Source organism: Morganella sp. B601, assembly GCF_051172335.1.
In the GTDB taxonomy this organism is placed as follows: Bacteria; Pseudomonadota; Gammaproteobacteria; order Enterobacterales; family Enterobacteriaceae; genus Morganella; species Morganella morganii.
The window spans coordinates 1-115,343 of the sequence record NZ_JBPIZE010000007.1 but is presented as its reverse complement, the minus strand read 5'-3'; the positions used below and the strand labels follow the sequence as shown (position 1 = coordinate 115,343).

General features: G+C 49.4%; 87 protein-coding genes, 1 tRNA gene and 5 pseudogenes (1 of these 93 running past the window's edge). 43 read left to right on the top strand and 50 right to left on the bottom strand.

Features of this window, described 5'->3' with window-relative positions; genetic code table 11:
- Positions 1 to 56, bottom strand: the start of a protein-coding gene (locus ACSBQN_RS16755) for a DUF4026 domain-containing protein (RefSeq protein WP_354633083.1). The gene continues 1,375 nt to the left of window position 1, outside the view; the window shows 56 of its 1,431 coding nt (coding positions 1-56); the start codon lies at positions 54 to 56; its stop codon lies beyond the left edge, outside the window.
- Between the two features lie 347 nt (positions 57 to 403).
- Between ACSBQN_RS16755 and ACSBQN_RS16750 the strand changes: the two genes are divergently transcribed.
- Positions 404 to 1,315, top strand: coding sequence for a DNA-3-methyladenine glycosylase family protein (locus ACSBQN_RS16750; protein WP_024474724.1), 912 nt, complete (start codon positions 404 to 406; stop codon positions 1,313 to 1,315).
- A gap of 43 nt (positions 1,316 to 1,358) precedes the next feature.
- Here ACSBQN_RS16750 and poxB read toward each other — a convergent pair whose 3' ends face one another.
- A complete protein-coding gene (gene poxB, locus ACSBQN_RS16745; RefSeq protein ID WP_024474723.1) occupies positions 1,359 to 3,080 on the bottom strand; it encodes a ubiquinone-dependent pyruvate dehydrogenase in 1,722 nt (573 codons plus the stop codon).
- Positions 3,081 to 3,757: 677 nt separating this feature from the next.
- Between poxB and ACSBQN_RS16740 the strand changes: the two genes are divergently transcribed.
- Positions 3,758 to 4,936: a M20 metallopeptidase family protein gene (locus tag ACSBQN_RS16740; protein WP_024474722.1), complete on the top strand. Its 1,179-nt coding sequence runs from the start codon at positions 3,758 to 3,760 to the stop codon at positions 4,934 to 4,936.
- Positions 4,937 to 5,011: 75 nt separating this feature from the next.
- On the opposite strand, the gene ACSBQN_RS16735 is transcribed toward ACSBQN_RS16740, so the two are convergent.
- Together ACSBQN_RS16735 and ACSBQN_RS16730 are read right to left on the bottom strand one after the other, a co-directional pair.
- Positions 5,012 to 5,989, bottom strand: coding sequence for a LysR substrate-binding domain-containing protein (locus ACSBQN_RS16735; RefSeq protein ID WP_004237948.1), 978 nt, complete (start codon positions 5,987 to 5,989; stop codon positions 5,012 to 5,014).
- Between the two features lie 210 nt (positions 5,990 to 6,199).
- On the bottom strand, positions 6,200 to 6,511 hold the full coding sequence (locus tag ACSBQN_RS16730) for a helix-turn-helix domain-containing protein (RefSeq protein ID WP_024474721.1): 312 nt from the start codon (positions 6,509 to 6,511) through the stop codon (positions 6,200 to 6,202).
- A gap of 1,231 nt (positions 6,512 to 7,742) precedes the next feature.
- On the opposite strand from ACSBQN_RS16730, the gene proP reads away from it, so the two are divergent.
- On the top strand, positions 7,743 to 9,245 hold the full coding sequence (proP, locus tag ACSBQN_RS16725; RefSeq protein WP_004237946.1) for a glycine betaine/L-proline transporter ProP: 1,503 nt from the start codon (positions 7,743 to 7,745) through the stop codon (positions 9,243 to 9,245).
- 63 nt (positions 9,246 to 9,308) lie between these two features.
- Complete coding sequence (gene phrB, locus ACSBQN_RS16720; RefSeq protein ID WP_024474720.1) at positions 9,309 to 10,748, top strand: deoxyribodipyrimidine photo-lyase; 1,440 nt, start codon at positions 9,309 to 9,311, stop codon at positions 10,746 to 10,748.
- On the opposite strand, the gene ACSBQN_RS16715 is transcribed toward phrB, so the two are convergent.
- Complete coding sequence (locus tag ACSBQN_RS16715; protein WP_354633082.1) at positions 10,745 to 12,391, bottom strand: sigma-54 interaction domain-containing protein; 1,647 nt, start codon at positions 12,389 to 12,391, stop codon at positions 10,745 to 10,747. The two genes, phrB and ACSBQN_RS16715, sit on opposite strands and share 4 nt — an antisense overlap.
- Positions 12,392 to 13,094: 703 nt before the next feature.
- On the opposite strand from ACSBQN_RS16715, the gene megL reads away from it, so the two are divergent.
- Together megL and ACSBQN_RS16705 are read left to right on the top strand one after the other, a co-directional pair.
- Complete coding sequence (gene megL / locus ACSBQN_RS16710) at positions 13,095 to 14,291, top strand: methionine gamma-lyase (RefSeq protein WP_004904656.1); 1,197 nt, start codon at positions 13,095 to 13,097, stop codon at positions 14,289 to 14,291.
- Between the two features lie 242 nt (positions 14,292 to 14,533).
- Complete coding sequence (locus ACSBQN_RS16705) at positions 14,534 to 15,817, top strand: amino acid permease (protein WP_004237942.1); 1,284 nt, start codon at positions 14,534 to 14,536, stop codon at positions 15,815 to 15,817.
- Between the two features lie 352 nt (positions 15,818 to 16,169).
- On the opposite strand, the gene ACSBQN_RS16700 is transcribed toward ACSBQN_RS16705, so the two are convergent.
- From ACSBQN_RS16700 to uxuA, 12 genes are all read right to left on the bottom strand, one after another.
- Complete coding sequence (locus tag ACSBQN_RS16700; RefSeq protein ID WP_004237940.1) at positions 16,170 to 16,502, bottom strand: helix-turn-helix domain-containing protein; 333 nt, start codon at positions 16,500 to 16,502, stop codon at positions 16,170 to 16,172.
- A 556-nt stretch (positions 16,503 to 17,058) separates the two neighbouring features.
- A complete protein-coding gene (locus ACSBQN_RS16695; protein WP_004237939.1) occupies positions 17,059 to 18,240 on the bottom strand; it encodes an acetyl-CoA C-acetyltransferase in 1,182 nt (393 codons plus the stop codon).
- Between the two features lie 27 nt (positions 18,241 to 18,267).
- On the bottom strand, positions 18,268 to 19,590 hold the full coding sequence (locus ACSBQN_RS16690) for a TIGR00366 family protein (RefSeq protein ID WP_015422346.1): 1,323 nt from the start codon (positions 19,588 to 19,590) through the stop codon (positions 18,268 to 18,270).
- Positions 19,587 to 20,252, bottom strand: coding sequence for a 3-oxoacid CoA-transferase subunit B (locus ACSBQN_RS16685; RefSeq protein ID WP_015422347.1), 666 nt, complete (start codon positions 20,250 to 20,252; stop codon positions 19,587 to 19,589). Before ACSBQN_RS16685 ends, ACSBQN_RS16690 begins: the two co-directional genes overlap by 4 nt.
- Before the next feature lie 10 nt (positions 20,253 to 20,262).
- Positions 20,263 to 20,913: an acetate CoA-transferase subunit alpha gene (gene atoD / locus ACSBQN_RS16680; RefSeq protein WP_004237936.1), complete on the bottom strand. Its 651-nt coding sequence runs from the start codon at positions 20,911 to 20,913 to the stop codon at positions 20,263 to 20,265.
- A 288-nt stretch (positions 20,914 to 21,201) separates the two neighbouring features.
- Positions 21,202 to 22,587, bottom strand: a complete 1,386-nt coding sequence (gene atoC / locus ACSBQN_RS16675; protein ID WP_004237935.1) for an acetoacetate metabolism transcriptional regulator AtoC — start codon at positions 22,585 to 22,587, stop codon at positions 21,202 to 21,204.
- Positions 22,574 to 24,394 (bottom strand): two-component system sensor histidine kinase AtoS, encoded by a 1,821-nt coding sequence (gene atoS, locus ACSBQN_RS16670; protein WP_032098645.1) that lies wholly within the window; start codon positions 24,392 to 24,394, stop codon positions 22,574 to 22,576. The genes atoC and atoS overlap by 14 nt, the downstream gene beginning before the upstream one ends.
- Before the next feature lie 196 nt (positions 24,395 to 24,590).
- Positions 24,591 to 25,226 carry a bifunctional 4-hydroxy-2-oxoglutarate aldolase/2-dehydro-3-deoxy-phosphogluconate aldolase gene (locus ACSBQN_RS16665; RefSeq protein WP_004237933.1) on the bottom strand — a complete coding sequence of 212 codons (636 nt, stop codon included), beginning with the start codon at positions 25,224 to 25,226 and terminating at the stop codon, positions 24,591 to 24,593.
- 20 nt (positions 25,227 to 25,246) lie between these two features.
- On the bottom strand, positions 25,247 to 26,209 hold the full coding sequence (locus tag ACSBQN_RS16660; protein ID WP_046024993.1) for a sugar kinase: 963 nt from the start codon (positions 26,207 to 26,209) through the stop codon (positions 25,247 to 25,249).
- Entirely contained in the window at positions 26,209 to 27,630 is a 1,422-nt protein-coding gene (gene uxaC, locus ACSBQN_RS16655) for a glucuronate isomerase (RefSeq protein ID WP_004237931.1), read from the bottom strand. Before uxaC ends, ACSBQN_RS16660 begins: the two co-directional genes overlap by 1 nt.
- Before the next feature lie 13 nt (positions 27,631 to 27,643).
- On the bottom strand, positions 27,644 to 29,110 hold the full coding sequence (locus ACSBQN_RS16650; protein ID WP_024474714.1) for a fructuronate reductase: 1,467 nt from the start codon (positions 29,108 to 29,110) through the stop codon (positions 27,644 to 27,646).
- A gap of 67 nt (positions 29,111 to 29,177) precedes the next feature.
- Entirely contained in the window at positions 29,178 to 30,362 is a 1,185-nt protein-coding gene (gene uxuA / locus ACSBQN_RS16645; RefSeq protein WP_024474713.1) for a mannonate dehydratase, read from the bottom strand.
- A 401-nt stretch (positions 30,363 to 30,763) separates the two neighbouring features.
- Here uxuA and ACSBQN_RS16640 point away from each other — a divergent pair, with 401 nt between their 5' ends.
- The 9 genes from ACSBQN_RS16640 to ACSBQN_RS16600 all read left to right on the top strand — a co-directional run bounded on the left by ACSBQN_RS16640 (position 30,764) and on the right by ACSBQN_RS16600 (position 42,550).
- On the top strand, positions 30,764 to 32,062 hold the full coding sequence (locus ACSBQN_RS16640) for an MFS transporter (protein WP_024474712.1): 1,299 nt from the start codon (positions 30,764 to 30,766) through the stop codon (positions 32,060 to 32,062).
- 173 nt (positions 32,063 to 32,235) lie between these two features.
- Positions 32,236 to 33,000, top strand: a complete 765-nt coding sequence (locus tag ACSBQN_RS16635) for an FCD domain-containing protein (RefSeq protein WP_024474711.1) — start codon at positions 32,236 to 32,238, stop codon at positions 32,998 to 33,000.
- Positions 33,001 to 33,295: 295 nt separating this feature from the next.
- Positions 33,296 to 34,441 carry a trans-sulfuration enzyme family protein gene (locus ACSBQN_RS16630; RefSeq protein ID WP_024474710.1) on the top strand — a complete coding sequence of 382 codons (1,146 nt, stop codon included), beginning with the start codon at positions 33,296 to 33,298 and terminating at the stop codon, positions 34,439 to 34,441.
- Positions 34,442 to 34,478: 37 nt separating this feature from the next.
- Positions 34,479 to 35,924 (top strand): Na+/H+ antiporter NhaC family protein, encoded by a 1,446-nt coding sequence (locus ACSBQN_RS16625; protein WP_004904626.1) that lies wholly within the window; start codon positions 34,479 to 34,481, stop codon positions 35,922 to 35,924.
- A 30-nt stretch (positions 35,925 to 35,954) separates the two neighbouring features.
- Positions 35,955 to 36,974, top strand: coding sequence for a D-cysteine desulfhydrase (locus ACSBQN_RS16620; RefSeq protein WP_201893656.1), 1,020 nt, complete (start codon positions 35,955 to 35,957; stop codon positions 36,972 to 36,974).
- Positions 36,975 to 37,655: 681 nt separating this feature from the next.
- Positions 37,656 to 38,225, top strand: a complete 570-nt coding sequence (locus ACSBQN_RS16615; RefSeq protein WP_036409618.1) for a fimbrial protein — start codon at positions 37,656 to 37,658, stop codon at positions 38,223 to 38,225.
- A 63-nt stretch (positions 38,226 to 38,288) separates the two neighbouring features.
- Complete coding sequence (locus ACSBQN_RS16610) at positions 38,289 to 38,975, top strand: fimbrial biogenesis chaperone (RefSeq protein ID WP_024474707.1); 687 nt, start codon at positions 38,289 to 38,291, stop codon at positions 38,973 to 38,975.
- Between the two features lie 3 nt (positions 38,976 to 38,978).
- Entirely contained in the window at positions 38,979 to 41,495 is a 2,517-nt protein-coding gene (locus tag ACSBQN_RS16605; RefSeq protein ID WP_341992997.1) for a fimbria/pilus outer membrane usher protein, read from the top strand.
- On the top strand, positions 41,495 to 42,550 hold the full coding sequence (locus ACSBQN_RS16600) for a fimbrial protein (RefSeq protein WP_337137440.1): 1,056 nt from the start codon (positions 41,495 to 41,497) through the stop codon (positions 42,548 to 42,550). The genes ACSBQN_RS16605 and ACSBQN_RS16600 overlap by 1 nt, the downstream gene beginning before the upstream one ends.
- Positions 42,551 to 42,588: 38 nt before the next feature.
- Here ACSBQN_RS16600 and ACSBQN_RS16595 read toward each other — a convergent pair whose 3' ends face one another.
- The 4 genes from ACSBQN_RS16595 to acs form a co-directional block, all read right to left on the bottom strand.
- Positions 42,589 to 43,167 (bottom strand): hypothetical protein, encoded by a 579-nt coding sequence (locus ACSBQN_RS16595; protein WP_354633081.1) that lies wholly within the window; start codon positions 43,165 to 43,167, stop codon positions 42,589 to 42,591.
- A gap of 122 nt (positions 43,168 to 43,289) precedes the next feature.
- Entirely contained in the window at positions 43,290 to 44,945 is a 1,656-nt protein-coding gene (locus ACSBQN_RS16590) for a cation acetate symporter (protein WP_152697040.1), read from the bottom strand.
- Positions 44,942 to 45,253, bottom strand: a complete 312-nt coding sequence (locus ACSBQN_RS16585; protein WP_004237915.1) for a DUF485 domain-containing protein — start codon at positions 45,251 to 45,253, stop codon at positions 44,942 to 44,944. The genes ACSBQN_RS16590 and ACSBQN_RS16585 overlap by 4 nt, the downstream gene beginning before the upstream one ends.
- A 73-nt stretch (positions 45,254 to 45,326) precedes the next feature.
- Positions 45,327 to 47,282, bottom strand: a complete 1,956-nt coding sequence (acs, locus tag ACSBQN_RS16580) for an acetate--CoA ligase (protein ID WP_024474702.1) — start codon at positions 47,280 to 47,282, stop codon at positions 45,327 to 45,329.
- Between the two features lie 368 nt (positions 47,283 to 47,650).
- Here acs and sodA point away from each other — a divergent pair, with 368 nt between their 5' ends.
- The 3 genes from sodA to ACSBQN_RS16565 all read left to right on the top strand — a co-directional run bounded on the left by sodA (position 47,651) and on the right by ACSBQN_RS16565 (position 49,464).
- Positions 47,651 to 48,271 (top strand): superoxide dismutase [Mn], encoded by a 621-nt coding sequence (gene sodA, locus ACSBQN_RS16575; RefSeq protein WP_354633079.1) that lies wholly within the window; start codon positions 47,651 to 47,653, stop codon positions 48,269 to 48,271.
- Between the two features lie 88 nt (positions 48,272 to 48,359).
- The gene (gene yiiM, locus ACSBQN_RS16570) at positions 48,360 to 49,046 is read left to right on the top strand and encodes a 6-hydroxyaminopurine reductase (RefSeq protein ID WP_434991756.1); all 687 of its coding nucleotides are present in this window, start codon (positions 48,360 to 48,362) and stop codon (positions 49,044 to 49,046) included.
- 127 nt (positions 49,047 to 49,173) lie between these two features.
- On the top strand, positions 49,174 to 49,464 hold the full coding sequence (locus tag ACSBQN_RS16565; protein ID WP_004237910.1) for a hypothetical protein: 291 nt from the start codon (positions 49,174 to 49,176) through the stop codon (positions 49,462 to 49,464).
- A gap of 65 nt (positions 49,465 to 49,529) precedes the next feature.
- Here the strand turns inward: ACSBQN_RS16565 and dmsD are convergent, their stop codons facing one another.
- The 4 genes from dmsD to dmsA all read right to left on the bottom strand — a co-directional run bounded on the left by dmsD (position 49,530) and on the right by dmsA (position 54,171).
- Entirely contained in the window at positions 49,530 to 50,141 is a 612-nt protein-coding gene (gene dmsD / locus ACSBQN_RS16560; RefSeq protein ID WP_024474700.1) for a Tat proofreading chaperone DmsD, read from the bottom strand.
- Positions 50,142 to 50,226: 85 nt separating this feature from the next.
- Complete coding sequence (locus ACSBQN_RS16555; protein WP_354633077.1) at positions 50,227 to 51,087, bottom strand: DmsC/YnfH family molybdoenzyme membrane anchor subunit; 861 nt, start codon at positions 51,085 to 51,087, stop codon at positions 50,227 to 50,229.
- 1 nt (position 51,088) lies between these two features.
- Positions 51,089 to 51,706 carry a DMSO/selenate family reductase complex B subunit gene (locus tag ACSBQN_RS16550; RefSeq protein WP_004237907.1) on the bottom strand — a complete coding sequence of 206 codons (618 nt, stop codon included), beginning with the start codon at positions 51,704 to 51,706 and terminating at the stop codon, positions 51,089 to 51,091.
- Positions 51,707 to 51,717: 11 nt separating this feature from the next.
- Positions 51,718 to 54,171 (bottom strand): dimethylsulfoxide reductase subunit A, encoded by a 2,454-nt coding sequence (dmsA, locus tag ACSBQN_RS16545; RefSeq protein WP_087825497.1) that lies wholly within the window; start codon positions 54,169 to 54,171, stop codon positions 51,718 to 51,720.
- Positions 54,172 to 54,522: 351 nt separating this feature from the next.
- On the opposite strand from dmsA, the gene ACSBQN_RS16540 reads away from it, so the two are divergent.
- Positions 54,523 to 55,368 (top strand): 4Fe-4S binding protein, encoded by an 846-nt coding sequence (locus ACSBQN_RS16540; RefSeq protein ID WP_024474698.1) that lies wholly within the window; start codon positions 54,523 to 54,525, stop codon positions 55,366 to 55,368.
- 56 nt (positions 55,369 to 55,424) lie between these two features.
- On the opposite strand, the gene trpS is transcribed toward ACSBQN_RS16540, so the two are convergent.
- The 11 genes from trpS to ACSBQN_RS16485 all read right to left on the bottom strand — a co-directional run bounded on the left by trpS (position 55,425) and on the right by ACSBQN_RS16485 (position 64,978).
- Positions 55,425 to 56,453, bottom strand: a complete 1,029-nt coding sequence (gene trpS / locus ACSBQN_RS16535) for a tryptophan--tRNA ligase (protein WP_004237902.1) — start codon at positions 56,451 to 56,453, stop codon at positions 55,425 to 55,427.
- Between the two features lie 2 nt (positions 56,454 to 56,455).
- Positions 56,456 to 57,175 carry a phosphoglycolate phosphatase gene (locus ACSBQN_RS16530; protein ID WP_024474697.1) on the bottom strand — a complete coding sequence of 240 codons (720 nt, stop codon included), beginning with the start codon at positions 57,173 to 57,175 and terminating at the stop codon, positions 56,456 to 56,458.
- Complete coding sequence (rpe, locus tag ACSBQN_RS16525; protein ID WP_004237900.1) at positions 57,172 to 57,846, bottom strand: ribulose-phosphate 3-epimerase; 675 nt, start codon at positions 57,844 to 57,846, stop codon at positions 57,172 to 57,174. The genes ACSBQN_RS16530 and rpe overlap by 4 nt, the downstream gene beginning before the upstream one ends.
- A 40-nt stretch (positions 57,847 to 57,886) precedes the next feature.
- On the bottom strand, positions 57,887 to 58,705 hold the full coding sequence (dam, locus tag ACSBQN_RS16520) for an adenine-specific DNA-methyltransferase (protein WP_024474696.1): 819 nt from the start codon (positions 58,703 to 58,705) through the stop codon (positions 57,887 to 57,889).
- A gap of 90 nt (positions 58,706 to 58,795) precedes the next feature.
- On the bottom strand, positions 58,796 to 59,752 hold the full coding sequence (locus tag ACSBQN_RS16515) for an SPOR domain-containing protein (RefSeq protein WP_024474695.1): 957 nt from the start codon (positions 59,750 to 59,752) through the stop codon (positions 58,796 to 58,798).
- A 145-nt stretch (positions 59,753 to 59,897) separates the two neighbouring features.
- Positions 59,898 to 60,980, bottom strand: coding sequence for a 3-dehydroquinate synthase (gene aroB, locus ACSBQN_RS16510; protein ID WP_354633076.1), 1,083 nt, complete (start codon positions 60,978 to 60,980; stop codon positions 59,898 to 59,900).
- Between the two features lie 31 nt (positions 60,981 to 61,011).
- Entirely contained in the window at positions 61,012 to 61,536 is a 525-nt protein-coding gene (aroK, locus tag ACSBQN_RS16505) for a shikimate kinase AroK (RefSeq protein ID WP_004237896.1), read from the bottom strand.
- A gap of 515 nt (positions 61,537 to 62,051) precedes the next feature.
- Positions 62,052 to 63,113, bottom strand: a complete 1,062-nt coding sequence (locus ACSBQN_RS16500; protein WP_241770888.1) for a secretin N-terminal domain-containing protein — start codon at positions 63,111 to 63,113, stop codon at positions 62,052 to 62,054.
- Positions 63,100 to 63,615, bottom strand: coding sequence for a hypothetical protein (locus ACSBQN_RS16495; protein ID WP_354633075.1), 516 nt, complete (start codon positions 63,613 to 63,615; stop codon positions 63,100 to 63,102). Before ACSBQN_RS16495 ends, ACSBQN_RS16500 begins: the two co-directional genes overlap by 14 nt.
- Positions 63,612 to 64,172, bottom strand: a complete 561-nt coding sequence (locus ACSBQN_RS16490; protein ID WP_354633074.1) for a hypothetical protein — start codon at positions 64,170 to 64,172, stop codon at positions 63,612 to 63,614. Before ACSBQN_RS16490 ends, ACSBQN_RS16495 begins: the two co-directional genes overlap by 4 nt.
- The gene (locus tag ACSBQN_RS16485) at positions 64,169 to 64,978 is read right to left on the bottom strand and encodes a hypothetical protein (RefSeq protein WP_354633073.1); all 810 of its coding nucleotides are present in this window, start codon (positions 64,976 to 64,978) and stop codon (positions 64,169 to 64,171) included. The genes ACSBQN_RS16490 and ACSBQN_RS16485 overlap by 4 nt, the downstream gene beginning before the upstream one ends.
- 150 nt (positions 64,979 to 65,128) lie before the next feature.
- Between ACSBQN_RS16485 and mrcA the strand changes: the two genes are divergently transcribed.
- Positions 65,129 to 67,654 (top strand): peptidoglycan glycosyltransferase/peptidoglycan DD-transpeptidase MrcA, encoded by a 2,526-nt coding sequence (gene mrcA, locus ACSBQN_RS16480; protein ID WP_036409599.1) that lies wholly within the window; start codon positions 65,129 to 65,131, stop codon positions 67,652 to 67,654.
- A 121-nt stretch (positions 67,655 to 67,775) separates the two neighbouring features.
- Here the strand turns inward: mrcA and nudE are convergent, their stop codons facing one another.
- Positions 67,776 to 68,330, bottom strand: a complete 555-nt coding sequence (nudE, locus tag ACSBQN_RS16475; RefSeq protein WP_004238577.1) for an ADP compounds hydrolase NudE — start codon at positions 68,328 to 68,330, stop codon at positions 67,776 to 67,778.
- Positions 68,331 to 68,671: 341 nt separating this feature from the next.
- Between nudE and ACSBQN_RS16470 the strand changes: the two genes are divergently transcribed.
- From ACSBQN_RS16470 to pckA, 4 genes are all read left to right on the top strand, one after another.
- Positions 68,672 to 70,795 (top strand): IgaA/UmoB family intracellular growth attenuator, encoded by a 2,124-nt coding sequence (locus tag ACSBQN_RS16470; RefSeq protein ID WP_024474688.1) that lies wholly within the window; start codon positions 68,672 to 68,674, stop codon positions 70,793 to 70,795.
- 28 nt (positions 70,796 to 70,823) lie between these two features.
- Positions 70,824 to 71,240 carry a ribosome-associated heat shock protein Hsp15 gene (gene hslR / locus ACSBQN_RS16465; protein ID WP_004238575.1) on the top strand — a complete coding sequence of 139 codons (417 nt, stop codon included), beginning with the start codon at positions 70,824 to 70,826 and terminating at the stop codon, positions 71,238 to 71,240.
- A 25-nt stretch (positions 71,241 to 71,265) separates the two neighbouring features.
- Positions 71,266 to 72,156, top strand: coding sequence for an Hsp33 family molecular chaperone HslO (hslO, locus tag ACSBQN_RS16460; RefSeq protein WP_024474687.1), 891 nt, complete (start codon positions 71,266 to 71,268; stop codon positions 72,154 to 72,156).
- Between the two features lie 202 nt (positions 72,157 to 72,358).
- Positions 72,359 to 73,978 (top strand): phosphoenolpyruvate carboxykinase (ATP), encoded by a 1,620-nt coding sequence (pckA, locus tag ACSBQN_RS16455; RefSeq protein WP_024474686.1) that lies wholly within the window; start codon positions 72,359 to 72,361, stop codon positions 73,976 to 73,978.
- Between the two features lie 68 nt (positions 73,979 to 74,046).
- Here the strand turns inward: pckA and ACSBQN_RS16450 are convergent, their stop codons facing one another.
- Both ACSBQN_RS16450 and ACSBQN_RS16445 read right to left on the bottom strand, forming a co-directional pair.
- Positions 74,047 to 74,745, bottom strand: a complete 699-nt coding sequence (locus ACSBQN_RS16450) for a pirin family protein (RefSeq protein ID WP_081119836.1) — start codon at positions 74,743 to 74,745, stop codon at positions 74,047 to 74,049.
- A gap of 892 nt (positions 74,746 to 75,637) precedes the next feature.
- A complete protein-coding gene (locus ACSBQN_RS16445; RefSeq protein ID WP_036409594.1) occupies positions 75,638 to 76,840 on the bottom strand; it encodes an NAD(P)/FAD-dependent oxidoreductase in 1,203 nt (400 codons plus the stop codon).
- Between the two features lie 253 nt (positions 76,841 to 77,093).
- Here ACSBQN_RS16445 and pitA point away from each other — a divergent pair, with 253 nt between their 5' ends.
- Positions 77,094 to 78,584 carry an inorganic phosphate transporter PitA gene (gene pitA, locus ACSBQN_RS16440; protein WP_015422357.1) on the top strand — a complete coding sequence of 497 codons (1,491 nt, stop codon included), beginning with the start codon at positions 77,094 to 77,096 and terminating at the stop codon, positions 78,582 to 78,584.
- A gap of 73 nt (positions 78,585 to 78,657) precedes the next feature.
- On the opposite strand, the gene uspB is transcribed toward pitA, so the two are convergent.
- The gene (uspB, locus tag ACSBQN_RS16435; protein ID WP_004904572.1) at positions 78,658 to 78,993 is read right to left on the bottom strand and encodes a universal stress protein UspB; all 336 of its coding nucleotides are present in this window, start codon (positions 78,991 to 78,993) and stop codon (positions 78,658 to 78,660) included.
- A 349-nt stretch (positions 78,994 to 79,342) separates the two neighbouring features.
- Between uspB and uspA the strand changes: the two genes are divergently transcribed.
- Both uspA and gdhA read left to right on the top strand, forming a co-directional pair.
- The gene (uspA, locus tag ACSBQN_RS16430; protein ID WP_004904570.1) at positions 79,343 to 79,780 is read left to right on the top strand and encodes a universal stress protein UspA; all 438 of its coding nucleotides are present in this window, start codon (positions 79,343 to 79,345) and stop codon (positions 79,778 to 79,780) included.
- Positions 79,781 to 80,147: 367 nt separating this feature from the next.
- Positions 80,148 to 81,488, top strand: a complete 1,341-nt coding sequence (gene gdhA / locus ACSBQN_RS16425) for an NADP-specific glutamate dehydrogenase (protein WP_004238567.1) — start codon at positions 80,148 to 80,150, stop codon at positions 81,486 to 81,488.
- Between the two features lie 127 nt (positions 81,489 to 81,615).
- On the opposite strand, the gene rsmJ is transcribed toward gdhA, so the two are convergent.
- Positions 81,616 to 82,374: a 16S rRNA (guanine(1516)-N(2))-methyltransferase RsmJ gene (rsmJ, locus tag ACSBQN_RS16420; RefSeq protein WP_036409590.1), complete on the bottom strand. Its 759-nt coding sequence runs from the start codon at positions 82,372 to 82,374 to the stop codon at positions 81,616 to 81,618.
- Positions 82,375 to 82,377: 3 nt separating this feature from the next.
- A complete protein-coding gene (gene prlC / locus ACSBQN_RS16415) occupies positions 82,378 to 84,426 on the bottom strand; it encodes an oligopeptidase A (protein WP_032098634.1) in 2,049 nt (682 codons plus the stop codon).
- A 241-nt stretch (positions 84,427 to 84,667) separates the two neighbouring features.
- On the opposite strand from prlC, the gene ACSBQN_RS16410 reads away from it, so the two are divergent.
- From ACSBQN_RS16410 to ACSBQN_RS16395, 4 genes and pseudogenes are all read left to right on the top strand, one after another.
- Positions 84,668 to 84,762, top strand: a tRNA-Sec gene (locus ACSBQN_RS16410).
- A 164-nt stretch (positions 84,763 to 84,926) separates the two neighbouring features.
- Positions 84,927 to 86,135 (top strand): tyrosine-type recombinase/integrase, encoded by a 1,209-nt coding sequence (locus ACSBQN_RS16405; protein WP_434991754.1) that lies wholly within the window; start codon positions 84,927 to 84,929, stop codon positions 86,133 to 86,135.
- Positions 86,136 to 86,544: 409 nt separating this feature from the next.
- Positions 86,545 to 86,826: a hypothetical protein gene (locus ACSBQN_RS16400; protein ID WP_434991753.1), complete on the top strand. Its 282-nt coding sequence runs from the start codon at positions 86,545 to 86,547 to the stop codon at positions 86,824 to 86,826.
- A pseudogene (locus tag ACSBQN_RS16395) lies at positions 86,805 to 86,984 on the top strand (IS3 family transposase); the annotation flags it as partial. The gene ACSBQN_RS16400 and the pseudogene ACSBQN_RS16395, both read left to right, overlap by 22 nt.
- Positions 86,985 to 87,147: 163 nt before the next feature.
- Here ACSBQN_RS16395 and ACSBQN_RS16390 read toward each other — a convergent pair.
- Positions 87,148 to 88,446: a lysozyme inhibitor LprI family protein gene (locus ACSBQN_RS16390; RefSeq protein WP_434991752.1), complete on the bottom strand. Its 1,299-nt coding sequence runs from the start codon at positions 88,444 to 88,446 to the stop codon at positions 87,148 to 87,150.
- A gap of 497 nt (positions 88,447 to 88,943) precedes the next feature.
- A complete protein-coding gene (locus tag ACSBQN_RS16385; RefSeq protein WP_434991751.1) occupies positions 88,944 to 89,633 on the bottom strand; it encodes a CPBP family glutamic-type intramembrane protease in 690 nt (229 codons plus the stop codon).
- A 396-nt stretch (positions 89,634 to 90,029) separates the two neighbouring features.
- On the opposite strand from ACSBQN_RS16385, the gene ACSBQN_RS16380 reads away from it, so the two are divergent.
- Positions 90,030 to 91,559, top strand: coding sequence for a DKNYY domain-containing protein (locus ACSBQN_RS16380; protein WP_434991750.1), 1,530 nt, complete (start codon positions 90,030 to 90,032; stop codon positions 91,557 to 91,559).
- Between the two features lie 120 nt (positions 91,560 to 91,679).
- Here ACSBQN_RS16380 and ACSBQN_RS16375 read toward each other — a convergent pair.
- Positions 91,680 to 91,958, bottom strand: a pseudogene (locus ACSBQN_RS16375) (recombinase family protein); the annotation flags it as partial.
- A 1,149-nt stretch (positions 91,959 to 93,107) separates the two neighbouring features.
- On the opposite strand from ACSBQN_RS16375, the pseudogene ACSBQN_RS16370 reads away from it, so the two are divergent.
- From ACSBQN_RS16370 to ACSBQN_RS16345, 6 genes and pseudogenes are all read left to right on the top strand, one after another.
- A pseudogene (locus tag ACSBQN_RS16370) lies at positions 93,108 to 93,926 on the top strand (AAA family ATPase); the annotation flags it as partial.
- A 4-nt stretch (positions 93,927 to 93,930) separates the two neighbouring features.
- Entirely contained in the window at positions 93,931 to 94,515 is a 585-nt protein-coding gene (locus ACSBQN_RS16365; RefSeq protein ID WP_434991749.1) for a 4Fe-4S single cluster domain-containing protein, read from the top strand.
- A 219-nt stretch (positions 94,516 to 94,734) separates the two neighbouring features.
- On the top strand, positions 94,735 to 95,661 hold the full coding sequence (locus tag ACSBQN_RS16360) for a radical SAM protein (protein ID WP_434991748.1): 927 nt from the start codon (positions 94,735 to 94,737) through the stop codon (positions 95,659 to 95,661).
- On the top strand, positions 95,658 to 96,524 hold the full coding sequence (locus ACSBQN_RS16355) for a histidinol-phosphatase (RefSeq protein WP_217542604.1): 867 nt from the start codon (positions 95,658 to 95,660) through the stop codon (positions 96,522 to 96,524). The genes ACSBQN_RS16360 and ACSBQN_RS16355 overlap by 4 nt, the downstream gene beginning before the upstream one ends.
- 71 nt (positions 96,525 to 96,595) lie before the next feature.
- Positions 96,596 to 97,651: a hypothetical protein gene (locus ACSBQN_RS16350; protein ID WP_434991758.1), complete on the top strand. Its 1,056-nt coding sequence runs from the start codon at positions 96,596 to 96,598 to the stop codon at positions 97,649 to 97,651.
- A gap of 893 nt (positions 97,652 to 98,544) precedes the next feature.
- Complete coding sequence (locus ACSBQN_RS16345) at positions 98,545 to 100,644, top strand: capsular polysaccharide synthesis protein (RefSeq protein ID WP_434991747.1); 2,100 nt, start codon at positions 98,545 to 98,547, stop codon at positions 100,642 to 100,644.
- Between the two features lie 70 nt (positions 100,645 to 100,714).
- Here the strand turns inward: ACSBQN_RS16345 and ACSBQN_RS16340 are convergent.
- A pseudogene (locus tag ACSBQN_RS16340) lies at positions 100,715 to 100,996 on the bottom strand (integrase core domain-containing protein); the annotation flags it as partial.
- Between ACSBQN_RS16340 and ACSBQN_RS16335 the strand changes: the two are divergent.
- Positions 100,989 to 102,152, top strand: a pseudogene (locus tag ACSBQN_RS16335) (IS91 family transposase); the annotation flags it as partial. The pseudogenes ACSBQN_RS16340 and ACSBQN_RS16335 sit on opposite strands and share 8 nt — an antisense overlap.
- Positions 102,153 to 102,734: 582 nt before the next feature.
- On the opposite strand, the gene ACSBQN_RS16330 reads toward ACSBQN_RS16335, so the two are convergent.
- Positions 102,735 to 103,790, bottom strand: coding sequence for a cysteine desulfurase family protein (locus tag ACSBQN_RS16330; protein WP_434991746.1), 1,056 nt, complete (start codon positions 103,788 to 103,790; stop codon positions 102,735 to 102,737).
- A gap of 346 nt (positions 103,791 to 104,136) precedes the next feature.
- Between ACSBQN_RS16330 and ACSBQN_RS16325 the strand changes: the two genes are divergently transcribed.
- Genes ACSBQN_RS16325 through ACSBQN_RS16315 form a run of 3 tightly spaced genes read left to right on the top strand, consistent with a single transcriptional unit; the run spans position 104,137 to position 109,361 of the window.
- Positions 104,137 to 105,093, top strand: a complete 957-nt coding sequence (locus ACSBQN_RS16325; RefSeq protein WP_434991745.1) for a DUF4007 family protein — start codon at positions 104,137 to 104,139, stop codon at positions 105,091 to 105,093.
- Positions 105,094 to 105,095: 2 nt separating this feature from the next.
- Positions 105,096 to 108,443, top strand: coding sequence for a hypothetical protein (locus tag ACSBQN_RS16320; RefSeq protein WP_434991744.1), 3,348 nt, complete (start codon positions 105,096 to 105,098; stop codon positions 108,441 to 108,443).
- An 18-nt stretch (positions 108,444 to 108,461) separates the two neighbouring features.
- On the top strand, positions 108,462 to 109,361 hold the full coding sequence (locus ACSBQN_RS16315) for a phosphoadenosine phosphosulfate reductase family protein (RefSeq protein WP_434991743.1): 900 nt from the start codon (positions 108,462 to 108,464) through the stop codon (positions 109,359 to 109,361).
- Between the two features lie 63 nt (positions 109,362 to 109,424).
- Here the strand turns inward: ACSBQN_RS16315 and ACSBQN_RS16310 are convergent, their stop codons facing one another.
- From ACSBQN_RS16310 to ACSBQN_RS16300, 3 genes are all read right to left on the bottom strand, one after another.
- Positions 109,425 to 111,638: a GmrSD restriction endonuclease domain-containing protein gene (locus tag ACSBQN_RS16310; RefSeq protein WP_434991742.1), complete on the bottom strand. Its 2,214-nt coding sequence runs from the start codon at positions 111,636 to 111,638 to the stop codon at positions 109,425 to 109,427.
- 1,178 nt (positions 111,639 to 112,816) lie between these two features.
- Complete coding sequence (locus ACSBQN_RS16305) at positions 112,817 to 113,038, bottom strand: helix-turn-helix transcriptional regulator (protein ID WP_434991741.1); 222 nt, start codon at positions 113,036 to 113,038, stop codon at positions 112,817 to 112,819.
- Between the two features lie 100 nt (positions 113,039 to 113,138).
- On the bottom strand, positions 113,139 to 114,158 hold the full coding sequence (locus ACSBQN_RS16300; protein ID WP_434991740.1) for a YagK/YfjJ domain-containing protein: 1,020 nt from the start codon (positions 114,156 to 114,158) through the stop codon (positions 113,139 to 113,141).
- Positions 114,159 to 114,878: 720 nt separating this feature from the next.
- Between ACSBQN_RS16300 and ACSBQN_RS16295 the strand changes: the two genes are divergently transcribed.
- A partial coding sequence (locus ACSBQN_RS16295) for a hypothetical protein (protein ID WP_434991739.1) occupies positions 114,879 to 115,343 on the top strand: 465 nt, incomplete at its 3' end.

Here is a 115,343-nt window from a genome sequence, read left to right as displayed (position 1 = left end):
GTCATCCTCTTACCTTTACCTTCCGCAACCTCAAGGTAATATTGTTTTATATCCATCGGTAATGCCTTTATCCGCTCTGAGTTGTGCTGCTGTACTGTAATAATTTCCGGCTTAACGCTCCTTCCGGGGAACATGAGAACTTCGGGCGTCAATTATATTCATTGTGGTAACAATAACCTCCGCTTTTGTCCCGGTTATGCAAAACGGACAACGGCAAAAAATGAATATGCTGAAATTAAACTCATTTGTTCATACGTATAAGTACCACATTTTGTATGCGGAGTTCATTCAGAATAATCCACCTATTATTCTGTAAATATACATTTTGACCAAAATCGTACGTCCGGGAGCAAAAACGGCTATAATCCGGTCAATTGCCCGCCCTGTTCTGAGGTATGAAAAGTTGAATAATAACAAAAAGTTAACGATTACTGTTCCGTTACCTGAGCCCTATCATACAGCGGATTTTCTCGCATTTCATTTACGTGATAATCACCATGTGGCCGAAGAGGTCACGGAAAACCGGGTGATGAAAGGGATTTGCCTGCACAGCCATCCTGCGTTACTGACGCTGGAAATCAGTTCAGGAGAAGCACGTGTCACCCTCAGTACTGACGGTCCCGGCCCCCTGCCGGAAGACGAAGCCCGTATGCATTATCTTGCCCGGCATATGCTCGGTCTGATCCAGCCGGTTGAGGAGTTCGAGACACAGTATCATAATCACCCGCTGGCCGGTCCCCTTATCCGGCAACAGAAAGGGCTGCGGATCTACCAATCCGCCACACCGTTTGAAGCCATTAACTGGGCGATTATCGGGCAGCAAATCAGTGTTCAGGCCGCGATTTCCATCCGCCGCCGCCTGATTCAGCATATCGGCCTGCGCCACTCCTCCGGGCTGTGGTGCTACCCGGATGCGGCACATATTTTACAGACCGACTTTGACGGGCTGCGCAGCTGCGGTTTTTCTGTCGGTAAAGCCAATGCCCTGCTGGCACTGAGTGAGCAACTGGAAAGCGGAGCGCTGGTGCTGCCGGATGTGGTCACACCGGAGAATGCCGACGCGGTTTCCGCCTCACTGACGGCGATTAAAGGTATCGGCACCTGGACGGTCAGCTATGCCCTGCTGCGCGGCTTTAACTATCTGAACGGCTCACTGCACGGAGATGTTGCGGTGCGGCGTAATCTGCAGCGCCTGCTGGCGCGGGATGAAAAAATAACGGCGGATGAAACGCAGGAATGGCTGGCGGATTTCGCTCCGTGGCGGGCCCTGATGGCCGCCCACCTGTGGCGGCTGGAGTCCGCCGCCGGGTACTGAACAAAAAAATGCCGCAAATGCGGCATTTTTTCTCTCTGCTGACTCAGCGCAGCCAGTTGGTTTTCGCCAGCTCCACAATCTCATCACCGCGCCCGTTGATAATCGCGCGCAGCATATACAGACTGAAGCCTTTGGCCTGCTCAAACTTAATTTCCGGCGGCATGGCCAGTTCCTGTTTGGCCGTCACCACATCCACCAGAACCGGGCCGTCATGGGCAAATGCGGTTTTCAGTGCATCATCCAGTGACTCGCTGTCTTCAACACGGATCCCTTTGATCCCCATGGCATTGGCCATCGCGGCAAAATCCGGATTGTGAAGATCGGTGCCGTCAGTCAGATAACCGCCCGCTTTCATCTCCATCGCCACAAAGCCCAGCACGCTGTTGTTAAAGATGACGATTTTCACCGGCAGCTGCATCTGCGCCAGGGAAATGAAATCCCCCATCAGCATACTGAACCCGCCGTCACCGCACATCGCCACCACCTGGCGTTTACGGTCATGCGCCTGAGCACCGATAGCCTGCGCCATAGCATTCGCCATCGAGCCGTGGTTAAAGGAGCCAATCAGCCGCCGTTTGCCGTTCATGGTGAGATAACGCGCCGCCCAGACCGTCGGGGTGCCCACATCACAGGTGAATACCGTATCATCATCCGCCAGCTCACTGATTTTCTTCACCAGATACTGCGGGTGGATCAGTTCCCGTTTGCTGGCGGTTGCCAGTGCATCGAGGTCACTGCGGGCGGTCTGATAGTGTTTCAGCGCCGCATCCAGATGGGTGCGATCCTCTTTGGCCTGTAAGCGCGGCTGAATAGCGTTGAGTGTGGCTTTGATATCCCCGATAACCGCCATATCCACCGCGCAGTGCGCGCCGAGGCTGCCCGGGTTGATATCCACCTGAATAATTTTTGCTTTGGCCGGATAAAACGCGCGGTACGGGAAGTGCGTACCGAGCAGCACCAGGGTATCCGCATTTTCCATCGCATAATATCCGGAGGAGAAACCGATAAGCCCGGTCATCCCGACGCTGTACGGGTTATCATACTCAATATGCTCTTTTCCGCGCAGTGCATGCACCACCGGTGCTTTCAGGGTTTCCGCCAGTTTGATAACTTCATCATGTGCCCCGGCACATCCGGCTCCGCACATCAGTGTGATGTTTTTCGCGCCGTTAAGGGCATCCGCCAGTTTCACCAGCTCATCCCGCTGCGGCATCACCAGCGGCAGAGACGGCTCATACCAGACATTGCGGGCCGATTCCGGTGCCGGTCTTAATGCCACATCCCCCGGAATGACCACCACGGCCACGCCGCGCTCCAGAATCGCCTTGCGCATGGCAATACCCAGCACCTGCTGGATCTGCTCCGGATTGGAAACCAGCTCACAATAGACGCTGCACTCACGGAACAGCTCCTGCGGATGGGTTTCCTGGAAGTAATGGCTGCCGATTTCGCCGGAAGGAATATGTGCGGCAATTGCCAGCACCGGCACGCGGTTGCGCTGACAATCAAATAATCCGTTGATTAAGTGGAGGTTACCCGGCCCGCAGGAACCGGCGCACACCGCCAGTTTACCGGTCAGATGGGCCTCCGCCCCGGCGGCAAACGCGGCCACTTCCTCATGCCGGGTGCCCATCCATTCAATGCTGCCCAGTTTACGTAAGCTGTCACTTAACCCGTTCAGTGAGTCTCCGGTGACACCCCAGATACGGTTGATTCCTGCATCCGCCAACATTTTTGCGATATAACCCGCTACAGTCTGCTTCATCGTAAATCTTCCCTCATACTGGTGATAAATCTGATTCGCAATAAGATGCCGCACAGAACAATACCAGCCTGCTCTGTGTGTTTATCCTGTCATTTCAGTGTAGCCCGGGCTCGCCGCAGATAAAACCACCAGTAATAAGGGAAATTTTCAGCACTAATTCAGGATATTGCCGGAGATCCGGCGGAATAATACAAAAATGGCTGCAAGGATATATAAATACACTTTTCTTAATTTCTGTTTAATAATATTAATATTATTGTTGTTTCGGGTGACGAATTTATATTTCACACAGAATAAACATAAAAAACCGGGAAATCAGATCTTATATAACACATTGATATTTATAAATAAAATAATATAACTTTATCACGGTGATATTATTTTTTACCGATATCATCCTTATTATTCATGCACCATGAAATACTGATATGATATAAACACGATCTCCGTCACGCTCACTTTTTTAATACTGACGTTAAAATCCTTCCTGCAAATAATAACGAAAACAGCTGCTGACAGAAACCCGCCGGTTCCGGAAGGCAGACTTTTTTTCGTAAAAATAAAATGTACTCATGTTGCGCCGGCGCTGTGGTATGACCGGTTTCCGGTCATACCCGCGCTTACATCAGGGATTCTTTATCAGCACACAAACCGGTTTCAGTTACGGGGTAAATGTAATGACCAATAAATACAATGTCAGTGAAAAACTCTTTGCGCTTGAGGCGTTCAGCAAGAAAACGCGCCAGGATTTACATAAAATCCCTGAGCTGTCCGGTGAAGAATATAAAACCTCAAAATACTGCCGCGAGCTGATGGAAAGCTTCGGCTACACCATCCGTCAGTTTGAGGGATATACCGGCTTTACCGCTGAACTGACCGTTAATCCGGCATACCGCCTGATTGCTTACCGCACCGACATCGACGGCCTGGAAATGCCGGACATGACCTGCAACGAGCACAGCTCCGTACACGAAGGCTGCGCCCACAACTGTGGTCACGACACCCATATGACCATCGCGCTGACTGCGGCAAAATACCTCAGCGAACACCGCGATGAACTGACACACAATGTCCGTTTTGTCTTCCAGATGGCGGAAGAAGATATGCGTGTGCCGGGTGCGGATAAAATGGTGGAAATGGGCTGCATGGACGGCGTGGATGAAGTCTACGGGCTGCACAACGACGCTGCGATTGAAACCGGCTGCATCCGTTTTAATGCAGGTGTGATGTCCTCTTACGGCTCCGCCTGGACGCTGGACGTACACGGTGTTTCCGCGCACGGCTCCACGCCGCACAAAGGGCTGGATGCTATCCGCGAAGCCACCCGTATCATTGATTACATGGATTATATCGTCGCCAAGAAAACTGATCCTTTCAGCCCGGCTGTTTTCGGCTGCGGTATGATCAACGGCGGTACCATTCCGAATGCGCTGGCTGATTATGTGCAGGCACGCGGTACCATCCGTTCTATGGATGAAGAAACCGATAAAATCTTAAAAGCCAGCTTTAAAGAGATCGTTGCCCGCAGTGAAGCCGGTGGGTTTAAAACCACACTGGAAGCCTGCGGTTACCCGGCCGTAATTAACCATCCGCAGGCAGCGGAAGTCATTAAAAACGCGGCAGCCGCCTTCTTACCGGCTGAAAATATTGACTCAAACGGTAAACCGATGACCGGCAGTGAAGATTTCAGCTATATGATTAATGCCACCAAAGATAAATTAGGTGCCATGTATTTCCTCGGCAGCGGTAACAAAGCCAAAGGAATTAATAACTATCTGCATGCCAATCCGTATTTTGTTGATGACGATTGCCTGCTGATCGGTGCGCAAATCTTTATTAATATTGCCACCCGATAAGAAAGATTACACACAGCAAACACAAAGCCCGGTAACTGATGTTACCGGGCTTTTTTATCAGAAATACAGAATAAATCAGAGTTCCGGCAATGCGCGGTAAAGCCGGTCACGGGCTTTGGGATCAACCGGCAGCCACTGTTCCGGCTGGTGAATATAATTCAGGTCAAGATGCGGCGCATAACAGGAAATAAAGTCATACATATAATCCTTCAGATGTGTATGACGGCTGATACAAATATGGGTATAGCTCGGTTTCACCAGGTTACCGATATTAATACAGCGCAGTGAATCGCTGTCTTCCGCCGGATCAAACGCCACGGTGGAAATAACACCGACACCCGCTCCGCGCTTCACATAGAATTTAATAATTTCCGTATCGACCGCGGTTAATACCACATTCGGCGTCAGGTGGTTCTGATAAAATACCTGATCCAGCTTGGAACGGCCGGTGAATCCGAATACATAGGTGATCAGCGGATAATGAGCCAGCTCCTGAATCGTCAGCTGCTCATTCTGTGCCAGCGGGTGATCGTGCGGCACAATCGCACTGCGGGACCACTGATAGCACGGCAGCGTCAGTAAATCGTCATACAGATGCAGGGATTCGGTGGCGATTGCAAAATCCACATCCCCGTTTTTCACCATTTCCGCCAGCTGTGCCGGCGCTCCCTGATGGAAATGCAGCGAAATATTCGGATAGCGCGCATTAAAGCGTTCAATCACTTTCGGTAATTTATAACGGATTTGCGTGTGGGTGGTGGCAATACGGAGATTCTGTTTTGTCGTGGTATCTTCGTGTGATACCAGACTTTTAATTTTATCAAACTGCGCCAGAATATCGCAGGCAACACGATGAACTTCCTCACCAATCGGACTGAGCGATAATAAGTTATTATTTTTCCGGTTGAATAAAGAAACGTTCAGTTCATCTTCAAGAATTTTAAGCTGCTTGCTCACTGTCGGCTGCGAGGTATACAGCTTCTCGGCGGCATTCGTGATATTAAAGTCACTCCTGACCACCTCAACAAAACTTTTGAGCTGATTAATGTTCATTGCTTATTTATCCAGTTATAAAACGGATTAAAAATATTAAAATTATTAATAAACAGGGTTATAAGAGTAATACAACATGCTGTGTGTCAGAATGATAGCACAAGGCGGGTGATGAAGAAATAAACACGTCCCGCAAAAAGCGGTATCCGTTATTAGCAGGCTAATAACGGATTTTTGAGATGAGATTCAGTATCACTCAATATCACGAAATTACATCAGTTCAGATTCGACCGGCAAAATAACGGTTTCTGCTTTCCAGGATTCCCGTTCATTTCCACTGTCGCGTTTACTCCGGCCTTCAATCTCGGTGAAGAACCAGCCAACCGGCACTTCAAAGATATCCGCAATACGGACTAAACAATCCACATCAACACGGTTTACACCACGTTCATAACGTGACATCTGCTGCTGACTGATTTCAATCATTTCAGCCAGTCTTGCTGCAGTAATGCCGTGATCTTTCCGTAACACCTGAATTTTTTGCCCGACGGCGCGTGCTATCGAGTTTTTTGCTTTGGTCATGTCGCTATCCCTCACATATGGCTGTGATAACCATCAGATTCCTCTCTGATGACTAACAAAAATATGCGTTTATTAAAGAAAGTGGACCAATTGATATTCACAAAGTTTTACTCTTTGTTGTTGTTTTAACTGCCGCATGTATGTACTTATGCAAACCAGCCTCGTACACATGTTGAAACACATATTACATATTCATTTACCAAATTGAAACCTGCCACTCAGACACCTAACGAATTGTAAAAAAAAGAATTATTCGGTGTCCGAAAGAGTGATAACCCTATGTATTATAGTATATTTACCTTTTCTTTCACCCCCGTACAAGGTATAAACCACTAAAAATAAAATGGCTCATTAGTGGTATAAAATAGTAATTATTTAGCTTTAATAGAGTAACAAACCACAATTGAATGGAAAAAAAACGATATATCTTGAAACATTTATATCTTTCTTAAATTGTCATTGGCAGATATCACTGCATGATTTGCATATTCAGCAGATAACACCAAAGTTTATCTTATTATTACGTAAAGAAATCATTGAGGACTGTGATTATGCGTTAATTACATCAGATGTAATTATCAGGAAAACACATACAGAAAATTGAGAAATCAGGTGAAACATACTGATAACATTGTTTGTTTTCTGAAATCACCCTATATATTGCTTAAGTTTAAGCCATTCACATTACAATTCCGCTGATAATTTAAAATACATCGGATTGTGATACTGAACCTGATCCGTTTAACACAATAAAATATGCTGAAAAGCATCCGTTTAAGACGCCTTATTTCCCGGGTGATCTGCACTTCCGTTGATTTTTCAGAAAAAAACAGCATTGAAAATTTTACGATACAGAGAAGTTAAATGCCAAATACACGATATTAATCAGTACAAAAGCCCACTAATTTTACAAAAAATATGATTTATGCTAAATTAGGTGACCTCGTTTCAAAACAAAGGTACTTTTTTTGGTTATTACAACACATTACTTTCCTATTCTTCCTGTCCTGTCTGCGGTTTCCTGTACCGTCTGCCGTTAGCATCATATACCCGACAATCAATCTATTTAACGGGAAACATGAATACGGGAAAAAATACGTATTTATACTTACCAATTTAGTATTAAACATCGCCTGCTACCGATGAATTCACTATCACACAAAAAGTTGTTGCAGGTTTGAGTGAAATCTCAGTTACGTGAATCCCCGTCATAAAACAAAAGGATACAACGATGAGACGCAAGAAAACAAAACAAAAACCTTTAAATATCAATGATATTACTATCATTGATGATGGAAAATTAAAGAAAGCCATCACCGCTGCCTCACTGGGTAATGCCATGGAGTGGTTTGATTTCGGGGTCTACGGCTTCCTGGCGTATGTGCTGGGTCAGGTCTTTTTCCCTTCCGCCTCCCCGGGCATACAGATGATCGCGGCGTTAGCCACGTTCTCCGTACCGTTTCTGGTGCGTCCGCTGGGCGGGGTCTTTTTCGGCATTATGGGCGACAAATTCGGCCGCCAGAAAGTGCTTTCTGTCACCATCATTATTATGGCTGTCAGTACCTTCTGTATCGGTCTCATCCCGTCTTATGAAAGTATCGGGATCTGGGCTCCGGTGCTGTTACTGCTGGCAAAACTGGCTCAGGGTTTCTCCGTGGGCGGTGAGTATTCCGGTGCAGCTATCTTTGTAGCGGAATATTCACCGGATCGTAAACGCGGATTTATGGGCAGCTGGCTGGACTTCGGCTCGATTGCCGGTTTCGTCTGCGGTGCCGGTGTGGTGGTGCTGATCTCCAGTATTCTCGGTGAGGAAACCTTCCGTGAATGGGGCTGGCGTATCCCGTTCTTCCTGGCGCTGCCGCTGGGCGTTATCGGCCTGTATCTGCGTCATGCCCTGGAGGAAACACCGGCTTTCCAGCAGCATGTTGAGGATATGAAAAATGCCAACCCGGAAACCGGCGAAGATAAGCCCCGCGTTTCACTGCGCAGCATTGCCTCACAGTACGGTAAGGGTCTGATGATTTGTGTCGGGCTGGTGATTGCCACCAACGTCACTTATTACATGCTGCTGACCTATATGCCGAGTTATCTGTCGCATAACCTGAATTACAGTGCGGATCACGGTGTGCTGATTATTATCGCGATTATGATTGGTATGCTGTTTGTACAGCCGCTAATCGGGATGATGAGTGACCGCATCGGCCGTAAACCGTTTGTTCTCGCGGGCAGTATCGGGTTATTTGTGCTGGCCATTCCGGCATTTATGCTGATTAACAGTGGTGTCATCGGCCTGATTTTCTTAGGCTTACTGATCCTGGCGGTGCTGCTTAACTGCTTTACCGGTGTGATGGCCTCTATTTTACCGGCCATTTTCCCGACAAAAATCCGTTACAGTGCACTGGCTATCTCATTCAATATCTCTGTGCTGATTGCCGGTGCCACCCCGACCGCCGCCGCCTGGCTGGTCGAGGCGACCAATAATCTGTATATGCCGGCCTATTATCTGATGGTGATTGCCGTTATCGGGATGATTACTGCGATTGTGATGAAAGAAACCGCCAATAAGCCGTTACGCGGTGCCACACCGGCCGCATCTGACCGCGCGGAAGCCAAAGAGATTTTGCTCGAGCATTACGATAATATCGAACACAAGATTGAGGCGATTGATGAGGAGATTGCCGCGTTGCAGAAACGCCGTCAGTCACTGATTGATCAGCACCCTAAACTGGACTGATGTCCTGTTCAGGCCCGCCTCTCCGGACGCGGGCCTTTTTATTGTTTATGCGGGGGTAAAGTTATGACGGATTCAGCACCGGCCGTTGTCTGGCTGCGGCACGACCTGCGGCTGACAGATAACACGGCGCTTTACGCCGCCTGTCAGGCACACCGGCAGGTAAAACTGATTTTTACACTCACGCCGGGACAGTGGGAGCAGCACGCTATGTCCCCGTCACAGCAGGCGCTGATTTTCTGTCAGCTGCACGCGCTGAACACATCCGCAGCCGCACTCGGGATCACCCTGCATGTGCAGCCGTGCCATACCTTTGAGGATGCCGCTGACTGGCTGGCCGCATGGTGCCGCGAACATCGTATCCCCGCTGTCTATGTCAATAAACAGTACGGGCTGAATGAACAGCGCCGTGATGCCCGCTTTGCCGCGCGTCTGCCGGACACCTGCCGCTTTTATGCCTTTGATGACAGTGTCCTGCTGCCGCCGGGCAGAGTAAGCACACAACAGGGCGGGCTCTACAAAGTGTTCACCCCGTTCCGGCGGGCCTTTCTCACCGTACTGATGCAAACCACCGTCCGTGTGCTGCCGGTACCGGAGGCCAAAGGCCCGCCGGTCTCCCCGGCACCGCTTAATCTGCCGCAGCAGGAGCATGCCCTTTTCCCTTCCGGGGAAGAGGCCGCACTGCAGCGGCTGGCGGATTTTTGTCAGAAACATGCTGCGGATTACAAAACAGAACGGGATTTTCCGGCGATTGACGGCACCAGCCGCATCTCCGCGTATCTCGCCACCGGAATTTTGTCCCCCCGCCAGTGCCTGAGCCGTCTGCGCCTGCATTTCCCGATGGTCGCTGATGAGCCGGAAAGCGGCGCTTATACCTGGCTCAGTGAGCTTATCTGGCGGGAATTTTATCTGCATCAGCTGGCACAGCACCCGGATATCAGCCGTCACCGCCCGATGCAGCGCTGGACAGAGTCAATTATCTGGTCACCGGATAACAGCGGGCTGCTTGCCTGGCAGCAGGGTAAAACCGGGTTCCCGCTGGTCGATGCAGCTATGCGTCAGCTGAATGAAACCGGCTGGATGCATAACCGTCTGCGGATGATCACGGCAAGTTTTCTGGTCAAGGATTTACTGACTGACTGGCGGCGCGGCGAGCACTATTTTATGTCACAGCTGATTGACGGTGAATTTGCCGCCAATAACGGCGGCTGGCAGTGGGCGGCCTCCACCGGCCATGATTCAGTACCGTATTTCCGGATTTTCAACCCGGTCACGCAGGGAAAACGGTTTGATCCGGACGGCAGCTTTATCCGCCGCTGGCTGCCGGAACTGGCAGACGTACCTGCGAAATACATTCATACGCCCCATGAATGGGCGGAAAAAAATCAGCGTGAAATTGATTATCCGAAACCGGTGGTGGATCACCGGATGGCGAGGATCAGGGCTATCGATGCTTACGAAACCGCCCGCCGGACCGCTGCCGGCGGGGATGATAATCCGTATTAATCTGTTTTGTCTGCTGACCGGCGTACTGTGCTGTAGGTCAGCAGATGCTCCAGATTATAATAACGGGCTTTATTCAGTACGGTGGTGTGAGACATCCCGATTTCGCGGGATACTTTACGGGCCGAACCATAGCGGCGCAGATAATCTTCCAGCAGGCTTTTTTCCTGCCGTGCAAGGGACTCTTTCAGGTTAATGTCTTCCTGCACCGGCAATACCGCAGGGAGTATTTCCGTTTTCGGTGCCGCCTGCGGCCGGAGTGCCGGAGAGGCCATCACTTCCTCATGGGGCAGCCACAGATCCCCGACGGTAATTTCCCGTCCGGAAGCCAGATGAATGGCCCGCAGAATCACGTTTTGCAGTTCCCGCACGTTACCCGGCCAGGAATAGGCCATTAACTGGTGATATGCATCCTGAGACAAACTGAGCTGTTTATTCAGCTCTGTCGTGTATTTGCTGATAAAGCGCTGTAATAACAGCGGGATATCTGTTTTCCGCTCTTTCAGCGGCGGGATATTAATCGGGATCACGTTGATCCGGTAATAGAGATCTTCACGGAACGATTTGTTCTCGATCATCTCTTCCAGATTCCGGTTGGTGGCGACAATGATCCGTACATCCACCGGGATCTCCTTGTGCCCGCCGACCCGGCGGATCACGCCTTCCTGTAATACCCGCAGTAATTTACTTTGCAGGATAAGGGAAAGCTCGCCGAATTCATCCAGAAACACGGTGCCGTGGTTGGCTGATTCAAACAGCCCCATCTTCCCGCCCTTGCTGGCGCCGCTGAATGCCCCGCCCTCATAACCGAACAGCTCACTTTCAATCAGGTTTTCCGGCAGTGCCGCACAGTTAATCGGCGCAAACGGGTGAGCGCTGCGGTCACTGGCGTTATGAATGGCGCGGGCAAACAGCTCTTTACCGGTACCGGTTTCACCGCGGATCAGTACCGTATACGGGCTTATTGAGATTTTTTTAGCGAAATCAATCAGGTTCATCATGATTTCGCTTTCACAGATAATGTCATCAAAGCTGAACGGCAGGCTTTTATTCACCGAAGACGCCATTTGCTGCACCGAGCGCAGGCTTTTGAAGGTGATAACCGCCCCCATCACCTGGGACTCTTCACTCAGAATCGGACGGCCGGAGCAGATATAGTACAACTCCCCTTTCGGCGTACTGGTAACCATCTGATAGTGATCGAAACTGTTACCGCCGAGCAGTTTGGTGAGCACCGCCTGGTTTTTGCCGCTGAGAATTTTGCTGATATTAACGCCGACAATATTTTCCCGAGAGATCGAGAAAAAATCTTCCGCCACTTTATTGAAGTAGTTGATATTACCCTGATTATTGATACCGATAATGCCGTCCGTGGTGGATTCCAGAATCGCCTGTAATTCTTTTTCTTTACGTTCGTAGGGCTGTAATTTGGAACGGGTGACACTGATAACATCAGGATTAAGCAGGAGTTTACTCAGCAACAGCTTAACATCCCGCTCGCATTCCGCGTTGAATTTGACATAAATTTTGCACGGAAAAACTTCCATGGAATTGATGCTGATTTCTGAGGCCGAAAACTCATTGATGACTTCTTCCACCATGGCGACGCGGTCAATGGTATTAATTAACCATCTATATGCAGACATGTGTTTAGTCACTCCCGGTTAGTGTATGTAGTGCTCATTTTTCACCCACCTTACCAGGGTTAACCCATCTTAGGTAATCACTGAGAGGTGAACAAAGGGCGAAGTACAACAAAATAGTGCGCAATAAAAAAACCATATGATAAGTAGCCTTATCATACAGAGTGTAATTGTTATTTTGGGTTTTGTTACGTTACTTACTATAAACAAGTTCAGTCGGCTTGTACCCGCCAGATATCTCAATTCTATGAAAAAAAGCCCGCAGATTGTCAGGTTTACACCTGCATTTATTGGAGTGGCAAATCATTAAAAGTGCGGTAATTAATGGAATTGATTATTCATGACTTTGATCATTATCAACCGCCGGACGTATCGATTCAGGAAAAAATTTAAAAAGAGATCTGGATCACCCTTCCCTTTTGGGGCTATAATGTGACGCAAGTCCGGTTTTATCCCTCAATGTGATTAACCTCACTATCAGAAAGTGGCAACCTACTGTCAACTTTCTTTCCACTTTGTCATTTTTACTTACAGTCCGCTTTCCACTTCCTCCGCACTGACTTTGTCTAATCTATACCTTAAAATTATTTATCTCTTTTAATTCAATGTGTTATAAAAATAACTCCTGAGTTGGCACGGCTATTGCTTTTATTACTGCAACAACAACACATGTTGGCATAATAAAAAATTATTCTTTGGAGGATTTATGCACGATTATACGAATAAAGGTTATGACACTAAGATTGTTCACGCTGGCCAGCAGGCTGATCCACTGACTGGTGCGTTATCAACCCCAATCTATCAGACCTCTACATTCGTCTTCGACAGCGCAGCACAAGGGGCAGCACGTTTCGCATTAGAAGAAGAAGGTTATATCTACTCACGTTTAGGTAACCCTACTAACGCAGCATTAGAAGAAAAAATGCGTGTACTGGAAAACGGTGAAGCAGCTCTGGCGACTTCTTCCGGTATCGCAGCTATCTCTACCACTATCCTGACTATGTGCGGCCAGGGCGACCATATCGTTGCTTCTGACACTCTGTACGGCTGTACTTATGCTCTGCTGTCTCACACCCTGCCTAAATTCGGTATCGAAGTCACTTTCGTTCGCGCAAATGACCCTGCGAACATCAAAGCGGCGATGAAACCAAACACCAAAATGGTTTACGTCGAAACTCCGGCTAACCCGACTCTGGCAATGATCGACCTCGAAGCAGCGGCAAATGTTGCTCACGAAGGCGGCGCAATGCTGGTTGTGGATAACACCTTTATGTCTCCGTACTGCCAGCGTCCTCTGGAATTAGGTGCAGACATCGTGGTTCACAGTGTGACCAAATACATCAACGGCCACGGCGACGTTATCGGTGGTGTGATTGTCGGTCCTGCTGACTTCCTGGTTCCTGCCCGTCTGGTTGGTGTTAAAGACATCACCGGTGGCGTAATGAGCCCGTTCAACGCATGGTTAACCCTGCGCGGTCTGAAAACACTGCACGTCCGTATGGAACGTCACTGCTCTAACGCAATGAAAGTGGCTAAATATCTGGAATCTAACCCGAACGTAGAAGCAGTATTCTACCCTGGCCTGCCGTCTCACCCGCAGCACGAGTTAGCGAAAAAACAGATGAGCAACTTCGGCGGTATGATCAGCTTTGAAATCAAAGGCGGTATCGAAGCCGGCCGTAAAGTGATGGACTCTGTTGAGTTATGCATGCTGGCAGTAAGCCTGGGCGATACTGAAACTCTGATTCAGCACCCTGCATCAATGACTCACTCTCCGGTTCCGGCTGAAGAGCGTCTGAAAGCAGGTATCACCGATGGTCTGATTCGTATCTCTGTCGGTCTGGAAACACCTGAAGACATCATTGCTGACCTGGAACAGGCTATTGCGAAAGCAGTTGCTTAAGACCAGAGCGGAAAATTAAGTCCTGCAGTATGTACTCATCTCATTTGCCGTTAACACACAGACGGGGTGAGTACACGAAGCACGCGGAAAAATTCATTGAGAGCCACTCTGAATTCTCTCCGGCGTGCTTTTTAAGTATTTAACAGGTTATTTTTAGCGGTAATAAAAAGAACAACGCAGTGCTGAAATTTTTTAGAAACCATAATCACAATAAATTATTATGAAAACCAAGGGGGCTTAGTATGGCGGACATGACCTCAACCGAGAATTCCGCGAAAGCGCTGGGCAAAATACCATTTACAATGTATGACGCCGGCTGGGTAGTGCTTTGTATTGGTATGGCAATCGGTGCCGGTACCGTTGTAATGCCGATTCAGATCGGTCTGAAAGGTATTTGGGTATTTATTTTAGCTTTCATGATTGCGTATCCGGCAACCTATATGTTGCAGAAGCTGTACATGAATACGCTGTCTGAAAGTGAAGAATGTGAAGACTACACAAACATAATCACACAGTATCTGGGCAGTAACTGGGGTGTGGCGCTGGGGGTTATTTACTTCCTGATGCTTATCCACGGTATCTTTATTTACTCTCTCTCTGTTATTTTCGACAGTGCCTCTTATCTCCATACTTTCGGTGTTACAGAGGGTGTGCTTTCAAGCTCACTGATCTATCGTGTGGCTGTCTTTGCCGCGCTGATTTTCATTGCCTCCAAGGGCGAGAAACTGCTGTTTAAAATCTCCGGTCCTATGGTTATCGTCAAAGTCGGTATCATTGTATCGCTGGGTCTGGTGATGATCCCTCACTGGGATTTCAATAACATCACTGCGTTCCCGCCGATTGGTGACTTTACCCGTGACGTGCTGCTGACTGTACCGTTTGCGTTCTTCTCTGCAGTTTTCGTTCAGATTCTGAACCCGATGAACATCGCGTACCGCAAGCTGGAATCAGACAAACGTGTTGCCACCTACCGTGCTATCCGCGCTCACCGCGTGGCCTATATCACCCTGGTGACAATCATCCTGTTCTTCTCATTCTCCTTTACGTTCTCTATCAGTCATGAGCAGGCCGTATCCGCGTTTGAACAGAACATTTCTGCACTGGCTATTGCTGCTCAGGTTATTCCGGGCGCGGTCGTGAGTGTGATGACCACCGTTCTGAACATCTTTGCGGTTCTGACAGCATTCTTCGGTATCTATCTGGGCTTCCAGGAATCAGTGAAAGGCCTTGCAGTTAACATCCTTTCCCGCTTCATGGATAAAGAGAAAATCAACCACACCGTATTAAACATCTGTATCTCTGTCTTCATCGTTGCATTACTGACTGCATGGGTGTCAACAGGGTTCTCCGTGGTTGTCTTCTTCCAGATTGGTAGTCCGTTATACGCTATCGTTTCCTGCTTAATTCCTGTTTACCTGGTATTCCGTGTCGCGAAACTGAAAAAATTCAAAGACTGGAAAGCCTGGTGTGTTATGGGCTTCGGTATCCTGCTGCTCATCGCACCGTTCTTCAAATACCTTGAGTGACGGGTAAGAGAAAACAGGCCATCCGTCGGTGCCCCGCACTGACTGAAATAAAGTAAAACCCGGAACCGGTCACAGCACCGGTTCCGGAAAGTTAAAAAACTCAGCACCGCAGTCTGAATAAAAAAACCTCTGTCCTTCTGACCAATATATTATTAAGTTCCTTGATTGGTTAGCATATTGCGGGAGATATTATCTCCCGCTTTTTTTCGCCTGAAATTTGTCCCGGTGCTGCTCTGTCATCTGTATTACAGTTTTATTTCTGCCGGATGGCGGGCACGGCAAACCCGTACAGTAATCCGCAAATCAGCTGTACTGGTCTGTCTTTTTTATTTAAAAGCGGAAATTATGGTGATTAGAAATCGCGCGGAGAAATAATACTGTCCGCAATAAGGCTCATCCGGATTTCCTGAATATCCCCTTCTTCATTTTCATAAAGAATGTCATCCAGCCCGGTGCCGGTCATATTCATTTCCTCAAAGAAACGACCCGGTGTGAGTTTAAAGGCCAGACTGACACGCAACAACGTATCCACATCAATACGGTTTACCCCCCGCTCATAACGCGAGAGCTGCTGCTGGCTAATCCCTATTCTGTGTGCCAGCTGCTTTGTGGTTAAACCTGCATTGGTCCGGTATTGTCTGATAACCTGTCCGATAGCTTCGGATATCGCATATTTCTTCATCATTAATCAATAACCCTATAAAGACCATCACTAAAATTCCTTATTTAGCTCACTGATCATAGAAAAAACACTTAAAACTATAAGTAGTTTATCGTACATAGGGCCATTTTTGAAAAACCAAAGGTTCTGCTGTTTGTGAGTACATGAGGGGGTAAATGAGACTGAATGTTTCGATATATTTCGCCTTTAAAATCATAGTGTAACGAAATAATATTACAAAATATTAATCGATTGAAAGTACAATGAATTAGTAGAATAAGTGTTATATACCAAATAATTAGAAAAAAAATATGTTTTCACTCCATTCAAATACAAATTCCGAGTTTTTACAGGATGTGAAAAAGTGTGTTGGATCCCACACATCGGATTTCAGCATAATAGGTTGATAACTCATCCTAATATGAACAGCAAACCGCAGTTAATAAATTAAATTAATGTAAATATTTTACACGAAAAATTAACTTAATTCGAATTTTGTCAGAAACACAGAAACCGGCACAAAAAAGCCGGTGACAGTTACCCTGCCACCGGCTGAATATCCACCTGTTATTTCACCGGATTACAGACGTTCAATCACCATCGCGATCCCCTGCCCGCCACCGATACAGAGTGTCGCCAGACCGGTGGTTTTATTCTGAGCCTGTAATGCATGCAGCAGTGTCACCAGGATACGGGCACCACTCGCACCAATCGGGTGACCCAGGGCAATCGCCCCGCCGTTGATGTTTACTTTGTCAGGATCAAAACCCAGGTCACGGCCGACCGCAAGGAACTGGGAGGCAAATGCTTCGTTGGCTTCGATAAGATCGATGTCCTTCAGTGACAGCCCTGTTTTTTCCAGCACTTTCCGCGTGGCCGGAACCGGTCCCAGCCCCATCATCGACGGTGAAACCCCGCCGGAGGCATAACCCCGGATACGGGCGAGCGGTGTCAGTCCCAGTGATTTGGCACGGGTTTCCGTCATCAGCATCAGTGCTGCCGCGCCGTCATTGATACCGGAGGCATTACCGGCAGTCACCGTTCCCGCTTTATCAAAGGCCGGCCGCAGTTTCGCCAGCCCTTCTGCCGTTGATCCGGCTTTCGGGAATTCATCAGTATCCACCACGATATCCCCTTTACGGCTTTTTACCGTCACCGGCACGATTTCCGCCTTAAAGGCGCCGCGCTCAATCGCACTGACGGCTTTCTGCTGTGACGACAGTGCCAGTGCATCCTGCTCTTCGCGGGTCAGGTTATAGGCTTTTGCGATGTTCTCCGCTGTGATCCCCATGTGATAGTTATTCTCGGCACATAACAGCCCGTCACGCAGAATCACATCATGCACTGCGCCGTCGCCCAGGCGGTAACCCCAGCGGGCACGGCTGTCGAGCAGATACGGCGCCTGACTCATATTTTCCGTGCCGCCCGCGATAATAATGTCCGCGTCACCGCTGCTGATCGCCTGTGCGCCCAGCGCGACACTCTTCAGGCCGGAGCCGCACACTTTATTGACGGTGAAAGCACAGGCGCTTTCCGGTATACCACTGCGCAGCAGGATCTGGCGCGCAGGGTTCTGTCCGAGTCCGGCCTGTAACACGTTCCCCATAATCACTTCATCCACCAGCCCCGGTTCCAGCTGCGTTTTTTTCAGTAACGCGCTGACCACTGCCGAGCCGAGTTCCACTGCACTGACACCCGCCAGTGCGCCGTTAAAGTTGCCGATTGCGGTACGCACGGCACTGACAATAACGATATTTTCCATTGCGAAATCCTTACTGTTTAGTATCTGTCAGAAGAAAGCGAGGCCGATAATGAAAATCGGTGCCGAGAGCAGCAGGGCGGTGATGCAGTACCCCATAATGTCCCTGACCCCCAGCCCGGCGATCGCCAGTGCAGGAAGCGCCCAGAACGGCTGCGCCATGTTCATCCACTGCTCACCGTAGGCAATCGCCATCACGGACTTACCGAGATCAGCCCCCAGCGCCTGGGCAGCCGGAATAACAAACGGCCCCTGAATCACCCAGTGACCGCCGCCTGACGGCACGGCAAAGTTGATCAGCGCAGAGCTGAAGAACGTCATCAGCGGGAAGGTTTCTTTGTTGGCGACGTTGATAAAGAATTCAGTGATAAGCCCGCCCAGTCCGGAGCCTTCCATCATGAGCTGGATACCGGCATAGAACGGGAACTGCACGAGGATCCCGGCGGTACTGCGGGCGGCGGCACTGACGGCACGCATATACGCCATCGGGGTTTTATGCAGCAGCAGACCGGTCAGCAGGAAAATCATATTCACGGTGTTAATGGTGATGTTGAAACCGTTTTTGATGAAATACATGCCGAGGAACGTGAAGCCCAGAATCCCGATAATCCACGCGATAAGGCGGCTTTCTTCCATCCGGAGAGAAACCGGCGCGTCTTCCGGTAATTTTTTCTGGAAATCCGGCTCTTCTTCGAGCAGCGCCGGGTCGATCATCATGATGTCGTCTTTGCGCGGCATCATCATGCGGGTGACAAACGGCATCACCAGAATCAGTGTCAGGGTGATAAACAGGTTATAGCCTGTGAACATGGTCTGGCTGACAGGGATAAGCCCGGCGATATGCTCGACAGGGTTACCCGGTGTGGCGGCCAGCAGCGGCATGGAGCCGGAGAAACCGCCACCCCAGGTCATAAACCCGATATAGGCACAGGCGATCAGCAGCGGGTAGTCAGAGCCCGGTACACGGCGGGCCACTTCGCGGGCAAACATCGCCCCGACCACCAGCCCGAATCCCCAGTTAATGACACAGGCAACCGAGCCGAAAAACGTCACCAGCATCACACCCTGAACCGGGGTTTTTGCCAGTGAGGCAGTCAGCCGCAGAATACGTTTAACCGGCGGGGAGCTGGCCAGCGCGTGACCGGTCACGATGATCAGCGCCATCTGCATCCCGAACGCCAGCAGGTTCCAGAATCCGTTTCCCCATAAGTTCACCAGATCCATTGGTGTGCTTGGTGTGAGTGCCAGCGCGATGATAAACGTCAGCATGGTCAGCAGCATTGCGAAGATCAGCGGATCCGGCAGATAGCGGCTCACCACACGGGTCATGACTCGTGAGATGCGTCCTATCATACGGCTTCCCCCGCAGTCACCAGCGGCATTTCACAGACATCCGGTGACACAATAAAATGCGCTGCGGTTTTTTCGCGGATGGTATCGATATCCGTACCCGGCGCGTATTCGCACAAAATCATCTGATCGTTTTCAAAGCGGAATAACGCCAGTTCCGTCACCAGTACATCCACCGCTTTTACGGCGGTCAGCGGCATGGTGCACTCCGGCAGGATTTTGGCGGAACCGTCTTTTGCACAGTGCTCCATGGCTATGATCACTTTGCGCGCACCGGTCACGAGATCCATCGCACCGCCCATACCCGGCACCATTTTGCCCGGTACCACCCAGTTGGCGAGGTTTGCCTGTTCATCCACCTGTAAGCCGCCCAGTACGCTGGCATCCACATGACCGCCGCGGATCAGCGCGAAAGAGAAGGCGCTGTCAAACATGGACGCGCCCGGCAGAATACCGCACGGCTGACCGCCTGCATTGACCAGATTCTTATCCGGCGTGGTTACCGGCCCGAGGCCGAGAAAACCGTTTTCTGACTGCAGGGTGATATGCACGCCTTCCGGCAGATAGTTCGCCACCTGTGTCGGCAGCCCGATCCCGAGGTTCACCACATCACCGTCATTCAGTTCAAGTGCCACACGGCGGGCGATTAATTCTTTTGCATTCATGATGTTTTCCTTATTCTGCAATCAGCCAGTCAATAATTGCCCCTGGTGTGGCAACACAATCCGGGTCGATATCCCCCACCGCAACCATTTCGTCCGGCTCGGCAATGGTGATATCTGCCGCCAGCGCCATCAGCGGGTTAAAGTTGCGGGCACTGAGGTCATAGGTGAGGTTGCCGAGCGGATCGGCTTTCTGTGCCTGAATCAGCGCCAGATCAGCGCGAAGGGGAAGTTCGAGGAGGTAATCACGGCCATCGAGGGTAATTTTCTGTTTGCCTTCTTCCACGACCGTACCGACACCGGTCGGGGTGAGAAATCCGCCCAGCCCGGCACCGCCGCAGCGGATTTGCTCTGCCAGCGTGCCCTGCGGGATCAGCTGCACTTCCATTTCACCGGCGATCATGCGCCGCCCGGTTTCCGGGTTTGTCCCGATGTGAGAAGCAATGACTTTTTTCACCCGTCCGTTGACAATCAGCGGGCCCAGGCCGGTATCCACGAATGCGGTATCATTGGCGATAATGGTTAACTCTTTGACGCCGGATTCTAATAATTCAGTCATTAAACGCGGCGGTGTACCAACGCCCATAAATCCGCCGACCATAATTGTCATGCCGTCACGAAAAAATTCACCGGCTTTTTTCACCGTTATTTGTTTATTCTTCATAGCACTTCCCTTTTATAAAAAATATAGACATAAGGGTAATAGCAAGCGCTATGCCAATAATAAAGTCTGTATTTTGTTATATTTACATCACTTTAAATTACTGATATTTATTGATTTAAAATTTATAAAAATAAATTTATTAACATATTATAAATAAATTATTCATTCCTGATGGTGAAATAAAATGCACAGTGTGAAAATTTATTCACAACAAAAAAAGCACGGTGAATTTATTTTCACCGTGCTTTTTAGAATAATTTTTAATTATTGATATTAAATTATTATTAATTATTCAATATCGTATTCCTGCAATTTATACATTAATGCCCGGCGGCTGATCCCCAGCGCAGATGCGGTATGGGTTTTGTTATTCTGAAATTCCGCCAGGGCGGAAATAATCAGCTCTTTCTCGTAAGCTTTAATATTCTCTTTCAGGTTCAGCCCCGGCTCCTGCGTGACCGGAATCAGTGCCACCGGCTGGCTGCGGACCTGTGCCAGTAACTGCTCCGGCAGATCTTCGGGGAAAATCACATAACCGGTACTCATAATCACTGCCCGCTCAATCACGTTGGAAATCTCCCGCACATTACCCGGCCACTGGTAGTTCATCAGTAATGCCAGCGTTTCCGGCGCCAGCTCGACAATATCGCGGTTATTTTCCTGACTGAATTTCTGCAGAAAATGGGAGGCCAGCAGCCCCACATCCTCCGGCCGCTCACGCAGCGGCGGCAGATTCAGGTGAATCACATTGAGGCGGTAAAACAGATCCTGGCGGAAATGGCCTTCCCGCACCCGTTCATGCATATCGCGGTTGGTCGCGGCAATAATGCGGATATCCACGCGGATGGTTTTACTGCCGCCGACGCGCTCAAATTCTTTCTCCTGCACCACCCGCAGCAGTTTCACCTGTAAATCCGCCGGCATCTCACCAACCTCATCGAGCAGCAATGTTCCGCCGCTGGCGCGTTCAAATAATCCCTGACGCTGTACCTGCGCCCCGGTAAATGCGCCCTTTTCATGGCCGAACAGCTCACTTTCCAGCAGCGAGCCGGGCAGCGCCCCGCAGTTCACTTTAATAAAGGGGCCGTTGGCCCTTTCGCTGTTGTAATGGATCGCCCGTGCCACCACTTCCTTCCCGGTGCCGCTTTCCCCGGTGATAAGCACCGTCGCCTGGCTGCGCGAGACTTTGGCGATATCGCGGCAGATTTCCATCATTTTCGGGTTACGGGTCAGCACCCGTCCCCACTGGTAGCTGTCGCTCAGTTCGCGGTGCAGCAGATTGATTTCCTGTTTCATCTCCTGCAACTGTAATGCACGGGAGATAAGCAGTTTCAGCTCCGTCAGGTCAAAGGGCTTGATTACATAGTCAAATGCCCCGAGACGCAGCGCGTCCACTGCGGTTTCCACCGCGGCATAAGCGGTCATCAGAATGACCGGCACTTCCGGGTTCAGTTCCCGCATCCGTTTGAGGGCCTCAATGCCGTCCAGTTTCGGCATGCGGATATCCATCAGTACCACATCCGGTTTATCCTGCACAAAGCTTATCAGTGCCGCCTCGCCGTCCTCCGCCACCCGGGTTTCATGACCATCTATAGAAAATGCGGTCTGTAACATCCGGCAGAGATTCTTTTCATCATCAACTATCAGAAGCCGGTACGATTTATGTGTAATCATTTTTCTTACCCTGCGTTATCGGCAACGTTATGGTGAACGTCGTTCCATGATGTTCCTGACTTTCAAGGAAAATATCACCGCCGTGACCGGCAATGATCCGCTGGCTGATAGCCAGTCCCAGCCCGGTTCCCGAGGCTTTGGTGGTAAAGAACGGGTCAAAGATTTTCTTTTGCAGCGCCGCCGGGATCCCGGTGCCGTCGTCGCGGATCACCACCATGACCCGCTGCTCTTCCATGTAACAGGTGGAGATAAAGAGATTGCCTCTGGCCGGAATCGACTGCACCGCGTTTATCATGATATTGAGCAGCACCTGACGCAGCAGTTCGCTGTTAGCCTCAATCAGCGGCAGTGTGTCATCCGGCTCCCAGGTAAAGGTGACCCGCGCTTCCACCCCTTTGGTTTTGACCAGCACCAGTGCTTCCTCAATCAGCCGGTTGACGCTGATCGGGCGGAATGTGCCGGTCTGCGGCCGGGAGAAATCAAGCAGCTGGCGGATGATCCGGTCAATGGAATCCACTTCCTTGAGAATAATACTGATGTATTCCAGTTTATCCGGGTGATTTTCCAGTTCTTTGAGGATCTGCACGAAACCGCTGATCGCCGTCAGCGGGTTACGCACCTCATGGGCGACGCCTGCCATCAGCTCGCCGAGTGTGGCAAGTTTTTCCGCCTGCTGCATGCGGCGCTGAACCTCTTTCTGCGCGGTGAGATCTTTAAATATCACCAGCGCGCCGATAAGCTCCCCGCCCGCATTACGGATACGGCTGGTGCTGACGTTTATCTGAATGGTGCGGTCACGGGCGGGATAGGCAATTTCCAGACTGACGTGCTCAATACCGCGCTTCAGGGTATCGAGAACCGGGCTGGAGAAACTGCGCCCCTCAAAAACGTCACCGTAATATTTGCCGTGCAGATCCCGCTCCAGATAGCCGGTTATTTCTTCCGCCGCCGGGTTAATCATGGTGACACAGCCGTTGATATCCACCGCGATCACGCCGTCCGCCGCACTTTCAATAATCAGTTCGTTGAGGGTTTTCATCTCCCGCAGTGTCTGTGCCAGGGCGTTGACGCTGTCGCTGATCTCCCCCATTTCCCCTTTCATCATCGGCAGATGGGTATTGAGATCACGGGAGAGATCACTGAGGCCGCTTTTTATCGCGCCGATATCCCGGCTGAAATGACGGGAAAAGACGATAATAATCAGCAGACTGAACAGGATCCCGAGTGCAATGACCGCGATAATTTTGACATCCATCGCCAGCGCCTGGCGGTCAATATCATCCGTCAGTTCGTTCGCCCAGATATAGCCGATCACCTCGCCGTTACGCCTGACAGGAATCATGGCGTTCATAATATTACCGCGCACCTGGCTTCCCCAGCCGACCTCCGGCTCTCCCGTTGCCATCACATGACGGCCGGGGTGATCCTCACTGATTCGGGTACCGGTTTTGTTGCCGTAACGGGCACGCGGAGAATAGGTCACAATACCGTCGAGTTCACGGTGGTAATACCCGGCGCCGACCCCGGGGAAGGTGGAAGTGATAATTTCCGCCGCCGGATACAGTTTTTCGCTGATCAGCGCCAGGCGCTGGTCACGCGGCAGGGATGCGGCAAGGTCATATTCATCATTCAGTGCCTGTTCCAGCAGACCGGCAACGGAATAGAGTTTGTTCCGTTTCTCCTGCAACAACGCGGAACGCCCCTCTGTTTCCACAAAATAACCGATGATAAGTGTCGGCACGGTGACCAGCAGAATGGCCATCAATATGAGTTTGTCACGCAGACTGAAGGGATAATATTTATGCAACACAGAAGGCCCGTCTGAAAAGCAGTATGATTCACCAGCATATACAACTGATTAAAAAATATCTTTGCGAACGGTCATAGTTCCGGAATCTCTGTAAAAACAACAGGATAATTGATGATTCGGAATGTTACAGGCGGGAGAAAACAGATAATACGGCAGCAGAGAGGGGATCTGCTGCCGGAACAGTAAAAAATCCTTATTTCACAAACTCACTGGCTTCACGCGCCAGTTTGCCGATGGCTGCCCAGTCTTTTGCTTTGATAAGCGAAGCCGGAACCATCCACGAGCCGCCGCAGGCCACAATCTGCGGGATAGCCAGATAGTCGCGGATATTGTTCAGCCCGATACCACCGGTCGGCATCACCTGTAACTGATGATACGGCGCCAGCATGGCTTTGATCATCGGAATACCGCCTGACGGCTCTGCCGGGAAGAATTTCACAAAATCGATGCCCAGCTCCAGTGCCTGCTCAACCGCGCTGGGGTTGTTAATCCCCGGCACAATCGGGATATCAATCTGCTGACACGCCTGCACGGTGTTCGGGTTCAGACCGGGAGAGACGACAAACTGTGCCCCGGCGGCTTTCGCCTGACGCACCTGCTCGCGGTTAATCACGGTTCCCGCGCCCACCAGCATATCCGGGCGGGCTTCGCGCAGCAGTTTGATCGCTTCCGCCGCACATTCAGTACGGAAAGTGATTTCCGCCACCGGCAGACCGTTATCCGCCAGCGCATTGCCTAACGGGATAATATCTTCCGCGTTATCCACGGCGATCACCGGCACAATTTTCAGCTGCCGGAAACGGGTAATCATTGCCTGTAATTCGGACATCTCGTTCTCCTCTTTTCCCGTTAAAACGTGTTATTCAGTAAAGTATCAGTGACCGGGCGGGTCGCCGCCTGCGGGATAATCGCCCCTTTGTGCTGAATCACCACACCCGCAAGCCGGTGGCCCATCCGGGCAGCGCGTTCAATATCCGCGCCGGTCAGCCAGCCCGCCAGGAACCCGGCGTTGAATGCATCACCGGCTGACGTGGTATCAACCACCTGTTCCGCCGGGGTGGTGGCAATAGTGATGGCCGGTGCGTCAGTGCGCAGATCACGGTAGTCACACCCCTGAGCACCCGCTTTTATAATCGCCTGCTTCACCCCGGCTTTTGCCAGACGGGCAAAGGTGGAGTTGCGGTCGCTGTCGCCCCACAGACGTGCTTCATCATCATCAGTGACCAGTGCCATGTCGGTCAGTGCATACATTGCCTGATAACAGTCACGGGTTTCATTTTCATCCGCCCACAGTGCCGGGCGGTAGTTGCTGTCAAACAGAATGGTCTTGCCCTGCTGTGACAGCGTTTTCAGGTCATCCAGCAGTTGCAGCCGGTCTTGCGGCGGCAGAATGGCAAGGCTGATCCCGCTGAGGTAAATGGCATCCATCTGCGCCATCTGTGCCAGCAGCGCCGGGTATTCCGGATGGCGGACAAGATAACGCGCCGCCGAATCATTGCGCCAGTAAAGAAACGTGCGCTCGCCCTGCTCATCCAGCTGGATAAGGTATAACCCCGGCTGATGATGCGGATCGATCAGCACATGCGCAGTATTGACCCCTTCCGCCTGCCAGCGGCTGATCATACCTTTACTGAGCGGGTCGGTTCCCATGGCAGAGATAAAATTCACCTCAACGGCGTCTCCGGCCGCACGGGCCAGATAAACCGCACTGTTCAGGGCATCACCCCCGTAGCGCTGAACCATCTCCCCGAACGGCGCACCGTTGAGTTCAATCATGCACTCGCCGATCAGACCAATGCGTTTCACTGTCATTATTCACCTTTTGCAGCGGAAAAATAACGCTGTGCATTATTGAAACAGATATCACGCACCATCTGTCCCAGCATATTCTCATCCGCCGGAATTTCACCATTTACCGCCAGCGTACCGAGCATATTACACAGAATACGGCGGAAGTATTCATGACGAGTATAGGACAGGAAACTGCGGGAATCTGTCAGCATCCCGACAAACTGGCTTAACAGTCCCAGTTGTGACAGCTGTTCGAGCTGACGCTGCATGCCGTCTTTCTGGTCGTTGAACCACCAGCCGGAACCGAACTGCACTTTACCTGCGATACCGCCGCCCTGGAAGTTGCCGATCATGGTCGCCAGCACTTCGTTATCACGCGGATTCAGGCAGTAAAGGATGGTGCGCGGCAGTTCATCGGTTTTATCCATTTCATCAAGCAGACGTGAAAGCGGATAAGCCACCGGCGCATCACCGATGGAATCAAAACCGCTGTCGGCACCGAGCAGCTTAAACATGCGCGTATTGTTGTTACGCAGCGCACCGATGTGCAGCTGCATCACCCAGCCGCGTTTCGCATACTGCTTTCCGAGCCAGACCAGCACCGCCGTTGCGAACTGCGCGGTGGCGGTTTCATCAGGGATTTCCCCGGCGAGACGTTTCTGCAGAATCGCATCCAGCACCGATTCATCCGGTACCGGTGCGTAGCGCAGGATCTCAATGCCGTGGTCAGAGGCAACACAACCATGCTGCGCAAAGTGTACCAGACGGCGTTCCAGCGCGGTCAGCAGGTCGCTGAAACGACGGATATCCACATCAGCACTCTGTCCGAGCTTCGCGATATAGTCCGTGAAGCCGTCCAGTTCAATTTTAAAAGCGCGATCCGGACGCCAGCTCGGACGCACTTCAATATCAAAGCTGTCATCCTGCGCAATCTGCCGGTGGTATTCCAGCGAATCTGCCGGGTCATCTGTTGTGCCGACCATATGCACATTCATCTGCTGCATAATGCCGCGCGCGGAAAATTCAGGTTGCGCCAGTTTTTCATTCGCTTCATCCCAGATGCTCTGCGCCGTTTCCGGCCCGAACACTTTGCCGGTGATACCGAACGGGCGGCGCAGTTCCAGATGAGTCCAGTGATACAGCGGGTTACCGAGAGTCATCGGCACGGTTTTTGCCCACGCCTGATATTTTTCATAATCACTGCTGTCGCGCCCGGTGATAAGCTGCTCCGGGATCCCCGCCGAACGCATACCGCGCCATTTGTAGTGATCCCCTTCCAGCCAGATCTGCCCGAGGTTATCAAAACGGCGGTTTTCCGCGATTTCACGCGGATTCAGATGACAGTGGTAATCATAGATTGGCATGTCCGCCGCGTAGTCATGATATAGACGGCGGGCAATGTCGCTGTGCAGTAAAAAGTCTTCGCAAAGAAACTGTTTCATAAACTCTCCGGGATTACAGTGCGGCAACGGCCTGACGGGCACCGACATCAAGTAACTGCTGATACGCGCGTTTCACCGCATCAACAAAGCCCTGCTGTTTCGGCAGGCTGTCACCGAAAATGGATTCAATTGCCAGCAGCTCATCCACCACCGCCACAGACAGGCCGTGTTTTGCATAGATAGCCGCGAAGGTTTCTGCCAGCGGGTCACGCACATCGATTTTGTTGCCCTGCTCATCGGTGCCGCTGACATAACGCATCCAGCCCGCCACGCCCAGCACCAGGTGGCGGTAATCGCTGCCGTCCGCAATATGCTGCGCTACCGGGTCCAGCAGACGCTGCGGGAGCTTCTGGCTGCCGTCCATCGCAATCTGCCAGGTCTGATGTTTCAGGGACGGGTTGGTAAAGCGGTCAATCAGGTTATCCGCATAGGCGACCAGGTCGGTTTCTTCCGGCATGGTGAGGGTCGGCGCCTGCTCATCCAGCATCAGTGCACGGGCGGCTTTGCGGTAATCCGGGTTGGTCATGGTATCGGAAATATGGGCATAACCACCGAGATAGCCGAGATACGCCAGGAAGGAGTGGCTGCCGTTGAGCATCCGCAGCTTCATTAATTCAAACGGCACCACATCCTGCACAAACTGTGCACCGGCGCAATCCCATTCAGGGCGGCCGTTCACAAAGTTATCTTCAATCACCCACTGACGGAACGGCTCACAGGCGATAGCACAGTTATCTTCCGTTCCCAGAAGCTGTGCGATTTCCGCCAGTGTTTCCGGGGTGGCAGCCGGGACAATGCGGTCAACCATGGTGCACGGGAAAGTGACATTGGATTCAATCCACGCCGCCAGCGCCGGATCCTGTAACCGCGCCAGGCCGAGTACGGCTTCACGGGCAACATGACCATTCTCACGGACGTTGTCACAGGAGAGCACAGTAAACGGCGGCAGGCCGCGTTCACGGCGGCGTTTCAGTGCCGCAGTGATGTAACCGATAGCAGAGCGCGGTGTCTCCGGTGTCGCCAGATCCTGTTTAATCAGTGCATTTTCCGGGTCAAGCTGCCCGGTCGCCGGATCGGTGCAGTAGCCTTTTTCGGTCACAGTCAGGGAAACAATACTGACATCCGGGGAAGCCATTTTCTCAATCACCGCATCAATACCGTCGATCAGCGGGTGCATCGCTTCTTTCATCGAGCCGATAACTTTCAGCTCTGTTTTATCCGCCCCTTTCTCCGCCACGGTATACAGCATGGACTGGGCTTTCAGCCCTTCGATCAGTGCCGCATCCTGTGCCGACATCAGGTTAACTTCGCAGTAACCCCAGTCGCTGTCTGTTTTTTCTAATACGTGATGGGTATACAGCGCCTGATGTGCGCGGTGAAACGCACCGCAGCCGAGGTGAACAATACGGGTGGTGAGACGATCAGTCGTCCAGTCAGGACGCGTTGCGGTGATGTCCGCAGTGACAAGATTCTTTTCCATTACAGGCTCCCGGGGAGCAGGCTGCGGGAGAGATCCCGCAGCCCGGCAGGTACAAAGGTATGAGATATTATTTTGTATAGAATGCGCGGTGAATACCCATTTCCAGACCACGGATTTCAGCCAGCCCTTTCAGACGGCCGATGGCGGAATAGCCCGGGTTGGTTTTCTTCTTCAGGTCATCCAGCATCTGATGGCCGTGATCCGGACGCATCGGGATCAGGGACTCAGAGCCGCTCTCACGGCGGCGGTTCTCTTCGGCGGCAACCGCGCTGATCACATTATACATATCCACATCACCGGCCAGATGCGCCGCTTCGTGGAAAGTATTCGGGTTTTCTTCGCGCATGGTTGAACGCAGATGCAGGAAATAAATCCGCGGACCAAAGGTCTGAATCATATTGACCAGGTCGTTGTCAGCACGCACGCCGTAAGAGCCGGTGCACATGGTGTAACCGTTGGCATCACTGTTGACGGTATCCGCCATCCACTGCATATCTTCAATCGTGGAGACAATGCGCGGCAGGCCGAGGATAGGACGTGGAGGATCATCAGGATGCACAGCCATTTTCAGGCCGCACTCTTCAGCCACCGGAATGATTTTATTCAGGAAATACGCAAAGTGCTCACGTAATTTCGCTTTATCGATACCGGCGTAACGTTTCAGGTGTTGGCGGAATTGTTCAAGTGTATAGCCTTCTTCCGCACCCGGAAGACCGGCAATAATATTGTTTATCAGTTTTTGTTTTTCGTCATCCCGCATGGTTTCAAAGCGGGTTTTGGCCTGCGCCAGTTCTTCTGCGGTGTAGTCCTGCTCAGCCCCTTCGCGCTGTAAGAGGTAAATTTCGAACACCGCAAATTCAATCTGATCAAAACGCAATGCTTTTGAGCCGTCCGGCAGCTCATATTCCAGGTCAGTACGGGTCCAGTCGAGAACGGGCATGAAGTTGTAACAGACCGTATAAATACCGCAGGCGGCGAGGTTACGCAGCGATTGCTGGTAATTAGCAATCCATTTTTCATACTCACCGGTCTGTGTTTTGATATCTTCGTGGATAGGCACACTCTCAACCACGGTCCATTCCAGATGGTTGGCTTCAATCAGCGCCTTGCGCTTCTGAATTTCGTCTGTGGTCCAGATTTCACCGTTCGGGATATGGTGCAGCGCTGTCACGATACCGGTAGCGCCCGCCTGACGAATATCAGATAAAGTAACCGGATCTGCCGGTCCGTACCAACGCCAAGTTTGTTTCATACTAAACCTCGTTTATGCTCCGTAAAGATAACCGGATAACCTTATTCAGCAGGTGATACTGCCTGTTTTATTTCGCCGCCCCGGTTTTATGAACCGGAAAACGCGTCAGCAGGTTTCCGGAACGGTATAGTGACATACAACATCATAGCAAACCATTCTGGTCAACCAATTTGGTTAACCAGATCACAATAAGGCGATCATTTTGGGCGCCCAATATAAAACCAAGAGCTTGATCACATAATAATGCCTACCTTTTATGCAGAATCCCGTTGAATCAGTAAGAAAATAAGTTAACAGCGACGGATTGCTTCTCTATTTGGTTAACCAATATTCCAGGCCGGCTTAACCATTCCGAAAGATAGGGTTGACGGAAAAACAGCATAAAATTCAAAAGGCTGACTATGAAAACAATTAAACATTACAGATGGCATATGATTCTGCTGGTGTGCTTCATAACCATCATTAACTACCTTGACCGTACCGCATTAGGTGTCGCAGCACCGACCATTATGAATGACCTGGGGATCACCAAAGAACAGTATTCCTGGGTTGTCAGCGCATTCCAGCTGGCATACACCATCGGTCAGCCAATCATGGGCTTCTTTATTGATACGATTGGTCTGAAACTCGGCTTCTTTATCTGTGCCATCATCTGGGGTCTTGCCACCATGGCTCACGCCCTGACCGGCTCCTGGCAGGGTCTGGCCTTTATGCGCGGGATCATGGGTTTCAGTGAAGCTTCCGCCATTCCGGCCGGTGTGAAAACCGCCACCACCTGGTTCCCGGCAAAAGAGCGCGGGATAGCCACCGGTGTGTTTAACATGGGAACATCTTTCGGTGCGATGCTGGCTCCGCCGCTGATCGCCTGGTGTATCATGTTCCACAGCTGGCAGTTCGCCTTTATTGTCGCCGGTGGGCTGGCGATTATCGCCGCCTTTGTCTGGTTCTTCTTCTATAAAGATCCAAAAGATGCAAAACGTCTGTCTGATGAAGAACGTGCCTATATTGAAAACGGCCAGGAAAAACATCTCAAATCCGCAAAGAAAGAGAAAACCTCGGTTATCAATATCCTGAAGCAGCGTAACTTCTGGGGTATCGGTCTCTCCCGTTTCCTCGCGGACCCGGCATGGGGAACGATTAACTTCTGGGTACCGATTTTCTTCGTGGAAACCCTGCATTTCAGCCTGAAAGAGATAGCGATGTTTGTCTGGCTGCCGTTCCTGATGGCAGACCTGGGCTGTCTGGCCAGCGGATTCGTGGCGAAATACTTTAACGACCGCGGTGTTTCCCTGATCAACTCACGCCGTATCACCTTCACCATCGGTGCGGTTCTGATGACCACTATCGGTCTGGTCAGTATTGTCGAGAACCCGTATGTCGCAGTGCTGTTAATCAGTATCGGTGGTTTCTCTCACCAACTGTTATCCACCGTTGCCGCCACCCTCGGCGGGGATCTGTTCAAAAAAGACGAAGTGGCAACCGCTGTGGGTATGGCCGGTGCATGTGCATGGTCCGGTCAGTTAATCTTTAACTTATTTATCGGTGCGTTCGTCGGTATCATCGGCTTCGGTCCGTTCTTTATTGCGCTGGCTGTCTTCGACCTTATCGGTGCCGCAGCGCTGTGGATTCTGATCAAAGAGAAAAAAGAACCTCAGGATCCCGCACAGGATAATGGTGAAACATTAATAGCGTCTCACTAATCCGCTGAAATCCGTACCGGAGAGATACACAGACACCCCGCTGTGTATCTCTTTTTTTGCGCTGTATCCCGGATTCCGCCGTTTTTTTGATAAACACCGGCGTAAAATCATTTTTGGTCGACCAATTTCTGATAAACTCTCCGGGTAAGAATTCCTTTTTTACGGCCATGATAATGACACAGTTGACTGAACCCAAACGCCCTTATCAGGAAGTCGGCCATGCGTTGCGCCAGATGATCACCAATATGGATTATGTCATCGGTGACAAACTGCCGCCTGAACGCGAAATCGCTGAAATGCTGGATGTCTCCCGGGCAGTTGTCCGCGAGGCACTGATTATGCTGGAACTGGAAAACCTGATTGAAGTCCGCAAAGGTTCCGGTATTTATATTGTTGCCCTCCCTCACCTGAGAGAAAGTACGGTGACTGATCCGTGCGCGCTCAATGCCGCCGGTCCGTTTGAGCTGTTACAGGCGCGGCAGCTGCTGGAAAGCAATATCGCGGAATTTGCCGCCACCCAGGCCACGCCGGTGGATATTGCCAATATGCGCAGCGCTCTGCAGCGGGAACGCGACGAACTGAAAACCGGGGAAGATGAAACCGGCGACCGCGAGTTTCACCTGGCAATCGCGCAGGCGACCCATAACAGCATGCTGGTGGAGTTACTGAAACAATCCTGGGCATGGCGGGAAAACAACCCGATGTGGCTGAAGCTGCATACGCGCATCACCAATAAAGATTACCGCAAAGAGTGGATGACCGATCACCGGGCGATCCTCGCCGCCATGATTAAGAAAGACCCGGCGGCGGCCAAAGAAGCCATGTGGCAGCATCTGGAAAATGTGAAACAGCGCCTGCTGGAGCTGTCCGATGTCGATGACCCGGACTTTGATGGTTATCTGTTCAATTCCTATCCTGTCGACCTGGTACGGAACTGATCCCCCCACACACATTTTTTACTCTCATACACCAGAAACCGGGCAAAATCAGCCCGGTTTTTTTGACCGTAAAATAAAAATAATAACCTTATTATTCATAGTGTGATTCACCTCTCATTCATATAAAACACGCAATCATCTGATATATAACAATTATTTTATAACAGAGAAATTTATTCTCTGCCGTCTGCGGCAGCGGAATTTTTTTAGAAAATTTTTTCTGACTACCTGTGCCACTATCCGGCCATTACAATAACCATTAAATATTCATCGCATATTTTACAGGACACCAACTATGAGTAAGAAAATTGCCACTGTGCTGATCCACGGCGGACAGCAGCAGGATAAAGTAAACCATGCTATTTTCCCGGCGATCACCACCGCCAGTACGTTTGTGCAGACCAGCCTGAGCGAGCACGGTGAATACGCCTATTCCCGTGTCAGTAACCCGACCCGCCACGCCTATGAAACACTGCTGGCCGATGTCGAGGAAGGTACTTACGCCACCGCAACCGCCTCCGGTGTGGCGGCGGCGGCACTGGTGCTGAATATCTTCCCGCAGGGCTCCCATATTATTGCGATGAAAGGCGTGTACGGCGGAACTTTCCGTCTGTTTGAGCGTGTGGCAAAAGAGAACTGCGGCCACGAGTTCGATTATGTTGATCTCAATGATTTAGCCGCAGTCCGCAGCAAAATCAAAGATAACACCCGCATGATCTGGATAGAAAGCCCGACCAACCCGTTACTGGAACTGGTTGATATTGAAGCCATCTGCGGACTGGCCAAAGAACACAATATCGTAACCTGCATCGATAACACCTTCGCGACACCGTGGAACCAGAAACCTCTGACCATGGGCGCGGATCTGATCATGGTCTCCTCCAGTAAATATATCGGCGGTCACTCTGACTTAATCGGCGGTGCGGTGATCACCAACCGTGACGACCTCGCGGAAAGACTGAATTTCCTGAAAACCACCACCGGCGCGATTGCCTCTCCGTTTGATGCCTATCTCGCCCTGCGCGGCCTGAAAACCCTGGCACTGCGGATGGCGGCACAATGCAGCAATGCACAGGCCGTGGCGGAATTCCTGTCCGGTCACGACAAAATTGAAAAAGTATTTTATCCGGGTCTGAAAGATCACCCGCAGTACGAATTATGCAAAAAACAGATGCGCACCGGCGGTGCTGTGGTCACTATTCAGCTGAAAGGCGGCCTCGCAGAAACCGAAGCATTTGTGAAAAAACTGCGCTATTTTGTGCTCGCTGAATCGCTGGGCGGTGTGGAAAGCATGGTGAATCACTCCGCGACCATGTCCCACGGCTCCATGACCCGCGAAGAGCGCGAATCCATCGGTGTTTTTGACAGCACACTGCGTTTGTCTGTCGGCATCGAAGATATCGGCGATTTACTGGCTGATTTACAGCAGGCTCTGGCCTGACACAGCATCACTACCACAATAATAAAAGAGAAAGCGTATGCAGGACTATGGTATCTGGACGGTCATTACCCCGGTCGTCACAATTATTCTGGCCATCTGTACCCGTCAGGTGATTTTATCACTGCTGATCGGGATACTTGTCGGCTTTACTGTTATTCATGATCACAACCTCTTATTGGGGATCCGCGCGACCCTCGAAGGGATTATTGATGTCTTTAAATCATCAGGAAACGCCAAAACCATCATCTTTATGCTGATGATTGGCGGGATTATGCGGCTGGTCGTGGTGACCGGCGGTGTGCGGGCACTTGTCCGCCTGCTGACCAACAAAACGCAGATCATCAAAGGCCGCAAAGGTGTGCAGCTGCTGGCAGTGATTATCACGTCCCTGATTTTTATCGAAAGCTCGATTAACCAGCTGGTTTCCGGTGCTTCCACCAAAGCGCTGGCGAAAAAATACGGCGTGCCGCCGGAGAAAATGTCTTACATCATCCAGACCGCCTGTGTGTCTGTCTGTTCTTCCGCCATGATCAACGGCTGGGGTGCGGCAATGATGGGCGTTATCGGTGTGCAGATCTCTCAGGGACTGATCACCGGCGAACCGTTTGATATCCTGGCACATTCCATGGTTTACAACATCATGGCCTGGTTCTCACTCGCCAGCATTCTGTTCTATATCTTCAGCAATGTCTCCTGGGGACCGATGCGCAAAGCAGAAATGCGTGCGCAGGCACTCATCAGCTCTGCGGATGTGATCACCGGTACGCCGGAAGAAACGCACGACGAGCCGGAAGATGATAAAGACATTATCGATCATCCGAACTGCCATACTTCACTGAACTTCTTTATCCCGATCCTTTCCACCATTCTGATGGTGCCGGTCGCGCTGTATATCACCGGTGACGGCGAGTTCAGCAAAGGTAGTGGTTCCACCTCGGTTTACTGGGGCGTAATGTTCGGGACGGCGGTGTCATTTGTCTGGTTCCTGGCGCGCCGCGTGATGAATGTCGATACCTTCTTTAAAGAGCTCTATATCGGCTATGCCAACATGATTAAAATCAGTTCGGTGATGATCCTCGCCTTCCTGATGGGCTCTGTCTCTTCTGACCTTAACACCGGTGCCTATATTGCCCAGGTGACATCAGGGGTTATCGCGCCGGGCTTCTCTGTCGGCTTTATCTTCCTGATCAGTGCCATTATGTCACTGGCGACCGGTACCTCCTGGGGTACATTCGCCATCATGATCCCGATTGGTGTGCAACTGGGCCTGTCTGTCGGTATGCCGCCGGAATATATGATTGGCGCCGCTATCGCCGGGTCTATTTTTGGTGATATGACCTCCCCTATCTCCAGTGATGCGATCGTGGCATCGATGGCGACAGACTGTGACCATATTGAGCATATCCGTACCCAGATGCCGTATGCGGTATTAACCGCGAGTTTTGCGCTGGCCGTCTATCTCTGGTTAGGATTCACCTACTGAGTATGACTGCGAATTCAATAAGGAAATGATATGTCTTCTTCTGTAAATACCGCCGGGGCAACCCGGCTGCAACAGACACTGGCGCAGTTCAGTAAGCTTAATCTGCTCAGCGGTGTCACACCGCTGAATAAACTGAACAATCTCTCCCGCCTGCTGGGACGGGAGATTTACATCAAACGTGATGATCTGACACCGCTGGCGGCCGGCGGCAACAAGCTGCGCAAACTGGAATTCCTGATGGCGGATGCCCTGGAAAAAGGCGCACAGTTTATTGTCACCGCCGGAGCCATTCAGTCCAACCACGTCCGCCAGACAGCGGCTGTTGCGGCAATGTACGGCCTGAAATGTGTGGCACTGCTGGAAAACCCGATCGGCAGTCAGGAAACCAATTTCCTGAATAACGGCAACAAGCTGCTGACGGATTTATTCGGCGCGCACTGTGTGATGTGTGATGCCCTGACTGACCCGGATGCGCAGATGCAGGCGCTGATCAACCATATGCAGCTCAGTGATGCCTATATCGTACCGGTCGGCGGCTCCAATATGCTCGGTTCCCTCGGCTATGCGGAGTGCGCCCTGGAAATCGCGCAGCAGACACCGGAAGGCACAGAATTCGGTGCTGTCGTGGTCGCCTCCGGCAGCGCCGGAACACACGCCGGACTGTCTGCCGGATTGCAGCTGGTGATGCCGCAGACCCCGGTTATCGGTGTCACCGTATCGCGGGTATATGCCGATCAGGCACCGAAAGTGGTTAAACTGCAAAACGAACTGGCACAGCTGTTTGATATTGAAACACCTGCGCCGGTCGCGCTGTGGGACAGCTATTTTGCCCCGGAATACGGCATGCCGAATGCCGGCGGGCTGGAAGCCATTGAACTGCTGGCGCGTCACGAAGGTATTTTGCTGGATCCGGTTTACACCGGTAAAGCCATGGCCGGACTGATTGACCAGGTTCGCAGACATCCGGAAGATACTTCGCCACTTCTGTTTGTGCACACCGGCGGTGCTGCCGGACTGTTCGCTTATCAGGAAGTGAGCGCAGCTATATAACACTGTCCGGCATAATATTATAATTTACAGATAACATCTGACAGATACCGGCAATATACCCTGTTCCGGTATCTGTTATTTCCCGCCTCTCTGATAACACCTCTCATTTCCGGAAAAAATCACACATCAAATTCCGATGTAAATCATTATTCAGGGCGATAAAAAATCATTTCCTATGTTCTTTCTTAAAAAAATACGCATGTGAGATGTAAGTAAATAATGCATATCCTTCCCGTTTTTTTTTCATTTATTATTCCGTAACATACTGATATTTACCACATAATTATAAATTAATTTTATTACCCTTCATTACAAATGGAATAAAACAAACCAAATGCAATAAAAATACAAATAAAAATCAAAAGATTATAACCAGAACTCTAAACGCAATAGTTTGAAACATCAGATTACACAGAGATACACCACAAGGTATTCTCAATACATTATTTCGATATACTCATTCCGTGAGTGATTCAGAAAAGCTCATATATCTATAAATTAAACCAGACAACCAGTAATCAGCAGAAAAAATAGCCTTCAACTCCGGACAATGAAAATTGTATTTATCATTGCCAGAATTTTTTCTGCCTTTATTTATTATTGTTTCGCATAAAACACCACGATTTCATTTTTATTCAGCTGACACTGAATAATAAAAATTTCATTTAAATAAGGTTTAAGATGAAAAAATCTTTAATTAGTAAATCATTAATTTCTGCATTACTTGCCGGTACTGCCATGAGTGCATCCGCAGTTGATCAGACAGGTACAATTTCCTTTAAAGGCTTTATTTATAATGCCACCTGTTCGATTGATCTTAACGATACTAACTCTCCTAATGTTGATGTGTTAATGGGTCGTTATCCGACCAGTGCATTTACAGAAACCGGCACTATGGTTGGCGGAAAAGATGGCTACGGTGAACTGAATATTTCATTAACAGACTGCCCGGATCAGGGAAAAGTAAAATTACAGTTACATGGTAAACCAAAAGATGGTGATAACGAGCTGTTAGAATTAGATAACCCGAACGCAAGTACAACGGCTAAAAATATTGCTGTCCTTATATTTGAGAATGGCGATACCAATAATGACCCTGTTGTGATTGATGGCTCAAAAACAGAGGAATATAACGTATCTTCCAGTGCATCATGGAAGGGAAGTTATACCGCATACTACTACAGCACAGCTGACGATGTTGAAGCCGGCCAGGCGGATGCAACGCTGAATTATACGCTCTCATATAATTAATATTTATGCGCAGATGAAATACTCTGCGCGCCCTCACTATAATAAAATAACTAAGGCTTAATCATGTTCACTAAAACAAACATTCTCTCTGCTTGTGCATTACTTCTTTTGGTATCAGAAAGCTATGCCGGTTTTGGTTTAGAAACAACCCGCGTTATTTATCATGAAAAAAATAACAGCGAGGGTGTTGTTGCCTTTAATACCGACAAAGGCAGAAATTATCTTTTGCAGTCATGGGTTGAAGATAAAGCAGGAAATGTCAGCCCTGATTTTGTTTCAACGCCGCCACTCGTCAAGTTACGGGCTGAAAAAAAGAATACATTACAGGTCACAAAAGTAGCGTCATTACCGGCTGACAGAGAATCCCTTTACTGGCTGAATGTTAAATTTGTGGCGCCGAGTGAGGAAGGCCAGGAAAACGTTCTGCGCTATTCGATGACCAACCGAATAAAGATTCTTTACCGCCCGGCGGCTCTCGATAACAGCCGGGATATTGAGACCTATGCTGACAAGTTAGACTGGTCTGTTTCAGGTAACCGCCTTACGGTTAATAACAGCACACCTTATTATGTGAATGTTTCGAAAATAACCGTCAACAACCAGGAAGTAAAACTACCTTCCGGATATATATCGCCAAAATCGGCAGAGACAATAACGGCTCCGCAGGTAATCAAAGCACCGGCAAATGTAAAACTGACATACATTAATGACTACGGTAAAGCCGTTGAATTATATTATTCTGCCAAATAACAGATGATAATGATGATGAAAAAATATCATAATAAAAACCATTTTATATCATTATCCGTGATGTCTTTCCTTATGGCGGGGACATCTTTCTCTGTTATGGCCGATGATTATTATCCGGCCAGCTTATTTAATATCCCCGGCAGTAACTCACAATTGACTAATGAAGATGTCAATGTTTTCAAAGAAAATGATAATGCACCGGGAAAATACAAAGTAACTCTTATTATGAATAATAATAAAATTACCACAAAAGAGATTGATTTTGTTCTGAGAAAAAACAACGCCGGTAATGAAAAGCTCATTCCTTGTTTTTCAGGAAAAGAGTGGGGAAACATGGGAGTTGATTTTCCGTCCTCAGATAATGAGGATACTAATGGCTGCTTTAATATCAATGATATTGAATATACGCATGGCTATCTCGACCTTAACTCCCGGATTTATGCACTGACAACACCGCAGTCATACATTAATAAAGATAAACTGGAAGCATTAGAGCAGGAAAACTGGGACAATGGTATTCCTGCACTCTTTGTTAACTATTTATTTTCGGCTGTAAATCGTCAGCATAGTGGCGAAACAAAAGATAGCTATTATGGAAATATCCAGACCAGAGTCAATCTGGGCGCATGGCGTTATCAGAATTATTCTACCTGGATGAATGATGACAATAATAAAAACAAATGGAAAAATATCAGTAATACCTTATCAAGGAACATAAATTCACTGAAAAGTGAATTTACTGTCGGTAATCTATATTCGTCATCACAGTTATTTGATTCTGTTAAATTTCGTGGTATTCGTCTGACAACAGACAGATCCATGGATCCGGTCAGTAAAACAAACTATGTTCCGTCAATTTCCGGCATGGCAAATTCAGAGGCTGTTGTCACTGTTGTTCAGAATGGTGAAATTATCCTGAGACAAAGTGTTCCCGCCGGTCCGTTTAATCTGACCGAATATTATCCGATGAGTAATGGCGGAAACCTGTATGTTAATGTTAAGGAAACTGACGGAAGTGAGAAAAATTTCATCGTTCCTTTCTCTTCAATTTCCACACTGGAAAAGAAAGGAAATATGCGTTACAGCATTTCCGGCGGAACCTATGACAGCAATAACAAAGGTAACGGGAAGAAAATCAATCAGGCAGAAATATTTTATGGTCTGACCGATTTTGTTACCGTTTTCGGCGGAGCATTTGTTGCCAAAGATTATCAATCCGGCGGTATCGGTGCTGCATTCAACTTTGGTGCTTTTGGTGCAATCACAGTCGATATTCTGCATGCAAAAGCAACGCTTAATCACGATAAAACCTCTGCCGGGAATGCGTTTCGCGTTAACTACTCGAAGAGAATAGAAGCAACAAATACCAGCGTATCCCTGGTGGGTTACCGTCACTTCGATGCTAAATTTTATCGTTTCGAAGATGCAATGTCATATGATGAAAACCGGAACGATCATAATAAACTTAAAAATGAATACACTTTATCACTGAATCAGCCTGTCTTTTCCGGCAGTTCATCGCTTAATCTGTCTACTGTTATTTATGAATATACATCCGGTAAAAGACAAAAATCCTATAATGCCGGATTCAACAGCTCATTTAACAAAATGAACTACGGTATATATTATAATTATTATCAGGGCACAAGAACTGAGAACGGTAAAAATAATACCTACAATGTCAGTATGAATCTTAATATCCCGCTCAATATTAAGGATAATACTATCTGGGCTAATTATAATATTTCTTCCGATGCCGATCATCAGACGTTACAGACTGCCGGGCTCAGCGGAAATTATGGTGAGAACCAGCAAGGCAGCTGGGATATTTATCATAGTCAGGGAAATAAAGGCACCGGGAATTCAGGCGGTCTGAGCAGTTCCTATCGCTCACAATATGCGTCTGTTAATGCCGGTTATTCATACAGCAAAAATAATAAAAATCTCAGCTATGGCATGAATGGTTCATTACTGGCCACGCAGTATGGTGTGGTTGCCGCTCCCGCATTACAGAATACCAATGCACTGGTACTGACCAAAGATACTGCCGGTGTGGGTATCATTAACGGGCAGTCTGCTCAGACAAATAATTCGGGCCTTGCTGTTGTTTCCGGCATGACGCCATACCGGAAAAATAATATTGTGATTGATACGCAGACAATCCCCGGTGATACCGAGATCGAAAATAATATTATTAACGATATTGTTCCGACAAAAGGTGCGCTGATTCTGGCCGATTTCAATGTGAAGAAAGGCTACAAACTGCTGATCACACTGAAAACACCTGATAATAAAGAAATACCGTTAGGCGCAAAAGCAATGATGGGTGGTGATACTGAATACCTGGTGTCTAATTTTAATACGCTCTATTTCATAGCGGATAAAGAAAAAGGTGATATCCGCGTGACCTGGAAACAGGACGGAAATATGCAGCAATGTATTATCCGGTATGACATTACCGGCACGTTACCCACGAACGGAATATATATTACAAAGCTGAACTGTCAGCGGGAGATTTGATGAAATACTATCACCTGATAAAAAAAGCCAGACATCTGATGTTATCTCTGATGATTACCGCAGGCGGATTAGGTACGGCCGGCCATGCTTATGCACTGGAGGACTGTGTCAGAGGCGGAAATCAGAACCATTCCACAATGACGTCAACCATCAATCTGCGCCTTACCGGCAGTATAAAGCAGAATCAGGAAGTCGGCCGCTTCACATTTGTCCGTGAAGGCGGTATCGGCGGCGTGGCAGACTGCGGACCAGATGCCGGTATTCACGGCTATACCAGCTACAGTGAAGGCAGTGGTATTGTCGCCAAGTATTATGGTGATATTGACGGATACCCTGCATATCATATTTATCCGGGCGGTGAGCGGAATTTTGTTTATGTTCTGATCGATAACAGAACCGGTATGCATTTTCAGAATCAGCCGGGAAGTAATATTCCGGTTCCGGCAGGTCCGCTCCTGCCGCTTGACTTAACGGTTATTATTTATGCCGCAAAAGATAACCCGGATACGCTTTCTTTAACCGGCGGAGCATATATTGGTACTGTCTTAATTCAGGCATATAACCCCGGCGGCGGCACAACAGCGGTAGGATACAGTTACAGACTGAAAGGCAAGATTGAAAGCGCGCCATCATCATGTTCGCTGGAAAATTCTGACCTGGAATTTAAATTACCCCGGGCACCGGTCAATGCCTTTTCGTCCAGAGGATTTCCGGACGGTAATTATAAAGCTGAAGATAATTTATTTATTTCATGTAACGGCGATCTGTCTGCCCATATGAAATTAATGGCGGCTAAAACAGAAAATTATAACGGAAAAGAGTCCGTTATCGTTCCTGATGATGAAGGCAATAATAATGCGTCCGGTGTCGGTTTTGTTGTCACATCACCGATGAATAATGATGCCGTACTGGTTAATCAGGAGTTTGTTAAAATCGCGGACTTACAGGACGGAAAAACACGTGTTCCGCTTGTTGCTGAATATTACCGCTATGGCGATTCCGTTAAACCCGGCAGGCTGGAAGCAAATACGCAGTTTATTTTACAGTTTGACTGATACAGCGCTGTCCGGATCTCCCGGACGGCTGCTGCTGTTCATCTGATACCGGTGCATCCCCGCCATGCCATCGGTACCGCGGCAAGATTATACAGCGGCGTACCCAGCAGATAATGGTCATATACCGTCAGCCCCGGCGTTTTATCTTTTTCCATCGCGTAATATTCAACGGGCAGAATAAACGAGAGTAATAACAGCGAGATACCGGCATTACGGATAGCCCGGCGCGGCAACGCACGGCTCAGCAGGTGAACCACCGCGAAATACGCCACGGAAACCACGATAAAAAACAGTACGATACCACTGTTTTCAGACAGGAAATCACCGGCTGATAACGGATAGCCCTGATGAAGCAGCTCAGGAAGGTTCGCCAGATATTCAGCACCCGCCTCGCGGCGGAAAAAAGCAGAGGCAGACAGATTCAGCCCCCACAAAATTGTCAGCAGACCAACAACTATTTTGCCCGCGGTATAGCGACAGAGATACACATTCGCCAGCAGCAATAATGTGCCCATCACCGTAATTTTCACATTGTACTCCGCCCCCGGTCCGCCGGATAATACCGCCGGTGCCAGAGCAATCAGCACAATCAGTAAAACAGAAGAAAACAGACGCATAAATTAACTTTTAAGTAACATAAACAAGCGGGTTGCAGTAAACCATTAACAACCTGATAAAACAAGTGCCGGAGAGAAAGAAAAACGCGGCCTCCGGGACGGAGACCGCGCTGTGACGTCTGTCAGTGAGATTTACCCTGCTCGATTCCGATGCCAATCTGAGAGCGGATAAACTGCGCCTCAAAGCGGCTGCGTTCTTCCTGACCCTGTGCGGAGTTATCCGTCACAGACACCAGCCAGGCCGCGATAAAGGCAGCAAACATTGAGAAAAGTGCGGGATATTCATACGGATAAATCGCTTTTTCGTGCCCGAGAATGCTGACCCAGATAGTCGGCCCCAGGATCATCAGGATCACAGCGGTTAACAATCCCAGCCATCCACCGGCCAGTGCACCGCGTGTGGTCAGGCGTTTCCAGTACATGGAGAGCAGAATGATCGGGAAGTTACAGCTCGCCGCGATAGAGAAAGCCAGCCCCACCATAAAAGCGATGTTTTGTTTTTCAAACAGCACACCCAGCCCGATAGCGACAATCCCGAGAATAATTACGGTGATTTTGGAGACTTTTAATTCATCCCGCTCATTGGCTTTGCCGTCTTTGATAGCACAGGCGTACAGGTCGTGGGAAACCGCAGAAGCGCCCGCCAGGGTCAGCCCCGCAACAACCGCCAGAATGGTCGCGAATGCCACAGCAGAAATAAAGCCGAGGAACAGATTACCGCCGACCGCATCCGCCAGATGCACCGCCGCCATGTTGGTACCGCCGATCAGTGCCCCTGCCGCATCCTTAAATACCGGGTTCGGGCTGACCAGCAGAATAGCGCCGAAGCCGATAATAAAGGTCAGGATATAGAAATAACCAATGAATCCGGTGGCATAGAACACACTCTTACGCGCTTCTTTGGCATCACTGACCGTGAAGAAACGCATGATAATATGCGGCAGCCCGGCTGTACCGAACATCAGCGCTAACCCCAGCGATAATGCAGAAACCGGATCTGACACCAAACCGCCGGGACTCATGATCGCCAATCCGTTTTTATGTACCGCGACGGCATCTTTAAACAGGGTGTTAAAATTGAAATCCACGGCTTTCATCACCATCAGTGCCATAAAACTGGCACCGGCAAGTAACAGAACCGCTTTGATAATCTGCACCCATGTCGTTGCCAGCATGCCGCCGAACAGGACATAAAACACCATCAGGATGCCGACCAGCACAACCGCCACGATATAGTTGAGTCCGAACAACAGCTCAATCAGCTTACCGGCCCCGACCATCTGCGCTATCAGATACAGCGCCACCACCACCAGCGAGCCGCTGGCAGACAGCACCCGAATCGGCCTGGCTTTCAGACGGTAAGAAACCACATCCGCAAAGGTGTAACGCCCGAGGTTACGCAGACGTTCCGCAATCAGGAACAGGATCACCGGCCAGCCGATCAGGAAGCCGATAGAGTAGATCAGGCCGTCATAACCGGAGGTGTAAACCAGTGCAGAGATCCCGAGGAAGGATGCGGCAGACATAAAGTCACCGGCGATCGCCAGCCCGTTCTGAAACCCGGTAATTTTTCCCCCGGCGGTGTAATACTCCGCGCGGGAACGTGTCCGTTTTGCCGCCCAGTAAGTGATGTACAGTGTCAGGCCGACAAAAACCAGGAACATAATAATGGCCTGATAGTTTACCGGCTGGCGCTCCACCGGCCCGCTGATGGCATTCGCGTGACTGAGCAGCGGAAACAACAGGGATAACAGAAGAGCAGAAAGGCGCGTTTTCATTGTTTCACCCCGCTGATGATTTCGGCGGTCAGACGGTCGAATTCACCGTTTGCGCGGATGGTATAAATACCGGTCAGGACAAACGCACTGACAATCAGCCCGACGCCGACAGGTATCCCGCGGGTAATCGTCAGACCTTCGCCGAGTGGCGTACCCAGCCATTGCGGGTCAAAGGCTATCAGAATAATAAAGCTGACATACAGCACAAGTGTGATAGCGGACAATGTCCATGAGAACCGACTGCGCTTTCTGACCAGTTCCTGAAAGCGAGGGTCGTTCTCCACCTGCTGATAAATGGATGCGCTCATTGAGGATACTCCTCTGTTTTTGTTATCCGGAGTGTCAGTGCCGCGTAACACGGCACTGACTGAGGTTAGCGTGCTAGTTCATTTTGATGGCCTGCTTTTCTTCGAGCAGTTTTTCGACCACACCCGGGTCGGCCAGTGTTGATACATCACCCAGATTACCGGTATCACCGGCGGCGATTTTACGGAGGATACGGCGCATAATTTTACCGGATCGCGTTTTCGGCAGAGAGTCGGTCCAGTGCAGAATATCCGGGGTGGCAATCGGGCCGATTTCTTTACGGACCCAGTTCCTCACTTCCGCATACAGCTCTGGTGTCGGCTCCTCGCCGTGATTGAGTGTGACATAGGCATAAATAGCCTGCCCTTTGATACTGTGCGGGATCCCGACCACGGCCGCTTCGGCAATTTTCGGGTGTGAAACCAGTGCGGATTCCACTTCGGCGGTACCGAGGCGGTGCCCGGAGATATTCAGCACATCATCCACCCGCCCGGTGATCCAGTAATAGCCGTCTTCATCACGGCGGGTACCGTCCCCGGCAAAATACATACCTTTAAAGGCGGAAAAATAGGTTTGTTCAAAACGCTCATGATCACCGAACAGGGTACGGGCCTGGCCCGGCCAGGAGTCGAGGATCACCAGATTCCCCTCGGTTTCACCGTCCAGAATTTCACCCTGGTTATCCACCAGCGCAGGCTGAACACCAAAGAACGGGACGGTCGCGGAGCCCGGTTTCAGTTCAATCGCCCCCGGCATCGCACCTATCATGCAGGCACCGGTTTCGGTCTGCCACCAGGTATCGACAATCGGGCAGCGGCTGTCACCGATAGTTTTGTAATACCACTCCCAGGCTTCCGGGTTAATCGGCTCGCCGACTGATCCCATAATGCGCAGTGATTTGCGGGAGGTACCTTCAATCGCACTGAGACCTTCCGCCATCAGGGCGCGGATCGCGGTCGGTGCGGTATACAGGATATTGACCTGATGTTTATCGACAATCTGACACATCCGGTTGACCTTCGGATGGTTCGGCACGCCTTCAAACATCAGCGTGATGGCCCCGTTGGAGAGCGGGCCGTAAACCAGGTAGGTGTGTCCGGTTACCCAGCCGACATCCGCTGTACACCAGAACACTTCATCACCATGATAATCAAAGATATATTTAAATGTCAGAGTGGCATAAACCAGGTAACCGCCGGTGGTGTGCAGCACGCCTTTCGGCTTGCCGGTTGAGCCGGAGGTATAGAGGATAAACAGCGGATCTTCCGCATTCATCTCCTGCGGCGGGCAGTCCGCACTGACACCGCTGACAGCGTCATGCCACCAGATATCACGCCCTTCCTGCCACTCCACCGGATTGCCGGTGCGGCGGAAAACAATCACACTGCTGACGGTGGTCACGCCCGGGTTTTTCAGGCCGTCATCCACATTTTTCTTCAGCGGGATAGTGCGCCCGGCGCGCAGACCTTCATCTGCCGTAATCACCATTTTTGCCCCGGAATCAATAACACGGCCGGACACCGCCTCCGGTGAGAACCCGGCAAAAATCACCGAGTGCACCGCACCGATACGGGCACAGGCCAGCATGGCAACCATCGCTTCCGGTACCATCGGCATATAAATCGCAACCACATCACCTTTGCGGATCCCCTGCTGTTTCAGGACATTGGCAAACTGGCAGACATCATGATGCAGTTCACGGTAAGTGAGTGTGCGGGACTCATCCGGGCTGTCACCTTCCCAGATCACCGCCGGTTTATCACCACGCTCCGCCAGATGCCGGTCAAGACAGTTGGCACTGAGATTCAGTGTGCCGTCCTCAAACCACTTAATACTGACATGGCCCGGATCAAAAGAGGTGTTTTTCACCCGCGTATAGGGCTTTATCCAGTCTACAATCTGACCTTTCTCACGCCAGTAGCTGTCGGGATCCTCAACAGACCGCTGATACTCGTCCAGATACTGCTGATGATTGATTAGCGCGTTTTCTGCAATTGCTTCGGGTACAGGATATTTCGTTATTTTTGTCATGATGCATCTCCTTTCAATTGTTAATGCTATGTCAAAATCACGTTAAATAAAGTTACCTTTCCGCCTTTGTTTCTTTTTTGCGCTAAAGATCACGGATTGAAAAAGGGGGTATTCACAGCGTTATCATTTGATGCGAAAACCACCGGCGATATAAAAAATCACCTGTTACATAAAAAACAGCACATGACATCAGATGAGAAGCGCCAACTAAAATATTTAACTAAAATAAGACAGTAAACTAACAAATAAAAAGAATCCGCACAGATCGCACAGATCTGATAATCGTTTTCATTATCATCTGTTTCATTATAATGTCTGCCTGTTCACACACGGTGTGAGCGGTTCGGTCAATTACTGGAGTTATAATTATGAGCTATGTATTACCTGCATTACCGTACGCTTATGATGCGTTAGAACCGCATTTCGATAAAATGACAATGGAAATTCACCATACCAAACATCATCAGACGTATGTGAATAACACCAACACCGCGCTGGAAGCCTTCCCTGAGATGGCAAATCTGGATATCGACGATCTGATCGCACAGCTCGATAAATTCCCGGCGGACAAACGTACCTTTATCCGCAACAACGCCGGTGGTCATTCCAACCACAGCATGTTCTGGAAAGGCCTGAAAACCGGCACCACATTACAGGGCGATCTGAAAGCAGCGATTGAACGCGATTTCGGCAGCATTGAGGCGTTTCAGGCTGAGTTTGAAAAAGCCGCCGCAACCCGTTTCGGTTCCGGCTGGGCATGGCTGGTGCTGAAAGACGGCAAACTGGCTGTGGTTTCCACCGCCAACCAGGACAGCCCGCTGATGGGTGAAGCGATTTCCGGTACTTCCGGTTATCCGATCATCGGTCTGGATGTGTGGGAACACGCCTATTATCTGAAGTTCCAGAACCGCCGTCCGGATTACATCAAAGCATTCTGGTCTGTGGTGAACTGGGATGAGGCAGCAGCGCGTTTCGCTTCTGCAAAATAAGTCCTGAAATATGTGCGGACGCTGTCCGCACATATTCTTCTTTCCCGCTTTCGATTATGATATTCGTCTCACTCAATACGGAGGCGGCATGGCATACACACCTTTAGTTTTCACCGGTCCCGTCAGGGATACAGCCCGCTGCGGGCGCAGCGCAATTGTAAAGCGTCAGACCGAAGGCGTGATTGCCCTCAGTGCCACCGGACTCGCCGGTGACGAGCAGGCGGAAAAAGCCTTTCACGGCGGCCCTGACCGCGCGTTGTGTCACTATCCCCGCGAACACTACGACTACTGGAAAATGATGTATCCGGAGATTGAGGATCGCTTTGTCGCGCCGTTCTTCGGGGAAAATATATCCACCCTCGGTATGACAGAAGAAACCGTATTCATCGGGGATATTTATCAGTGGGGCAGCGCCGTGATTCAGGTCACCCAGCCGCGCTCACCGTGCTACAAACTTAATCCTCTGACGGATGTGTCTGATTTTGCACAGGTGATGCAGGATTGCGGCCGTACCGGCTGGCTGTACCGTGTCGCCGGGAAAGGGGATGTCAGCAGTGATCAGCCGCTGAAACTGCTGACCCGCACCAGCGCGGTGTCTGTCAGAGAAGCCGCCGCCATCGCCTTTCATCTGCCGTTTGATGAAACCGAATACCGTTATTTATTACAGGCATCCGGGCTTTCCGCCAGCTGGACACTGACCATGCAGCGCCGTCTGATGACCGGTAAAATCGAGGATTTTAACCGCCGGTTATTCGGCTCTGCCGCAGCCGTGTAAGAATATGTAATCCCGGGTTCTCCCTGCTTTAAACCGGTTCCGGAATGTGTGATTATCATACTCGTTTCACGATGACCGCTGCTGACCCGGCAGCACACACAGACGACCTTTTAAACAGGAGACACGGATGAAATACCTGATAATGCTGCTGAGCCTGGCAGCGCTTTCACTGCCCGCCGCAGCGGCAGATCAGAACAGTGCGGATGAGCTGGAAATCTTTACGGATAATGCAGAGAACTGCATTCATTTTGCCGGTGAATGGGATGTGTCCCTGCCTGCAGATCAGAAAAAAGATATCAAAAAAGCACTGGATGAAACCTGTCCTCCGGCCAAAGAGCAGCAAAAAGTATTGCGCGAAAAGTACCGCAATGACCCGGAGATGCTCGCAAAAATTAATGAATTTGACCTCGGCCAGTAACATCTGCCGTAAAAAAAGCCCTTCCGGTGCAGACCGGAAGGGCTTTTTGATCTGATTATGATATCTCAGGCAAAAATGGTTTTCTCTGCCGGGATCACCAGCAGTGCATCCTGCCAGCCCCTGAGTGTCAGGGCAGTCAGCGCTGATAACCCTTCATAGAACGGGCTGCCGCATTTTTCCTGCATCCGCGCCAGATAAAAGCGGGCCCACGGCAGAAGGTGTTCCGCCAGCAGTGAATTCAGGGCATCCGGACGATTTTCCGCCGTCCAGGCCGCCATCATCAGTAACAGACCGATGTGATCTTCCGGCTCATTCTGCGACAGCGCAATATCCACCTGATGCGCACGCATCCACTCACGCAGGGCAACAGTGGAATCCCCGAACAGCACCTGTTCTTTATCCAGCCAGACAGAGCCCCACGGTGATGCGGGCAGTGCCTGCGGGCCGATAAACAGCCGCTGATAGGCCTGCGCTAAGGTTTCCTCACCGGCGACCGCCAGATTCAGTTTCTGTGCGGCGGCCTGCTTTTGCGCATCATCGCCGTAAGGCCATTCCGCCACCCACTCCCCGGAAGAGAGCAGTTCCGTTATCTGTACGATTTCTGACGGCGGGTAGTAAAATGCCGCCCCGAGAATACGGGCCGTTAAGGCAACATCACTGACAGCTTGCTCACTCATAACTCAGGATTCTCACAATAAAATATCCGCGTATCCTGCCACGGTTTCCGTCCGGAAAACAGTAACAGGATACGTGCTGACTGTATCAGGACAGATAGGCCATACCGGCTGTCATGTGCAGTCCGTAGAAAATACCGCGGCCGATAATTTCCCCGGATAACACCAGAACAAAACCAATCAGCATCATAATCACCGGCGGATTTGTCCGTTTCACCAGCGGCAGGATCCAGCAGGTCAGACCCAGCGCCAGCAGAACCAGACGCCAGCCCATATACAGGCCGAATTCCGGTACCAGCGCGGAAGCGCTCTGTACGGAACTGCGGATAAAGGCCAGATCAAACGCCTGTGACGTCACTGCGACCGCACTCGCCACCAGAGCAACGATACCCACCAGCGGCAGCCAGCTGATGCAGCGCAGGTCAAACCCGGCAATCCGCAGCAGCAGAGCAGCCAGTACCGGCCCGCCCAGCAGAGCTGTCAGCACAAAGTGAACCGTGGTGTACGAGGTATACCAGGTCGGCACCGTGGCAATCTGGTAAACCTGCGGAATGGCGTAAATAAAGACCACCGCGAGAACCATTACCACCAGCAGCCAGAGCTTACCGAGCGCCGCCGGCATTTTGTTCAGCACCGCCAGCAGCCAGTAAAAACCACCGGCAGCAAAGAAGACCGAACCGGCCGCAATTTCATTACTGAGCGACGAACTGCCGAGGCGGTTAAACGCATTAAACGCGCGCAGCGGTGTACCCATGTGCATCATGGAGAGCAGGAAACCCACGCCCATCAGCACCCACAGGCCGAACATGCTGTAATGCACTTTACGGTTCAGTTCCGGTGACAGTTTTCCGGACAGCAGCACTGCCGCCATCACAATAAATGCCCCTGCCACACTCTGCCCGATGGTGGTAAAAAACATCAGCGGCCATTCATGAATTCCCGATCCCATGTTATACCTCCTCCGGGTTCGCCAGATGGCCTGTGGTATCCCCGACAGGACGGCTGTTGGCATTCAGTTTTAAAACGATATTCGGATGTGTGTATTCCGCAGACGGCAGCGGCGCGATTTCCGCCAGTGTGCCGTATTTAGCCCGCAGCTCTTCAATCGGTCCCATATCCAGTGCCCGCAGCGGACAGGATTCAACACAAATCGGCTTTTTGCCTTCCGCGACGCGCTCATAGCAGCCGTCACATTTGGTCATATGGCCTTTGACTTCATCAAACTGCGGTGCACCGTACGGGCATGCCATATGACAGTAGCGGCAGCCGATACATACTTCCTCATTCACCACCACAAAGCCGTCTTCCCGCTTGTGCATTGCACCGCTCGGGCAGACTTTGGCACAGGCCGGATCATCACAGTGGTTACAGGAGATGGAGAGGTAGTAAGCAAACACATTCTGCTGATACACACCATCCTGCTCTGTCCAGTCACCGCCCGCATACTCATAGATACGGCGGAAATTCACTTCCGGAGATAAGTTTTTAAAGTCTTTACAGGCCAGCTCGCAGGTTTTGCAGCCGGTGCAGCGACTTGAATCAATGTAGAAACCATATTGCGTTGACATAAATCGCTTCCTCAGGCCTTAACGACTTCAACCAGGTTGGAATGGGACGGATTCCCTTTCGCCAGCGGCGACGGGCGCTGAGTGGTTAACACGTTAATGCTGCCCGCGTGATCGATACGATCGCCGTCCGGGCTGTACCATGCACCTTCACCCAGACCGACAACGCCCGGCAGAATACGCGGTGTGACCTTCACATTGACGCGCACTTCCCCGCGATCGTTAAAGACCTTCACATTATCACCGTGCGCAATCCCGCGTTTCGCGGCATCAACAGGGTTAATCCACAGTTCCTGCGGACAGGCGGCTTTCAGCACATCAACGTTGCCGTAAGTGGAGTGAGTCCGGGATTTGTAGTGGAAACCGGTCATCTGTAACGGGTATTTTTCCTGAAGCGGATCACCGGCATGCTCAAAGCCTGCGGAATAAACCGGCAGCGGATGGATTTCATCCCCTTCGTTCAGTTCCCAGGTATCACGGAGTTCCGCCAGCTGCGCGGAATAGATCTCGATTTTACCTGACGGCGTGGTCAGCGGGTTTGCCTGCGGGTCGTTGCGGAAATCGCGGTACGCCACATGGTGTCCCTGCGGGTCACGTTTTTTGAAAATGCCCTGTTTGCGGAATTCATCAAACTCCGGCAGTTCCGGCAGCGCGGCGCGGGACTGCTCATACAGGTGACGCAGCCACTCTTCCTGGGTACGGCCTTCGGTAAACTGATCACCGACACCCATCCGTTTGGCGATTTCGCTGGTCATGTCATAGATATTGCGGCTTTCAAAGCGCGGTTCGATCGCCTGATCAGCAAAAATCACATACCCCATATTACCGGCGGAGGCATCCATGCAGAAATCCATCTGTTCGGAAGCTGTGCAGTCCGGCAGCAGGATATCCGCATATTTGGCGGAGGAGGTCAGGTGGTTATCGATCACCACAATCATCTCGCACTTGCTCTCATCCTGAAGAATGTCATGGGTGCGGTTGATTTCGGAGTGCTGGTTCACCAGACAGTTACCGGCATAGTTCCAGACCATTTTGATCGGCACATCCAGTTTGTCTTTACCGCGCACACCATCGCGGGTGGCGGTCATCTCTTCGCCGCGCAGAATGGCATCTGTCCACATAAACATGGAGATACTGGTTTTCACCGGATTGGTCAGGGTCGGCATACGGACAAACGGGATTGCGTAAGAGCCTTCACGCGCACCGGTGTTACCGCCGTTAATCCCGACGTTGCCGGTCAGAATAGAGAGCATGGCAATGGCACGGGATGCGGTTTCGCCGTTTGAGCGGCGCTGCGGGCCCCAGCCCTGAGTGATATACGCCGGTTTGGCAGTGCCGATTTCCCGCGCCAGTTTCACAATCCGCGCTGCCGGAATACCGGTGATTTTGGCTGCCCACTCCGGGGTTTTCGCCACGCCGTCCGGCCCTTCACCTAAAATATACGCTTTATAGTGGCCGTTGGCCGGTGCACCGGCCGGCATGGTGGTTTCGTCATAACCGACACAATATTTGTCAAGGAACGGCTTATCCACCAGGTCTTCTTTGATCATCACATACGCCAGTGCGCTGACCAGTGCGGCATCCGTACCCGGACGGATCGGGATCCATTCATCCTCGCGCCCTGCACCGGTATCGGTATAACGCGGATCGATGATAATCATGCGGGCATTTGATTTTTCGCGTGCCTGCTCAACATAATAGGTCACACCGCCGCCGCTCATGCGGGTTTCGCCCGGATTGTTACCGAACAGAACCACCAGCTTGCTGTTTTCAATATCTGACGGGCTGTTACCGTCCGCCCAGCCGCCGTAGGTGTAATTCAGACCGGCTGCAATCTGCGCGGTACTGTAGTCACCGTAGTGATTCAGATAACCGCCGCAGCAGTTCATCAGACGGGCAATCAGTGTTGCTCCCGGCGGCCAGGATTTGGTCATGGTACCGCCGAGGGTGCCGGTACCGTAGTTAAGATAGATAGATTCGTTGCCGTAATCGCGGATCAGGCGTTTCATGGTACCGGCGATGGTATCAAACGCCTCTTCCCAGGTGATACGCTCGAATTTGTTCTCGCCGCGTTTACCCACACGTTTCATCGGGTATTTCAGGCGATCCGGATTGTACACCCGGCGGCGCATGGAACGGCCGCGCAGACAGGCACGTACCTGATGCAGATCTTCGTAGACATCATCACCGGTATTGTCGGTTTCAACATATCTGATTTCACCGTCAACCACATGCATCCGCAACGGACAGCGGCTGCCGCAGTTAACCGTACAGGCGCTCCAGACCACTTTCTCATCAGAAGCCGCCGCAGGTGCCGGGGTAGTTTCAGCGGCAGAGGCCGCATGGCTGAACGGGAGGGATAACCCGCCCGCTGCAACTGCCAGACCGCCGGCCGCACCGGAGGCTTTGACAAACCCGCGCCGCGTCAGCGGCGCAGTGAACAACGCCGTTTCTTTCATCTTTGTCATATACATTGCTCGCTTAATTGATTTTGTTATCGTTATTATTATTGTTAGTTGCCGGGTAACGGCTTATTGTCAGATTGCGACTGGTAACCATTCGCAATAAATTATTTGTAATACAATAACCTGCGGTTATTAACCTATAGTTATTTTACGGTTTTACGATTCAGCCGGGTTGTTTTGTATCAAAAAATGAGTGCATGAAAAGCAGATTATTGATCCCGTCAGTGGCAGACGGCATCCGCTCATGGGAAAATAGTGACCAGCTCAATATTATGATCAGGCAAAGGAGTTAACGTTATCAGACGCAGCGCACTCAACTACCTGATAAACGGCGAGAAAACCACACCACCGTCAGTGAACGATCACTGTGTCAGGAAGAAACTCAAAAACAGTCAGTGTGATAACTGCGCCGCCTGCTGCCCGGCAGATGCGGTGACGTTCGGCTATCTCGACGTCAAAATTGATAATGACCGCTGTTTTCAGTGCGGAAACTGCCTGTTTGTCTGCCCTTCTGATGCCATTGAACATATCCCTGTCCGCGAACGCAGCTACAACAATAACGGGCAACTGGTGATTGAGAAAAAAGAAACCCCGGCAAGTGCGGAAGAGCTGCTGGTCTGGCACCGGCAGTACCATATCCGCGGGATGCAGATAGCAGAGCCGGAAGTTGATAACTGGCTGCCGGTGCTGGCAGATCTCAATCTGCGCCTGAAAGCACTCGGCGAACCAATCTGGCAGCTGACTATCATCCCGCCGCCGCCGGTGGATACCGGAAAACGTTTTGCGCTGTTCCGGCAGAAAACCGTCAGCAGCGGGCTGAATACCGGCCGCGCCAGAACCGGCCTGAATGAGCGTAAAAAACTCTGGCCGGATGACAGCTGGTTCGATGTGCGTCCGGATACAGAAAACTGTATCTTGTGTACCGCCTGCGCGGCAGTGTGTCAGGAAGGGGCGATCACTATTGCGGATAATCAGTTTACCGTGGATAAGACAAAATGCAGCGGCTGCATGAGCTGCCGTGATGTCTGTTTCCCGAAAGCAATTGATGTCATACCGCAGGCAGAAAAAAACAGCCAGCCGGTTCACTATGCTTATTTTGATGCTCATTGCAGCAGCTGCCATCTGCCTTTTATGAGCTGGCAGCCGGGACAGACATTATGTCCGGTGTGCCGTTCACGAAAAGAGAAAGGCTGGCTGTAACGACGGATGTAAAAAAAGCGCCGTAAGGCGCTTTTTTCATTTTATCTGTCACATGATTACAGCGGACGGCGCACAAAACCAATCGCGTCGTGTACTTTATCCAGCGTGACCTGTGCACGGGCAGAGGCTTTCTCAGCACCCTCTTTCATTACACGGTTCAGTAACACATCATCGTTACGGATTTCGTGATAACGGGTCTGTAACTCTGTAAGCATGCCGGAAACCGCATCCGCCACCGCACCTTTCAGGTGACCGTACATCTGGCCTTCAAATTCAGCTTCCAGCGCAGCAACCGGTTTGCCGGTCACACCAGAGAGAATATCCAGCAGGTTGGAAACGCCCGGTTTATTTTCCAAATCATAAATCACGCGTGGCGGCTCTTCGGAGTCTGTCACGGCGCGTTTGATTTTCTTCGCTGCCGCTTTCGGATCTTCCAGCAGGGCGATCAGGTTGTTACGGTTATCATCGGATTTCGACATTTTTTTCGTCGGATCCTGTAATGCCATCACACGGGAGCCGCCCGCCGGGATAAACGGATCCGGCACCACAAACACATCACCGTAAATGGCATTGAAGCGCTGCGCGATATCACGGCTCAGCTCCAGATGCTGTTTCTGGTCGATACCGACCGGCACCTGATTAGTCTGATACAGTAAAATATCCGCGGCCATCAGCACCGGATAGTCAAACAGACCGGCGTTGATGTTTTCGGCATGACGGGCAGATTTATCTTTAAACTGTGTCATGCGGCTCAGTTCGCCGAAATAGGTGTAGCAGTTCAGCGCCCAGCCCAGTTGTGCATGCTGCGGCACATGGGACTGAACAAACAGCGTATTTTTTGCCGGTTCCAGACCACAGGCCATATAGAGCGACAGTGTATCCAGTGTGCGCTTACGCAGCTCCGCCGGATCCTGACGGACAGTGATCGCGTGCTGGTCAACGATGCAGTAAATGCAGTCAAAATCATCCTGCATTTTTACCCACTGGCGCAGTGCGCCCATGTAGTTACCGATGGTCAGTTCGCCGGAAGGCTGTGCGCCGCTGAAAACAACGGGTTTGTGTGCTTTGGTGTTAGTTCCGCTCATGATTATCCTTCCTGATGAGTTAACGGAGGCAGCCCGAGCGCAGGCAGCAGACCCGCGAAGTCGGACAGTACGCAATCCGGGTTGCTGTCAGCAATCGGAATACCGTAGTTGTAGCCGTAGGTCATGCCGACACAGGGACATTCCGCTGCCCGTGCCGCCAGGATGTCATTGCGGGAGTCCCCGACAAACAGCATTTCTTCCTTACGCAGCCCGAACTCACCCAGCGTCAGGTAGAGCGGAGCCGGATGCGGCTTCTTATTTTTCACATCATCCCCGCCGAGCACGACAGAGAAAAATTTATCCAGACCGGTTTCAGCCAGCAGCGGCGGAATAAACTGAGACGGTTTGTTGGTGACGATCGCCAGATCCAGCCCTGCGTCTGCCATCACCTGCAATGTCTCTGCCACATGCGGAAATGCCGGACTGCCGGTTTTAACAGTCTCAGCATAAAAATCATCAAACAACTGACGGCATTTTGCGTGCAGTGCAGCATCAGGTTTTTCACCGGTTGCATGAGTCAGGGCACGTTCCAGTAACATATCAACGCCGTTACCGACCCAGACAGAGGCCATTTCCCGGCCCGCTTTCCGGTAGCCCAGTGCTTCCAGTGCGCGATCAGTCGCTTCCGCCAGTCCCTGAATACTGTCAGTCAGTGTACCGTCCAGGTCAAATGCAACGGCTTTAATCCCTGTGAATTGCTGTACTGCTGTTTTGTCTGTCATGCTGAAACCTTTGTTAATTCTTTACGCATATCATCAATCACGGCTTTGTAGTCCGGTTTGCCGAAAATCGCAGAGCCGGCCACAAACATATCCGCACCGGCCTGCGCCACTGCCGCGATATTTTCAGTCTTAATTCCGCCATCGACTTCCAGGCGGATATCACGGCCGCTGGCATCAATGCGGCGGCGGACTTCTTCCACTTTTTTCAGTGTTTCCGGAATAAAGGACTGACCACCGAAGCCCGGGTTTACCGACATCAGCAGGATCAAATCCAGTTTATCAATCACATAATCGAGGTAACTGAGCGGCGTGGCCGGGTTGAATACCAGGCCCGGTTTACAGCCGCATTCGCGGATAAGCTGAATGGTGCGATCAACGTGCTCGCTCGCTTCCGCGTGGAATGAAATGTAGGTTGCGCCCGCTTTGGCGAAGTCCGGCACAATGCTGTCCACCGGTTTTACCATCAGATGCACATCAATCGGCGCGGTAATACCGTAATCACGCAGCGCCTTGCACACCATCGGCCCGATAGTCAGATTCGGGACATAATGATTATCCATCACGTCGAAGTGAACCACATCGCCGCCTGCGGCGAGAACTTTCGCGGTGTCTTCCCCCAGACGGGCAAAGTCAGCAGATAAAATGGACGGAGCAATCAAAAACTCTTTCATTCCTGTTTCCTCTTAATAAGACGCCGCCGGGTTCAACGGCTTACTGTCCGCGGTAAAGCGCCAGTAATTCATTCACTTTCTGGCGGTTAAGTGTGTTGCGGCTGATAGTGCGGCGCACTTTGACAATATGCAGTTGCGCCTGATGATACCACTCCCGGGTCAGCGGGGTGTCATGATTCGAGATCAGAACCGGAATTTTGCGATCCGACGAAAGCATTTGTGCCAGCTGTGCCAGATTCTGCTGCTCCGGTAACCCGAATCCGCTGGTGTGATACGCCGTAAAATTAGCTGTCAGTGATAACGGCGCATAAGGCGGATCACAATAAACGATATCCCCGGTACCTGCATTTTCCATGCTGGTCACATAAGACTGGCAGACAAACACGGCGTTGCGGGCTTTTTCTGCGAACCACAACAGTTCGGCTTCCGGGAAATAGGGTTTGCGGTAGCGCCCGAAGGGCACATTAAACCGGCCTTTGGAATTATAACGGCACAAACCGTTATAACAATGACGGTTCAGATAGAGAAACAGAATGCTGCGCTCGAAATGATCCGTGCTCTGATTAAATTGTTCCCGCAGCGCATAGTACTGTAATTCATCATTAAACTGCGGCGTGAACAGCTTGCGGGACTCATCGATAAATTCCCGGGTCCGCTGCTTCACCATCGTATAGAGGTGGATCAGATCACTGTTGATATCCGCCAGCACATAGCGCGGATAATCTGTATTGAGAAAAACCGACCCCGCGCCGACAAAGGGCTCAATAAGGCAATCACCCTCCGGCAGATGCCGTTTTATTTCATCTGCCAGAGTGTATTTTCCGCCGGCCCACTTCAAAAATGCGCGTTGTTTCTTCATGCTGTCTGTAATCATTGCTCAAAAAGGCCAGAGCCGCCGATTCTGCTCTGTTTCAGACAGCAAATCAGCACCTGACGGAATCCGTGTTTATTATTTCATGTCCTGATGCACTTGCTGCATCTTTCTGACCCACGGTTTTTTTCCCTGAATTTCGGCAGGCAGACGCTCAACTTCCCGTTTTGCATCCCCGACTGTCGGGAAATTACCGTACACCAGGACGTACCACGATTTTCCGTTACGTGTTGTCTCATAAACCTGATAGTTGGATAACCCGTGCTTCTGCGCAAAGGCTTTCAGTGTATCCGCACGGCTCGCACTGCTCAGCTGCAGGGTATAATTCCCGGCAGGGGCTTTGGCGATCGCGGTACCGCTTTTTGACGGAGCCGGTGCCGCTGTGGCCGGTTTGGTGGTTTCACGCGGTTTGGCCGGTGTTGCCGTGGTGGTTTTCACCGGTTGCGGTTTCACCTGCTGAAGCGGTTTCTTCGGCTCTTCCTTCGGAGTGACCACCGGCGGCAGATTATTCATATTCTGCTGCGCCGCATTATTAATACCCGCCTGCGTATTTCCCTGATTCAGGGCATCGTTAATATCCCCCGGGATATCCACGCGCTGGCCGGTGCCGGTTGTCTGTGACGGCTGCTGTGCCTGTGTCGGCAGGTTATTGATAGCAGGGAGATTCACGCCGGTCTGCCCGGTCTGTGACGGAACCGGTTCGGTTGGCTGTAACTGTGTTGCACCGTCATTGCTGCCGGTGCCGAGGGTAATCGGGCGCTCGCCGTTCTGTGCCTGCGGCTGTGCTTCCGGCTCTGACGGCGATTTCAGCGCGGAGCTTATCGCGATAATCAGTAACACCAGGACCACAACCGCCACGCCGATCATCATCTGCTGGCGCGAGACGGCAAACTTAGGCCGTGACTGCTGCGGGCGCGGACGCGGATTACGGCGTTCAGGGCGCTCCGGTCTGTCAGATGCGTCCGGACGGATAGATTCATCATCCGGCTGGCTGAAAATCTGTGGTTCTTGCTTTTCGGGTTTAAAGCCGTCCATTTTGCCCTCCCATCAGAGCAGAAACTGTGTCTTTGGATATAACAGAAGAGAACTGACGCCCGGTGAGTGCGTCATAATGCGTAGTGTAACCATTTTCCCGGCACTCAGCGAGACAGATATCAAAAAACTTCTGCCGCTGCTTCCGTTACACGGACTGAATGGCAGCCAGCACCCTGTCATGCGGGATATCCGCACGGACAACTGACCGGCCGATCGTTTCCGGGACAATCAGGTGCAGTTTACCGCCCTGCACTTTTTTATCCCGCATCATGTGCGGCAGATACGCATCCGCCGGCATGGATTCCGGTCCGCGCACCGGCAGCCCGGCGCGGGTAAGCAGCGCAATGACCCGCTCTGTCTCTTCCGGGCGGAAGGTCCCGAGCAGTTCAGCCGTGCGTGCAGCCATCACCATCCCTGCGGCGACTGCCTCGCCGTGCAGCCAGACACCATAGCCCATTTCCGCCTCAATGGCGTGGCCGAATGTATGGCCGAGATTCAGCAGTGCGCGCAGCCCGCTGGTCTCTTTTTCATCCGCAGCCACCACTTCTGCTTTCAGTTCACAGCAGCGGCGGATGCAGTACGCCATCGCCTGCGGCTCAAGTGCCAGCAGACGGTCGATATTATTTTCCAGCCAGATAAAGAAATCGTGATCCAGAATAATGCCGTATTTGATGACTTCCGCCAGCCCTGATGCCAGTTCACGGCGCGGCAGGGTTTTCAGGCAATCGAGATCAATCACCACACTGACCGGCTGCCAGAAGGCACCAATCATATTTTTACCCAGCGGATGGTTCACGCCGGTTTTACCGCCGACAGACGAATCCACCTGAGACAGCAGCGTGGTCGGCACCTGAATAAAACGGACGCCGCGCTGATAGCTCGCTGCCGCAAATCCGGTCAGATCACCGATAACACCGCCGCCCAGCGCAATCAGTGTGGTGTCACGCCCGTGATTGTTTTCCAGCAGCGTGGTAAAAATACGGTCAAGGGTGGTCAGGGATTTATACTGCTCGCCGTCCGGCAGAATCACGGAATCCGCCTGTACGCCGGCTTGCGCAAGGTTGTCGGTCAGTATCTGAAGATACAGCGGGGCAAGGGTTTCGTTAGTAACTATCATTGCACGCTGACCGGTGGTCAGCGGCGCAAAGGTGCCGGAGAGGGAAAAGAGACCCGGAGCAATTGAAATAGGATAAGCACGCTCACCCAGAGTCACAGTCACTTTTTCCATGGCACCTCCGCATGTTGCCGGTAAAATGAAATTAACTGTTGGTTTCTAACAGTTCAATAATTTGATTTGCAACCACTTTTGCACTCTGATCATCGGTATGGATAGTGATATCCGCGATCTCTTCATACATCGGATTGCGTTCATCGGCCAGTTTAACCAGGACTTCCCGGACCGGCTCATCGACCTGTAACAACGGACGCTTTTTATCGCGCTGTGTCCGGGCCAGTTGTTTTTCAATATTGGTCTCAAGGTACACAACCACACCCCGCGCAGACAGGCGGTTGCGGGTCTCCCGTGACTTGACGGAACCCCCGCCGGTAGCCAGGACGATACCCTGCTTTTCAGTCAGTTCATTGATGATTTTTTCTTCACGCAGGCGAAAACCTTCTTCACCTTCGACATCAAACACCCAGCCCACATCGGCTCCGGTGCGGCGTTCAATTTCCTGGTCGGAATCAAAGAATTCCATATTTAATTGCTGAGCCAGCTGACGACCAATAGTACTTTTGCCGGCACCCATCGGGCCGACAAGAAAGATATTGCGTTTCTCTGCCATGTTTTTGGTATAACTAAGAATATTCGTTAATGATAACCCGCCCCGCTCACCCGATCAGCGGCGGGACCTCAAATGAAACCTCATGAGTGAATCTGCGTGAGTAACCTGAAATTATCTCCGCACATTCTGCCCGATTGCAACCATACCGGCACGAAACCGGAAAGATACCTCAGGTGCTGCTGTGTGACGCCTGTCGCAATCCGGCCTCTGAACATCCGCACATACTATCATAACGCCTGCGAAAAACCGCGCCTTATATTTCCGTGAATCCTCCTGAAAACAGGAGCTGTACAGAAACATAAGGCGCGATCTGAGAATCAGGACGTTGTCCGTCAACGGATTAACGGCATATTTTACGGCGGCAGTGATTTCATACCTGCTAAATTTGCTAACTCTTGTATGCTAAATCGTTGCAATCGTCAAATGTATAACACCGCAGAACCGGTAAATAAATCCGTTATTCTGCGCATATAATCCGTGAATAATGATACAACATGCTGATATTGATACAGTTACTAAATATCGATCAACTGCGGTGTAATGAATATCACTAATTCACGGCGGCTGAGTTTATCGTATTGATGAGTAAAAAGCTTTCCCATCAATGGGATCGACGATAAATACGGCACCCCGGTCACCTGCCTGCCTTTATCCTGCTGAAAAATCCCCCCGAGGATCAGGGTTTCCCCGCTGCGGACAATCACCTGTGTGGTGATTTCCTGCTTATCAATGGAATACTGCTCGCTGCCGTTCTGCATCAGTGCCGCACCGGGAGCATTGCGGCTGATATGCAGTGTCAGACGCACCTTATTATCCCGCAGGATCTGCGGTGTTACCTCCATCCCCAGCACCGCCTCGCGGAACTGCACCTGTGAGCCGGACTCATGGTTTTGCGTGGTGTACGGAATTTCCGCCCCTTGTTTGATACTGGCGGGATGCTCGTGCGCCGTGGTCAGGCGCGGGCTGGCAACAATATCCAGTTGCTGCTCCTGCTCCAGCGCACTCAGTTCCATCTCCAGCAGATGCCCGCCAAGACGGGCGATATTAAAGGTAAAAGTGTTATTTCCCCGCGCCTGATGCAGTTGCAGGCGGTTACCGGACTCCGGTGACGGCAGCACCGTTCCCCACTGCAGCCCCAGCTCATGCAGCCCTTCCCGCGAGCCGGACACAATATGCGCCGTAATCTGCACCTGCTGCTGCGGCTGATCCATCTGTGTCAGCCAGGCTTCCGCCCGCGACAGCACATCCGGTTGTGCTTCTATAAAGAGGGAATTTGTCAGCGGGTCGGCTTCCGGCGCTTTATTATCTGTAAACCATTCCCCGTGATGCTGTTTCAGCAGGGCCAGCATGTCCGCCGCATCCGCATATTGCAGGGTAAATGTGCGGCTCTGCCCGCTTTCCGGTATCAGCGGCGGGGAATACATCACGGGGAGTTCTGTCAGCACGGCCGGTTCCTCACTGATGACGACAGGCTGAAAAAGATCCCGCGGATGCTGCCCGCCGGGAGCCGCTGCCGCAAGCAGCAGACAACAACCGGTGATCAGCCGGGCGGCTGATTTTGCTTTATTCATCATCATGCCATTCCTTTTCCGGACCCGGTGAATCCGCCCCCGGTAATGCCAGATGCAGTGTCATCTGCAACAGCGGCGGGGATGAGGAGGTTCCGGGTGTCAGCGGGTGCAGCGAAAGCCGGGTGATCGGCAACTGAGTCACCTCCCCGCTGAGGGTATCGAGCAGCGCCGCCAGCTCAGGGTAATGCGCCTCAAAGGTCAGCACCCAGCGTTCCGGCTGTTCCGGCGGCTCCTGCTGCCAGCCGGTCAGCAACGGCAGCGCATTTTCGGGCAGTAAGGTAAACAGCGGCGGGATATCCGGGGGCGGCAGAACCACCGTTTCCGGCACCGCCTGTTCTGACAGTGCTGTCAGCCGCTGCAACTGCCGGAACCGCATTTCCGTTTCCCCTGCTGCCGGTTGCAGATAAAAACACCAGAACACCACACCGGCCGATAACCAGATCCCGGCAGTCACTCCCCACTGCACGCGCCGGTACTGCGCACAGCGCCATACTGTGTTCAGATTCATGACCGGCTCCTCCCGGTCACCAATATAAACTGCCGGATCCCGGCTGTTTTGTGATGCTGCAGGCTGATCAGCCTGAGCGGCATCAGCCCCGGCGGTACCCGCTGTAATAAAGGATGAGACGGGACAATCACCTGACGGCGGTTCACCGACAGGGCATGGCGCACACTGCTTTCTGTATCATGCTTTTGCTGCTCTGCCTGATAACGTGCCAGCCAGGCATCTTCCGGCAGCTGAGCCTGCAAAAAAACCAGCAAATCCCGGTAACGGCGGTTTTCCCGTGCAGTCTGCTGCTGACGCAGATTTTCCGTTTCCGCCTGCCGCTGTAGCGCACGCTGACGGGCAAGTTCAGCCCGCTGCGGCTCAAGGCGGATTTCCCGCTCATCAAATGCGGCCTGTAACAACACCAGATGCTGCACATTCAGTGAATGAAACAGATAAACCGGCAGCAGTGCGGATAACAGCACGCCGCCTGCCATCAGAAACCGGAAAGCCATCCGGCGGCAGATTTGCCGTTTCAGCCGGGAGCGCCAGGCGGTCAGATTCACCCGGTGTGTCATAGCCGCTCCTCCCCGCAGAGTACCATTCCTGCCGCCGCCGCGTAGCCCGGCGGGACATCGTCCGCCTCCGCATTGCGGTAACGCCGGCATTCCCGCTGCCATGCCTGCGGCAGCAGCGCAGTATCGTGCAGGCAGCACAGTGCCGCCTGTGACTCATCAAAACCCTGTGTTTTCAGCTCTGTCAGTAATGACGGCAGGGTCAGGTCAGCCCGTCCGCTCAGTACCGGCTGCATTTCACCGGCGGTCCAGCAGAGACTGTTTCCCTGGCGGAAAACCAGCCAGTCCTGTGCGGCCACACCGCGGGCGCGGGCAAAACAGCGCAGCGCACAGGGAATAATGCTGAGTACCGTCAGATCCGCACGGAGTTCCGCCGCCAGCGACAGCCACTGATCACGGACAGTACGGTGCAGCGCCGTCAGAATAATATCGCCGGAAAACCACCGGTAATCATAGATAAGATCCTGATGACGCCCCGGAAATGTGCGCGCCAGCCAGGTATCTATCAGCGGCACCACCGCAGACTGCGCGACACGGCTCTCCGGCAGGCGGATCTGCTGCTGAAGACAGAGTGACACCGGCAGTGCCGCCCGGCAATCCGGCCGCCCGCGGATACGCCGCCGCCATGGCGCCAGTGCAGCCGCAACTACAGACAGGCCGGGCACACCGTTTTCGGCTGATTCCGTTTCCGGCAGTGTCAGCGTGATAAAATCCTCAAAACACCACCTCCGGCATACGCGCCGCGCCAGTGCTATCCTGATCTCCCCGTCCTGAAGTGAAATTCCCGCCATCCGTGAAGCAATCCGCATAAATCATCCCTGTATTATTGATATGAGAAATACTTTTTTCTCTTAATTTTCCTGTAGTTACAAAATACGTATTCAAGAAACGCATGAACCTTTATACTACAGGGTCGCTGTTTATAAACTGTCCACCACACGGCTAACGGAAATTTTCAGGTGAAGTTCTTAAAGTATTTATTGATCTTTGTTGTCTGTTGCATTTTTCTTGGAGCAGCATCGATATATGGCATGTACAAATATGTCGAGGCTGACCTGCCCGATGTGGCCACACTGAAAGATGTCAAATTACAGACACCAATGCAGGTCTACAGCGCGGACGGCGAACTGATTGCCCAGTTCGGTGAAAAACGCCGTATTCCGCTGACACTCAGCCAGATCCCGCCGATGGTAAGGAATGCCTTTATCGCGACGGAGGACAGCCGTTTCTATGACCACCACGGAATCGACCCGATCGGGATTTTCCGTGCCGCTTCTGTTGCCATGACCTCCGGTCGTGCCTCACAGGGCGCCAGTACCATCACACAGCAGCTTGCCCGTAACTTCTTCCTGAGCCCGGAAAAAACCGTTATCCGTAAAGTAAAGGAAGCGTTCCTGGCCATCCGCATCGAACAGATGCTGACCAAAGATGAAATTCTCGGGCTGTATCTGAACAAAATTTACCTCGGCCAGCGCGCTTACGGCGTGGGGGCTGCGGCTTATGTCTATTTCGGCAAAAGCCTTGATCAGCTGACTCTCAGTGAGATTGCGGTGATCGCCGGGCTGCCGAAGGCACCGTCCACCTTTAACCCGCTTTACTCCAAATCCCGCGCCCTGGCCCGCCGTAATGTGGTGCTGACGCGGATGCTGGAAGAGAATTACATTACCCGCGCCCAGTATGATGAAGCGCGTAATGAGCCAATCGAAGCCCGTTATCACGCCCCGGAAATTGATTTTTCCGCGCCGTATCTGGCAGAAATGGTTCGTATGGCAATGATTGAAAAGTACGGTGAAAATGCCTATACCGATGGTTATAAGGTCTACACCACCGTTAAACGCAAAGATCAGCTCAGTGCTGAAGATGCGGTTCATACCGGCATCATCGACTACGATATGCGCCACGGTTACCGGGGAGCTCAGCAGGTATTGTGGCCGCAAAACAGCGCGGCATGGGATACAGAGCAGATCCTGAGCAAACTGAAAACGTTACAGGTCTACGGCCCGCTCAACCCGGGTGTTGTGCTGAGTGCGGATGCTAACCGTGCACAGGTGATGCTCAAAGACGGCTCCACCATCGACCTGACCATGGACAGCATGCGCTGGGCGCGCAAATTTATCTCTGATCGCGCTATGGGTCCGGCGCCGCGTGCGGTAAACGGCGTAGTGCATGCCGGTGAGCAGATCTGGGTGCGTCAGAATAAAGACCGCTGGATGCTGGCACAGATCCCGGATGTCAACTCTGCCCTGGTAGCGCTCAATCCAACAGATGGCGCTGTGATCGCACTGGTCGGCGGCTTTGATTTCGAGCTGAGCAAATTCAACCGTGTCACCCAGTCTCTGCGCCAGGTCGGCTCCAGCATCAAACCGTTGCTGTATACCGCCGCGCTGGATAAAGGTCTGACACTCGCTTCCCTGCTCAATGACCTGCCGATTGTCCGTGCGGATGGTGCTGGTCCGGACTGGCGGCCAAAAAACTCACCACCGCGTTATGACGGCCCGATCCGTCTGCGTCAGGGGCTGGGACAATCGAAAAACGTGGTGATGGTGCGGGCCATGCGGGCAATGGGCGTGAATTATGCCGCTGATTATCTGCTGCGCTTCGGCTTCCCGGACAGTAATATTGTCCGGACAGAATCCATGGCGCTCGGCTCTTCCTCCTTCACGCCGATGCAGATGGTGCGCGGCTACGCCGTGATGACCAACGGCGGCTATCTGGTCGACCCGTATTTTATCAGCCGGATTGATAACACCGAAGGCAAAGCCCTGTTTACCGCAGAGCCGAAAATTGCCTGTCCGCAGTGCACCAACATTCCGGTGATTTACGGCGAAGGTTCACATGACCTGGAAAGCAGCCTGAACAAGGATGCGCTGGAAAACGACGTGGCGAAATCAGACAGCCAGCCGCAGGAAAATGACCAGCCGGCAGCCCCGGAAGCCGACCTGGAAAAAGCGCCGCAGGCAGGGAGTGATTCCCCGTATGCGCCGCATGTGGTCAGCACCCAGGTGGCCTTCCTGATCAAAGACGCCATGAACTCCAATATCTATGGCGAACCGGGCTGGAGCGGAACCGGCTGGCGGGCAATGCGGGATATCAAACGCCGCGACCTCGGCGGTAAAACCGGTACCACCAACAGCTCAAAAGATGCCTGGTTTGTCGGCTACGGCCCCGACATCGTTGCTGCGGTCTGGATTGGTTTTGATGAAAACGCCCGTGACCTCGGCCGTGGTGAGGCCGGTGCGAAAAGCGCCCAGCCTATCTGGAACGACTTTATGAAAGTTGCACTGGAAGGGGTACCGGAACGCAAAGATCCGCCGCCACCGGGGATTATCTCCGTTCAGATCAACCGCAGCACCGGTAAGCTGGGTTCCGGCGGAAACTCCCGTTCCGAATACTTTATCAAAGGTACCGAGCCGACTGATTACGGTGTATCGGAAGTGGGTACAACTATTATCCAGCAGGACGGCGGTTCAGAAGAACTGTTCTGATTAAGCCGATAAAAACAGAAGGGCTGCCTGAGGGCAGCCCTTTTTTTCAATCGTTGTTACTTAACACAAATGCATATCTTTTTTCGATGATTAACACAAACCTATTTGTGTTAAAAATAGCTTAATGGCCGGTACGCTGTAAAAATTGCTGCGCCAGGAACAGCGCGGTAATATTGCGGGCCTCGTTAAAATCCGGATGCGTCAGCAGATCCATCATCTTACTGACCGGCCAGCGCTCCTGAACCAGCGGTTCCGGCTCATCGCCCTCCAGCTTTTCAGGATACAGCCCTTCCGCCAGCAGGATATTCATCTGCCCGGAGAAATAGGACGGGGACATGGTGACGCGGCGCAGCGGTGTCAGTGTGCGGGCACCGAACCCGATTTCTTCTTTCAGCTCACGGTTGGCGGCAGTCAGCATATCCTCACCGGGATCGACAGCACCTTTCGGGAAGCCCAGCTCATAGCTGTCCACACCCGCCGCGTATTCCCGGATCAGGATAAGCTCGTTATTTACCACAGGGACAATCAGAACAGATTCACGGGTTGCAGGACGCATACGCTCATAAACCCGTTCCGCACCATTACTGAATTTCAGTGCAACAGACTGGACAGTAAACAGACGGGATTGGGCAACAGTCTCGATGCGGATAATTTTCGGTTTTTGTAATTCAGCCATGTATGCCTCTGTACGTAATATAAAAACGCAGTACAACCATACAGAGTAAAACTGTGCAGGGTGAAAAAGTACCGCTTTGCGAATAAGTAAAAACCGGGGTAAATTCCCTGGTTCACTCACTTATTGCTCTGCTTCATATTACCCGTTCCTGAGACAAAGAAAAGCACCGGGCGGGATGAATAAATAACGGTAACATACAGCATAATCAGCAGGTAAAAGTGAAAATAATCAGTTATAACAGACTGTTATTTAAAATAATTTTTTTGCATAATCAGAAAAGGCCGATTTTTTAACGGCTTCCTTCACTGTTATGCTGCACAGGCAATTACGACGGGGAAAAAATGGCTATCACCCTCATTATAACGGCCGCTCTGGTGATCGGTTGTCTTATAATGGTTTCTGTTATCAGTCACCGGCGGAGACAGCGCCGGGCAGGTTATGTATTACCTTCACTGGCCAGCCTGACACACCACCGGCCGGGTGCCGGTGAAATTCAGGCCATTGAGCACCATCTGACCTGCGCTGCCCGGCAGGCGGTCAGTAATGATCTGCATTTTACATTACCGGCTTTCCCCAAAAAAAGTGATCACGTCTATCGTCTGTGCAACCGCATCACCCGGTATGCTATCCCGGAGAAAAACGGGCAGCAGTGGCATTATTACATTGAAGGCAACGAGGTTTATCTGCCTGCGGTTCTGGATGAATTTATTCAGGCCACAAATGTCATTGATGTGATGTTTACTGACGGGATACCGATGATTGTCGGGCTGAACGGTCATGACTTACGTGAGTTTACTGATGACCACGCGCTGGCAAGGCCAATGACAAAAAATAACAACGTACCGGTACAGGCCGCGATACTGACTAACAGCAATGCTGATATTGAGTTTCTCGGCACACGCAGAGAGAGCCGGCAGGAATATAACCTGCAGCACAGTCACGGGTTTATCAGCGGCACGCTGATTGTCTGCGGCGTGCTGACGGCGCTCACTGCGGTTTTTATGCCGCCGTTTTTATTTTACTGGATGATGGCCGCCGGAGCCGGGCTGCTGCTGCCGGGCATCATTCTATCCCTGATCCCGCTCAGCAACCGCCGCCGTCTGCGGGATATTCAGTGCTACCGGGGGATCCCGAAACGCTGGGGCCTGTTCGGCGATTTTGACCACAGCCAGAAGCACAGCATTTCACTCGGCGGTATCGACCTTATCTACCCGCGCCACTGGGAACCCTGGCTGCATCATGATCTCGGGTCTGTCACACAGATTGAAATGTATGAGGATCAGCAGGTGGTCCGCCAGGGGAAATACCTCTCCCTGCGTGAGGAATCCACCCGCTTCCCATATCACCGTTACGGAAAAAATCTGCTGATCGCCCTGACCAGCGCCTTTGCCCTTCTGGTTCTGGCCTGCAATCAGCCGGTCAATTTGCCGGTTAAACTGGCCCTGAACTGGCTGACCGGCACAGAAACCAAAGTCACCACCAATTTCAGTGAACTCCAGAATATGCCGCTCTATGTGGGGGATTTTCTCGAGGCCAAAGGCGTAGGGATGTGTTACATGCCGCCGAACCTCTCCGCTCAGGATAAGCCCAATTTCCGCGCATTTGACTGCTCCGGTATTTACTGGAACAACACCTCCCCGCTTCCGGTTCCCGAGTCCGAACAGGTTGATCGCGCCGCCGCGCTGCTTGCCGAACTGAATAACCAGCTGCATCCCGATGCCGGAGCCCGTAAGGTGAACGACAGTCTGCGCAATGTTATCACCCGCTCCGGAATGAGCCTGCTGGATGATTTTTCCTCACTGGTTCTGAAAACCCAGGCATTATGTGAATTTGAAAACAGTGACTGTGTGCGGCTGAAAAATGCCCTCGTCAATCTGGGGAATTCCCCGAACTGGGAAAATTTATTAGCCCGCGCCAAAGCCGGTAAACTGGAGCAATCGAATGTTTTATTGCGTCCTGCAAGTGCCGAGGCCTTGGAAAAGCTGGTTATCGCCACCACATCTACAGCTATAAACAAAGAAGTGGAAAATGCGGCAATGCGGCTGAACAGTCCGCCGCCTGGTGGTGTGCTGCTGATCAGTGACGAAGGCAAATCCCTGGTGGAGAACGCCCCGGTCAATGAACAGACAGAGGAAATGACACCGCTGGCACACTGGCAGTCCCTGCAGAAGCTCTCCAATATGCTGCTGCACACCCCGTTTGAGGTTCAGGGCATTGTCACGGATGTGTCTGTGGATGCCAACGGCACCCGTCATATCCTGCTGCACTTTCAGCCGGATAATGTCATGCTGGCGCGGTTTATCGGCAGCTGCATTTTACTGGTCGTCTTTTCCCTTCTGGCCATTATCAACGGCATCTATACGTTTATCCGCTGGCGTCAGCGCCGCCGCCGGATGACGGATATCCGCCGTTATTACGACAACTGCTTCCGGCACGACTACCCTTCCTCTGAGGTGCAGCCGTAACGGCTGCACTGTCTGTCACGGAGTAACCATGCAACAGGCTTCACAGGTCACAGAGCCTGTCCGCCTTGATAAATGGCTCTGGGCGGCACGGTTTTATAAAACCCGCTCTATCGCCAGAACCATGATTGACGGCGGCAAGGTTCATTATAACGGGCAGCGGACCAAGCCCGGAAAACTGGTCGAAAACGGCGCGGTTATCGTCCTGCGTCAGGGAAATGATGAACGGACAATCCGCGTACTGGGGATTACGGACAAGCGCCTGAGTGCGCCGCTGGCACAGACACTCTGGGAAGAAACCCCGGAGAGCATCGAAAAACGTGAAAAAACCGCGCTTGCACGTAAAATGAATGCCCTGACGATGCCGCACCCGGAACGACGTCCTGATAAAAAGGAACGACGGACATTGTTAAAATTTAAACACAGTAATTCAGATACCGCGGAATAACCGGCGGTTAAGACGAGAGAAAATTATGTCTGCACGACAAGATACATTACACCGGTTCCTGTTTAACAAAAGTGATGTCCGGGGAGAACTGGTCAATGCTTCCGGCACATTACAGCAGATCCTGGATAACCATCATTATCCGGAGCCTGTCCGCCGCCTGCTCGGTGAACTGCTGGTCTGCACCAGTCTGCTGACCGCAACCCTGAAATTTGAAGGGGATATCACCGTTCAGATCCAGGGCGACGGCCCGGTCCGTCTCGCAGTGATCAACGGCAACGACCGCCAGCAGATGCGCGGCATCGCCCGTATGAACGGCGATGTGCCTGCCGGTGCCGGTTTCCACGATATGATCGGCAAAGGCTTTATGGTCATCACGATTACGCCGCGTCAGGGCGAACGTTATCAGGGTATTGTGGCGCTGGAAGGGGAAACCCTCGAAGCGTGTCTGGATGCCTATTTCCGCCAGTCCGAACAGCTGCCGACCAGCCTGTTTGTCCGCGTTGCGGAACACGACGGTAAAATGCAGGCTGCCGGGATGCTGTTACAGGCACTGCCGGCATCGGCAGAAGCCCGTACGCAGGAAGAAACACAGAACATGTTCAGCCACCTGATGCAGCTGACTGCCACTATTTCGTCTGATGAGCTCTTTACCCTGGATGCCGAAACCATCCTGTACCGTCTCTATCATGAAGAAGACGTTGTGCTGTATGAACCGGCACCGATAGCGTTTCATTGCGGCTGTTCCCGCGAACGCTGCGCAGATACGCTGGTAACACTGCCGGAGGAAGATGTTAATCATATTTTGCAGGAAGATGGCAAAATTGATATGGAGTGTGAATACTGCGGTGCTCATCATATCTTTGATGAACAGAATATTCGTGAAATCCGCACTCAGAAAAACGCTTCTCTGCACTGATTCGTTTTAGCTGACGCAACACCAGGCCGCACCGGGCTCCCCGGATGCGGCCTTTTTGTTTATTTTTTCTTATGGTATCGAGCCAGCTCACAAAATACACCCAAATAAAATCCGGATTTTCATTTATTTGATAGCAATCGCTGTTAACCAGTCGTAAATAATTATGATATATGGAGATATTCCGACAACCCGGAGGCTTTGGATGAGCGTAAAAACGATGGCTGTGAATGAACTGGAGCAGTATGGTATCCGTGATGCCGCAGAAATAATCTATAACCCGAGTTATGACTTACTCTTTGATGAAGAAACCCGTCCCGGCCTGACCGGTTATGAACACGGTGTCGTCACCACCAGCGGCGCGGTCGCGGTGGACACCGGCATTTTTACCGGCCGCTCACCGAAAGACAAATATCTGGTCAGAGATGACCTCACCCGTGACACCGTCTGGTGGGCGGATCAGGGAAAAGGCAAAAACGACAACAAACCGCTGTCACAGGACACCTGGAATTCCCTGAAACACCTGATCACCAATCAGTTATCCGGTAAACGCCTGTTTGTGGTGGACGCCTTCTGCGGCGCCAATGCCGATACCCGCCTGAAAGTCCGCTTTATTACCGAGGTTGCCTGGCAGGCACACTTCGTCAAAAACATGTTTATCCGCCCGAATGAAAACGAACTGCATGATTTTGAACCGGATTTCATTGTGATGAACGGCGCGAAATGTGTAAATCCGGACTGGCAGGCACAGGGACTGAATTCGGAAAACTTTGTGGCGTTCAATCTGAGCGAGCGCATCCAGCTTATCGGCGGTACCTGGTACGGCGGTGAGATGAAGAAAGGCATGTTCTCCATCATGAACTATCTGCTGCCGTTACAGGGCATTGCCTCCATGCACTGCTCGGCAAACGTGGGTGAAAAAGGGGATGTGGCGATTTTCTTCGGCCTGTCCGGCACCGGCAAAACCACGCTGTCCACGGATCCGAAACGCAAGCTGATCGGTGATGACGAACACGGCTGGGATGATGACGGTGTCTTTAACTTTGAGGGCGGCTGCTACGCCAAAACCATTAATTTGTCTGCGGAAGCAGAGCCGGATATTTATCACGCCATCAGCCGCGATGCGCTGCTGGAAAACGTGGTTGTCCGCCCGGACGGCAGTGTAGATTTTGATGACGGCAGCAAAACTGAAAACACCCGGGTTTCTTACCCTATCTATCATATTGAAAACATTGTTAAACCGGTTTCTAAAGCGGGTCACGCCAACAATGTGATTTTCCTGACTGCCGATGCCTTCGGTGTGCTGCCGCCGGTGGCGGAACTGACACCGGAGCAGATGCAGTATCATTTCTTATCCGGATTTACCGCAAAACTGGCCGGTACCGAGCGCGGTGTCACAGAGCCGACGCCAACCTTCTCTGCCTGCTTCGGCGCGGCATTCCTGACACTGCACCCGACACAGTACGCCGATGTGCTGGTAAAACGGATGAAAGCGGCCGGGGCAAAAGCGTATTTAGTGAACACCGGGTGGAACGGAACCGGAAAACGCATTTCAATTAAGAATACTCGTGCTATCATAGACGCCATTCTTAGTGGGGATATTGATAAAGCGGCGAAACATACGCTGCCGGTCTTTAATCTGGCCATTCCTCACGAACTGCCGGGTGTCGACAGTCATATACTCGACCCGCGCAACACATATGATAATGTGGCGCAGTGGCAGGAAAAAGCGGAAGACCTCGCAGGGCGGTTTATAAATAATTTTGATAAATATACCGACACGCCGGCGGGTCAGGCTCTGATTAGTGCAGGGCCTTCGCTGTAACCGGATAACAAGAAAAGTAGTGTGAGCAACACAGTAGCCCCGGATCAGATGATCCGGGGCTTTCTGTTTTATTGAGCAGGCGGCAGATCAAACAGCAGGATTTCACTGTCTTGTGCGGCTTTCAGGCTGATTAACGCTTCATCCCATACAGCTACGCCATCACTGGTTTTCACCGTCCGGCCATTCACGGTCAGTTCACCTTTCACCACCTGGATCCAGACCATCCGTCCGCTCTGAGGCTGATATTCACCCTCTTCACCGGCGGCCAGTGTCCAGCGCCACAGTGTCATGTCCTGAAAAACTTTCAGCGAGCCGTCACGGGCATCCGGGGAAAGCACCAGCCGGCGTCCGTTTGCCGCATCGAACCGGCGCTGTTCATAGCGCGGAGTCAGACCGGTTTTTTCAGGGATAATCCAGATCTGATACAGATGCAGCGGATTATCATTGTCCGGATTATATTCCGAGTGACGGATCCCGGTTCCGGCGCTCATGATCTGGAACTCACCGGCAGGCACCTGCTCTTTATTCCCCATGCTGTCCTGATGCTCCACCGCACCACCCAGCACATAGGTCAGAATTTCCATGTCTTTATGCGGATGGGTACCGAACCCCTGGCCTTCCGCGATAAAGTCTTCGTTAATAACCCGCAGGGCGGAAAAGCCCATAAAGTTACGGTCATAATAATCGGCAAACGAAAAGGTGTGCCAGCTGTCGAGCCAGCCGTGGTTGGCATGGCCGCGTTCATTTGCAGGGCGTACATAGATCATAATTTTTCTCCTCAATCTGATGAGGTTAAGTTTACGTCCTGCCGCTAATTTCACCAGTAGCCGGGTTTAACGCAAGAATTCAAAAAATTTGAATAAGTGCAGCATCAAACCATCTTCTTTCAGACCCGGGCGGCGGGATAACCAGCAAAGCGGAAAGACGCTGACACATCCCTGTCCGCTCGGATCGCGCCATCCATGGCGCTTTACGCTTTCCTTTTTTTGCCGGTTATTCCCGAATGAATTTTTACATTATCAAAACCAAACAATTCATCTGTTAAATCATCCGGTTTGTGGCAAGGCGGTATGGGAAGGATTCCGGGGAGCATACACAAGTATGTGACCCGGAATACTGAGCGCAACCAACACAGCCACGGACCGGAGGATGACGCAGATTCGGTTCGCTCCATCCATGGCGCTGTATGCTTTCCTTTTTTTGCCGGTTAACCCCTCATGTACTTCAACTCCGTCAAAAACAGAAAATGAATCTGCTAAATCATCCGGTTTGTGGCAAGGCGGCGAAGTGAGGATATCCCCGGGAGCATACACCAGTATGTGACCGGGGTAGCCGAACAAAGCCAACACAGCCACAGGCCGGAGGATGACGCAGAAAAGCCAACGCACCTGCAGCGCGAATGGCCCCGGGGAAAAAGGGAAAAAAAAAGCCAGCACAGGGCTGGCTAAATAAACACTGGAAGCAATGTGAGCAATGTCGTTCTTTCATCTGAACCCTGAAGGTGGTCATCTGAAAGTGATTTGATGATAATAGTTCTCAGTATCATTTGTAAAGCACTTTTTGCTCAGGATTTCGTATAATCACTGATGTTTTCTGTTAACTCACTGATACAGTGATTTATTTTAATAAAATTAAATAATTCCATAGGGTTATCAGGGATTAAACATCCGGTGAAAACGGCAGTGCCTGCGCACATGCCCACGCTGAACTCCACGCCCACTGGAAGTTATAACCACCGAGCCAGCCGGTCACATCGGTCACTTCGCCGATAAAATAGAGTCCCGGCACATCGCGGGCTTCCATAGTTTTGGAGGAGAGTGCCTGCGTGTCCACGCCGCCGAGTGTCACTTCGGCTGTCCGGTAACCTTCTGTGCCATTCGGCTGCACCTGCCAGTTTTGCAATTTATCTGTAATTTCCTGCTGTGCAGCTTTGGATAACTGGTTCAGCGCAATATCCGGCAGATCACCGGTTGCCTGTAAACACTCCACCAGCCGTTTTGGTAACAGCTTCGCCAGTGCATTACGCAGGCTCAGATTCGGGTGTTTTTCCCGCTGCACGGTAAAGAACTCCGTCAGATCGGTGCCAGGAAGTAAGTTAATGCTCACATACTCACCAGGGTGCCAGTAGCTGGAGATTTGCAGGACCGCAGGGCCGGACAGGCCACGATGGGTAAATAAGATATTTTCCGCGAATCGGGTACCATCCTGTGCGGTGACTGTGGCAGGCACTGCCACGCCGGACAGTGTCTGTAATGCTTCCAGCAGTGGTTTATGCAGTGTGAAAGGTACCAGCGCGGCGCGGGTCGGCAATACCGGCAGACCAAACTGTTCCGCCAGGCGGTAACCCAGCGGAGTCGCACCCAGGCCCGGCATCGACAACCCGCCGCTGGCCACCACCAGTGAGTGGGCACTCACAATCTTTCCGTTTACGGTTACACAGAAGTCATCGCCCTGTTTCTGTACCTCCGTCACCTCACTGCGCAGGCGGATAACCACGTTCCCCTGTTCACATTCCGCCAGCAGAAGATCAACTATCTGTTGTGCAGAATCATCACAGAAAAGCTGGCCGAGGGTTTTCTCATGATAGGCAATCTGATATTTCTGCACCAGGGCAATAAAGTCCCACTGCGTATAACGGGCGAGCGCTGACTTACAAAAATGCGGATTTTTGCTCAGATACGCCGCCGGTTCGGTATAAAGGTTGGTAAAATTACAGCGCCCGCCCCCGGACATCAGGATTTTCCGCCCGGCTTTTTTGCCGTTATCCAGCACCAGTACCCGCAGCCCGCGCTGCCCAGCCTGCGCGGCACAGAACAGTCCGGCGGCACCCGCACCTATTACAATCGCGTCAAACTTTTCCAAAATAGTGTTCTCTGTGTCTTTAAATGTGGAGAAATTCCGATAAATGTCTTAAATTTGTCATGATGATTAAATCAGGCCAAAAATTTATTCTTTTCAGAAAAGGAGCCTAATCCGATGATATACAAGGATTAATAATTCCTTAAGCTGATTTGATGAAGGTATCAAATCAAAAAAAGGCCATATTTCACTTCCCCGGGACGCATTTGTCGCTGATAATGCGCCGCGTTCATGTCCAACAACTGGCTTAACGTCTATGCTACATCTATTTACAGGCCTGGAATTTCACACCGGCCTCTTGTTAGTACTGGCACTGATCTTTGTGCTGTTTTACGAAGCCATCAACGGCTTCCATGATACCGCAAACGCGGTGGCAACTGTTATCTATACCCGTGCAATGCGCGCGCAGCTTGCTGTCGTCATGGCCGGTGTATTTAACTTCCTCGGGGTACTGCTCGGCGGTCTGAGCGTGGCGTATGCGATCGTGCATCTTCTGCCCACGGACTTACTGCTGAATGTCAGTTCGGCCCATGGTCTTGCCATGGTCTTTTCCCTGCTTCTCGCCGCTATCATCTGGAACCTGGGCACCTGGTACTTCGGTATCCCGGCCTCAAGTTCTCATACCCTGATCGGCGCCATTATCGGGATCGGCCTGACCAACGCAATTGTGACCAACAGTTCCGTGGTTGATGCGCTGAATATTCCGAAAATGATCAGCATTTTCCTTTCTCTGATTCTGTCACCGCTGGTCGGCCTGGTGATTGCCGGATTAATGATCTGGTTCCTGCGCCGCTACTGGAGCGGCACGAAGAAACGCCGCCGTATCCACTTAACACCGGCAGAACGTGAGAAAAAAGACGGCAAACGCAAACCACCATTCTGGACGCGTACCGCCCTTATCCTTTCCGCAGTCGGCGTCAGCTTCTCACACGGTGCAAACGACGGGCAGAAAGGTATCGGTCTGATTATGCTGGTTCTGATTGGTGTCGCCCCTGCCGGCTTTATGGTGAATATGAATTCCAGTGATTACGAAATCGCCCGTACGCGCGATGCCGTGGTCAACCTGGAGCAGTATTACACCACGCATAAGGATGCACTGGCACACGCCATTGAGCTGACACCGGCACTGAACACGGAGAATACCGTTCTCAATGAACAGTTCCACTGTGACAGCTCCCGTACCGGCATCGTATTAAGACAGGCTCAGGATCTGCTCGGTAATATTCATACCTATGATGATTTATTACCGGAACAGCGCAGCCAGATGCGCCGTCTGCTGATGTGTATTTCGGATACCGCCGCAGAAGTGGCGAAATTACCGGAAACCAAACCGGAAGATGCGCGTTTCCTGAAACGTCTGTCCAATGACCTGCTGAATACCGTTGAGTATGCGCCTATCTGGATCATCATTTCTGTCGCGCTGGCGCTCTCTCTGGGCACCATGTTCGGCTGGAAACGTGTTGCAGTGACTATCGGTGAGAAAATCGGTAAGAAAGGCATGACATACGCCCAGGGCGTGTCTGCACAGGTTACCGCAGCTGTCTCCATTGGTGTGGCAAGTTATACCGGGATGCCGGTATCCACCACCCAGGTGCTCTCCTCTGCGGTGGCAGGTACGATGATTGTTGACGGTGGTGGTGTTCAGACCAAAACCATCAAAAACATCATGCTGGCCTGGATACTGACACTGCCGGTGTCCATTATCCTGTCCGGCGTGCTCTACTGGATCTCCCTGCAGATTATCTGACAGCGGGTTGCTATCCTCTGAAACAGAAAAGCCTGACACGTGTGTCAGGCTTTTTTTTGCATCCGGTAACCGGTTACGGCCAGATAATCATCATCAGAAGAGAGGCAATCACAATTCCGCATATCGCACTGATCATGGTGAACTGACGGCGGATACGTTCGCAGCGTAAAATCACTTCAGGATCATGATGAGTGAGATATTCCCGCTGATTGATATAGCGGATAAGGCGCAGCTGCTTCTGCCACTGGGTGTGGTCAGTAAACGCATTATTGCCGCCGACAGCGTGGTAGAGCAGCGGGTCGCTGTCACGCAGGACGGAGAGTAATGCCCGGGTGGATGAATAAAACCGGATCATGTTAATCAGACAAAGAAAACATAACGCCCAGAACAGTGTAAGTATACTGAACATAATCCACTCCTTAGACTATCTGCGGAGAAGGAACCGGTGATATCAGTGTCTATCACATCATACTGACAGTATTTTATGTATTCAGTATGAACAATGCTGTGAAGTTCCACAAACTCTCGCATTCTTTCACGATAATCTTCTGAAAATATACGTTTTGCCACTCTCATCCTTGTGAGAAGTGCACAGACTGGTATATCTTATAAATCAGACATTCTCTGCTGCCTGATAAAAGCATTGAGTTGTGATCAGCATTACACTCTTTAATGATATTAAGCAGTTATAGTATTCATAAAGGATAGCGGCGCAAGCCCTGCCAACCCCTTAACCTTTTGAACGGAAGGAGTTTCTTATGGCATATAAACATATTCTGGTCGCAGTCGATCTTTCGCCTGAAAGTGAAGTGTTAGTAAGCAAAGCAGTTTCTATGGCAAAACCTTACAACGCCAAAGTTTCTCTGATCCACGTTGATGTCAATTACTCTGACTTATACACCGGACTTATCGATGTAAACCTGGGTGATATGCAGCAGCGTATTACTGAAGAAACCAGTAATTCACTGAAAAACCTGGCGAAAAACTCCGGTTATGAGATTCAGGAAATGCTCAGCGGCAGCGGTGATCTCGGCCAGGTATTAGTCGATGCCATCAGAAAATATGATATGGACCTGGTTGTCTGCGGACATCACCAGGATTTCTGGAGCAAACTGATGTCTTCCGCCCGTCAGCTGATTAACACCGTTCATGTCGATATGTTAATTGTTCCGCTGCGGGATGATGATAACGCATAATCCTCTGCTGAAAAATTATTCATATAAAATGCCTGCTTATGCAGGCATTTTTTTTGGCTGAAAATGCGGCAGCCGGATCCGTCAAAAAGGCCGTCAACGAATTTTTTTTGTCATATATGAAAAAAACAGCTTGAAAACAGGATATAAACAAGAGATAAATTCAAGTGGTAAATGCAAACACATCTCACATTATTCGAAAAATAAAACAAAAATGTTCGGGATACCTCACAAAGTAACGTAACCCGATATCATTCGTGTCACAGATATGACGTACGCGAAAATATTCCGGAGAACCTGCCCCGGGAGACAAGTGCGGCCTGCATAACTGCTGCATGAATGAGAAGGGCATGACAGACAGGAAATCAACATGAGTAACTTTATCTCTTTGGAAACGTTTCTGGAAAATGTTCAGCGCCGTGACCCGTCACAGCCGGAATTTCTCCAGGCGGTGCGCGAAGTTTTCTCCACACTATGGCCGTTCCTTGAAAAAAATCCGCAGTACCGCGATCAGAACCTGCTCGCCCGCTTTGTTGAACCGGAACGCGTAATTCAGTTCCGCGTGACCTGGGTTGACGATCAGGGTCAGGTGCAGGTTAACCGCGCATGGCGTGTGCAGTTCAGCTCCGCTATCGGTCCGTTTAAAGGCGGTATGCGCTTCCATCCGTCCGTAAACCTCTCCATCCTCAAATTCCTCGGCTTTGAGCAGACACTGAAAAATGCCCTGACCACACTGCCGATGGGCGGCGGGAAAGGCGGTTCTGACTTTGATCCGAAAGGCAAAAGCCAGGGTGAAGTGATGCGTTTCTGCCAGGCGCTGATGACCGAGCTGTACCGTCATCTGGGCGCAGATACAGATGTCCCTGCGGGTGATATCGGCGTCGGCGGCCGTGAAGTCGGCTACATGGCGGGGATGATGAAAAAACTGTCCAACAACACCGCCTGTGTGTTTACCGGCAAAGGTCTCTCCTTCGGCGGCAGTCTGATCCGTCCGGAAGCCACCGGTTACGGGCTGGTTTACTTTACTCAGGCCATGCTGGAACGCCACGGGATGAGCTTCGACGGTATGCGTGTTGCGGTTTCCGGCTCCGGTAACGTGGCGCAGTACACTATCGAAAAATGCCTGTCACTGGGTGCAAAAGTGATCACCGCATCTGACTCCTCCGGTACCGTGGTTGACGAAGACGGTTTCACCGCCGAAAAACTGGCGCGTCTGACCGAAATCAAAGACCGTTACGGCCGTGTGGAAGAGTATGCGAAAGAGTTCGGCCTGGTGTATCTGAAAGATCAGACCCCGTGGGCTGTTCCGGTGGATATCGCTCTGCCGTGCGCCACTCAGAATGAGCTGGATCTGGCAGATGCCGAAGTGCTGATCAAAAACGGCGTTAAAGCCGTTGCGGAAGGCGCAAACATGCCGACCACTATCCCGGCAACCGATGCCTTCCTGGCGGCAAATGTCCTGTTTGCACCGGGCAAAGCAGCGAATGCGGGCGGCGTGGCAACATCCGGCCTGGAAATGTCACAGAACTCTGTCCGTCTCGGCTGGAAACGTGAAGTGGTGGATGAGCGTCTGCATCACATCATGCTGGATATCCACAATGCATGCGTTGAGTACGGCAGTGAAGAAAAACAGACCAACTATGTGCAGGGTGCGAATATCGCCGGCTTCGTGAAAGTCGCTGATGCCATGCTGGCGCAGGGTGTGCTGTAAGTCTGTAAACTGTTACTGAAAAACGTCACAGTGTCGAAGGGGGTATAACAAGCGTTACGGAAGTCTCACTTGTTGCCCCTTCGCGAAACGGGAACTGCCCTGTCCCCTTTTCAGATGTTATTCAGTGTTATCCCTCTGCTTTCACGCAGGGATAGATATCAAAACGATGGTTTTTGGTTTCAATCGCCGCAGCGGCTTTCTGCCCGGCTAACGGCTCCGCGTAATCCGGACGTTTCACCACCACACGACGGGTTGCCAGCGCCAGTGCAGGTGCCAGCAGAAGATCCGCATCCTCATCCGCGCCCACCAGCGACTGAAACACCCGCATTTCTTTCTTCACCAGCGCGCTTTTCTGCCGGTGCGGATACATCGGGTCGAGATAGACCACATCCGGCGGTGGTGTGATTTCCGCCAGCGCATCAATCCCGGACGCATGGATAAGGATCATTCTCTCCTGCATCCATCCCCCGATTTCACTGTCCCGGTAGGCCCGTTGTAAACCATCATCCAGCAATGCCGCAACAACCGGATGGCGTTCAATCATCCGCACATGACAGCCCAGCGACGCCAGCACAAAGGCATCACGCCCGAGACCGGCTGTCGCGTCCACCACTGACGGAAGATACGATTTTTTAATCCCGGCAGCCTTTGCCACCGCCTCACCGCGTCCGCCGCCGAAACGGCGACGGTGTGCCATCGTCCCCCCGGCAAAATCCACACGGATCCCGCCGAGTTTCGGTTCATCACACTTGCGCAGCTCCAGCCCTTCCGCCGTCAGCACCAGCGCCATCGGCGCGGTATCATCATGCTTCAGGCCCCACCGCGCCGCCAATACATCAAGGGCGCAGCTGTCTGCGCCCTGTTCACACTGTAAACGAATCTTCACGTATTACCCGTTGATTCCGTAGCCTTTTAACATCGCATCCAGTTCCGGCTTACGGCCGCGGAAGCGTTCAAACAGGACCATCGGCTCTTCCGAACCACCCCGGCTGAGAATGTTATCCAGGAAAGACTGACCGGTGACCGGGTTGAAGATACCTTCCTCGCTGAAGCGGGAGAATGCATCCGCCGCCAGCACATCAGCCCACAGATAGCTGTAGTAACCGGCTGCATAACCACCGGCAAAGATATGACTGAACGCATGCGGGAAGCGGTTCCACGGTGCAGCAGGCACCACAGAGACTTTCTCTTTCACGGACAGTAAGGTAGGCATTACCTGAGCACCGGTTGCCGGGTCATATTCCGCATGCAGACGGAAATCAAACAGTCCGAACTCCAGCTGACGCAGAATAAACATTGCAGACTGATAGTTCTTCGCTGCCAGCATATTGTCGAGCAGCGACTGCGGCAGCGGCTCACCGGTTTCATAATGACCGGAGATAAAGGCCAGCGCCTCCGGCTCCCAGCACCAGTTTTCCATAAACTGACTCGGCAGCTCGACCGCATCCCACGGCACACCATTGATACCGGAAACGTCCGCCACATCAATCTGTGTCAGCATATGATGCAGGCCGTGTCCGAACTCATGGAACAGCGTCAGCACTTCATCATGGGTAAACAGCGCCGGTTTGCCGCCGACCGGTTTGTTAAAGTTACAGGTCAGATACGCAACCGGTTTTTGCAGGGAATTATCTTTGTGGCGCATACGGCCGATGCAGTCATCCATCCACGCCCCGCCGCGTTTGTGCTCACGGGCATACAGATCCAGATAGAAACTGCCGCGTAATTCACCGTCCTTATCAAATAAATCAAAGAAACGGACATCCGGATGCCAGGTTTCCACCCCGAAACGCTCTTTGGCGGTGATCCCGTAGATCCGGCGGATCACTTCAAACAATCCGCTGATCGCTTTTTCTTCCGGGAAGTACGGACGCAGCTGCTCATCACTGACAGAGAACAGATGCTGTTTTTGCTTATCCGCAAAATAGGCCATATCCCACGGTTCGAGTTTATCAACGCCGTAATGTTCTTTGGCAAAGGCGGCCAGCTGAGCCACTTCCTGCTCACCCTGATGATGGGCACGCTCCGCCAGGTCATTCAGGAAATCCAGCACCTGCTGCGGGTTTTCCGCCATTTTTGTGGCGAGGGATTTTTCCGCGTAGTTTTTAAAACCGAGTAACTGTGCCAGCTCATGACGCAGCGCTAAAATCTCCGCCATCACACTGCTGTTATCCCACTTACCGCCGTTCGGCCCCAGCTCGGAAGCGCGGGTGCCGTAGGCTTCGCTCATCTCTTTGCGCAGCTCACGGTTATCGGCGTAAGTCATTACCGGCAGATAGCTCGGCATATCCAGGGTAAACAGCCAGCCCTTCTCACCTTTGGACTCCGCCAGTGCCTGTGCAGCGGCAACCGCGCTCTCCGGCAGACCGGCCAGCATGCTTTCATCGGTGATAAGCTTGCTCCAGCCCATGGTTGCATCCAGCACATTATTGCCGAACAGCGAACCCAGCTCAGACAGACGGGCAGAAATCTCGCCGTAGCGTTTCTGTTTCTCCGGTGGCAGACCAATGCCGGATAACTCAAAATCACGCAGTGAATTTTCCACTGACTTGCGCTGTGCCTGAGACAGTGACGCAAACGCCGGGCTGTTTTTCAGTGATTTATAGGCGTTATACAGCCCTTCGTGCTGACCCATCCAGGTACTGAATTCTGACAGCAGCGGCAGGCACTGTTCATAAGCTTCGCGCAGTTCAGGGCTGTTTTTGACAGAGTTCAGATGACTGACCGGCGACCAGACACGGGATAATTTATCCCCGGCTTCCGCCAGCGGTACACACACATTTTCCCATGTAAAATCAGGTGCATGACTCACTACCTGCTCTACCGTCTGACGATAATTATCCAGCGTTTCTTTCACCGCAGGCACAATACATTCCGGATTGATGGCAGAAAATGCCGGTAGCTGATTTTGGGTCGGGGTAAGCAAAGGGTTCATCATAAACCATCCTGTTGGCTGCTGGTGCACGTCCGCCACAGCGCACATACACATGAAAAATGAAAATCGAAACTCTCTATAAGATGGGGATACACACCGGCAAGTTCAATGATTTTTCGTGTTATTAAGCTGATTAAAAATCATTCCCGTAAAAAATCGCACGATACTGATGTACCTCAAAGGAAAAAACGAGAGAGAACTTTTGAATCCCTGCCGGAAAGCGTATACTGTGCAACCTCAAAACGGAAGATCATCGTCCCCGGTGGGGCGGCCGGACTTCAAATCCGGTTGGGGCCGCCAGCGGTCCCGGGCAGGTTCGACTCCTGTGATCTTCCGCCACTCAAGTTCAATATACCTCCACAAAACTCAATCAATCCCTTATAATACCTACTGTATATACACTTTCCAGTCTCCTGATGTCAACCAAGGTCAACCTACATCAATAGGTTTTTGGGGGCATATCAGGGGGCACTAAAAATTAACCCCAAAATGAGGTGCCCCCAATGACATTAACTGCCCGTCAGGTAGAGACTGCAAAGCCTAAAGAGAAGTCATATAAACTCTTTGATGGTGGTGGTTTATACCTTGAAGTTACAGCAAAAGGTTCACGCTACTGGAGAATGAAGTATCGCTTTGGTGGTAAAGAAAAAAGATTAGCTTTTGGTGTTTTTCCTACCGTGACACTTGCTGAAGCACGTGAAATGAGAAACCAAGCAAAAAAGGTACTCGCTGCTGGTGGAGATCCGGGAGAAGTCAAAAAAGAAGAGAAGGCGATTCAAAAGCTCAGTACAGGAAATACTTTTGAAGCCATTGCCCGTGAATGGCATAAATCGAAAGCCGATCGCTGGTCACTGCGTTATCGAGACGAAATCATTGATACCTTTGAAAAGGATATCTTTCCTTATATTGGTAAACGCCCGATAGCGGAAATCAAGCCGTTAGAGCTGCTGGAAACGCTGCGTAGGATGGAGAAGCGCGGTGCCTTAGAGAAGATGCGTAAAGTCCGTCAGCGCTGCGGAGAGGTTTACCGATACGCGATTATCACGGGTAGAGCTGAATATAATCCCGCCCCAGATCTGGCAACAGCGCTTACTCCACCGAAGAAACAACATTTTCCATTCTTAACCGCTGAAGAGTTACCTTATTTTCTGAAGGATTTGGCTGGGTATACAGGAAGTGTAATCACCAAAACGGCGACTAAAATTATTTTGCTGACAGCGGTACGGACACAAGAACTCCGTTTTGCCCGTTGGCAGGATATCGATTTAGAAAAAGGGATTTGGGAAATTCCGGCTGAAGTAATGAAAATGAAGCGCCCACATGTTGTGCCATTATCTAAACAGGTGATCGAGCTGTTTAACTCGCTCAAACCACTATCAGGGCATTATGAGCTTGTATTTATAGGCCGCAACGACCACAGAAAGCCAATCAGTAAGGAAAGCGTAAATCAGGTTATTGAGTTATTGGGATATAAAGGTCGGCTAACAGGGCACGGCTTCCGCCACACGATGAGTACGATTTTGCATGAGAAGGGATTTAATTCAGCGTGGATTGAAACCCAGCTTGCGCATATCGATAAGAATGCGATCCGTGGCACGTATAACCATGCTCAGTATTTGGATGGACGCAGAGAAATGATGCAGTGGTATGCAGACTACATGGATGAATTGGAGGGGAGTTTGGATAATGTTGTTAATGTGAACTTTAAGTAAGATTTAATAGCCATCTTTACGCCTGGACGTAAAGATGGCTATTGTGGTGTGCTTTATTTTTTATACAAATAAAATAGGTAAAGTATCTAAGTTGTATGGATGAAGATCTCTGAAAGTGAATGGGACTTTTTCGGGATAATTACGCTATATCCACCTTAAATAAGGGGGTTATAATTAAGCTAGCCCGTTTTGTTATGACTGACACATGTTGTCAGTGCCACAGGGTAAGATTTGCTTCAGATGTTATTTTGGGTCACCCCTGACAAGATTTAATTTAACAACATGATAAATATATAAAATATTCATTTCCGGAGCCATTTTGATTTAGTTTTCGTTGCGCCTTATAGTTACAAGGCTGTGTTTATATACAGCTAATTAATCTGAAATGTAATCACACAGGAGATTGACTATGAGTGGCGGAGACGGTAACGGTTACAACAGCGGTGCCCATGATACCGGCGGTAATATTAACGGCGGCCCGACCGGCATCGGCGGGAATGGCGGTTCAACAAGTGGTGGCTCAGGTTCCGGCAGTGGCTGGGGTATCAGTAATACACCGTACGGTGATATTTATCACTATGACCCGGATAAGTTCGGCGGGAGTAATTCCGGCAGCAGTAACGGCGGATCCTCATCATATGATTCTGATAAAAATCCGGAGGCCTGGCGGAGAGCTTCTTCGGGACACTGAAATCAGAATGTTTTTACCTTAAAAAATTCAGCAGCGTCAGAGAGCTTCGTCAGGCGGTGGAAAAGTATATCCACTATTACAACCATGAAAGAATCAAAGTGAAGTTGAAGGGCCTGAGCCCGGTGGAGTACCGGACCCAGTCCACACCGATGGGCTAATTATCACTGTCCAGGTTTGTGGGGTCAGTTCATTAGGGCGGGGAGCAGTCAACAGCTCTACACCTCTGGTATGATACCGAGTAATAAGTCAGTAAGTGAATAACACTACAGGTATAGTGATCATATTTAAAAAATAATCAAACAGCTCCTGAGATACTTTAATCTATTCACTAACATCTTTTGATATGATAAAAGACTCCGTATAATCATCACCTTCGAAAGAAGAAATAACATAATCAGCATTATTATATCTGAAGAAATACGGTTTTGACACGTCATACAAAGATAATATATTTTGAGTTTTCTTGTTATTTATATCTGTTTTCCATATACCATTTCCCTCACCAACAATAGCAAAGAAAAACTCATCATCTTTCCCCCATGAAAAATTATCTTTATAACTAAATCCAGTAGTTTCGTATTTTTTATTATTAAAAAAAACATTAACACCTATGTCAGGTCGGTTTTTTGGAAATAAATATACCCCTTCATAATCACCGGAAGCTACATGCCATCTGCCATCAGGTGATAAGGTATTACTTCGGCACAGTTTTTCACTACAATATCCCATCCAGTCATCACCCAGCTTAATTCCCCCTCTCTCTTTGTTAATAATATTAGCAATTTGTTCCTTATCGGTAATTTCACTAACTCTGGAATTAACCCACTCATCATCAACATCTGCACTCTTGATATTCTTAACACCTTTAAAATCAACCAGGTAATATTTATCTTCTCTCTTGTTACTTTCCTTGCTATATAAATCATGGACAATGTAAATTAATTTATCATCATTTTTATCTGCAATTCTTATTTCCGGATAACCATAGCTTTCACTATCATATTTAGAAATAACCACTGGCTTGCTGAGAAAATCAGATATTAAAACAAAATAAGAAAAACTATCATCTTTACTGACTTTAAAGAAAAAGAAAATATTATTATCGACATTTAAATGAGTAAGTAATTCCCATTTTCCAAATCTTATTTCTTCCTCTGCATCTGTATTTACATCAGAAACAGCCGACAGTTCCTTTACAGGCCACTGACTGCCATTAATTAAAAAACCCTCTTTATTTTTTGAATGATATTTATCAGGATCAACATAAAACTCAGAATCACCAAAACCATCCTCAACTGATTTAAAGTCAACCACTTTAGATAACAATAAATTTCTGTCGATATAAGTATTTTTTATACATTCATAATCACTTTTACACTTATCTCTTTTTCCTATCCACTCTTTTTGATCATTAATCAAAAAACCGACAGACAAAGTATTTAATCTTGCTTTTGAAAATAATTTATCCATCATATTATCAAGTCCGCTAAGATAAGGTTCATTACATATTTTCAATTCCGTAACATTTAATGAACCTGATGAACAATCAAATGCAGCAGCATATGAATAATGATTAAAAAACAAAAAGATAGCAGTAGATAGCATTATTCTATTTTTCACAACGTCATCCTTCTTGAAAAATTATTTCACATATATAACAACAATCATTGATATGATGCCTTTTAAAATATCATCATTATACAAAGGAAGAAATAAATTTATAAAAACAAACAGCCAAAAATACTCAAAACCAGAATCATTATATTTTTGTCTTTTGTATATATACACAGGAAGAAAAAGGAACCATATCCAAGATGGACAATAGAAACCATTTTCAATTAAAAACGACCTGTCTTTTATAAATAAAAAAATACAAACAAAAAAGACCAAAGAAGAAATATAAAACTTCATTTCCAAAACATCAAAAGGGGTGATGTTCCATTGGTAAAAAACAAAAAACAACACAATAAAAACATAAGAAACGACATATAATAAATATGGGGAAATCAATACCTTCAGATATATACTATTTTTTTCTCTGTTCATTGTAATCATTTATCCTTAAAAATAATAAATTGCGATATTTTTATAATTTAAAGTTAAGAATGAAATTAATGTTACTGATAATAGTCATAACTATAATTGTAACCTAAGCATTCAATTTTTTCATAAAAAATATTGAAAATAAAATGTAAAATAATTGGAAATAGTATACCTTTAGTTCTTATTCTGGACATTAATAATATAACCGATAGACTGAAAAATATAACAACACCTGGCAACCAAAATCCAAATGAAACATTATACGTATTATAAATAACAAAAAAGACAGTAGGGACAGAAAACAAAAATACTTTTGAGTATTTTTTTAAACTGTTAAACAAAACACCGAAAAATACAACATCCTGAACCATTGACTGAATAGCAAAAACAGATATATAAACAAGCACATTAGACACAGTCGTTGTTTCACCCATGATATAACGACTAACTTCTGCATCAATACCGGTTGCTTTTTTAATTAAAAACAAAATCAATATCATTGGCACAGCAAAAAAAAACAATTCTATGACTGTTTTTATTTTTATCACACCAAGTGATACAGGGGAACTTTCTTTGTTATAAAATAACAAAAGAATAAGAATAGCAATTAACTTAAGAAAGCTAATTATAAAAATAAGAGATTCACCAACTGAGTAAAAGTTGTAACTAATGAATGTTATTATGTATTCATCAGAATAAAATAACACAATAAGCATTGTGATACATAAAATAACCGATTTGCTAAAAAACCTGTAATTATTCATATAAATTACAACCCTAGATTAATAACATTAAACTCATTATATTAATACCCTTTCTGTACCACTAAAGAAAACGCTTAATTTTCTTAATCAACATAAAACCACTCTCATTAATTGTAAGAACCATGATGAGGTATCTTTTCACCATTATATTTGCGTAAAATTATATCTTAACCGGCCTCAAGTCCACTATTTTTAGAATAATAAAGCGATTAACGAAACTACACGGGGCAACCGGACAATATGATTACTGGCAATATAACGCACAAAAAAATAACATTCCCATGCATTATTTTAGCAAAAAAATACATTACTTCACTATCACGACGATTTCATAGGCTTTTGATTGGTAATATAGGTAATATAAAAATCTATTTTTGGTATATACAGGAGAGTACAATGTCCGAACCACAATTCCTGTTCAGTGAAATCCCTTTATCACGGGCGGCATTTGACCGCTGGCTGATATCTGTTGTTCCGGATACAGAGACATGGCCGGTTACCGCACCGCCTGTACAGGAGACAATAGTGGGAGACGCTCTGCTGTCGTACTTCATTGCGGCGGGTGATACACAGCGATGTCTGCTGCTGCATGATAAATCCTCCGGTACGCTGCGTTGTGCGTTGTGGCTGATTAATCAGGAACTGCGCCCGGTGATGATGCAACTGACGGCACTTCTTGCCACAACAGCACCGTTTATTGCAACCGGTAAAACAGGCAGCGCACAACTGGGAGAAAACATCTGCGGGACACTTCATCTTTCAAAAAATACAGCATTATGGGCGGATGATTGCCCGGATTTCTCTTTTCCCGACTGGGCACTGACATGGATTGATGGCTTGGGCGATGTGGAGGAGGATAGTGATAAACCCTGGATTGACAGTAAATTATATAACAGGATGAAGCGCCGTTATAACCACTATCTGCGTAATGCCACACCGGAGAACCGGATACCGCTGAAAAAGACAGAACTGTATTTGTCCGACGGTACGTATGTGGTGAATTTTCAGGGAAAACGTGTACAGGGCGCAAATCCGCTGACTTTCCGATGCATAGCCAACGACGGTATGACATCCATTTACACCGATGGCAAGGGGATTTGGATCGACTGCTTTTATACCCGCGAAGAACGGCGGCAACTGGCAACCCAGCTGGAAGAAGGAGATTTTGAGGTCTGGCAGGAAGATTATGATACACCATTTCTTCTGCGCATCCGTGATAAAGCCTGGTTTCTGGGGCACAACGGACCGGGCCGGGGCTTTGAATTACAGTTTTTACCCGTTGATGGTATAAGTTTCCGCCAGATAACGTGGGGTGCATTTGCGGATAAAGATTATTTCTATATGCTGGACAGCGGAAATGGCGGTCTCGCGGTAGTGCCGGGGATTGATACCAAAACTGTCCGTCCTTTTGATGATCTGTTCTTTTTTGCCGGAAATCAGGTGTATTCACGCGGTAAATTGTTACCGGAAGCTGACGCAGGCTCATTCCGGACGCTGGGAGCGGGTTATTATGCAGATAATCGTCATGTCTGGCACTTCACTACACCGAAACCCGGCATTGACCCTGCAACATTTGAATGGCTGGATGAATATAACGGGTTGGCAAAAGATGCAAGCCATGTATTTATGAATGAAATCGATTTTCCTGAAGCGGACGTACAGACTGTCACCCTGGTAACTGGTGGTTTGTTTTTGCTGTGGCGCGACAAAAATCATATCTGGTATAAAGATCAGATGCTTGAAGGCGCCGACGTCAGCCATAATACCCCCTATCCATGGCGCGGGACAATGTATTGTCAGATTGGTGATCAGATCTGGTTTGCTCAGGAACGACTTAACGGTGCAGATCCGGAGAGCTTTTTCGTTACCGGTTGGGAAGAAGCAGAAGATAAATACGGAGCATGGTACCGGACTACGAGGTTGTAAGATCCACCATAGGAAATTGAAACTATGCAGACAGGGCGAAGCAGACTATTAAAATACGTCTGATGAACTGAGCATTCGGGCAGCATACAGACACTATAAACCGGATATTCAAAATATATATCAGGTGCCTGAGCTGAGTTTAACAACCCGTATAACAGTCCGTTCAGAAACACCACACAACCTCGCGGTATCACGGATACTCTGTCTGTTTTTGACCCGGAGTTCGGTGATTTTTTTATGCAGTTGCTCATCAGCCCGGCGTCCCCGGTATTTTCCGGCTGCTTTCGCTTTCACAATACCCTCTTTCTGCCGGCGGCGGCGATCCTCATAGTCTTTGCGGGCAATCGCGGCCAGCATATCAAGCATCATCCCGTTAACCGCCTTAAGCATTGCCCGGGTAGCCTTGCGCAGCGGATTGTAGTTCAATCTGTTCTAGCGTTTCAATCCCGACGACCAGGAGCAGGATGCTCGCCCTTACCCTGATGCCACACAGGAGAGAAGTAAATGAGTTCAGCTCTGTTGACTTGGCAGGAAGATTTTCGCCGTGAATGCGGCATACGGCGCGGTGTTATATTGCATGGCAACACGGGTGATTTGACATCTGATCCCGACGCGCCAGGACAATGGACAGCTTTGCCTATTGCATTGATGAGCCTTCTGCGTCAGCGTGGATACCAGCATGTAGTTTTCTGGAACCGCGTCAATGGTGTCAGCGGCGTTGATGCGAGGACTTGGGGGGAATTGCAAAGCTCCGTTACACCACATGCCGTGAAAGCCAGCGCCTCCGAGGGGAGCGCCTATGATATAGGCGAATTGCCGCCTACTTCGATGTCGAGCCCCGTATCTAGCGGTATTTCGGCAAGCGCGGACGACTTGCTGACCGTTGCTGCGCAGTGGTTGCAGCAACCGCGTGGGGAAAAACCGGTAGCTTTTGTTCTGGACTGGACGCAATATTTGTTTGGTAGCGTCAATTCATTGAGTGAGAACGAGCGCGGATGGCTTCTGCGCTTAGGGCAAGCGACCCGAGATGCCGCTGTAGTTCGCAATCCTGAAAGCATTAACCAGCCTCAATCACTGCTAGTGCTACTGTGCGGGGGGGTGAACGTATTGCCACCATCACTCTATCTGAACAATCCACTATTTAAGGAGATAGCAATTCCCTTGCCGACTAGGCAGATTCGAGAGTTTGCTGTACTGGGTTTGAAAGAAGTGTTTCGGTTGCAGCCTACTTTGCAGCAAGGAGGGCGTGAATTGGCTGATTTCGTGGACGGTTTGGAAGGTCAGAGTATCCGCGATATTCATAATCTCGCAAGACTTTCACGACAGGAAACTGAAGTCTCTAGTGCCTTATCTTTGCTCAATCTTTATCGCCACGGACGCAGACACAGTCCTTGGGAGCAACTGGATCATAAGAAACTTCAGACCATTGTCGAAACCTTGGGGCGGCGGGTTAAAGGGCAAGGTGAAGCCATCGAGTCTGTAAGACGCATCCTCGTGCGTGCCTTTACTGGACTATCGGGGCTTCAACACTCTTACAGGCAACGAACTCCCAAGGGAGTACTATTTTTTGTCGGACCTACGGGTGTCGGTAAAACTGAACTGGCAAAGTCTATTGCCGAATTCCTCTTTGGCGACGAGGAAGCTTGTCTTCGTTTCGATATGTCAGAGTTTAATCACGAACATGCCGATCAAAGGTTGGTTGGTGCACCACCAGGGTATGTGGGTTATGAAGCTGGTGGACAGCTGACTAATGCGGTCAAGCAAAGACCATTTTCACTATTACTATTCGATGAAATCGAGAAAGCGCATCCTCGTATTCTCGACAAATTTTTACAGATTCTTGAAGATGGGCGCTTAACGGATGGCAAGGGTGAAACGGTGATGTTTTCAGATACCGTTATCGTGTTCACTTCAAATATTGGCGCAACCGAAGTCAGTTATGAGTGTCAAGATGTGCGGAATGAATTCATCCAAAAGGTGCGGCAACATTTCGTGCAAGAGCTAAAGCGCCCAGAATTGTTGGGACGAATAGGCGAGGCTAACATTATTCCATTTAACTTTATACGTGACGATAGCTTCTTGATTGACATCGCTCGCTCCAAGCTGGAGCAATTGCGCAAAGGGTTGAAGGATAAATGGGGCGTTTCGGAATTGAAGTTTGTTAAGGAGGCCGAGATACTGGCCTTGCTGGTTAAAGATGTGGATCGCGGGACGGGTGGTCGCTGCGTCCCCAACGCGCTAACTAATAAACTGATTGATCCATTAGCCGATTTTCTATTTGAACAAATAGGTGGTTCTAATCAGATTCGAAGCAAAGTGATTGAGGTTCATATCGCAGGTGGCAACTTGATATTTGAGTTGGAGTGAAATTATGCATTACCTGAATATAGCATCTCGCTTAGCTTGCACCGAGGCAGAAGGGCCAGGGCGCAGAGCAGCCTTGTGGGTGCAAGGTTGCAACAAGCGTTGCCTTGGTTGCTGTAACCCTGGATATCTGCAGCTAGTTGAACGTGATCTTGTTTCGGCAGAATCTGTTCTCGAATGGTTGGAGAATGCGCACCAAACATATGATCTTGAAGGGGTGACCTTTCTCGGTGGCGAGCCCATATTGCAAGCACAAGGTTTGGCTGTCGTTGCACAAGGAGCCCAGTCGCTGGGACTTTCGGTGATGGTATTTAGTGGATATCCCCTAAAAGAACTAGATGAGTTGTGTTTACCAGGGACGGATCGGCTACTTAGATATACGGATGTTTTGGTCGATGGGCCTTATGACTCAGATTTGCCTGACAATAGTCGCCGATGGGCAGGTTCCTTGAACCAGCAATTTAATTACCTGACAGGGCGTTACGATATGAGGATTGAGAGTAGTGGAAACGTTGAACGTAATCTTGAAATTCGCCTGAGGGCAGATGGTTCAGTGTTTATAAATGGATGGCCAGAAAAAGTATCGCGCTGAATTATTTGGCGTTGACAGACGGTATTGGTTCGCATAGATTTCATCTCGCCATAGCAACCATGTGTAATTTACAAACAAATACCTATGCATCGGTGCAAGGTTTGATTGAGGCTTTTAATGCATCTTAATGGACACCTCCTATACATCGACATTACACAAATATGCGGCATTGGCTGTACCTTCTGTATGTATGCTGACAAGCACAAAGCGGGTATTAGCATGGAGCTATCAACGTTGGCACGGGAAAACCTTGCAAGGTTGATCAATTCCACGGAGGTCAAACGCATCTCCATCAGTGGTGAAGGCGAGCCACTCAACAATGCCAAAGTGTTCCACGAGATTCTCGGGTTGTCTGAAGGTGGCAAGAAATTCGAATTCATTACCAGTGGGTTCTATCGGCATGACAGGATGGAAGAGTTCTACGACACTACAAACCAGATTGTCTTGGACAATGGCGACACCTGCAACATCCGCCTCAGTGCAGACAGCCATCATATCGAGAAGGTTAAATGGCGGGCCCATGGTTTTAGTCTGGACTACCTGCGGCGTCGGCGACCGTCTGGGCTGAGTTTCTCGTTCCGATCTATCGACACCGATCGCGACTTCACTCGCGCGTACTTGAAGTCCGAACTGGCCCACTGGGGAGTTGAAGCAATCATTGAGCCAAGCAGTGTGCTGGAAGATGTACTGGTCGCGGATGGCGAGCGCTTCGGCATCGACTACAAGAACCTCGTTCACCCTGCTCCAGGAACTGCCCCAGGCTATCTGGATATGCTGGGCTACATCGAGGCGATCGAGTCAAAGGTTAACAAGCCTTTCACCTTCGGCAGCCTGAATAAATCTCCGCAGGCCAACGGTTTGGATGTCACGGTAAAGCCCCGTGGCGATATATACCTGTATGGCATCGAGAATCAGCGCTTGGGCAATATTCACTTTGACCGGGTCGACTGGCATAAGTTGGCCGAGCACGTGCGGGAAACACCGTTAACCCGAGCACTTTATACGCAACCCTTGACCGAGTTACTGGCGCGCCTTGATGACACAGAGCTGCTTCGTTCGATCATCGCCAAGGCGAACAACCCCTACTGGCTGGTTAAGGAACTGGCTGGTCATGCTAGGTTGCTCGAACAGTGGGACGCTGCATGATCGACTCACACACCCACACCTTTTATTCGAAACATGCGGTCGGCACTGTCGACGAGTTAGTTCGTGCCTCGATCGCCGCAGGCGTGACCGTCCTAACAATCACCGACCACGCGCCGTTCCCCGTGGATATGAACAATCGTCTGCTCGCATCCGAACTTGATAGCTACTTCGCTGACATCGAACGGGCGAGGGCGATTTATCAGGGACATATCACTATCCTGTGTGGCCTTGAGCTCGATTACATGCCGGGCACCGATGCTTTCAATCGCGAGCTGCTTGCTCGTTACCCGATGGACTTTGTTATCGGCTCAATTCATTACGTGGAAGTTCCAGATGAGGCGATGGTGAAGGTCTGGGAGCTGCCACGCCTTGCCGGACAGGCGTTTCTAGATCGTTACTTCGCCAATCTCGAAGGTCTGCTAGACAGTGGATTGTTCGATGCTGTCGGGCACGCTGACACCTTGCTGCGTGGCGTGCCGGAAGATATTTTCCTGCGCCGTTTCGAACCCTTGCTAACGCAGCTCGCCAGAAGCGGTATCGCATTTGAGCTCAATGCCTCAGGTCTTCGAAAGTCGAGCCTGGACCCTATAACGGGCAGGGAGGTCCAGGGCTTTTGGTCTCATCCGTCTCGGGAATTGGTGGCACAGCTTATCTCGCACGAGGTGCCTTTCACGGTTGGGTCTGATACCCATGACCCGAACGACGCTGGGGCGGGCATTGCTGAACTGCTAGAGGCCCTGAGGCCTTTGGGGCTGAAGAGCATTAGTTACTACGAGAGGCGCCGACGAATCGATGTCTCCCTCGACAGCCTGACGTTAACGGGCACACCAGCAACTTTGACAGCAGGACTTGAACAGCCTTGAACATGATTCCCCCCCAAAATTCTGCGCTATGGTCCGATGTACTTAAGAGCCCAGTTGATGTCCAGTTGGCGATGTTTCGTCAGGCTTCCGCTCAGCTCCGTGCGAATGATGTGAAAACTGGATTCCGCGTGTTCGCTGCTGAGCTGTTTGCACGTGACCTGATCAGCATGACCGAGTATGTATCGATTTTTGGCGGTACGGCCCTGCACTGCCTTACACCTGCCGAATCGGGAGTGTTCCGCGATATGGCCACGGGCAGCGATGCCACAGCACTGGCTGGAATCTACAGCCGTGCTAAATACGGCGGTGTGCATGACATCCGGTATCTCGCAAGACAACTTATCGACTACCTCTGTGGCGAGCTGGATAGGCCTGACTCGCAATGGTCATACCTGTTCCAGAACGCCAAGGTCTGTGGTGACAACGTAGTGATGATGACCACTGGTTGGCGCAACGTGCCGTCCACGGCGAACGTGCTCTATGAGTTCGTGGTCGAGGAGGTCAACATCAAACTGGCGCATATGGGGTTGCCGACCATCATCAACGTCAAGCTACCCAGGATTGCGCCGCCCTGCGAGGACTACGCCAGCCTTAGCACTGAGGAGCGGGAGAGAGTCAATCTGGTCCAAGACCACGTCATTCCGGCTGAAAATTTCTATCGCTGGAGTGGTGTGCATGTGATCTTCGGCGACGATGTGTTGGTCACTGGATCTACCGCCGACAAAGTGCTTTATGAATCTATGCGTAACGGTGCAAAGTCGTTTCGCGCAATCTATCCAGTAGCGATTAATCCCCGTGTGGCGCTCGGCGATGCTTCAGTTGAGGATCGACTGAATGGCGTAGCGGTCAAGCAGCGGCTGGATGAAACCGTAGCGGAACTGTTGTCTGCGCGGGACTACCAACCAATCCTGCGCACATTGCGCCTGTTATTCGGGGAGGAAAACCGCGAGTCGCTTGCAGCATTCCTGCCGAAGGTGCCTGCGCCGACCTGGCTGCGTCTTTACAAGTCAGCCTTGGGTAACGAGTTTCTAAGTCAGCCGCAATGTGCTCCTTCCTTGGTGTTACTGAGGGAGTACCTGACAAATGGCGGGTTGTTAAGTGTCAATGGAAGGGCGATTTACCCGTGAACAGCTGCCTTGAGGCTTATTGATCAAATTGTTCCTACACATAGAGGCTGATTGTGGCTGTTGGCTGGGAGAGAGCGAGCGGCTGATTGGCACCGTTAGTTAATGTGTAGGGGGCAGTGTTACTGCGCTTGCGCGCAGATGAATTTTGCACTCACTGACATCACTCAGGTTTAATTGCTGAGTTATTACCTCATGAATGGTCGGAGTTCTACGGTGAGGGGATGCGTGGGCAATGTACAACCATGCGGGCACGCGCGTCGGTAGTGAGCCGAACTCGAGCTCAATACGTACTAAATCGAATACTTCAGTCGTTCGTCCGCTCGGAGTCCAAGCGAGCGGAGCAGTGCGATGATCAGGCTGCGTAACTTCGAGAGGACATTCGAGCTCCATATTTATAGTTCCGGGGTAACAGTCTACGACCTCGGGGAACCCTTGGCTGATCAGTGGCAACTGGCGAGCGAGGGTTCCCTGCGCCACTCCTAGACCGGGCACTATCCGTGCTTTGAGCGAATGGATTCGCTCAGTTTCGGGGATTGTGGCTAACAACTCGTGGAGATTGTCCAATAGTGCCTCAGTTGAGAATGCATTCATATCCTTCTTGTCGGCGTGCGGAATTTGACCAACGTCTTGCCGACTATAGAAAATCCGAGCCAAAGGTGGTGTCTAGTTCAGTTTGATGATATGTATCACCGAATTCTGAAATTTGCAACGGCGTGCGAGATTTTATTATGGGTAATCTTTTGGCAGAACTCAAGACCACATATGATCGTTCGACTGCAAAAACAAGCCCGCATTATTCATCACGAAATTTGATCGTCATGGACTGTGTAACTACCCGCAAACGTCGACTTATCGGTCGGAAAAACTATCCTAACAAACGGAACCAGCTCTAAATGAAGACTCTATTGCTCGTGCTTAGTAAGCTGCTGATACGGCTTCTTGATTTGTCAGTCGTATTCAAAAAACTGCTTACGAAAAAAAATAGCAACGTCAGGCATATTGTTTTCGTTAACTGGAATGGTAAGTACGGTGACGCTATCGCCTCGGCTCCCATCATCGAATTCCTAACCGCTCACTGCGGTGTAAGAGTTAGTGTAATTACCAACGAATCACTGCGTGCGCTCTATTGCTCGGTGATAAAAGTAGATTCAGTTCACGTAATTGAGAAGAATTTTGGATGGCTTGATCTAGTTAAGGTTGCATTCAATGTAAAAAGGTGTGATGCAGTTGTCCCACTCTTTGGCAAGCTTGGGGTTAAGGATGTTCTGTGTGTTTTTCTCTTGAATCCTCGATTCATTTTTAGCACAGATAGCGCCTTAAAGATGTCAAACAAGGTATTCATAGATAAGTCGAAAAACAATGATATCTACGGCATATACCAGTCGATTGTTGATATGGCAATTGGTGGGAGCAACGTTTTGGCTGGAGCTTCATTTTGTGTAGAGAAAGACTGTTTCCCCCAAACCTATGATTTTCTGATCAACCCTTACGGGAGCCGGGAAGATAAGTCACTTTCTATCGAAAAAACAAAGTCTCTTATAAGTCACCTAGCTACGTCTCATCGTGATAGTAGTTTTGGAGTTATGTATTCTTCTAATTCTTTACTATCAGCCTCACGGTTGGTTGACGACTTGAGTTTGTCTAATGTTGAGCTGGTAAAAGGAATAACAAACTTTGAAAGCGTTATTCCGATTATTCGCAAATCAGGACTATTGATCTCTGTAGACACATCTCTTGTCCATGTTTCCAAGGTATTAAAAAAAGGGGTTGTCGCCATCTACCCTGAAACTAGATATTTCAATATTTGGCAACCGACAACAGATAGAAGCTTTGAAGTTATTCAGAGCAAAGGCTTGGTTGACTTTGGCAACATTAAGAATATGAATCAATTCGAAAACGCAGATGTCGATTATGCGCTAAACCGAATCAAGAACAGTGATAGGCTGGAAAATAAAAAAGTTGTTTTCTTGTACTGGCACTCTTCTAAAGAGGACATGCCTATCGGCCATGCGTTAAACATAAGAAATTTAGAGTCTAGGTTAAGTGACAGTGATTGGATTGTTATCGTTACTACGTCAGACAGACGCGCGCCTGATTACATTGAAAACTACATACCCCTCCCGCCATACTTTCATCAACTGATAGAGAAGGCTGGCGATCCTAGTGTTCAGCATGGAAATCATAGTGACATCATTAGGCTTAGGCTTTTAGAACGATATGGCGGTGTGTATCTAGATACAAGCACTATTTTTCTCAGGTATGACTTTGAAGAAGTGTCCTTATACAAGAAACTTATTTCTTCAATGGGTGCTTCCTTGGCTGGCTATACAAACGTGACATTTACTCGTAAGGATGAAAAAGGGTCTAATTACTTTGAGGAAGCAAAAGATGGCATTGAATTAGGCGTTTTGTTCGCAAAACAAAAGTCTAACGTCCTGCAGATTTTTAATTGTGAAATCGACAAGTACTGGAAGTGGAAAACATCCGATAGAGACTATATGGATTATCCGCCATTTAGAGAGTATGGGTTAGGCAAAATAAGTTTCTTGAATGAGTATCACGTCCATTACTCTATCTACCATCTTATCATTACTAGGCAACCAGAATTGCTTGGAGAGGTTGTAGTGCAGAGCATGCATAGAAGTGGTAAGGAAACAGCGCTTACGCATGGCCCTTATGCCATGTCGGATATATTCTGCCGTGGAAAAACTTCTTATGAGCCGGCTTCATCTAAAAAGATGTTGCAATGCTTTATTGAGGGGGATATGGACACCTGGGATGGCATATCAACCTCACTAGATGGGCGCATTGATATCTGTCAAGAAATAGAGTTTTTGGTAATTCCAGGATATTTGAGAAAGGAGTTGGAGCAAGAGTTTACTTGTCTGGGCGACTATTTAAACAAAAAAAGTCTCTATCGAGAATTCTATGGGTTTTTGGATGTTGAGGCCGAGCTAAATCACCGAATTTTGCGAGAAGCCCCTTCCTTTTAGGGAAGGCAGAGCAAAGCGGGAGATTGTAAATTTTTTTGTGTAACTGACGGTAAATCTCACTGTGAAGTGGTCAACTAATATTGGCCACGTCATTAGACTGTTTATAGAACAGCCGCTCTGATTCATTTGGGGTCAACCCTCCGTTATACCAGTGAGGCCTGATGTTGCTGTAATAGCCTGTGATGTAACGAATAATTCCGTGTTCTGCTTCTTTCAGGCTTCCATAACCTATTGAAGGCATCCATTCATGTTTTAAACTTCTAAAAAATCGCTCCATTGGACTGTTGTCCCAACAGTTACCTCGTCGACTCAGACTTTGGACTATTTGATAGCGCGGTAATCCCCTCGAAAAACACGGTGACAACGTCAGCCAGTGGACCCGCCTCTGTGTTGAACGCATGCTTACCTGTGGCACCTGCGCAATGGGTGTTAGCCGCTACTGTTGTGCCTCACCGGACTGCACCCACTCCCGCTTTTTCTGCCAGAGCTGCAAGTCAAAGGCCTGCAGCGCCTGCGGCATGAAGTCTACTGAGCAATGGATTGCTGAGCAGCAGCACATTCTGCCCGACTGCGAATGGCAGCACATCACTTTTACCATGCCACACCTGCTATGGCCGTTCTTTAACAATAACTGGCCCCTGCTCAATGACCTGTTCCGCTGCGCCACCCGCGCCATGCTCACTTGGGCACGTAAACAGGGTATTGAAGTCGGCATATTCTGTGCCCTGCACACCTATGGCCGCCAGCTCAATCAGCACCCGCATATCCACGTCTCCGTCACGCGGGGCGGTCTCGATGTTAAGCATAACGTCTGGCGAAACCTTTTCTTCAAAAAGAAAGCCGTAGAGCTCATCTGGCGGAATGCCGTTATCCGCCTGCTGCGCAGCAGCTACGCCCGCATCATGCCCGGCATGTTGCCGGGGTTAGGCCACATCTGCGACGAACGCCGGTGGCGCCGTTATCTGCAGGCACAGTATGGCCGGTACTGGAAAGTGTATTTTGCGAAAAAGACGCGGGGAGCGTGGCACAGCGTGAAGTACCTGGGCCGGTACCTGAAACGCCCGCCGGTGTCGGCTTCCCGCCTGCGGCACTACAGCGGCGGCGCGGTGGTTCATCACTATCTCGATCACCGCACAGGAAAGCATAAACGTCAGATGCTGAGCCAGGAAGAGATGATCGGGCGCTATATCAGCCATGTTCCGGCGCGCCATTTTAAGATGGTGCGTTACTCCGGGTTTCTGGCCAACCGTAAAAGGGGAACGCTGCTGCCACGGGTATATGAAGCGCTGCAGATGCAGGCGCGGGAAAAACCGGAGAAACCGGGATTCGCTGCGCTGATGAAAGGCTTCCTGGGCACAGATCCGTACAAATGTATCCTGTGTGGCGACCGACTGCGTTTTGCTGGCGCTCAGGCTGGTATCCATGCAACAGAATTACTGTCAGAAAGGCTGCGTGGAATGGAGAAAAAGCGATGGTTGCGAATGCCTGAATGGGATCAGTGCGCCTGAAAAGTGGCTTTCCGGTTAAAAACACATCAAAGACGGCATTTTCATATAGATAGTGATGAATAGCTGCATTATCAAAAGGATGATCCACCGTTAAATTCATGCTCAGGTGCGCCCAAAAGAAGCGATTCAATCTCCTAACCATGAACTTAAACATGTTAAATATTTATTTAAAAACAACATATTAGCTATTGATGATTTGATTTCAAAGACTGAAAAAGAGAGGCTTATTTTATTAAAGTCAGAAGGTATATCATCAAAAAAAAAGCAATTGGAAATAATAAAACAATTGAACAAAATAGCCGAAAAAACATATCCAAACAATAATATCTAGTTTACTATATATAGTTATATAGGATGTTTAGGCTAATTTTATTGCAAGTAATTTTAATTGGTGGGGGCTGTGCAAGCCCCCCTGAGTGAAGTGTTGGAAAAAAGACATCCAGTGATCCTTGAGCCTACCCACCATAGCTGATCCGCACCATCAGGGGATACAGCGCTTGGCCATTTATGGTCAGTCGCTCTCAAAAGACATGATCCAATCTCCTAACCATCAAGAAGAAAAAACCATTTTCGGCTTTAGGCTCATCTCTCGCTAATCTGGTATGGAGGAAGGCTGATGCGATAAGTGCGCCGGGCGACTTCTTCAGGCATCCCAATCGCTGTCAGTACATGTGAAGCCACATTTGAGAGCGAATTACACGCAGAACCTTGAGAAATCAGCCAAGGATAATCGCTCGTAAAGCGCTTCACTTCTTCGTCAGTGTGGAATGTAATGCTCCACGTAGACGGCACTACAGACACACCACCATTCCTTGTAAAATCAAACTGTGCCATGACGTCGATAAATTGTGTTTCGATAGGGCTAGATTTTGTTGGATATGATTCTACCGCTGCTGCAAGCCCGACGATCAACGGAGTAGGAGAGGTACCGCCCCGCAACCCTGCTTCCTGGCCGCCGCCGTGAATCAGAGGGACGAGTTCTGAGTCTCTGGCGTCACGTACGTAAAGCGCACCAATGCCTTTCGGCCCGTAGATTTTGTGACCAGATAACGAGAGCATGTCTATATCCATATCGTCTACATCTATATCACACTTGCAAAAACTCTGCGCAGCGTCAGTGTGAAAAGGGATATTGTGCTCAAAAGCTATCGCACCAAAATCTTCTATGGGTTGAATGGTCCCGAGTTCATTGTTGACGTGGTGGATAGAAATCAAAATGGTGTTACTTCGTATCTCTGCTGCGAGAGAAGACGGCAAGATCCGACCATTATTATCTGGCGTTAAATACGTTACTTCAAAGCCGATGGACTCGAGAAAAACACAAGCGTTGAGAATACACTTGTGTTCGATCTCTGAAGTTATGATATGACCTTTGCCATCAAGGTGCTTGAAAGCCAAACCTTTTAGAGCAAGGTTGTTCGCTTCACTGGCGCCACTAGTAAAAATAATCTCGCTCGGTAGCGCACCTATCTTCTTAGCAATACATTCTCTTGCTTGTTGGATTGCCTGAGCGCTAACTCTTCCTGCTTGGTGAGCCGATGAGGCGTTCGCAAACTTTTCATTTTCCCAAGGTTTCATGGCATCTAAAACTTGCTGAGAGACCGGCGTAGAAGCGGCGTAGTCATAGTAATTGTTCATTATAAGCAATAAAACCCTGGCCAAGGATTGAAATTCGCTCTACAGATGTATCTGTATACCGATTTTGGTTCCACTATAACATAAATAAGATAAGCAACTGATCAATAAAAATAAAATACTAACAGTGAAAATATGACATCATAGGTTCTTATTAGTTAACCATCATACGTTAAACTGCACAAAGATATCACCGAATAACTTAAGTGAATGTGTAGTTGCCCCACTAAAAATAACTGTATAAAAAAACAGCGTCACATCAACTTTCAGCAAAAGCGGCTAGACCTGAAGGTATTAATGTGTAAGATCGCTGTTTGGATAAAATCTCCAATTCAGCAAGGTAAGCACATTGAGCATCGAATCTACAACACTGAAATTCTCCGGACATCAAACTTTCCCTATTCGTTATGGATGGATTTACAAGATTATTCAAGAAGTTGTAAAAGGCGAATCTCTTTCTAGTAAGTCGAACATCGAGCAACAGATGCAATCAATGGGAATGGGTAAAAACATGGTGCTATCTGTTCGACACTGGATCCGGGCGCTGAACTTGGTGATTTGTATCGATAACAAAGAACAGATTTATCAACTAACACCTCTTGCAGAGCGGTTGTTTACCAACAAAAACGGGCATACTGCGTATGATGAATACCTCGATAAAATAGGCACAACTTGGCTCCTGCATTGGTTGCTACAGTCGATCGACTCTACTAGAGCTGACCTTAATGCTTCTAGGTTTTTCTTTAATTATTTCAATGGAATAAAAGTAAAGAAAGACTCCTTAGCGACTGAAATCAAAGACGCACTGGCGAATCACGAAAAAGAACTCACAGAAGCAACGCTGAATAAAGACATTGATTGTCTTTTACAAATGTATGCACACAAATCCTTACAGACCAACAAAATCAACGAAGACAGCTTTGCCTCTCCGTTTACGGAGCTCGGTCTGTTAAAACAAGAGGATACTAAGAGCTACCTTGCGGAGCTTACTCGACGTCCATCTTTACCCGTCGAAATTTTCACCTATGCACTAATAGATTACATGCAGAAAAAACATAAGGGTAGTAAGGTCAATACTTTATCTTTTGACGCATTGTTAAATGACGTAGGCTCCCCAGGTCGGGTCTTCCGCCTATCTTCCGCAGGGCTGAGTGACAAACTGGATCAAGTCGAAACACTCACTGACGGCAAAATTGCCTGGACCGATACTCAAGGCTTAAGACAAGTGCAGCACTCTTTTGACAGCATAGATAGTATAGATCCAAACCAGTACCTTAAACATTACTACCAACCAGAGGAAAGATAAGCGTGACTCTCAGTAAACAATACTCTATCGCTACACGGCACCAACGTTCTACCCGTATCGATAGTGACTTGAGCGCCGACTTCTTTCCCAGCTTGGTTTACCACGGTACAGCGCAAGCTTCCTTAGAAACACTCTTTCGCCAGTACGGCCAAACCGGACAAAGCGCTTACACATTAACAGGTTCTTACGGTTCCGGTAAATCGACGGTAGCACTGCTCATGGCCGGTCTACTACATGCTGATTCAGGTATCCGTAATGCTGCAATCAATACCATTAATGCAGAGTCACAATCGCTATTAGAAGAAAGCACACCATACCAAAAAGGGTGGCTACAAATACGCGCAGTAGGGGGCGTCAGTGGCCCTGTCGAATCTTTTTGGAATGCCACGCTGAGAGCGCTTGAGGAGCACCCTAATACACATAAGACCAAAGTATTTAACAAGTACCATAAAACCCGTGTTCAGAGCGATAGCGAACTGATTAGCTCTTGGAAGGCCCTCTTTGATGATATCGCTCCTTATGTTGATGGCGTGCTGATCATCGCGGATGAGATGGGGAAAAGCTTAGAGTTCATCAACCGAAGCGGTAGTGATTTACACTTATTTCAAGACATCGCTGAAGAACTCTCTCGCATTAATACTCCGGTCATTTTCTTAGGCTTGTTACATCAAGCATTCAGTGAATATGCAAAAGAGCGCGGCACTAAGCTACAAGATGAATGGGCCAAAATTCAAGGCCGCTACAGCGACATTCTGTACAATGTATCGACCGATGAAACGGTAGCGCTGATCAGTAACTCGATAAAAACAACGTCACCACACCGTGGTGGTGATGAGCTCGTCCAACGCGTACTCTCAGCACTTGAAGACAAACAGCAGCGTAAAGAGTTGCTACTCACGCGCCTAGAACAATGTATTCCACTTCACCCATTAACAGCATTACTACTCGGGCCTATAGCCAAGAGACGCTTTAGTCAAAACGAACGCAGTACATTCAGCTTTTTGAACTCGTACGAGCAATTCAGCTTCCAACTTTTCTTACAACAAACAAGTGACCAAAACGCTCGATACGACCTTAGCCATCTGTGGGATTATCTTGAAACCAACATGGAACACACCATATTGGGCTCCCCCGATGGACATGGATGGGCAACCGCGGCAGATGCGATAAGAAAAGCACTCAAACAAGATTTTTCTCTACAATGCATCGCATTGCTTAAAGCGATCTCATTAATTACCCTGTTTGGTAAGTCGGCCAACCTAACAGCGACAGAGAGCGTACTCCTTACCGCAACAGAGATCACTGATAAAAAACAGCTAAAAGAATGCTTACAACAGCTAAAAGAAGCCTCATGCATCGTCTTTAGAAAGTACTTATCGTCTTGGGTCGTGTTTGAAGGCTCAGATCTCGATATTGCTGGCTTAGTTGAAGAGAAAATAGAACAACTGCATAACAGCCACGAAGCTATTGAGCGTATTAACTTTAGTTCCCAAGTAATTGCAAAAGGTCACTATCACGAATTTGGCACATTGAGATGGGCAGCTCAAACTATAGCGATGCAACTCAGCTATATCGATATACCGACCCTCATTGGATCTAGAAGTGGAGAGTTTGCAAACTTCTTATTATTGCTCAAAGAAGAGCCAGAAGATCGCCTGCTTGAGCTGACACGCAATGATAAATCATTGATGGTCGCATGTGCATTTAATGCCAATGAAATTATCAAGTTAGCCAATGAAAAATACGCACTGGAACTCATCAAAAATGACAAAACTACTGGTGCTGTGCTGACGCACGACAAGGTTGCTCGAGAAGAGCATAGAGCACGCTCGCTTAACGCTCAATCTGCTTTAGACGCGGCATTGACTACCGCTTTCAATAACGCGCGATGGATACACAATGGTGTGGTCTACAGCAAAGAAACGACGAGTGAAATCGCCACCTTTGCCGCTGACAGAATATTCTATCAAACCCCCAGAATTCTTAACGAGCTGGTTAACCGTAACAAACTCTCTGGTACGGCGGTGTCCGCTTTAAAAAAACTACTTGAAGCGATGCTTAATGAAGAAGATAGAGAGGATTTGGGCATTGAGGGATTCCCACCTGAGAAATCCATGTATATCAGCTGTTTAAAAAACACTAACATTCATTCAGCTGAAGGTGAAAAGGGGCTGCATTGGTTTAGAGATTACCTAGACAGAAAGTTAAATGCTGTATTCGCTGCAGCGGAAAAATACCTAAAAGATCGCAAGGGCAACGAGGTCGATTTATCTGAAATCGCGGAGCTTTGGGCAAACGCGCCTTTTGGTTTAACAAAAGGTGTCATCCCGATCTTCTTGCTAGCGTTTTTGAAATCAATGGGTGAACAAGTCGCCTTTTACGAGAAAGATATGTCTGGTGCATTTGCCTTTATTGCAGAACCAGATAGTGACTATGTCCACAAACTGATTAAGAACCCGAGCGAGCTCGCTGTCAAATACATCGTATTAGCGAAGGATCAGAAAGAGTGGTTGCAGCATCTCGCTATTTTCGCGGCATCTGAAACGAACCGTGATGTCTCCAATAACATCCTTTCTGTCGCAACGCCGTTAGTGACAACTATGCACAACCTTCCACATTGGGTGAAAAACGCGCACCATATTGTCTCAGACGACGTGCGCAACAGAACCTACTTAAGGATCCGAGATCTATTTTTACAAGCAAATGACCCTCATACACTACTCATCAAAGATTTGCATAAAGAATTAATCGCCTTTGGTGCTGATGAGTTTTCGAGTCAAATCGACCTGTTAGAAGACTGCTTTAAGACATTGAGACAAAAGCATGAGCAAATGCTTGCCGCCATTAAAACCAAGGTGAAAACCATTTTCCCAGAAAGCGGTGAAGAGCTTGCTGAGATGTGCCAGTACGTCGAGCAAAATTCCGGCGACTTGCGCTTAAAGGCGTTCGCACGCGAACTCGCGAAAAGTGATACGGGATTGTTACAATGGCTAGAAAACATGATTCAGATCGTCATCGGACGCGGAAAACAGAACTGGAACGAAGGCATCCTTCAGACAGCATCAAACAAAATCAGTGATTACGCCCAAGATTTTTTGAGTATAGTGAAGTCCCAACATAATGGCAGCGATGCAGCCCCCCAATCCGGTAAAACAAGGCTAGTCTCCCTCGTTTTAGAAGGGGATGACGGAAAGCTGACATCGTTCAAACGAGAAATCAGAACAATAGAAACAGAAGAGCTGAAAAGTACCATGAACACGATTGAACGTCAGCTCTTAGAACTCGATGATTTCCATAAAATAAATATATTACAACAACTACTAAAAAAATCGCTCGAAACGCAAAGTTAACGCATGCAGGTATTATTAATGAGTGATCAACGCAAGGTGAAACATGTTCTTGGCTTATCAGGAGGCAAGGACAGTGCTGCTCTCGCAGTGTACATGGCCAGAAACTATCCTGAACTCAATATCGAATATTTCTTTACTGATACCGGCAAAGAACTACCCGAAGTGTATGAATATCTAGAACAACTTGAAATTGTACTGGGCAAGCCAATTTTGCACATCAATGACAAGAGAGGGTTTGATTATTGGTTAGAACAACACAATAATTTTTTACCCGCGGGTCAGCAACGGTGGTGTACGATCCGCATGAAGCTCGAACCCTTTGAGAAATGGATTCGACCTTTTCTTAATGATGGCTATGAAGTCATCTCTTATGTCGGTATTCGCGCAGATGAACCATGGCGAGACGGTTACCGTCCTAATGAAAACCAAAAGTACCTCACTATTAAAATGCCATTTGCAGAAGACGGCATAAAAAAGCAGGGAGTACTCGACATTCTTGATAGTTCCGGGTTGGGCTTACCCAAGTACTACGACTGGCGATCTCGTTCAGGCTGTACGTTTTGCTTCTTCCAACGCAAGATTGAATGGGTTCGCCTACGCGAAGAGCATCCAGAAGCCTTTGAGGAAGCAAAGGCTTACGAGAAAAGAGCGGAAACCAGTGCCAATGGTGAAACCTTCTTCTGGATGGGCCCTAATGAACCATTAGAAACGCTCGAAGATCCTGAACGCATCAAGCAAATCAAAGAAAACCACGAGAAAGTAAAGGCTAGGTTCGAAAAGAAAAAGCAACGTGAAAGAAAGCGTCGCTTAGGTATACATGCCATGGTTGATGAAAGCATGATCATCGACACGCTAGACATGGATGCTATGTACGATCTTGAAGAGGGTGGTGGCGCCTGCATTACCTGCTATAAGTAATTGAAAAATAAAAAAGCGCTTTGCACAACACACAAAGCGCCTTCTACATTATAGTAATGTATGTTAAGCCGTACGTAATCTCAACAAACGCGCCTTCAAGGAGCTTTCCAGCGCATCAAAACGATCAGACAATGCAGCCTTAATATCCTCAATAGTCGAACCAGTAGAGATGCGTTTAAACGAATCTCCAATCAGAAGTGAATTCATCACGATATTGTTTTGAGGAATATCATCAAAATAACGCGAGGGATCCATTGAGCTAATCACATTATTCGCCGCACCAGAAATCAGTACTCGGTTTAACGGGCTGTTTAAAATATGGTTAGGGTCTTGACGAATATCCTCGGTTTTTTGCCCCAGTCCTTTTACTGAGCCCAGCGGGATAATGTGGTGGTCATTCAAGCCATCTGACACATTTGCCGGCCACAACACAACGTCACCCTGTTTATTCTTTCTGAATGCATTGAGTGGCTTAGTTTCTGTTGCGTGCAAATCGTAGCTTGGTGACACACTCAAAACGTATTGCAGAATCAGGTTATGAATACCCTCTTTCGGGTATTCATTTAAACACTGCATCAACAGTTTTTTAGACGCAAATTTATCATCTTGGAAAATCTGCTTTTCTCTGCCCAAGATTACCTGTCCCTCGCCGTTAGCAATCCAGTTGTACAATTGATTAATATCATCAATCACCACTGCACTTTGATCGTAAAGGTAACGACCAGAGAACGCACTCGTCCAGTACCAGAATTCAACTTTGTTATGTACTGAAGCATCCTCCCAAAAACGATCTTCCGCGAAGATGAAAGCGATAGGCTGAATCATTAGCTTGTAGTGCAACTTGTTAGAGTTATAAACACCACAGCGAATCAATAGGAACGAATACGCGCGCTGTACGGCCAAAGTTGCGGTTTCAAGATACTCGCGGATAATTTCAGTATCCAGACTCAGCAACGTTTTTGAACTGGTGTCTTTTTTCTTCACTTTAAAATCATTGCCCGCTTCACGCTCAATTTTACGGCGAGCTAATGCAGTACAGATAGCAAGAATCGCCTTAGAAAGATAACCTGAAGGTAAACCATCTGACAAACTGTCGAGTTCATTGAGATACAGGCCGCCTGATGACCCACTCGCGTGCTGGAGCGAAGAACAAAGGGTAACCGGTTTAATAAACATGGAACGAATGATAGAGCTGAGTGAGTATGTCGATGTATCCCCAGCAACACTCTTTGCCACTTTAGCTGATACCAAGTCAAAGTCATCGAGCTTCATTCCACCATCATTCAAATGACAGAAAATAGGAATAGCCCGGCGGATATCGTTGGTCACCAGACTATTGAGTTTATAGTCATCAAAAATGTCACGAACTAAGTAATTAGAAACGTTATTTTTCCACTCACTTTTGCAAGTGATGAAGATTTTTTCGATTTCTTCTGAGTAGACAATGCCATTGTCTTCACATTCTTCGATGGAATCAATACCATCAAAAAGCTGGGCAGTATCGTAATGTTCTTTAATGAAGGCAAAATCGTCTTCGTATTTGTCACGAATTGCCTGCATGTTGATTTCAGCAATCCCTTCTAAAATTCGATTCACTACGATCGACTTGGTACCGATCATAAACAGAGGAATCATACCATATTCGACACAGTCGTTAACAAATTGAGTGATAGCTTGTGGTTTGGTCTTGCCTGTCTCGATGGCTTTAATTTGGTTGTATGGTGAAAACCACTTAGACACGCCTTTACTGTTGCGCTCGTTGAACGTTTCACAGTTGAAAATATCGACAATATCATTGGGCTCAAAGTGATCAAGACCGTCTTTATCAAACACGACCTTAGTAGCATTGAAAACATCAGTAACGTTTTCATTCGCCTTACCAACAACAGGTACGCGAATAAACCAACGCACTTTCATAGGATTAGCTTTTCTCGAAATGAATTCAGACAGTTCGGTTTGGTCGGAGAACTGAGAGAAGTCAAACACATCATTAAATGCATTATACAATGTAGTTGTTCTCTGCTGGCCATCGAGCAAATACTCGCAAGGGTTAGCACTAGCTAAAGTATGTTGCACCGTTTCCCCAATTTTACGCAAAGCAAAATCGTTTGACTGCCCTTCTAAAATCAAGGAACTACCAACCGGAAATTTAAGCAGTATTGATGCAAGTAAGCTTTGCTGTTTTACTATTCCCCATTTGTAATCCCGCTGGAAGTCAGGCAATAACAAAGTTTGATCGTTAATTTTCTTAAACGTATCACTGAGAGAGCGTTCCATAACCAACCTTAAAATTCATTTTTAGCCCACATTTTATGCGGTTATTTTCTATCATATAAATCATTCACTTTCCATTAGATAATATAAAAAACAAACATTTGAAAAATTAAGTCAATTACCTGTAAGAATCCCAATAAAAAGTACAATTTATTTTCAGGTATCTTCGTTCAACTGTGAGTTGGCTCTTGGTTGTTCAGTCCTTTTTTGAATTTTCACCGGAAAAAACCATCATAATGCTGTTTTATGCGCATCAGCGCATGTCAGGCGGCAAAAATTACCGAAAATATCACTGTGGTCAGATGGCCGCCGCCGCCCGGCAACGCCGGTGACAGGCTGTTATAGTCCGCATACTCTCCCCCCGTCCTGCTGGAATCAACCGGTTGTAAAACCATTCTGTTGTTTTTATTCCCGCTTCTGGCCGCAGTTGGCCGGGCGCGCCCGGCTGTACTGCGCGTTATGCTGTGCCTGCACGGCATTACGGGGAATAGTCCACGGAGCCTGAAACCTCACCATTCTGAGCGGCGGGAACGGAGTTCCCTGTGAGCGAAGGCATTATCTGGTGTTTACCGATGGGGTGCGCTTTAAAAACGCGCCCTAATCTCCTTTTTATTAAAAAAGGACGTTTAGTTCAGAAGCTAAGAACGAATTTAACCGGATTAATCATAGTCTGTACGAAATTAATGGGTGCTGTTTCATATCATACGAAATTAACTGTCGGTATAATGAACAATCACCGGGTGTGATGACACCGCCACGCGCTCCGGCGGTAAAAAAGTACCGGTCCGGGACATAAAAACAAGGCATTTCAGGCAAAGAACCAGCACGAAAACCGCCGGGAAGGCGGTCAGGCAGGACTGTGACAGGATTAATGGTCAGGCAGGTTATCAAGGTAACACTGATACAGCAGCTCGCCGTGCAGCGCCGGGAACTGCGATTTTATCCGCTGCTCCAGCGCAGAGCACAATTAATATCCGGTCAGTGTGCTGCGAAGTGTTACATTAATCCGGTAATTATACCGTGACGGGAAACAAAGGACAGTATACAGATACAGGCGCTGATATACCGATTGCCCCGAAGGCAGCAAGTAACCTTAATACGCCTCGTGTGTTCCGGTCAGTTAACCACAGAAGGGGATACGAGGGACAGAGCCGGACAGACGTCAGGAAAGGAACCGGCTTTTATCCCCGGGACTCCGCAATACGGGCCTGCAGCCAGGCGTCAACCTCACTTGTCAGCCACCGGGAACGGTTTCCCAGCTTAATCGGTTTCGGGAACAGCCCTTTCTGGATCAGCTTGTAAAACCACTTATCCGTTAATCCGGTTAATTTCGTGATTTCTTTCATCTCCACGAGCGGGTCGTCAAGCAGGGAAAAGGCAGTGGTGGTATTCATGGTATTCATAGGGAATCTCCTGTCTTTGTTTAATTAAAAAGGCAGAAGTGCCATCGATGACGCAGCGGATAGCACTTCTATAAGATTCCCCTTGTCTGTAAAAAAAGATTTACCGGCGTGTTTTACACCGTTTGTTTCTGATGGTTCCCCGCCAGAATGTCCGGTCTATCCCCGGTACTTGCAGTTTCACCCACTGGTCTGTTTTGCAGATATAGTTCACAGCGGTCATCAGGCCTTCCCGCCGGAGGCTCTCACTGCGGTGCAGCATGCCAATGCCGCAGATACGGTAATCTGATTTATAGCGGTTGCAGTTAAAGTAGATCCCCTGTCCGTCAGTGATGGTTTCCTGCCAAAACTCACCGATGAGTCTGGCTACCGTGATATCCCGTCTGACATGCTGGCCGTTGAAGAAAAACAGGCAGTGGTAGTGAAAGCCTTTCTCACGGCCGTATTCCAGTTTCAGGATATAACCGACGCAGTGTTTAAACAGGGGTAACCGCTGTATTGCTTTGTACAGGGCAATACGGTGACGGGTTAAATCCCCGGCAGTAACTCTGTGACTGATCCGTTTTCCGTAAGACAGGTCTGTCCGTACCACCAGCAGCTTTGCATGGCGCTCAAACAGGTTTTTAATATAGCGGCAACAGAACCGGTAATTCTTGCGGGCACTGTTCTTAAAGGTACTGACAGCGTTTTTATACTCTTTGCTGTCCACTGACTGAATAAACTCACAATAGGCTTCATTTAGCTGTTTAATATCCTTCTCTGAGTCAGGATAGTATTCCGACAGCATCGGAACAGGACGGATATGATATTTCTCAGCAAGAGAAACAATCAGCGGAATAACCGGATGTAATTTACGCCTGTTACCGGTGACACGGGAAAGAGAAAGAATGTTTTGTATTAATTCATAAAATAACTGACCGGTTTTAGTAGCCTTGATATGTAATTTATTAGCAAAGCAGCACTCTTTAAAAGGAGTAGGCTGACTCTTTCTTTTAATTAATGCAGTGGTATACAACGCTATCAGTCGGAGTGATTCACGGTCTGTAGTATCATCAGTAATCTCTGTGCCGTTATTGTAGATTTGTGAAAGCGCCAGTATTTCACAGGTTATATCGTCTTTCATGATTAATTCCCTCTGGTTAATGATGGTATTTCTGTTCATATATAAGAAGGGTAATTTTATTTTTTACTGAGACAGGCGGTTCATAACAGGCAGGTTTAAAGGATGATTAATGACATCCATTCTGAATGACACCTCAGATTACAGGTGTTGATTAACAGAAGTTATTGCCCATGAAGATGAGTAAGTAACTCAAAGTGATATTACCAGTACCCGTATCAGTAACAGGAACACCATTCTATATATTTGGTTGTTTATTCGATAAAAGGATAGGGTTATCGATAGTAAAGAGGTGGATATAATAATAGAGGTTAATATTAACCTGATGCAGAGAGTACCGGGTAAGATTAATATAACAAGATTAATACAATAATAAATAATCCTTTTTCAATTGTTACCTGAGTCTATTAAAACAGTATACACAGACAGCATTTTCAGCAGGCTTCACGATGAACAAGATACCTGAAAGTTAGTCTCCTCACCGAAGTAGTCACGGGGAAAAAGATAAGTAATCATGAGCATCATTTTTTCCTCTAAAAAGTACTTTCTGACCCAGTATTTTCGGGATAAATATGTAAATTAAATGATAAAAACACTTCATTTTTAACTCATGAAAAAGACCATAAAACTATTATTAATTTACATTTTCACGACAACATCACTTTTCCAGAGACCAAAACAAACTACAATAACGACACATTGACTACGCGGTATGAACAGATTATGAACGATAAAAACTATGAGATTGATGAGTTGTTGAAAGTGAAAGACTTGAGGAAAGCGGGTGTTTTTGTATTTTTCATGTCAACAGAGCCCAGATTTGAATGGGTTGAAAATAAATATTTCTCAGGTGACAGAAATGACAAATCACGTTTAAGAGATTTAATCAATGAAGTTATTGGCATGGCGAACAGTAATTACGATCACCTTACCAATGAAGTTTTAAATCATGTGAACAATAATCTTATCAGTATTGAAAAGTTTGAATGGATTAAAGAAGACAGTATTGCCTCTGCATATTGCTGGGTAATGTTAAATAATATAAAGCCATTAACCTCCATAAATGATAAATATACTCAGGCAATTCAACAGGCAACAGCATTAAAACCTGCTGCTAATAGCTGGTTGAGTGATAATGAATTCAGAAATCCATCTGTGTCACAGCAAATAAAACACATCAAAAGAAAA

Coding starts and splice junctions, on each gene's coding strand:
- ACSBQN_RS16635 (WP_024474711.1), top strand. CDS start 32,236: ATGACACAGTTGACTGAACCCAAACGCCCTTATCAGGAAGTCGGCCAT.
- ACSBQN_RS16405 (WP_434991754.1), top strand. CDS start 84,927: ATGACATTAACTGCCCGTCAGGTAGAGACTGCAAAGCCTAAAGAGAAG.
- trpS (WP_004237902.1), bottom strand. CDS start 56,453: ATGAGCGGAACTAACACCAAAGCACACAAACCCGTTGTTTTCAGCGGC.
- rpe (WP_004237900.1), bottom strand. CDS start 57,846: ATGAAAGAGTTTTTGATTGCTCCGTCCATTTTATCTGCTGACTTTGCC.
- ACSBQN_RS16385 (WP_434991751.1), bottom strand. CDS start 89,633: ATGAATAATTACAGGTTTTTTAGCAAATCGGTTATTTTATGTATCACA.
- dmsD (WP_024474700.1), bottom strand. CDS start 50,141: ATGAGTGAGCAAGCTGTCAGTGATGTTGCCTTAACGGCCCGTATTCTC.
- ACSBQN_RS16695 (WP_004237939.1), bottom strand. CDS start 18,240: ATGGAAAATATCGTTATTGTCAGTGCCGTGCGTACCGCAATCGGCAAC.
- uxuA (WP_024474713.1), bottom strand. CDS start 30,362: ATGAAACAAACTTGGCGTTGGTACGGACCGGCAGATCCGGTTACTTTA.
- ACSBQN_RS16310 (WP_434991742.1), bottom strand. CDS start 111,638: ATGGAACGCTCTCTCAGTGATACGTTTAAGAAAATTAACGATCAAACT.
- pitA (WP_015422357.1), top strand. CDS start 77,094: ATGCTACATCTATTTACAGGCCTGGAATTTCACACCGGCCTCTTGTTA.
- proP (WP_004237946.1), top strand. CDS start 7,743: ATGAGACGCAAGAAAACAAAACAAAAACCTTTAAATATCAATGATATT.
- pckA (WP_024474686.1), top strand. CDS start 72,359: ATGAGCGTAAAAACGATGGCTGTGAATGAACTGGAGCAGTATGGTATC.
- nudE (WP_004238577.1), bottom strand. CDS start 68,330: ATGGCTGAATTACAAAAACCGAAAATTATCCGCATCGAGACTGTTGCC.
- ACSBQN_RS16500 (WP_241770888.1), bottom strand. CDS start 63,113: ATGATGATGAATAAAGCAAAATCAGCCGCCCGGCTGATCACCGGTTGT.
- dam (WP_024474696.1), bottom strand. CDS start 58,705: ATGAAGAAACAACGCGCATTTTTGAAGTGGGCCGGCGGAAAATACACT.
- ACSBQN_RS16315 (WP_434991743.1), top strand. CDS start 108,462: ATGAGTGATCAACGCAAGGTGAAACATGTTCTTGGCTTATCAGGAGGC.
- ACSBQN_RS16685 (WP_015422347.1), bottom strand. CDS start 20,252: ATGAATGCAAAAGAATTAATCGCCCGCCGTGTGGCACTTGAACTGAAT.
- ACSBQN_RS16485 (WP_354633073.1), bottom strand. CDS start 64,978: ATGCGGATTGCTTCACGGATGGCGGGAATTTCACTTCAGGACGGGGAG.
- ACSBQN_RS16555 (WP_354633077.1), bottom strand. CDS start 51,087: ATGGGATCGGGAATTCATGAATGGCCGCTGATGTTTTTTACCACCATC.
- ACSBQN_RS16605 (WP_341992997.1), top strand. CDS start 38,979: ATGATAATGATGATGAAAAAATATCATAATAAAAACCATTTTATATCA.
- ACSBQN_RS16690 (WP_015422346.1), bottom strand. CDS start 19,590: ATGATAGGACGCATCTCACGAGTCATGACCCGTGTGGTGAGCCGCTAT.
- uspB (WP_004904572.1), bottom strand. CDS start 78,993: ATGTTCAGTATACTTACACTGTTCTGGGCGTTATGTTTTCTTTGTCTG.
- ACSBQN_RS16495 (WP_354633075.1), bottom strand. CDS start 63,615: ATGAATCTGAACACAGTATGGCGCTGTGCGCAGTACCGGCGCGTGCAG.
- atoC (WP_004237935.1), bottom strand. CDS start 22,587: ATGATTACACATAAATCGTACCGGCTTCTGATAGTTGATGATGAAAAG.
- ACSBQN_RS16360 (WP_434991748.1), top strand. CDS start 94,735: ATGGAGCTATCAACGTTGGCACGGGAAAACCTTGCAAGGTTGATCAAT.
- ACSBQN_RS16300 (WP_434991740.1), bottom strand. CDS start 114,158: ATGAAAGACGATATAACCTGTGAAATACTGGCGCTTTCACAAATCTAC.
- uxaC (WP_004237931.1), bottom strand. CDS start 27,630: ATGAAACAGTTTCTTTGCGAAGACTTTTTACTGCACAGCGACATTGCC.
- megL (WP_004904656.1), top strand. CDS start 13,095: ATGCACGATTATACGAATAAAGGTTATGACACTAAGATTGTTCACGCT.
- ACSBQN_RS16365 (WP_434991749.1), top strand. CDS start 93,931: ATGCATTACCTGAATATAGCATCTCGCTTAGCTTGCACCGAGGCAGAA.
- yiiM (WP_434991756.1), top strand. CDS start 48,360: ATGGCATACACACCTTTAGTTTTCACCGGTCCCGTCAGGGATACAGCC.
- ACSBQN_RS16615 (WP_036409618.1), top strand. CDS start 37,656: ATGAAAAAATCTTTAATTAGTAAATCATTAATTTCTGCATTACTTGCC.
- uspA (WP_004904570.1), top strand. CDS start 79,343: ATGGCATATAAACATATTCTGGTCGCAGTCGATCTTTCGCCTGAAAGT.
- ACSBQN_RS16590 (WP_152697040.1), bottom strand. CDS start 44,945: ATGAAAACGCGCCTTTCTGCTCTTCTGTTATCCCTGTTGTTTCCGCTG.
- ACSBQN_RS16620 (WP_201893656.1), top strand. CDS start 35,955: ATGTCTTCTTCTGTAAATACCGCCGGGGCAACCCGGCTGCAACAGACA.
- ACSBQN_RS16565 (WP_004237910.1), top strand. CDS start 49,174: ATGAAATACCTGATAATGCTGCTGAGCCTGGCAGCGCTTTCACTGCCC.
- dmsA (WP_087825497.1), bottom strand. CDS start 54,171: ATGACAAAGATGAAAGAAACGGCGTTGTTCACTGCGCCGCTGACGCGG.
- gdhA (WP_004238567.1), top strand. CDS start 80,148: ATGAGTAACTTTATCTCTTTGGAAACGTTTCTGGAAAATGTTCAGCGC.
- ACSBQN_RS16595 (WP_354633081.1), bottom strand. CDS start 43,167: ATGCGTCTGTTTTCTTCTGTTTTACTGATTGTGCTGATTGCTCTGGCA.
- ACSBQN_RS16400 (WP_434991753.1), top strand. CDS start 86,545: ATGAGTGGCGGAGACGGTAACGGTTACAACAGCGGTGCCCATGATACC.
- aroK (WP_004237896.1), bottom strand. CDS start 61,536: ATGGCAGAGAAACGCAATATCTTTCTTGTCGGCCCGATGGGTGCCGGC.
- ACSBQN_RS16740 (WP_024474722.1), top strand. CDS start 3,758: ATGACCAATAAATACAATGTCAGTGAAAAACTCTTTGCGCTTGAGGCG.
- ACSBQN_RS16585 (WP_004237915.1), bottom strand. CDS start 45,253: ATGAGCGCATCCATTTATCAGCAGGTGGAGAACGACCCTCGCTTTCAG.
- hslR (WP_004238575.1), top strand. CDS start 70,824: ATGCAACAGGCTTCACAGGTCACAGAGCCTGTCCGCCTTGATAAATGG.
- ACSBQN_RS16650 (WP_024474714.1), bottom strand. CDS start 29,110: ATGGAAAAGAATCTTGTCACTGCGGACATCACCGCAACGCGTCCTGAC.
- ACSBQN_RS16660 (WP_046024993.1), bottom strand. CDS start 26,209: ATGACAGTGAAACGCATTGGTCTGATCGGCGAGTGCATGATTGAACTC.
- ACSBQN_RS16700 (WP_004237940.1), bottom strand. CDS start 16,502: ATGATGAAGAAATATGCGATATCCGAAGCTATCGGACAGGTTATCAGA.
- ACSBQN_RS16735 (WP_004237948.1), bottom strand. CDS start 5,989: ATGAACATTAATCAGCTCAAAAGTTTTGTTGAGGTGGTCAGGAGTGAC.
- aroB (WP_354633076.1), bottom strand. CDS start 60,980: ATGGAAAAAGTGACTGTGACTCTGGGTGAGCGTGCTTATCCTATTTCA.
- ACSBQN_RS16355 (WP_217542604.1), top strand. CDS start 95,658: ATGATCGACTCACACACCCACACCTTTTATTCGAAACATGCGGTCGGC.
- ACSBQN_RS16345 (WP_434991747.1), top strand. CDS start 98,545: ATGAAGACTCTATTGCTCGTGCTTAGTAAGCTGCTGATACGGCTTCTT.
- prlC (WP_032098634.1), bottom strand. CDS start 84,426: ATGATGAACCCTTTGCTTACCCCGACCCAAAATCAGCTACCGGCATTT.
- ACSBQN_RS16305 (WP_434991741.1), bottom strand. CDS start 113,038: ATGAATACCATGAATACCACCACTGCCTTTTCCCTGCTTGACGACCCG.
- ACSBQN_RS16530 (WP_024474697.1), bottom strand. CDS start 57,175: ATGACAGACAAAACAGCAGTACAGCAATTCACAGGGATTAAAGCCGTT.
- ACSBQN_RS16490 (WP_354633074.1), bottom strand. CDS start 64,172: ATGACACACCGGGTGAATCTGACCGCCTGGCGCTCCCGGCTGAAACGG.
- sodA (WP_354633079.1), top strand. CDS start 47,651: ATGAGCTATGTATTACCTGCATTACCGTACGCTTATGATGCGTTAGAA.
- ACSBQN_RS16380 (WP_434991750.1), top strand. CDS start 90,030: ATGTCCGAACCACAATTCCTGTTCAGTGAAATCCCTTTATCACGGGCG.
- ACSBQN_RS16715 (WP_354633082.1), bottom strand. CDS start 12,391: ATGTCTGCATATAGATGGTTAATTAATACCATTGACCGCGTCGCCATG.
- ACSBQN_RS16640 (WP_024474712.1), top strand. CDS start 30,764: ATGAAAACAATTAAACATTACAGATGGCATATGATTCTGCTGGTGTGC.
- atoD (WP_004237936.1), bottom strand. CDS start 20,913: ATGAAGAATAAACAAATAACGGTGAAAAAAGCCGGTGAATTTTTTCGT.
- ACSBQN_RS16625 (WP_004904626.1), top strand. CDS start 34,479: ATGCAGGACTATGGTATCTGGACGGTCATTACCCCGGTCGTCACAATT.
- ACSBQN_RS16705 (WP_004237942.1), top strand. CDS start 14,534: ATGGCGGACATGACCTCAACCGAGAATTCCGCGAAAGCGCTGGGCAAA.
- poxB (WP_024474723.1), bottom strand. CDS start 3,080: ATGAAGCAGACTGTAGCGGGTTATATCGCAAAAATGTTGGCGGATGCA.
- ACSBQN_RS16515 (WP_024474695.1), bottom strand. CDS start 59,752: ATGGACGGCTTTAAACCCGAAAAGCAAGAACCACAGATTTTCAGCCAG.
- ACSBQN_RS16330 (WP_434991746.1), bottom strand. CDS start 103,790: ATGAACAATTACTATGACTACGCCGCTTCTACGCCGGTCTCTCAGCAA.
- phrB (WP_024474720.1), top strand. CDS start 9,309: ATGACGGATTCAGCACCGGCCGTTGTCTGGCTGCGGCACGACCTGCGG.
- ACSBQN_RS16450 (WP_081119836.1), bottom strand. CDS start 74,745: ATGATCTATGTACGCCCTGCAAATGAACGCGGCCATGCCAACCACGGC.
- ACSBQN_RS16470 (WP_024474688.1), top strand. CDS start 68,672: ATGGCTATCACCCTCATTATAACGGCCGCTCTGGTGATCGGTTGTCTT.
- ACSBQN_RS16550 (WP_004237907.1), bottom strand. CDS start 51,706: ATGTCAACGCAATATGGTTTCTACATTGATTCAAGTCGCTGCACCGGC.
- ACSBQN_RS16350 (WP_434991758.1), top strand. CDS start 96,596: ATGTTTCGTCAGGCTTCCGCTCAGCTCCGTGCGAATGATGTGAAAACT.
- ACSBQN_RS16630 (WP_024474710.1), top strand. CDS start 33,296: ATGAGTAAGAAAATTGCCACTGTGCTGATCCACGGCGGACAGCAGCAG.
- acs (WP_024474702.1), bottom strand. CDS start 47,282: ATGACAAAAATAACGAAATATCCTGTACCCGAAGCAATTGCAGAAAAC.
- ACSBQN_RS16600 (WP_337137440.1), top strand. CDS start 41,495: ATGAAATACTATCACCTGATAAAAAAAGCCAGACATCTGATGTTATCT.
- ACSBQN_RS16665 (WP_004237933.1), bottom strand. CDS start 25,226: ATGTCCGAATTACAGGCAATGATTACCCGTTTCCGGCAGCTGAAAATT.
- ACSBQN_RS16730 (WP_024474721.1), bottom strand. CDS start 6,511: ATGACCAAAGCAAAAAACTCGATAGCACGCGCCGTCGGGCAAAAAATT.
- hslO (WP_024474687.1), top strand. CDS start 71,266: ATGTCTGCACGACAAGATACATTACACCGGTTCCTGTTTAACAAAAGT.
- ACSBQN_RS16610 (WP_024474707.1), top strand. CDS start 38,289: ATGTTCACTAAAACAAACATTCTCTCTGCTTGTGCATTACTTCTTTTG.